General features: G+C 72.5%; 100 protein-coding genes and 1 pseudogene (2 of these 101 running past the window's edge). 46 read left to right on the forward strand and 55 right to left on the reverse strand.

From position 1 onward, the window contains the following. A protein-coding gene (locus tag ACFYVL_RS02010) for an AAA family ATPase (protein WP_389240757.1) crosses the window boundary here: on the reverse strand, positions 1 to 193 show its 5' portion. It extends 2579 nt beyond the left edge of the window; only the first 193 of its 2772 coding nucleotides appear in the window; it begins with the start codon at positions 191 to 193; its stop codon lies beyond the left edge, outside the window. A gap of 93 nt (positions 194 to 286) precedes the next feature. Between ACFYVL_RS02010 and ACFYVL_RS02015 the strand changes: the two genes are divergently transcribed. Beyond that, positions 287 to 1159: a catalase gene (locus ACFYVL_RS02015; protein ID WP_389240759.1), complete on the forward strand. Its 873-nt coding sequence runs from the start codon at positions 287 to 289 to the stop codon at positions 1157 to 1159. A 92-nt stretch (positions 1160 to 1251) separates the two neighbouring features. Here ACFYVL_RS02015 and ACFYVL_RS02020 read toward each other — a convergent pair whose 3' ends face one another. The 4 genes from ACFYVL_RS02020 to ACFYVL_RS02035 all read right to left on the reverse strand — a co-directional run bounded on the left by ACFYVL_RS02020 (position 1252) and on the right by ACFYVL_RS02035 (position 5498). Beyond that, positions 1252 to 2169, reverse strand: coding sequence for a phosphatase PAP2 family protein (locus tag ACFYVL_RS02020; RefSeq protein ID WP_389240761.1), 918 nt, complete (start codon positions 2167 to 2169; stop codon positions 1252 to 1254). A 448-nt stretch (positions 2170 to 2617) separates the two neighbouring features. Further along, positions 2618 to 3406 (reverse strand): alpha/beta fold hydrolase, encoded by a 789-nt coding sequence (locus tag ACFYVL_RS02025; RefSeq protein WP_389240763.1) that lies wholly within the window; start codon positions 3404 to 3406, stop codon positions 2618 to 2620. Between the two features lie 511 nt (positions 3407 to 3917). Continuing rightward, complete coding sequence (locus ACFYVL_RS02030) at positions 3918 to 4427, reverse strand: GNAT family N-acetyltransferase (protein WP_389240765.1); 510 nt, start codon at positions 4425 to 4427, stop codon at positions 3918 to 3920. Positions 4428 to 4493: 66 nt separating this feature from the next. After that, positions 4494 to 5498 carry a helix-turn-helix transcriptional regulator gene (locus ACFYVL_RS02035; protein WP_389240767.1) on the reverse strand — a complete coding sequence of 335 codons (1005 nt, stop codon included), beginning with the start codon at positions 5496 to 5498 and terminating at the stop codon, positions 4494 to 4496. 100 nt (positions 5499 to 5598) lie between these two features. Between ACFYVL_RS02035 and ACFYVL_RS02040 the strand changes: the two genes are divergently transcribed. Further along, positions 5599 to 6840, forward strand: coding sequence for an FAD-dependent oxidoreductase (locus ACFYVL_RS02040; RefSeq protein ID WP_389240769.1), 1242 nt, complete (start codon positions 5599 to 5601; stop codon positions 6838 to 6840). A 140-nt stretch (positions 6841 to 6980) separates the two neighbouring features. Here the strand turns inward: ACFYVL_RS02040 and ACFYVL_RS02045 are convergent, their stop codons facing one another. Both ACFYVL_RS02045 and ACFYVL_RS02050 read right to left on the reverse strand, forming a co-directional pair. Continuing rightward, complete coding sequence (locus ACFYVL_RS02045) at positions 6981 to 8726, reverse strand: PHP domain-containing protein (RefSeq protein ID WP_389240770.1); 1746 nt, start codon at positions 8724 to 8726, stop codon at positions 6981 to 6983. A 313-nt stretch (positions 8727 to 9039) separates the two neighbouring features. Then, a complete protein-coding gene (locus ACFYVL_RS02050) occupies positions 9040 to 9354 on the reverse strand; it encodes a WhiB family transcriptional regulator (protein WP_389240772.1) in 315 nt (104 codons plus the stop codon). 284 nt (positions 9355 to 9638) lie between these two features. On the opposite strand from ACFYVL_RS02050, the gene ACFYVL_RS02055 reads away from it, so the two are divergent. The 3 genes from ACFYVL_RS02055 (at position 9639) to ACFYVL_RS02065 (ending at position 11269) form a co-directional block, all read left to right on the forward strand. Further along, positions 9639 to 10004 (forward strand): VOC family protein, encoded by a 366-nt coding sequence (locus ACFYVL_RS02055; protein WP_389240774.1) that lies wholly within the window; start codon positions 9639 to 9641, stop codon positions 10002 to 10004. Positions 10005 to 10019: 15 nt separating this feature from the next. Continuing rightward, positions 10020 to 10289 carry a DUF1905 domain-containing protein gene (locus tag ACFYVL_RS02060; protein ID WP_389240776.1) on the forward strand — a complete coding sequence of 90 codons (270 nt, stop codon included), beginning with the start codon at positions 10020 to 10022 and terminating at the stop codon, positions 10287 to 10289. A gap of 119 nt (positions 10290 to 10408) precedes the next feature. Continuing rightward, positions 10409 to 11269, forward strand: a complete 861-nt coding sequence (locus ACFYVL_RS02065) for a class I SAM-dependent methyltransferase (RefSeq protein ID WP_389240778.1) — start codon at positions 10409 to 10411, stop codon at positions 11267 to 11269. A gap of 108 nt (positions 11270 to 11377) precedes the next feature. Here the strand turns inward: ACFYVL_RS02065 and ACFYVL_RS02070 are convergent, their stop codons facing one another. Together ACFYVL_RS02070 and ACFYVL_RS02075 are read right to left on the reverse strand one after the other, a co-directional pair. Then, on the reverse strand, positions 11378 to 12337 hold the full coding sequence (locus ACFYVL_RS02070; protein ID WP_389240780.1) for a phosphotransferase enzyme family protein: 960 nt from the start codon (positions 12335 to 12337) through the stop codon (positions 11378 to 11380). Between the two features lie 97 nt (positions 12338 to 12434). Then, the gene (locus tag ACFYVL_RS02075; protein ID WP_389240782.1) at positions 12435 to 12932 is read right to left on the reverse strand and encodes a hypothetical protein; all 498 of its coding nucleotides are present in this window, start codon (positions 12930 to 12932) and stop codon (positions 12435 to 12437) included. 147 nt (positions 12933 to 13079) lie between these two features. Between ACFYVL_RS02075 and ACFYVL_RS02080 the strand changes: the two genes are divergently transcribed. From ACFYVL_RS02080 to ACFYVL_RS02090, 3 genes are all read left to right on the forward strand, one after another. Beyond that, the gene (locus tag ACFYVL_RS02080; RefSeq protein ID WP_389240784.1) at positions 13080 to 13877 is read left to right on the forward strand and encodes an SMI1/KNR4 family protein; all 798 of its coding nucleotides are present in this window, start codon (positions 13080 to 13082) and stop codon (positions 13875 to 13877) included. Positions 13878 to 13997: 120 nt separating this feature from the next. Then, positions 13998 to 14426: a hypothetical protein gene (locus ACFYVL_RS02085; protein WP_389240785.1), complete on the forward strand. Its 429-nt coding sequence runs from the start codon at positions 13998 to 14000 to the stop codon at positions 14424 to 14426. A 13-nt stretch (positions 14427 to 14439) separates the two neighbouring features. Next, on the forward strand, positions 14440 to 16839 hold the full coding sequence (locus ACFYVL_RS02090; RefSeq protein ID WP_389240787.1) for an NACHT domain-containing protein: 2400 nt from the start codon (positions 14440 to 14442) through the stop codon (positions 16837 to 16839). Positions 16840 to 16923: 84 nt separating this feature from the next. Here the strand turns inward: ACFYVL_RS02090 and ACFYVL_RS02095 are convergent, their stop codons facing one another. The 3 genes from ACFYVL_RS02095 to ACFYVL_RS02105 form a co-directional block, all read right to left on the reverse strand. Beyond that, positions 16924 to 18408, reverse strand: a complete 1485-nt coding sequence (locus ACFYVL_RS02095) for a hypothetical protein (protein ID WP_389240789.1) — start codon at positions 18406 to 18408, stop codon at positions 16924 to 16926. Next, positions 18405 to 18629, reverse strand: coding sequence for a hypothetical protein (locus ACFYVL_RS02100; RefSeq protein WP_389240790.1), 225 nt, complete (start codon positions 18627 to 18629; stop codon positions 18405 to 18407). Before ACFYVL_RS02100 ends, ACFYVL_RS02095 begins: the two co-directional genes overlap by 4 nt. A gap of 125 nt (positions 18630 to 18754) precedes the next feature. After that, a complete protein-coding gene (locus ACFYVL_RS02105; RefSeq protein ID WP_389240792.1) occupies positions 18755 to 21838 on the reverse strand; it encodes a BTAD domain-containing putative transcriptional regulator in 3084 nt (1027 codons plus the stop codon). A gap of 465 nt (positions 21839 to 22303) precedes the next feature. On the opposite strand from ACFYVL_RS02105, the gene ACFYVL_RS02110 reads away from it, so the two are divergent. Further along, entirely contained in the window at positions 22304 to 24253 is a 1950-nt protein-coding gene (locus ACFYVL_RS02110; protein WP_389240794.1) for a PAS domain-containing protein, read from the forward strand. Between the two features lie 132 nt (positions 24254 to 24385). Continuing rightward, positions 24386 to 25003 (forward strand): hypothetical protein, encoded by a 618-nt coding sequence (locus ACFYVL_RS02115; RefSeq protein WP_389240796.1) that lies wholly within the window; start codon positions 24386 to 24388, stop codon positions 25001 to 25003. 90 nt (positions 25004 to 25093) lie between these two features. Here the strand turns inward: ACFYVL_RS02115 and ACFYVL_RS02120 are convergent, their stop codons facing one another. Next, positions 25094 to 26506: a hypothetical protein gene (locus ACFYVL_RS02120; protein ID WP_389240798.1), complete on the reverse strand. Its 1413-nt coding sequence runs from the start codon at positions 26504 to 26506 to the stop codon at positions 25094 to 25096. 157 nt (positions 26507 to 26663) lie between these two features. On the opposite strand from ACFYVL_RS02120, the gene ACFYVL_RS02125 reads away from it, so the two are divergent. Continuing rightward, on the forward strand, positions 26664 to 27140 hold the full coding sequence (locus tag ACFYVL_RS02125; RefSeq protein WP_389240800.1) for a diadenosine tetraphosphate hydrolase: 477 nt from the start codon (positions 26664 to 26666) through the stop codon (positions 27138 to 27140). Between the two features lie 108 nt (positions 27141 to 27248). Here the strand turns inward: ACFYVL_RS02125 and ACFYVL_RS02130 are convergent, their stop codons facing one another. From ACFYVL_RS02130 to ACFYVL_RS02140, 3 genes and pseudogenes are all read right to left on the reverse strand, one after another. After that, positions 27249 to 28439 carry an alpha/beta hydrolase family protein gene (locus ACFYVL_RS02130; protein WP_389240802.1) on the reverse strand — a complete coding sequence of 397 codons (1191 nt, stop codon included), beginning with the start codon at positions 28437 to 28439 and terminating at the stop codon, positions 27249 to 27251. Between the two features lie 273 nt (positions 28440 to 28712). Continuing rightward, positions 28713 to 29137, reverse strand: a pseudogene (locus ACFYVL_RS02135) (DUF4267 domain-containing protein). 330 nt (positions 29138 to 29467) lie between these two features. Further along, positions 29468 to 29914, reverse strand: a complete 447-nt coding sequence (locus tag ACFYVL_RS02140) for an anthrone oxygenase family protein (protein ID WP_389240804.1) — start codon at positions 29912 to 29914, stop codon at positions 29468 to 29470. A gap of 90 nt (positions 29915 to 30004) precedes the next feature. Between ACFYVL_RS02140 and ACFYVL_RS02145 the strand changes: the two genes are divergently transcribed. After that, entirely contained in the window at positions 30005 to 30583 is a 579-nt protein-coding gene (locus tag ACFYVL_RS02145) for a TetR/AcrR family transcriptional regulator (protein ID WP_389240806.1), read from the forward strand. 530 nt (positions 30584 to 31113) lie between these two features. Next, positions 31114 to 31260, forward strand: coding sequence for a hypothetical protein (locus ACFYVL_RS02150; protein WP_389240808.1), 147 nt, complete (start codon positions 31114 to 31116; stop codon positions 31258 to 31260). Between the two features lie 158 nt (positions 31261 to 31418). On the opposite strand, the gene ACFYVL_RS02155 is transcribed toward ACFYVL_RS02150, so the two are convergent. From ACFYVL_RS02155 to ACFYVL_RS02175, 5 genes are all read right to left on the reverse strand, one after another. Beyond that, positions 31419 to 32192: a DUF2637 domain-containing protein gene (locus tag ACFYVL_RS02155; protein ID WP_389240810.1), complete on the reverse strand. Its 774-nt coding sequence runs from the start codon at positions 32190 to 32192 to the stop codon at positions 31419 to 31421. A 370-nt stretch (positions 32193 to 32562) separates the two neighbouring features. Continuing rightward, a complete protein-coding gene (locus tag ACFYVL_RS02160; protein ID WP_389240812.1) occupies positions 32563 to 32919 on the reverse strand; it encodes a hypothetical protein in 357 nt (118 codons plus the stop codon). A gap of 143 nt (positions 32920 to 33062) precedes the next feature. Next, the gene (locus ACFYVL_RS02165; protein WP_389240814.1) at positions 33063 to 33443 is read right to left on the reverse strand and encodes a YrdB family protein; all 381 of its coding nucleotides are present in this window, start codon (positions 33441 to 33443) and stop codon (positions 33063 to 33065) included. 115 nt (positions 33444 to 33558) lie between these two features. Then, positions 33559 to 35007 (reverse strand): DUF4157 domain-containing protein, encoded by a 1449-nt coding sequence (locus ACFYVL_RS02170; RefSeq protein ID WP_389240816.1) that lies wholly within the window; start codon positions 35005 to 35007, stop codon positions 33559 to 33561. Positions 35008 to 35160: 153 nt separating this feature from the next. Further along, a complete protein-coding gene (locus tag ACFYVL_RS02175; protein WP_389240818.1) occupies positions 35161 to 35886 on the reverse strand; it encodes a response regulator in 726 nt (241 codons plus the stop codon). Between the two features lie 310 nt (positions 35887 to 36196). Here ACFYVL_RS02175 and ACFYVL_RS02180 point away from each other — a divergent pair, with 310 nt between their 5' ends. The 6 genes from ACFYVL_RS02180 (at position 36197) to argS (ending at position 43580) form a co-directional block, all read left to right on the forward strand. Beyond that, entirely contained in the window at positions 36197 to 37420 is a 1224-nt protein-coding gene (locus ACFYVL_RS02180; RefSeq protein ID WP_389240820.1) for an arginine deiminase, read from the forward strand. Positions 37421 to 37458: 38 nt separating this feature from the next. Continuing rightward, on the forward strand, positions 37459 to 38460 hold the full coding sequence (gene argF / locus ACFYVL_RS02185) for an ornithine carbamoyltransferase (protein ID WP_389240822.1): 1002 nt from the start codon (positions 37459 to 37461) through the stop codon (positions 38458 to 38460). Between the two features lie 229 nt (positions 38461 to 38689). Then, a complete protein-coding gene (gene arcC, locus ACFYVL_RS02190) occupies positions 38690 to 39646 on the forward strand; it encodes a carbamate kinase (RefSeq protein ID WP_389240824.1) in 957 nt (318 codons plus the stop codon). Continuing rightward, complete coding sequence (locus ACFYVL_RS02195; protein WP_389240826.1) at positions 39643 to 41301, forward strand: YfcC family protein; 1659 nt, start codon at positions 39643 to 39645, stop codon at positions 41299 to 41301. The genes arcC and ACFYVL_RS02195 overlap by 4 nt, the downstream gene beginning before the upstream one ends. 83 nt (positions 41302 to 41384) lie before the next feature. Next, entirely contained in the window at positions 41385 to 41660 is a 276-nt protein-coding gene (locus ACFYVL_RS02200) for a hypothetical protein (protein WP_389240827.1), read from the forward strand. 147 nt (positions 41661 to 41807) lie between these two features. After that, positions 41808 to 43580, forward strand: a complete 1773-nt coding sequence (gene argS, locus ACFYVL_RS02205) for an arginine--tRNA ligase (protein WP_389240829.1) — start codon at positions 41808 to 41810, stop codon at positions 43578 to 43580. Positions 43581 to 43634: 54 nt separating this feature from the next. Here argS and ACFYVL_RS02210 read toward each other — a convergent pair whose 3' ends face one another. Then, complete coding sequence (locus ACFYVL_RS02210) at positions 43635 to 44540, reverse strand: NADP-dependent oxidoreductase (RefSeq protein ID WP_389240830.1); 906 nt, start codon at positions 44538 to 44540, stop codon at positions 43635 to 43637. Positions 44541 to 44826: 286 nt separating this feature from the next. On the opposite strand from ACFYVL_RS02210, the gene ACFYVL_RS02215 reads away from it, so the two are divergent. Next, on the forward strand, positions 44827 to 45201 hold the full coding sequence (locus tag ACFYVL_RS02215; RefSeq protein WP_389240832.1) for a winged helix-turn-helix transcriptional regulator: 375 nt from the start codon (positions 44827 to 44829) through the stop codon (positions 45199 to 45201). A gap of 44 nt (positions 45202 to 45245) precedes the next feature. Here ACFYVL_RS02215 and ACFYVL_RS02220 read toward each other — a convergent pair whose 3' ends face one another. Then, positions 45246 to 46007, reverse strand: coding sequence for a DUF6193 family natural product biosynthesis protein (locus tag ACFYVL_RS02220; protein ID WP_389240834.1), 762 nt, complete (start codon positions 46005 to 46007; stop codon positions 45246 to 45248). A 117-nt stretch (positions 46008 to 46124) separates the two neighbouring features. Here ACFYVL_RS02220 and ACFYVL_RS02225 point away from each other — a divergent pair, with 117 nt between their 5' ends. Continuing rightward, positions 46125 to 46916, forward strand: coding sequence for an alpha/beta fold hydrolase (locus tag ACFYVL_RS02225; RefSeq protein ID WP_389240836.1), 792 nt, complete (start codon positions 46125 to 46127; stop codon positions 46914 to 46916). A 70-nt stretch (positions 46917 to 46986) separates the two neighbouring features. Here the strand turns inward: ACFYVL_RS02225 and ACFYVL_RS02230 are convergent, their stop codons facing one another. Further along, positions 46987 to 47646, reverse strand: a complete 660-nt coding sequence (locus tag ACFYVL_RS02230) for an MSMEG_1061 family FMN-dependent PPOX-type flavoprotein (RefSeq protein ID WP_389240838.1) — start codon at positions 47644 to 47646, stop codon at positions 46987 to 46989. Between the two features lie 111 nt (positions 47647 to 47757). Here ACFYVL_RS02230 and ACFYVL_RS02235 point away from each other — a divergent pair, with 111 nt between their 5' ends. The 4 genes from ACFYVL_RS02235 to fxlM all read left to right on the forward strand — a co-directional run bounded on the left by ACFYVL_RS02235 (position 47758) and on the right by fxlM (position 53044). Next, the gene (locus ACFYVL_RS02235) at positions 47758 to 48078 is read left to right on the forward strand and encodes a CPCC family cysteine-rich protein (RefSeq protein WP_389240840.1); all 321 of its coding nucleotides are present in this window, start codon (positions 47758 to 47760) and stop codon (positions 48076 to 48078) included. 380 nt (positions 48079 to 48458) lie between these two features. Next, on the forward strand, positions 48459 to 48683 hold the full coding sequence (locus ACFYVL_RS02240) for a hypothetical protein (protein WP_389240841.1): 225 nt from the start codon (positions 48459 to 48461) through the stop codon (positions 48681 to 48683). Between the two features lie 262 nt (positions 48684 to 48945). After that, positions 48946 to 50496, forward strand: coding sequence for an NUDIX domain-containing protein (locus ACFYVL_RS02245; protein ID WP_389240843.1), 1551 nt, complete (start codon positions 48946 to 48948; stop codon positions 50494 to 50496). Positions 50497 to 50647: 151 nt separating this feature from the next. Continuing rightward, positions 50648 to 53044, forward strand: a complete 2397-nt coding sequence (fxlM, locus tag ACFYVL_RS02250; RefSeq protein WP_389240845.1) for a methyltransferase, FxLD system — start codon at positions 50648 to 50650, stop codon at positions 53042 to 53044. 16 nt (positions 53045 to 53060) lie between these two features. On the opposite strand, the gene ACFYVL_RS02255 is transcribed toward fxlM, so the two are convergent. Next, a complete protein-coding gene (locus ACFYVL_RS02255) occupies positions 53061 to 54179 on the reverse strand; it encodes a serine hydrolase domain-containing protein (protein ID WP_389241299.1) in 1119 nt (372 codons plus the stop codon). A 133-nt stretch (positions 54180 to 54312) separates the two neighbouring features. Between ACFYVL_RS02255 and ACFYVL_RS02260 the strand changes: the two genes are divergently transcribed. Beyond that, positions 54313 to 54978, forward strand: coding sequence for a TetR/AcrR family transcriptional regulator (locus ACFYVL_RS02260; RefSeq protein ID WP_389240847.1), 666 nt, complete (start codon positions 54313 to 54315; stop codon positions 54976 to 54978). Between the two features lie 100 nt (positions 54979 to 55078). Here the strand turns inward: ACFYVL_RS02260 and ACFYVL_RS02265 are convergent, their stop codons facing one another. Beyond that, entirely contained in the window at positions 55079 to 56422 is a 1344-nt protein-coding gene (locus ACFYVL_RS02265; protein ID WP_389240849.1) for an ROK family protein, read from the reverse strand. A gap of 186 nt (positions 56423 to 56608) precedes the next feature. Here ACFYVL_RS02265 and ACFYVL_RS02270 point away from each other — a divergent pair, with 186 nt between their 5' ends. The 7 genes from ACFYVL_RS02270 to ACFYVL_RS02300 all read left to right on the forward strand — a co-directional run bounded on the left by ACFYVL_RS02270 (position 56609) and on the right by ACFYVL_RS02300 (position 67309). Next, positions 56609 to 57922 (forward strand): ABC transporter substrate-binding protein, encoded by a 1314-nt coding sequence (locus ACFYVL_RS02270; protein WP_389240851.1) that lies wholly within the window; start codon positions 56609 to 56611, stop codon positions 57920 to 57922. Positions 57923 to 57935: 13 nt separating this feature from the next. Next, on the forward strand, positions 57936 to 58931 hold the full coding sequence (locus ACFYVL_RS02275) for a carbohydrate ABC transporter permease (protein ID WP_389240853.1): 996 nt from the start codon (positions 57936 to 57938) through the stop codon (positions 58929 to 58931). 28 nt (positions 58932 to 58959) lie between these two features. Beyond that, on the forward strand, positions 58960 to 59799 hold the full coding sequence (locus tag ACFYVL_RS02280) for a carbohydrate ABC transporter permease (RefSeq protein WP_389241300.1): 840 nt from the start codon (positions 58960 to 58962) through the stop codon (positions 59797 to 59799). A 116-nt stretch (positions 59800 to 59915) separates the two neighbouring features. After that, entirely contained in the window at positions 59916 to 61364 is a 1449-nt protein-coding gene (locus ACFYVL_RS02285; protein WP_389240855.1) for a GH1 family beta-glucosidase, read from the forward strand. A 184-nt stretch (positions 61365 to 61548) separates the two neighbouring features. Next, a complete protein-coding gene (locus tag ACFYVL_RS02290; RefSeq protein WP_389240856.1) occupies positions 61549 to 63744 on the forward strand; it encodes a discoidin domain-containing protein in 2196 nt (731 codons plus the stop codon). 184 nt (positions 63745 to 63928) lie between these two features. After that, the gene (locus ACFYVL_RS02295) at positions 63929 to 66127 is read left to right on the forward strand and encodes a discoidin domain-containing protein (RefSeq protein ID WP_389240858.1); all 2199 of its coding nucleotides are present in this window, start codon (positions 63929 to 63931) and stop codon (positions 66125 to 66127) included. A gap of 84 nt (positions 66128 to 66211) precedes the next feature. Beyond that, the gene (locus ACFYVL_RS02300; RefSeq protein WP_389240861.1) at positions 66212 to 67309 is read left to right on the forward strand and encodes a DUF1996 domain-containing protein; all 1098 of its coding nucleotides are present in this window, start codon (positions 66212 to 66214) and stop codon (positions 67307 to 67309) included. 219 nt (positions 67310 to 67528) lie between these two features. On the opposite strand, the gene ACFYVL_RS02305 is transcribed toward ACFYVL_RS02300, so the two are convergent. Continuing rightward, positions 67529 to 68509: a helix-turn-helix transcriptional regulator gene (locus ACFYVL_RS02305; RefSeq protein ID WP_389240863.1), complete on the reverse strand. Its 981-nt coding sequence runs from the start codon at positions 68507 to 68509 to the stop codon at positions 67529 to 67531. A 39-nt stretch (positions 68510 to 68548) separates the two neighbouring features. Here ACFYVL_RS02305 and ACFYVL_RS02310 point away from each other — a divergent pair, with 39 nt between their 5' ends. Further along, complete coding sequence (locus tag ACFYVL_RS02310; protein WP_389240865.1) at positions 68549 to 69070, forward strand: hypothetical protein; 522 nt, start codon at positions 68549 to 68551, stop codon at positions 69068 to 69070. A gap of 87 nt (positions 69071 to 69157) precedes the next feature. Here the strand turns inward: ACFYVL_RS02310 and ACFYVL_RS02315 are convergent, their stop codons facing one another. After that, positions 69158 to 69649, reverse strand: coding sequence for a hypothetical protein (locus tag ACFYVL_RS02315; RefSeq protein WP_389240866.1), 492 nt, complete (start codon positions 69647 to 69649; stop codon positions 69158 to 69160). A gap of 83 nt (positions 69650 to 69732) precedes the next feature. On the opposite strand from ACFYVL_RS02315, the gene leuE reads away from it, so the two are divergent. Beyond that, positions 69733 to 70389, forward strand: coding sequence for a leucine efflux protein LeuE (gene leuE, locus ACFYVL_RS02320; protein WP_389240867.1), 657 nt, complete (start codon positions 69733 to 69735; stop codon positions 70387 to 70389). Between the two features lie 60 nt (positions 70390 to 70449). On the opposite strand, the gene ACFYVL_RS02325 is transcribed toward leuE, so the two are convergent. Then, positions 70450 to 71007 carry a dihydrofolate reductase family protein gene (locus ACFYVL_RS02325; protein WP_389240868.1) on the reverse strand — a complete coding sequence of 186 codons (558 nt, stop codon included), beginning with the start codon at positions 71005 to 71007 and terminating at the stop codon, positions 70450 to 70452. A gap of 168 nt (positions 71008 to 71175) precedes the next feature. Between ACFYVL_RS02325 and ACFYVL_RS02330 the strand changes: the two genes are divergently transcribed. The 3 genes from ACFYVL_RS02330 (at position 71176) to ACFYVL_RS02340 (ending at position 73682) form a co-directional block, all read left to right on the forward strand. Then, positions 71176 to 71616 carry a GNAT family N-acetyltransferase gene (locus tag ACFYVL_RS02330; protein ID WP_389240869.1) on the forward strand — a complete coding sequence of 147 codons (441 nt, stop codon included), beginning with the start codon at positions 71176 to 71178 and terminating at the stop codon, positions 71614 to 71616. 73 nt (positions 71617 to 71689) lie between these two features. After that, positions 71690 to 72928 carry a hypothetical protein gene (locus ACFYVL_RS02335; protein WP_389240870.1) on the forward strand — a complete coding sequence of 413 codons (1239 nt, stop codon included), beginning with the start codon at positions 71690 to 71692 and terminating at the stop codon, positions 72926 to 72928. Continuing rightward, the gene (locus ACFYVL_RS02340; RefSeq protein WP_389240871.1) at positions 72912 to 73682 is read left to right on the forward strand and encodes a hypothetical protein; all 771 of its coding nucleotides are present in this window, start codon (positions 72912 to 72914) and stop codon (positions 73680 to 73682) included. Before ACFYVL_RS02335 ends, ACFYVL_RS02340 begins: the two co-directional genes overlap by 17 nt. Positions 73683 to 73686: 4 nt before the next feature. Here the strand turns inward: ACFYVL_RS02340 and ACFYVL_RS02345 are convergent, their stop codons facing one another. The 4 genes from ACFYVL_RS02345 to ACFYVL_RS02360 form a co-directional block, all read right to left on the reverse strand. Beyond that, positions 73687 to 74781 carry a Clp protease N-terminal domain-containing protein gene (locus ACFYVL_RS02345; protein WP_389240872.1) on the reverse strand — a complete coding sequence of 365 codons (1095 nt, stop codon included), beginning with the start codon at positions 74779 to 74781 and terminating at the stop codon, positions 73687 to 73689. 125 nt (positions 74782 to 74906) lie between these two features. Then, positions 74907 to 75602: a response regulator gene (locus tag ACFYVL_RS02350; protein ID WP_389240873.1), complete on the reverse strand. Its 696-nt coding sequence runs from the start codon at positions 75600 to 75602 to the stop codon at positions 74907 to 74909. A gap of 11 nt (positions 75603 to 75613) precedes the next feature. Then, on the reverse strand, positions 75614 to 77689 hold the full coding sequence (locus ACFYVL_RS02355; RefSeq protein WP_389240874.1) for a histidine kinase: 2076 nt from the start codon (positions 77687 to 77689) through the stop codon (positions 75614 to 75616). A 12-nt stretch (positions 77690 to 77701) separates the two neighbouring features. Next, entirely contained in the window at positions 77702 to 78397 is a 696-nt protein-coding gene (locus ACFYVL_RS02360; RefSeq protein ID WP_389240875.1) for a TetR/AcrR family transcriptional regulator, read from the reverse strand. Between the two features lie 53 nt (positions 78398 to 78450). Between ACFYVL_RS02360 and ACFYVL_RS02365 the strand changes: the two genes are divergently transcribed. Then, positions 78451 to 79584 (forward strand): FAD-dependent oxidoreductase, encoded by a 1134-nt coding sequence (locus ACFYVL_RS02365; protein WP_389240876.1) that lies wholly within the window; start codon positions 78451 to 78453, stop codon positions 79582 to 79584. 109 nt (positions 79585 to 79693) lie between these two features. Continuing rightward, positions 79694 to 80248, forward strand: coding sequence for a hypothetical protein (locus tag ACFYVL_RS02370; protein WP_389240877.1), 555 nt, complete (start codon positions 79694 to 79696; stop codon positions 80246 to 80248). A gap of 245 nt (positions 80249 to 80493) precedes the next feature. On the opposite strand, the gene ACFYVL_RS02375 is transcribed toward ACFYVL_RS02370, so the two are convergent. Continuing rightward, positions 80494 to 80892 (reverse strand): winged helix-turn-helix transcriptional regulator, encoded by a 399-nt coding sequence (locus tag ACFYVL_RS02375; RefSeq protein WP_389240878.1) that lies wholly within the window; start codon positions 80890 to 80892, stop codon positions 80494 to 80496. Positions 80893 to 81070: 178 nt separating this feature from the next. Here ACFYVL_RS02375 and ACFYVL_RS02380 point away from each other — a divergent pair, with 178 nt between their 5' ends. Then, complete coding sequence (locus ACFYVL_RS02380; RefSeq protein WP_389240879.1) at positions 81071 to 81682, forward strand: FMN-dependent NADH-azoreductase; 612 nt, start codon at positions 81071 to 81073, stop codon at positions 81680 to 81682. 102 nt (positions 81683 to 81784) lie between these two features. On the opposite strand, the gene ACFYVL_RS02385 is transcribed toward ACFYVL_RS02380, so the two are convergent. Beyond that, positions 81785 to 82330: a TetR/AcrR family transcriptional regulator gene (locus ACFYVL_RS02385; RefSeq protein WP_389240880.1), complete on the reverse strand. Its 546-nt coding sequence runs from the start codon at positions 82328 to 82330 to the stop codon at positions 81785 to 81787. Between the two features lie 17 nt (positions 82331 to 82347). Beyond that, positions 82348 to 82956: a sugar O-acetyltransferase gene (locus ACFYVL_RS02390; RefSeq protein WP_389240881.1), complete on the reverse strand. Its 609-nt coding sequence runs from the start codon at positions 82954 to 82956 to the stop codon at positions 82348 to 82350. 196 nt (positions 82957 to 83152) lie between these two features. Here ACFYVL_RS02390 and ACFYVL_RS02395 point away from each other — a divergent pair, with 196 nt between their 5' ends. Beyond that, the gene (locus tag ACFYVL_RS02395; protein WP_389241301.1) at positions 83153 to 84328 is read left to right on the forward strand and encodes an MFS transporter; all 1176 of its coding nucleotides are present in this window, start codon (positions 83153 to 83155) and stop codon (positions 84326 to 84328) included. Between the two features lie 82 nt (positions 84329 to 84410). Here ACFYVL_RS02395 and ACFYVL_RS02400 read toward each other — a convergent pair whose 3' ends face one another. After that, positions 84411 to 87944, reverse strand: a complete 3534-nt coding sequence (locus ACFYVL_RS02400) for a molybdopterin-dependent oxidoreductase (RefSeq protein ID WP_389240882.1) — start codon at positions 87942 to 87944, stop codon at positions 84411 to 84413. A gap of 161 nt (positions 87945 to 88105) precedes the next feature. Further along, the gene (locus ACFYVL_RS02405) at positions 88106 to 88390 is read right to left on the reverse strand and encodes a hypothetical protein (protein ID WP_389240883.1); all 285 of its coding nucleotides are present in this window, start codon (positions 88388 to 88390) and stop codon (positions 88106 to 88108) included. Positions 88391 to 88556: 166 nt separating this feature from the next. On the opposite strand from ACFYVL_RS02405, the gene ACFYVL_RS02410 reads away from it, so the two are divergent. After that, on the forward strand, positions 88557 to 90506 hold the full coding sequence (locus ACFYVL_RS02410; RefSeq protein ID WP_389240884.1) for an amino acid permease: 1950 nt from the start codon (positions 88557 to 88559) through the stop codon (positions 90504 to 90506). A gap of 14 nt (positions 90507 to 90520) precedes the next feature. Here ACFYVL_RS02410 and ACFYVL_RS02415 read toward each other — a convergent pair whose 3' ends face one another. The 7 genes from ACFYVL_RS02415 to ACFYVL_RS02445 form a co-directional block, all read right to left on the reverse strand. Next, a complete protein-coding gene (locus tag ACFYVL_RS02415) occupies positions 90521 to 93091 on the reverse strand; it encodes a DUF4118 domain-containing protein (protein WP_389240885.1) in 2571 nt (856 codons plus the stop codon). A gap of 7 nt (positions 93092 to 93098) precedes the next feature. Beyond that, positions 93099 to 93785 (reverse strand): response regulator, encoded by a 687-nt coding sequence (locus tag ACFYVL_RS02420; protein WP_389240886.1) that lies wholly within the window; start codon positions 93783 to 93785, stop codon positions 93099 to 93101. A gap of 83 nt (positions 93786 to 93868) precedes the next feature. After that, entirely contained in the window at positions 93869 to 94612 is a 744-nt protein-coding gene (locus tag ACFYVL_RS02425) for a potassium-transporting ATPase subunit C (RefSeq protein ID WP_389240887.1), read from the reverse strand. A 7-nt stretch (positions 94613 to 94619) separates the two neighbouring features. After that, on the reverse strand, positions 94620 to 96764 hold the full coding sequence (kdpB, locus tag ACFYVL_RS02430; protein WP_389240888.1) for a potassium-transporting ATPase subunit KdpB: 2145 nt from the start codon (positions 96762 to 96764) through the stop codon (positions 94620 to 94622). Further along, positions 96761 to 98425, reverse strand: coding sequence for a potassium-transporting ATPase subunit KdpA (kdpA, locus tag ACFYVL_RS02435; protein WP_389240889.1), 1665 nt, complete (start codon positions 98423 to 98425; stop codon positions 96761 to 96763). Before kdpA ends, kdpB begins: the two co-directional genes overlap by 4 nt. A 7-nt stretch (positions 98426 to 98432) precedes the next feature. Then, positions 98433 to 98522 carry a K(+)-transporting ATPase subunit F gene (kdpF, locus tag ACFYVL_RS02440; RefSeq protein WP_037647273.1) on the reverse strand — a complete coding sequence of 30 codons (90 nt, stop codon included), beginning with the start codon at positions 98520 to 98522 and terminating at the stop codon, positions 98433 to 98435. A gap of 413 nt (positions 98523 to 98935) precedes the next feature. Next, positions 98936 to 99454 (reverse strand): cupin domain-containing protein, encoded by a 519-nt coding sequence (locus tag ACFYVL_RS02445; RefSeq protein WP_389240890.1) that lies wholly within the window; start codon positions 99452 to 99454, stop codon positions 98936 to 98938. An 81-nt stretch (positions 99455 to 99535) separates the two neighbouring features. Here ACFYVL_RS02445 and ACFYVL_RS02450 point away from each other — a divergent pair, with 81 nt between their 5' ends. Then, entirely contained in the window at positions 99536 to 100390 is an 855-nt protein-coding gene (locus ACFYVL_RS02450; RefSeq protein WP_389240891.1) for a LysR family transcriptional regulator, read from the forward strand. Positions 100391 to 100417: 27 nt separating this feature from the next. Here ACFYVL_RS02450 and ACFYVL_RS02455 read toward each other — a convergent pair whose 3' ends face one another. From ACFYVL_RS02455 to ACFYVL_RS02465, 3 genes are all read right to left on the reverse strand, one after another. Then, positions 100418 to 100867 (reverse strand): SRPBCC family protein, encoded by a 450-nt coding sequence (locus ACFYVL_RS02455; protein WP_389240892.1) that lies wholly within the window; start codon positions 100865 to 100867, stop codon positions 100418 to 100420. Positions 100868 to 100870: 3 nt separating this feature from the next. Then, positions 100871 to 101359, reverse strand: coding sequence for a DinB family protein (locus ACFYVL_RS02460; RefSeq protein WP_389240893.1), 489 nt, complete (start codon positions 101357 to 101359; stop codon positions 100871 to 100873). Positions 101360 to 101763: 404 nt separating this feature from the next. After that, positions 101764 to 102627, reverse strand: coding sequence for a ketose-bisphosphate aldolase (locus tag ACFYVL_RS02465; protein ID WP_389240894.1), 864 nt, complete (start codon positions 102625 to 102627; stop codon positions 101764 to 101766). A gap of 218 nt (positions 102628 to 102845) precedes the next feature. Here ACFYVL_RS02465 and ACFYVL_RS02470 point away from each other — a divergent pair, with 218 nt between their 5' ends. Further along, positions 102846 to 103703 (forward strand): DeoR/GlpR family DNA-binding transcription regulator, encoded by an 858-nt coding sequence (locus tag ACFYVL_RS02470; protein ID WP_389240895.1) that lies wholly within the window; start codon positions 102846 to 102848, stop codon positions 103701 to 103703. Here ACFYVL_RS02470 and ACFYVL_RS02475 read toward each other — a convergent pair. From ACFYVL_RS02475 to ACFYVL_RS02490, 4 genes are read right to left on the reverse strand one after another with little or no spacing between them, the layout of a single operon-like run. Beyond that, entirely contained in the window at positions 103683 to 104537 is an 855-nt protein-coding gene (locus tag ACFYVL_RS02475) for a class II fructose-bisphosphate aldolase (protein WP_389240896.1), read from the reverse strand. The two genes, ACFYVL_RS02470 and ACFYVL_RS02475, sit on opposite strands and share 21 nt — an antisense overlap. 56 nt (positions 104538 to 104593) lie before the next feature. Continuing rightward, the gene (locus ACFYVL_RS02480) at positions 104594 to 105844 is read right to left on the reverse strand and encodes a PTS fructose transporter subunit IIC (protein ID WP_389240897.1); all 1251 of its coding nucleotides are present in this window, start codon (positions 105842 to 105844) and stop codon (positions 104594 to 104596) included. Positions 105845 to 105847: 3 nt separating this feature from the next. Continuing rightward, positions 105848 to 106159: a PTS fructose transporter subunit IIB gene (locus ACFYVL_RS02485; protein ID WP_389240898.1), complete on the reverse strand. Its 312-nt coding sequence runs from the start codon at positions 106157 to 106159 to the stop codon at positions 105848 to 105850. Positions 106160 to 106216: 57 nt separating this feature from the next. Further along, complete coding sequence (locus ACFYVL_RS02490) at positions 106217 to 106750, reverse strand: PTS sugar transporter subunit IIA (protein WP_389240899.1); 534 nt, start codon at positions 106748 to 106750, stop codon at positions 106217 to 106219. A gap of 335 nt (positions 106751 to 107085) precedes the next feature. Here ACFYVL_RS02490 and glsA point away from each other — a divergent pair, with 335 nt between their 5' ends. After that, entirely contained in the window at positions 107086 to 108387 is a 1302-nt protein-coding gene (gene glsA, locus ACFYVL_RS02495) for a glutaminase A (RefSeq protein ID WP_389240900.1), read from the forward strand. Between the two features lie 183 nt (positions 108388 to 108570). Here glsA and ACFYVL_RS02500 read toward each other — a convergent pair whose 3' ends face one another. The 3 genes from ACFYVL_RS02500 to ACFYVL_RS02510 form a co-directional block, all read right to left on the reverse strand. Then, positions 108571 to 110541, reverse strand: a complete 1971-nt coding sequence (locus ACFYVL_RS02500) for an SMI1/KNR4 family protein (RefSeq protein ID WP_389240901.1) — start codon at positions 110539 to 110541, stop codon at positions 108571 to 108573. 39 nt (positions 110542 to 110580) lie between these two features. Continuing rightward, on the reverse strand, positions 110581 to 111138 hold the full coding sequence (locus tag ACFYVL_RS02505) for a barstar family protein (protein WP_389240902.1): 558 nt from the start codon (positions 111136 to 111138) through the stop codon (positions 110581 to 110583). Positions 111139 to 111247: 109 nt separating this feature from the next. Continuing rightward, positions 111248 to 112229, reverse strand: the 3' portion of a protein-coding gene (locus ACFYVL_RS02510; RefSeq protein WP_389240903.1) for an FAD-dependent monooxygenase. 179 nt of this gene lie beyond the right edge of the window; 982 of the gene's 1161 nt are visible here — the last part of the coding sequence; the start codon falls outside the window, past its right edge; the stop codon is at positions 111248 to 111250.

A 112229-nucleotide genomic window follows, 5' to 3' on the forward strand; every position in this document is an offset into this window, starting at 1 on the left:
GGGACTCCATCCGGGTGCCGCGGCAGCTCAGGACCGTGAAGTCGGCCGCGGCGGCGGTCGTGTACTCCAGCAGCGCGGTCTTCCCGATGCCGGGATCGCCCCAGAGCATCAGTGCCGCCCCCGTGCCCTTGCGCGCTCCGTGAAGGATGCCGTCGAGCTCCGTCTTTTCCCTGCCGCGACCCAGAAGATTCATCTCTCGCCATTCGTGCAACGTCGTCGTGTGCTTCGGCGCGACCGATACGGTGACCGATGCGCCGGTCAAAACCCCGTCCCTACGGTCTGTGCCATGAACAGCACGACGCAGAACACGGGTACTCACCTCGTGGAACAACTGGCCGCGACCTCCGACGCGGCCCCTTCGCAGCGGCTGCTGCACGCCCGCGGCACCTGGGCGCAGGGCGAGTTCGTCCCGTCGCCCGGGGCCGCCGGGATCAGCACCGCACCGGTGTTCGCCGCGCCCCGTACGCCAGTGACGGCCCGCTTCTCCACCACGCTGGGCGGCTCCGGCGGGCACGACGGCGACCCCGGCGACCAGGGGCTCGCGATCCGGGTCGGGGACCTGGACCTCGTGACCTTCACCCTGCCGGTGTTCTTCGTCCGTACCGGGGCGGACCTGGTCGCGTTCCTGCGCGCCACCCGGTCCGGCGACCCGGCGGCCCTCCCCGCGTTCCTGCGCGAACACCCGGAGGCGGAGACCGCGTTGGGCTTCGCGGCAAAGGCCCGGCCCGTCCCGAGCTTCACCGGGGTGACCTACCACGCGGTGCACGCCTTCGGCCTGGTGGACGCGGCGGGAACCACCCGGTGGGTACGGCTGAGCCTGCGGCCCCTGCACCCGCTGCCCGCCCTGGAACCCGCGGAGGCGCTGGCGCTGCCGGGCGACTACCTCACCCGGGACCTCGCCGACCGGCTGCCGGCCCGCTTCGAGCTGACGGCCCATCTCCCGGGCCCGGAAGACGAGTTGCACGACCCGACCCGGCTGTGGGCCGGTACGGGGACGGTCCCGCTCGGCACTCTCGCCCTCACCGGTGTCCAGGAGCCGTCCGCGGAGCCGCCGTTCGACCCGCTGCGGCTGCCCCCGGGTGTGCTGGCCCCGCGCGACCGGCTCTCGAAGGACCGCAGCGCCGCCTACGCGGCGGCCCGCGCACGCCGTCACGCCTAGGACCACCCCGTCGGGGCCGCCACGCCCCCGGAGGCCGGTGCGGATCTCCTGGATCCGCACCGGCCTTCGCCGTACCCGCCGCCGCGGCACGCTCACCCGCGGCTCGCCCGCGGTGTACGGGCACCGGCCGAGGGGGTGAGGACGGTGACGTGGATCAGTACCGCGCACACCAGGGCCGCCGCGGCGAACACCAGCGGGCGCGCCAGGGCGTCGTCGCGCGAACTGGCCAGTACGGCGCCGACGGCGGCGACGCCCAGCGGGAGCAGGACGCGTACCCGGGTGGCTTCCGGAACGGTGTCTTCCGGAACGGTGGCGACCTTCAGGAGCCGTCCGGCGAGGCCGTAGCAGGCGCAGGCCAGGAGGGTCGCGCCGAGTACGTCGCTGGGCCGGTGCCAGTACAGCGACTGGACACCGCCCGCGGTGACCGCGGTCCACAGCCCGCCGGCGCCGACGACGTAGGGGCGGGATCGCTCGGAGGCGACGAGGGCCAGCCCGAGGGTCAGCGCGGCGGCGATGGCGACGTGCCCGCTGGGGAAACTGGGCGCGAGCAGTGGCTGCGGCGCGTGGACCAGGTCGGGGCGGCCGAGGACGTACGTGCTGAGGAGTTCGGTGACGCCGAGCGCGGCCACCACCGTCACGAGGCCCGCGACGCCCTCCCGCCGGCGCCGGCGGATCGCGGCGACCACGACGATCAGGACCGCGCCCACGAGGAGCGTCGCCTCTTCGTCCGTGAACGGCGGCGGCCCCCAGGACTGGGTCAGTACGGAGATCCGCGCACCGTCGGCGTACCCGCGCACCAGCGCGTTCTCCGCGGACTGGCCGAGGGGCGTCAGCACGGCGAGGAGATACAGGGCGGCGAACGCGAGGAGGAGCGTGGCGGGAGAGCTGGCTCCGAACCGTGAACGACGTCGCTGCCGCCGCGCCGCGGCGCCGGTGGCCGGCGGTTCGTCGACCGGGGCCGATGTGTGCGGCAGTCGGTCCGGCGTGGTGGGGCAGGGGGGTTGGGGCATGGCGGTGCGGTTTCCGTTTCGTCCGGCGGGGCCGGGAGAGGAGGGGCGGGGGTGCGGTGGGGAGGTGCTGGGCGCGGGGGGCGTGGGCGGCGGGCGCGATCGTTCACGCACCGGCCGAGGTGCTGAGCGCACAGGGCGCGGGGGGCGGGCGGCGGGCGGCGGGCGGCGGGCGGCGGGCGCGATCGTTCTCGAACCGGCCGTCGGTTGCGCCGCTCGGCACGCCGGGCGAGGGCTGCGGCAGCGTTGACGTGCGTCCGCGCCCATGGCCTCTCCCCCGGCTGGTGCGAGCCGGCCGACCGACGCACCCGGCGGGTGCCGTCGGTCTGACCTGTGCCGTGCCGGAGGCGGCGGGCGCGGGGACCGGGGACCGGGGACCGGGGACCGGGGACCGTAACGGTGACATGCCGCCGCCCCCTGCCCCTGCCCGCCGCCCGACGGCAAAGGGCGCTCAGCGGGTGGCCAGGTCCGCCTGCTCGATGATGCGGCTCACCGCGTCGGGGTCGCTGACCATGACGGCGTGGGACCCCGCGACCTCGGTGATCCGGGAACCGGCCCGCTCCGCCATGAAGCGCTCCAGCCGCGCCCCGATGGCCTGGTCGTCCGTGGCGACCAGGGCCCACGAGGGCAGCTCCTGCCACGCGGCACGCCGGGTGGCCTGGCCGAACGCGTCGACGGAGATGGGCCGTTGGGCCGCGGCCATGAACGCCGCCTCGTGCGCCGGGACGTCGGCGGCGAAGGAGGCGTGGAAGCGGGCCGGGTCGAGGAAGACGTCGACCCCCGTGCTCCCGTCGGGCCGGGTGTAGGAGAACGTCTGCTGCGGCAGCGGCGGAATCGTGGAATCCGGGTGCTGCTCCATCAGTGCGCCGAGAGTCTCCTCGTCCTGCGGGATGAAGGCGGCGACGTACACGAGGGCCCTGACGCCGGGCACGCCCGCGGCGGCATTGGTGATGACGGCGCCACCGTAGGAGTGTCCGACGACGATCTTCGGGCCGTCGACGCTCAGGAGCAGCCCACGGAGGTACGCGGCGTCGTGGTCGAGGCCGCGCAGCGGGTTGGCGGGGGCCAGCACCGGGTAGCCGGCGCTGCGCAGCCGGGTGACGGTGGCCCGCCAGCTGGACGCGTCGGCGAAGGCGCCGTGCACGAGCACGACGGTCGGCAGGGCCCCGGCCGGTACGCCGGGGGCGGCGACGTCGGACGCGGCCTCTGCGGAGGGGCGGGGAGAAGGCGAGTCGGTCATGGATCTGCTCCGAGGGAGGTCAAGGGGCTCAAGGGGCAGGGACAACCGGAGATACGGACACACGCGCCCACCCCCGGCGCCACCGACGGGCCCCGCTTGCTGTGACCACCTTGGCCGCCTCATTCAACGGGCATGCAACGCGGAGTAAATGGGCGTACGGGGGGCTTGGGACGGCGCGATCGGCCCGGCCGCGACCGGTCGGGCACGGGCGCCCCGGCGCGATCAGCACGGCGCGATCCGCCCGGTACGGGCGCCCCGGCGCGATCAGCGCGGCACGATCGGCCCAGCGCGATCGGCCCGGCACGGGCGGCCCAGCACGGTCGACCCGGCGCTATCAGCCCGGCCCTGTCCGCCCGGCGCGATCGGCCCGGTACGGACGGCCAGCCACGTTTGGCCCGATGCGATCAGCCCAGCACGGTCGACCCGACGCGGGCGGCCCGACGTGATCAGCACGGCCCAATCTGCAAGGCACGGTCCGCCCGCGGTCCGTCGGCCGGCCCAGAGCCATCGGCTAGCGGCGCTCCGTCGGGCGGCCCAGGGCCTTCGCGTACCAGTGGTCCGCCTCGCCATGGCCCTCGTACGGCGTGGTCTCCTCGAAGCCGTACCGGAGGTACATGGCCCGCGCCTCGGTCAGCTCGGTGTTGGTCTCGCACACGATCCGGGAGGCGCCCAACCCCAGTGCGGCCTGTTCGACAGCGTTCAACAGGCCGCGGCCCAACCCCGCTCCCCGTCCGGTGGGACTCACGTACATCCGCTTGAGTTCGGCGGTCCCCGGACTGCCGGGCAGCAGCCGGAGCCCCGCACACCCGAGGAACTCACCCCCCTCGCCGCGTGCGACGAGGAACTCGCCGTGGGGCGGGCGGAGGCCCTCGTGCGGGTCCTTGGCGAGCACGGTGCGGAGTTCGGCCTCGGTCGCCGGGCGTCCCAGCACCCGCTGCCCCATTTCCGTGAAGTACTGCCTCATCACCGTGTCCACGGCCGTGCCGGCGACGGGTTCGGGGCTGATCGTCCAAGTAGGCATGCGGGTCATGGTCGTGGACTCGCTCCGGGACGTCCACCGTCCGGGGGCCGAGCTCTCAAGCGCCTGCTACGGCTCTTCCCCGGGGTCGCCGGCCGTGCCCAGGCGGTGGGCGAGCCGGTGGCAGGCGGCCGTGAGTTCGGGTGGGTGGAGGTCGGTGAGTTCGGTGTCGAAGGTCGCGAGGATGCCCGCGACGCCGGCCCAGGACCAGGCCCCGAGGGTGAGGCGGCAGTGTTCGGCGTCCAGGTGTTCGACGACCGAGCCGCTGGGTGCCCAGCGGGCGACGGTCCCGGCCGACAGGTTGAGCCGTGCGCTTCCGGTGCACTCCCAGGCGGCGGGGACGTCGCCGCGGTCGTGGCTGCTCATGACGAAGTGGGCGAGGTCGTCGTACGGGGGCTGCCTCGGCCGGAAAGTGCAGGTGGTCGGCCGGATGCGCAGCCTCTCCACCCGGTGCACCCGCCACTGGTGGTCGCCGAGGTCGTGGGCGACCAGGTACCACCGGCCGGCCCACACGACGAGATGGTGCGGCTCGATGCGGCGGGCGGGCCGGAAGTCGTCGTCGCCGGGGGCCGGGCGTGAGCCGTCGGCGCGCAGCGTCTCGGTGACGACGACATGGCGGTGGCGCACCGCCGTCCCCACCGCGGTGAGCGCGGCCGGGTCGATGGGCGGTGCCGGGAACTCCCAGTAGTTCCGCAGCCTGGTCAGGCGCAGGGACTTCATCGCCTCGCGCAGGGCGGCGGGCATGGCCTGTTCCAGGGTGACCAGCGCCCGCGCCGCGTCGTCCCGCAGGCCGAACACGGTGCTGGGCGCGGTCTGCAGGGCTACCGCGACCGCGAGGGCCTGGTCGTGGTCGAAAACCAGCGGAGGGAGGGTGCGCCCCGCGCCGAGCTGGTATCCGCCATCGGGTCCGTGGACGGTGGTGATCGGGTAGCCGAGCCCGCGCAGGGTCTCGATGTCGCGGCGGACGGTGCGCTCGCTGACCCCGAGGGTGGCCGCGAGTTCGCGCAGGGGCCACAGTCGGCGCGATCCGAACGAGGAGAGCAGCCGCAGTGCCCGCCGTGAGGTGTTCGCCATCGCCCCATCATCCCCAAGTAGTGGCCACTTGATGTCCACTACCGGTGTCACCGTGGCGGGGCCGGAGCAGACGGGCAGCGGCGGAAAGAGGCGGACGGGTATGCGAGTTGTCGTGGTCGGTGGCGGAATCGGTGGACTGGCACTGGGGGCGGGGCTGCGCCGCAGGGGGTACGAGGTGGCGGTGTACGACCGCGACACCGACGTGGCCTCGACCGGTGGCTACCACATCACCCTGGACGGGCGGGCCCAATCGGCGCTGCGGGAGCTGGTGGCACCCGCGACCGTACGGCGGCTGCTGGCGTCGGGCTCGGCGCTGCGGCTGCGCGACCGCGACGCGTTCTGGGACCGCCGCGGCAGGCTGCTCGGCCACGGGCCGGAGCTGGGCGGCGACAGCGGTATCGACGTCGACCGCATCACGCTGCGCGTGCTGCTGGCCGAGGAGGCCGGCGACGCCCTGCACCTGGGGCGGGCGGTGTCCGGCGTCGGCCAGGACGCCGACGGCACACCCCACGTGCTCCTCGACGACGGTGATCGCGTCCCGGCGGATCTGGTGGTGGGCGCGGACGGCACCCACTCCGTGGTCGCCCGGTACCTGGCGGGCGGGCGTACCAGCAGCCCGGCGGGCATCGTCGGTTTCTCCGGCCGCACTCTCCGCGCCGACCTGGGCCCCGGCGAGCGGCAACGGCTCGGCACACGCTCGGGGCTTGCGGTCGGCCCCCGCGGGGCAGCGCTGTACGTCGGCTTCCTCGACCCGGTCGGCAATGCCGCGCTCGACGCCCCCGAGCTGCGGATGTCCGTCACCACCGGCCCCACCTACATCTGGGGCGCCATGTTCCCCGAGTCCACCGCGACCGATTCCCTGCGCGGGCTGCGCGCGGGCGCGCTGCGGGACGCGCTGGTGAGCCGCTTCGACGGGCAGGGCTGGGCCCGGCACACGCTCGAAGTGGTCGCCCGCGCCGATCCGCGCAGCGTGGCCGCGTACCGGTTCCACGCCGCCCCGACCAGGGCCGCCGCTCTCGCCCCGTGGCCGGCGGGCCGCGTCACCGCGCTGGGCGACGCCGTCCACGCGACGCCGCCCACCGCCGGGATGGGGGCGGGCGCGGCGATCCGTGATGCCGCCGCGCTGCTCCGGCACCTGGGCGACGTCCGGGACGGCCGTACGACGACGGCCGGGGCCGTGGCCCTGTTCGAGGCGGGCATGCGCCGGCGCGGCAGCGAGGTCCTCACCCGGGGGATGCGAACGGTCCGCCTGATTCTGGCCACCGACAGCACGCTCGGCACCGCCGCGCTGGCCCTGGGCACCCCGGTACTGACCGCCGCAGCCCGGCTGAGAAACCGCTAGGTCGGCATCGCCGGGCGCGACATCACGAGGACGGCACCGCAGCGGCGACATCACGAGGACGGCACCGCGGCGGCGACATCACGGGGACGGCTTCGCCGGGACGCCGCCGGGGGCGCGGCCCCGGACTCCGGTGCGTCCGTTCAGCGGGTGGCGTCCACGAAGACCGGGTTGGTGTAGAACCAGGTGTCGAGCCACGGGTTGCCCTTGCCGGGCTCGTGCGGCAGGGGGCCGTGGGGGTCGGTCGCCCTGCCGAGGAAGCCCGCCCCGTGGCGCTTGCCGTCGCTGCCGCGCAGCCGTACGTAGAACGATTCGTCCACCCTGCCGAGCGGGATGCGCAGGGTGTACGTACCGCGGCGGCCCGACACGTCGGCGGTGTGGGCGACCCTGGTGTCCGGGGCGTGCCAGTCGTCCCGGTCGGCGGCCGGCCCGCGGACCGCGCCGCGGATGACGTCGACGTGTGCCAGGCGCGGCAGCACACCGGACGGGTTCCGGCGGGACGCCGCGGTGACCGTGACGGTGAGGGTGAGCCGCTCGCCGCGCCGGGCGCGCAGCCGGCCGCCGAGGGTGGCGCTGTTGCCGCGCTCGCCGCGCACCTTGACGTCGATGCCGTCGACGAGGTGGCCGTGGTCGACCCAGACCCGGCCGGCCCGCAGCCCGTCCATCACGTTCCGGTAGCCGTACCGGGTGACGCCCACGTGCGTACGGCTGAACTGGCCGGGCCAGAAGTCGCCGCCGGGCTGCGGCTCGGTGGTGTTGTACGGGTCGGGGAGGCGGCCGGTGCTGTCGAAGTCCTGTCCGGGCGGCCAGGCTCCGTTGACCCAGGTGTCCTGGGCGACCCGGTGGACGTCGGAGTTGGAGGTGATGGTGAAGAGCTTGCCCTCGGCCAGCATCGCGTCCCACAGGCCGCCGACGGTCGCGGTCGCCCAGTCGAAGCCGCCGTAGGTGACGTAGGCCTCGCGGGGGTAGCCGGGCCAGGAGTCGGCGGAGGGTGAGTTGGTGTACTCGCCGCGGACGTTGGTGGCCGGGTGCCAGCCGGGGATCGCCCCGGCCTGGGCGCCGGGGGCGCCCTCCATGCCGATCATGATCTCGGGTGCGGCGTCGCGCCAGCCGCGTATCTCGTGCGGCGAGTCGATGCCGAGCCGCATGGGGTGGTTGGCGAGGACGAGGACGTCGTCGACGTACCGGGTGCGGCGCTGTTCGGCCAGCCACTTGAGGGCCTTGACCGCGTGCGCCTCGTTGCGCGGGGTGTCGGGGTGCGTCGGGGCGCCGGCCGTGTAGCCGAGCAGCTTGCCGTCGAAGGCCTTCTCGAAGCGGGTGAGGAGATCGACCTCGTGCCGGCCGGGCGGCGAGAAGACGGTGCAGTGCTCGGCGCCGGGGATGTACCACTCAAGGCCTTGGAAGATCAGCATCCGCCGGTTCTCGGCACGGGCCCGCAGGATCTCGCGGTGCTCGCGCGCGGCGCCGAACTCGGCGTGGCCGACGTTGCTGTGCTCGGTGAAGACCATCCAGTCGAGGCCGAACTTCTGCCCTGCCCGCGCCAGTTGGGAGAACGTGTACTTGGCGTCGTGGCTGTAGACGCTGTGGTTGTGGTGGTCCCCGACCAGATAGACGAGGTCGGGAGCATGGCCGTGCCCTCCTCCGTGCCCTCCTCCGTGCCCTCCTCCGTGCCCTCCTCCGTGCCCTCCTCCGTGGCCTCCTCCGTTGCCGTGCCCCTGGGGCTGCTGCCCCCGTCCGTCGGCCAGCGCGGGCAACGGCAGCGAGGCGGCGGCGAAGGCCGCACCGAACAGACCGGCGCGGCGCATCAGCCCCCGACGGCTGAGCCCCTGCGCGTCGAGCGACTCCGCGGGGACCTGGGGGTCGGCCCATTCGGGCACGGGGTGGGACATGGAAACCGGCTCTCCTTCGTGCGGGCGGCAACGACCCGAGACCCGGGAGCGCGCCACGAGGAGGATTTCTGCACACCGGAACGGCGGGGTGAACCGCGAGCGAAGAAGGAGGGTCACCACCGTGACGCGCGGACGGTGACGGCGGGCCGGGGCCGCGCGCGGGCGGTGGCGGCCGAGCGGGGCCGCGCGTGGACAGCAGCGGCCGAGCGGAGCCGCGGGGGCCGCAGGGGCCGCTGGCTTGCCCGGACCCCGGGCCCCGGCCCGAATCCCGAACCCCGGACCCCGGGGCCTGGCGGGACCGTGCGTCCGGGTTTCAGCCCGCCGCGCGCCGCCGGGAGGTCTGCGCGTTCTGCTGCCGGTGCTCGCGGCGTGCGGTCTCCAGCAGCACCCGCCAGGACCGTACGGTCGGCCGGCGGCGCAGCAGCGCGCGCCGCTCCCGCTCGGTCGTCCCGCCCCAGATCCCGTACTCGATCCGCTGGTCCAGCGCGTGCGCCAGGCACTCGGTGCGCACCGGGCAGGGTGCGCACACCGCTGTCGCCGCGTTCTGGGCGGCCCCCTCGGCGAACAACCCGTCGGCGTCCCCGGCCCGGCACCTGGCCCGCGCCGCCCACTCCCCGCTGTTCCGCACCCGTCCACTCCCCATCCGGTCTCAGCAGCACCCTGCGTCCCAGCCGCTTCGGCGTGACGGTACGTTCCGCACCCGCACGGCCGGGACCCCCGCGACAGGAGGTGCACCCTTACGGGTGATCGCCTGCGATCGAACCCGAACAGGACCGGAAGAGCGGCCGGGACCCGGGCCGGCCGGGCCGGAGGGCGCCAGTTTCCACATCCCGCGACGAGCAGCGATGAGTTTTCCCCCCGGCCGCCGTCTTACCTGGTGTGCAATCGGACAACGGAGAGCGGAGGCAGGCAATGAACGGTACGAATCGCATCACCCAGGTGGCCACGGTCGCCATTCGCGTCACCGACCAGCAGAAGGCGCTCGATTTCTACGTCGAGCAGCTGGGCTTCGAAGTACGCAGGGACATGCCCTTCGGCCCCGGGCGCTGGATCGAGGTGGCACCGCCGGGAGCGGCGACGACCCTCGCGCTCGTCACGGAGGGTGTCCCGGCCGGCATCCGTCTGACGACCGGCGACGCCGACGCCGACCACGCCGATCTGCGCGCGGGTGGTGTCGACACGGATGCCGAGGTACTTCGGATGGGGCCCGGAGTTCCGCCGATGTTCGGACTTCGCGACCCCGACGGCAACCAGCTCATCCTCGTCCAGGACTCCTGAACAGGCGGTATCCCGATGAACGAACAGTTCACCGCGACTTTGCGGAAGAGCCCGGCCAAGGGCGGCTGGACCTACGTCGTGTGGCCCCGATCGGCCGAGTACTTCGGCACCCGTGGCCTGGTCAAGGTCCGCGGCACCGTCGACGGCCACCCGTTCCAGAGCTCCTTCATGGCCATGGGGGACGGCACGCACAAACTGCCCGTGAAGGCGGACGTGCGCAAGGCGATCGGGAAGGAGGAGGGCGACAGCGTGACCGTCGTGCTGGAGGAGCGGCTGAACGGCTGACGCCGTTCGGTGCGGGGGCGGGCGGCGGCCGTACCTGATGCCGCCCCCCGGGGCGCCGGCCCCGGGACGCCCCGCACGTACCCCTCCCAGATCGCCAACTGCCCTGTACGCTCGCGAAGATGATCACACCCCCCTCTCCCCACGGCTCACGCTCCGAGACCGCCGAGACGTTCCTGCGGGACTTCCACAACGCCGGTCCCGGGCGCCAGTCGGTCAACACCGAGCGGGCCCCGCTGGCCGACGGCCGAACCGGCTACCAGGTTCTGGCCGCCGAGGTCGCGGGGGCCCGGCGGGTGCTCGACCTGGGGTGCGCGGACGGCGGACTGCTGGAGGTGCTGGCCGCGGCCGGCGCCCGGGAGCTGGCGGGCATCGACCTGGCCGACCAGGAGCTGGCGCTGGCCCGGCTGCGTCCCGCACTCGCCGACGCGGACCTGCGGCAGGGCCGGGCCCAGGAACTGCCCTTCGCCGACGACTCGTTCGACGCCGTGGTGTCGCACATGGCGCTGATGCTGATGCACGACGTGGACCGAATAGCCGCAGAGGCGGCCCGGGTACTGGTGGCGGGAGGCCGGCTCGCCGTCGCCGTCGGTGGCGGGGCCGTCGAGGGCGAGGCCATGAGCCTGTTCCTGACCCTCGCCCGCCCCTACTTCGATGCGGCATCGCCTGAGCGGTCCGTTCCGCGGCTGGGCGACGGCCGGGCCCGCAGCCGGGAGGGCCTGGACGAGCTGTTCGGCCCGGCCGGATTCGCGCCGGTGAGCTGGGACACCGTCGTACTCGACATGGGCGGCACACCGGAGCAGGTCTGGGACGCCCTCACCGAGGCGTACTACGAAATGGCCGCGCTCGACAGGGACCAGACCGCGCGCCTGCGTGCCGAGTTCCTCGCCGCCGCCGAGTCCCTGCGCGGGGCCGACACCCGCGTCCCGGCCGGCATGCGCCTCAACATCGCCACCACCCGACTGCACCACGCAACGGACTGATCACCCGGAGCGGGCCGCACCTGCCACGTCGAGATCCTGCCCATGCCCCGACACGGGACGCCCTCAACTGCGCTACCGCACAGGGTGGTTCATCTCCGCCCGACGGCCCTACAGGGCGAACACCCCCAAGTCCGCCGTAGCCAGCGCGCGCAGGAACGCCCCCTGGTGCGGGTCCTCCCAGTCGTTCCAGTCCTCGGCCGCGATCAGCGACCACACCGCCCACTCGACCAGCATGTACCGCAGGGCGGTCGGCCAGGCGGCACGCTCCTCGGGGGTGAGTTCGACATGGGCCGTGTACGCGTCCCGGAAGGCCGCCCACTCCCTCGCGTCGAAGAGGCGCGGCGGCCCGCCGTCGGCCTCGTTGTGGAACAGGAGGACGGCCAGCGCGAGATCGAGCAGGCGGACGGCGACCTCGGCGTTGTCCGGGTCGATGAGGGTGGGGACGCCGTCCGCGTCGTACACGAGGTTGTTGGCGCGGAAGTCCATGCTGACGGCGGCGGTGGGAAGTCGCGCGTCCCGGATGGGCGGCAGCGTCTCGGAGCGGAAGTCGTTCAGCCAGGCGGTGAGGCGGGGCAGTGCGCTGCCGTTCAGGTCCGGCGCGTACTTGGTGAAAACCCGGGTGAGACCGGCGATGTCCTCGTCGGCCGAGGCCTGATCGGCATCGGGCCACCGGAAGCGGAACATGCCCGTACCGGTGACGGGCGCGGCATGGATGCGGCCCAGGAGGTCTCCCGCGCCCGCGACATGGCCGAGTGAGGCGTCGTACGGGAAGCCGTCGACCCACGGGTACGCGACCCAGACGTGCTCGCCCAGGGCGGCGGGATTGCCGGGGCGGGGCAGGGGCCGGACGGTGCGTATCCCGAGCGCGGACAGCTCGCCCAGCCAGCGGGCGATGCCTTCGGCGTACGGAAGCGGGCTCCTGGTCCGCTTGACCGCGGCAGGGACGCCGTCGACGGCCGTACGGAAGACCGGGGAGTACGGATAGCAGGAACTCTCCGGTACGTCGGCGGACTTCACGTCGAAGTGCGTGAAGACCTCGGAGTGAACACTGCTGGAGATCAAGATCATGAAGGCATGGGAACACGGCAGGCACGACCTCCGCCCGGATTTTCGCGTCCGCGGGTGCTCCCGCAGAACGGCCCGCAGGTCTCGCCGCACCGGTCCGTCAGCGGGGCGTCCCCGACGACGCGTCCTTGGCCTCGGGGTCCGTGGAAGTGCGGGTGTAGTGGCACGGGTACGGATAGGGGTCCCCACCGTCCGCGTGGACCGTCCCGTCCATGTGGAGCTTCCCCTTCTCCATGATGAACCGCAGGATCTGGATGTCGTTGTGATCCTTGAATCTGAGCACCAGGTAGGGCGGCAGGCCGGGGTCCTTGTTGACGCCGTGCCACTTTCCGTCGGACGAGCGGCGCGTCACCTCCGAATCAGGGCCGGGGCCGTCCCACTCGACCGGGAAGTCCTTGCTGGAAAAGGTGTAGTCGTCGTGCAGCCGGACCACCGGCGAACCGCATTTCCGCTCCCCGTCCCATCGGCCGACCAATTCGGCATGGGTGACCGCCTTCGGAGTGACGACGGGCTTGCTCGCCGTGCACGAGGACGGGGCGAGTGCCGTCACGGTGGCAGCGGCAAGACCAGCGCCGATGCGCCATATGTCAGATTTCACGCTCTCTGCTTCCGGCCGTGTCGGGAAGGGCAGTTGGGGGGGGGGGTGGCGCGCGGACAGTATGCCGCTCGCCGTCCTCGGGCGGTCCGGCGGCCGGAGCGGTGCCCCGCGAGGAGGGCCGGCCGGCGGGGCGGATATCTTCCCGCCATGACAGGCACGGCAGGCATGACAGGCACGGCAGGCGTGGCGGCGAAGGAGTTCGAGCTCGGCGCTGCTCTCGTGCGCGGTGTCGAGGACCGCGCCGGTGCGTGGACCTTCGTCCGGGGCTTCGCCGCGCACTGGGCAGGCACGGCTCTCGGCGGCCGCGACGGATGGGCGGAGGCCGACCTCGACGCTGCCGAGGAGAGGCTGGGCCTGCGGCTGCCGGCGGCGTTGCGCGAGGCGTATCTGCTGTTCGGCCGCCGACCGGATCTCACCAGCAACCACGACGTCCTGCTCGGCCCCGCGGAGCTGTACGTCGACGACGCGGAGGAAGCCCTGGTCTTCCGCCACGAGAACCAGGGAGCGGCCTCCTGGGGCATCCTCCTCGACAGCCTCGCGCAGGACGACCCCGCGGTGTTCGTGCGGCTCGACCTCGCCGACATGAGCGCCGAGCGGTGGCAGGAGTGGCTGGAGCGGCTGTCCCTCTGCTGCGTCGAAATCGTCCTTTCCGAGTCCTTGCAGGCCGACGAAGAGCTCTGCGACTACCTCGAACAGGACGGCCAGGACGGCCAGGACGACCAAGACGGCCAGCACGACGACGCGGTGGAAGTGCTGGAGACGCACTTCGTCCGGCTGCCGTTCCCCGTGTACCCCCCGGGCGAGGAGATCCGGTGGTTCCTGGGTCCGGACGTCCTCGTGCGCGACGACGACGGCGCGTCCCTGCTGGCCCGTGGCCGGACGGCGGCAGCCCTGGACCGCGTACGCGACCTGATCCCGGGCGACTGGCTCAACGACTGCCGCTGACCACGTCCCCGGCCCGCCCACCGGCCGGAATCAGCGGACCGAACCGTCCGGACCGTTGCCGTGCGCGGACCGAAGGCGCAACGCTGATGTCCCCATCGTGCGACGAACGAGGGAGGACCGATGGAACCGATCACGGTGGTGGCGGCCACGGCGTTGGTGGGAGCCATGGCCACCGACGGATGGCAGCGGGCACGGGACGGCGTGGTCGCACTGTGGAAACGGGTGCATCCGGAACGGGCCGGCACGGTCGAGGCGGAACTCGAAGAACTGCGCGAGGAGGTGCTCGCCCTCCGCGCACAGCAGGGCGGCGACAGCCGGGCGGAGGAGGAGGGGCTGGCCGCCGAGTGGGAGGGGCGTCTCGCGCGTCTGCTGCGCCGGAACGCGGCGCTGGAAGCGGAACTGAAGCGCGTGGTCGAGGAGGACCTGACCCCGTCGCTGCCGCAGCAGGAGCGGGACCGCATCACGAGCATCGACATGCGGGCGTACGCCAGGGACCACGGCAGGAACTACCAGGCCGCCGGGGACCTGCACATCGACGGCGGCACGTAGTCCCGCCCCGCCGATGAGCGGAGACGGGAAGTACCGCAGAAGACGGGGCGCGCACGGCGAGCCACGGGGCGATTTCGGTCAGCGGGCGGAGGCCGGCGGGCACGGCCGGGTCTACATGGCGGGCCGGGACATCCGGTTCCAGCTCTTCGGGCGCAAGGACCGGCCGCTGGCGGCCCGCGCCGACGACCTGGCGACAGCGGTGCACGGCCTGTGGGAGAAGGAGTCGCTGCGGCGGATGCTGGGCGATCCGGCACCCCTGTCCGTGCGCTGGGAGGCCGTGGACCCGGGCCTGGTGCAGGACTGGCACGGCCTGGTCGCCCTGGCGCGGACGGGGGCCGGCTGGCCGGTTCCGCCGGCCGAGGGCTCCTGGGCGGGCGGTCCCGGCGAACTCGCCGGTGAGGGGCGGCTGACCGACGTCCTCGCCCGGATCCCCACCGGGCGGCTGGTCGTGCTCGGCGAGCGCGGCGCGGGCAAGACCATCCTGCTCGTACGCCTCGTACTGGACCTGATCGCCCGCCGCACGCCCGGTGCGCCGGTGCCCGTCCTGTTCTCCCTCTCCTCCTGGGACCCCGTGCACCAGGACCTGCGCACCTGGCTGGAGCAGCGGCTCACCGTCGACTTCACCGGCCTGAACCGCAAGGTCCCCGGCCGGCTCCACGGGCGCCGCACGGTGGCCCGTGCGTTGCTGGACGAAGGCTTCGTGCTCACCCTGCTGGACGGGTTCGACGAACTGCCCGCCGGGGTGCGCGGCCTGGCGGTGCGCCGGATCAACGATGCCCTGCTCGCCGGGCAGGGCCTGGTCCTCGCCTCGCGCAGCGCCGAGTTCCGGGCCGCGGTACGGCCGCCCGACGGCGCGAACGGGTTCCAGGTGGCGGGCGCGGCAGGGGTCGAGCTGCGACCGCTGCACTTCGCGCAGGTGGCCGCGCACCTGCGGTCCACGGCGGGCGGGCCCGCGGGCGCCGCCCGTTGGGACGAGGTGCTCGCCGCGATCCGGGCCGACCCCGCCCGTCCCGTGGCCCGCACCCTGAACACGCCGCTCATGATCGGCATGGCCCGTGTCATCTACAACCCCCGGCCGGGCGAGGCGCTCTCCGCGCTTCCGCGCCGCCCCGCCGAACTGCTCCGGGGGAACCTCCGCACGCCCCGTGACGTCCGGGAGCTGCTCCTCGACGGCTTCGTCCCCGCCGCGTACCGCCTGGAACCCAGGAAGGGCGACCAGGCGCTGGGGTGGCTCACCTTCCTCGCCGACGACCTCGGGAAACGGCTCGACGGCATCACGGACCTCGGCTGGTGGCGGCTGGCGGGTGCGGCGCCGCGGCTGCTGTCCGGGCTGCTCGTCGGGACCGTCTCGGCGGCTCTGGGCGCGTACGGGCTGCGGATTCCCGCCTCGGCCGGGATCGGGCTGATGGCGGCGGTCGGCGGCGGGCTCCTCGGGCGGCGGCTGTTCGGCAGCGGGTCGGGCATGGCCGCCGCGCTCGGCGGGGGCCTGCTGGGCGGTGTTCTGGGCACCCTGCTCGCCATGGTGCTGTTCGGCGCGGAGCAGGGGGTCGGGCCCTCGCTGACCGGGGCGCTGGCCGCGTGCATCACGGTCGGCTCGATGGGCGGGTTCCGGGCGGGCCTCGTCGGCGGGTTCGCGGGAGGGTTCGCCGCCGTACTCACCGGCCGGCCCGAAGTCGTCACGGCCGCCCCGCTCATCAACGGGGTGGGGCTCGGCCTCGGCGCCGGATGCGCCGCCACGCTCGCCCGGCACGTCAGGCCCGCGAGCGGGTTCCACTGGTCGTGGACGGGACTGGTGACCGGCCTGGTCGCCGGGCTCACCATGGGGCTCGCGGCCGGTCTCCAGGCAGGACCGGCCCGTGGGCTGCTCCTCGGCGTGGTCACCACCGTGCTGGGCAGTCTCGCGGGCGGTCTGGAGGGCGCGCCGGCGGACACCACGGCGGTCGCGGACCCGGCGGTCTCCCTGGCGGGCGACCGCCGGACCTTCTGGGCGACGGGGATCGTGGGCGGCCTCGCGGTCGGGGTGAGTACGGGCCTGGGTCCCCGTTTCCCGCCGGGGTCCGGGGACGACCTCGCCTTCGGGCTGAGGGTCGGGCTCGCCAACGCCGTCGCGGTGGGGCTGGCGTTCGGCTTCCTCCGGGCGGCGTACGGGCGGTTCACCGTCGCGCGGTGGTGGCTGGCGCTGCGTGCGCGCCTTCCCTGGCACCTGATGCGCTTCCTCGACGACGCCCACACGCACGGCGTGCTCCGGCAGACCGGTGCGAGCTACGAGTTCGCCCACGGGGAACTGCAGCAACGGCTCGCCTCACCACCACCGCCCGCCCCGGGTGTGCCCTTCGGCACCGACGTCCCGGGACAGCAGGCCCGCCGCAGGGGCTCCCCGCCCGGCGGTCCCGTAAAACCACCTAGCGAATAGTGGCAGTTGAAGACCCAAAAAGGACCGGTTGCGGAGCCGAAAAGGATCAGTTGCGGAGCCGACGGCCGCCCGCCCGGTGTCGCTTCAGTACTCCGGGGCGGGACACCGGACCAGCATCCGGTCGAAGTCGTCGCCGCGGTCGGGGGCCACCCTCAGGTTCTCCGCCGTCCGCAGGAGATCGGCCCTCCCCGCCCTGAGCAGCTTGCCGGTCTCCTCGGCGACCATCACCTCGTGGGCCAGCCTGAGGTGGTTCTTCGAGACGTACGTCAGTCCGTGCACCGCCAGCGAAGCCCGCAGGTTGTCGCTCGCGGCCTGCTGGTACTGGGTCGCCAGCAGCCAGACCATGAGGGGCGCGTCCACCCGGTCCTCCTCCGCCGTGTCCGATCGCAGGGCGGCGAGGGCATTGCGCAGGGCGGTTCTCGACAGGGTCAGGGCGCGCCAACTGGCCGACCACAGGCGGCTGCTCGCCGTCCTTCCCCCGGTCGAGTTCACGGCGAACATCCTGCGGTAGAGACCGGTCCGGGACATCGAGTAGGTCACGGTCTGCGCATAGCGCCCGTCGCCGGGATCCGCTGCCAGCATGTGCGGGTACCAACTGAGCCGACGGTGCCGCGAGGTGATCTTCAGTTCCTGGGACTCCAGCTGGTCGACGGGCCAGGACGAGTGCTGGAGGAGCATCAGGGAGAGTCTGGCGGCGCGCACGCTGTTGATGAGGGCGGACTCGGACGGGGCGGCCGGACGGTCGAGCCGCAGCGCGAGCCAGTCGCAGATGTCGGCCATTCCGGCCAGCAGCCTCGGCACCTCGGGGTGGTCCAGCCTTTCGCCGAGCCCGCCCCAGGCGCCGAGCCGCGGAACCAGCAGGTCGGGGCCGACCGCGCTGCTCCTGTTCTCGGCGAGCAGGGCGGTCAGCAGGCCGACCACACCCGGGGGCGCGACATCGGGGAGCAGCCGCGCCGGGTCTCCGACCCCCGCCGCGAGCAGCGCGCACCGGACGATGGCCAGGTCGTCCGGGGACATCGCGCCGTGCGGAAGGTCCCCGGTGAGCCGGGGGAACCCGCGGTCCAGGCCGAGTACCGGGGCCAGCAGGGCGGTGCACTGGGCCTCCGTGAACACCGGCCATGCCGCCTCGGCCACCGAGCGGACCTCTCCCCCGGCGTTCGCCAGGAAGGCGGCGGTGTACCCCGGGCACTGCGGATCGATCAGCAGAAGGCTCGATCTGACGTACCCGGCGAGGAAGCCGCGCGCCCATGACGCGCCCATGGCCAGGTGGACCGTGGCGAAGTCCGGGAACATGCGGTCGGGGTCGATGCCTGCCCGGCCGGCCGCGCCGAAGTCGACGACGTCCGTCCTGCCCGTGGTGGGCTGGAAGAGCAGGTGCTTGGCGAACAGGTCGCCGTGCGTCGCTCCGGCGCCGTGCAGCAGGGCGATCCGGTGGCCCGCGCTGAACGCCCGGTAGTCCTCGGCGCGCAGGCTCAACTCGCTGAGGTGCAGGGCCTCGTCGGGCGCGAAGAGCGTCCGGTCGCGGCAGGGCGGCCACTCGGCAGGACCCGTGGGCGGATGCTCGGTCATGACTCCTCGCCCATGGCACCGGCCGACGGGCCCGGATCACGGAGGGGCACCTCGGCGGCGTCCGGGACGCGGCCGGGAGCCGCTCCGCCGTTCTCCTCCCCCGGCCGTCTGCTGCCGCCGCTCACCCGCCCCGCCCGTGTCGGGGACTCCGCGGTCCTTGCCCGCGCGTCTCCCGCGCGCACGGTGGTGACGACGGCGGGCAGGTGGGTGCGGAACTTCAAGGCGCCTCCCTCGGCAACGGGTCGCACGAGTGTCACGAAGGGCGCTGCATTTTCGCTGAACGGGCGATGACCCGCCGTTCCCGCAGGTCACCGAAGGCGGCAGGGAACCCGCGGGGGCGGCGAATTCAGCGGGCGGGCAGCACTGTGGCCGCCCTGGGCGCGCACTGGGCGAGCCCTTCGAGTGCCTGTGCCTGTTCCGCGGGGCAGCCCGCGGCGCCGGGCAGCGCGAGGGCGGTACGGAAGTGGCGCCCGGCCTCGTCCTGACGGCCGGCCGCGAGGTGGACGTGGCCCAGCCGGCAGTGGATGTCCATCTCCAGCCTCTCGCGCTGGGGTTCGTCCTCCGGGCGCATGTCCTGCTGTGCGGTGAGGGCCTGCCCGAAGCAGGTCACCGCGGCTTCGAGGTCGCCCTCCTGGTGCGCGGCGGTGCCCAGCCGGGCCAGGACGAGTGCCTGCAGCAGGAGGTCCTTGGCCTCGGTCACCAGGTCGGCCGCCTCACGGAGCAGCGGCGTCGCCTGCTGTGCCCGGCCGAGGGCGAGGTGGACGTCCGCCATGCAGGTCAGCGTGCGGCTGAGGACCCGGGGCCGACCGACCCTGCGGGCCCGCTCGTACCCGGCCCGAAAGGCGTCGAGTGCTTCCTCGACGCGTTCCTGGGCGAGGCGCACGAAGCCCTGGGAGCAGTGGGAGACCGTCGCGATCCAGTCGTCGTCGTGGTGGCGGGCGAGTTCCAGGGCGGAGGCGACGAGGGTGTCGGCGGTGTCGACGTCGCCGCTCTGCAGTGCGGCCGAGCTGAGCCCCGCCAGGGCTCGGGCCTCCTCGCGCCGGTCCCCCCGGGCGCGGCTGAGCACGGCCGCCGCCCCGAACCACGTCTGCTCCCGGTCGGGGCGGACGAGATAGAGCTCGGTGAGGCCCATGCAGTTGCGCAGCGCGGGTGCCATCCGGGGGTCTCCGGCGCGGTGCGTGCAGTCCAGGGCGATACGCAGTGCCGTCTGGGCGTCGTGGTACCGCCCCCGGCTGGTGAGGTAGTCGGTCAGCGCCTCGGCGATCCAGCAGGCCAGGTCGTACTCGTGCAGGGCGAGGGCGTGGCTGACGACGTCGACGAGGTCACCGCCGGCCGCGTCCAGCCAGTCCGCCGCGTCGCGCCAGCCGGCGAAGGCCCTGCTGCCGGGCGGCAGCGGGGAGGGGAAGCCGCGCGGCCCCCAGTCGCTGGCCGCCCGTGCCGCGTCCAGGTACAGGCGCAGTGCCGCCGTGCTCGCCTCGGCGGCTTCCGCGGGCACGGCGCGGGCCAGGCGGCGGGCGTGTGCCCGCACCAGGTCGTGCAGCCGGTAGCGGCCGGGTCCCGGCTGGTGTACGAGGCCGGAGTCGACCAGGTCTTCGAGGGTCCGGCCGACGGTGGCGGCAGGCCGGGCCAGCATGGCCGCCGGGGTGAGCAGGTCGAACTCGGCGGTGGGCGCCAGGCCCAGGACGCGGAAGGTCCGCTGCTGGTCGGGGGCGAGCTGGTCGTAGGAGAGCTGGAAGGCGGCCTCGACGCTGCGCCCGCCGCCGCTCAGCTCGCCCAGCCCGCCGTCTTCGCCGGCCATCCGGTCCACCAGGTGGGCCAGGGTCCAGCCGGGCCGGGTCTGCAGGCGTGCCCCGGCGATCCGCAGTGCCAGGGGCAGCCCGTCGCAGTACCGGGCGAGGTCGCGGGCGGCGCCCGGCTCCCGCTCGGTGCGCTCCTGCCCCACGATGCTGCTGAGCAGTTCGACGCTGTCGCGGTCGGCGAGGGGTTCCAGCGAGATGCGGCGGGTCGCGTCCAGGGCGGTCAGGCGCCGCCTGCTGGCCACGAGCACGGTGCTGCCCGGTCCGGACGGGAGCAGTGGCCGTACCTGCTGTGCGCCCAGGGCGTCGTCGAGGACCAGCAGCAGACGCAGTCCGCTGGTCGCCGTGCGCCAGGCGGCGACCAGTTCGTCCGGGTCCCCGCCGATCCGGCCGCTCCGAACGCCGCCGGCCCGGTCGCCACCACCCCGATCCCCCTTGACCCGCTCTCCGCCGATCCGCTCTCCGCCGATCCGGTCGCTGTCGATGCCGATCGCGCGCAGCAGCCGCGGTAGCACGCGGTGGGGTGCGAGCGGGCGGCGCATGCTGTGGGCGCGCAGGTCGACGAAGAGGCAGCCGTCGGGGTGCCGGGCGAGCAGCCGGCGGGCCGCGTGGACGACCAGGCCGGTCTTGCCGACCCCCGGGGTGCCGTCCACCGCGAGGACCGCGACTCCCGCCGGGTGGTCCGGCGGGCCGACGAGCAGTTCCAGTTCCCGCCCCCGCCCGACCAACTGCTCTGTTTCGGCGGGCAGTTCATTGATCATGGCCGGAGCGGCGGGCCGCGCCGCAGGGGTGACCGGCGGCGGCCCGCCCGGGGGCAGGAGCACGGCGTCGTCCTGCCGCAGTACGGCCTCGTACACCCGCCGCAGCTCCTCGCCCGGCTCCGTACCGTGCTCCTCTCGCAGTTGCCCGCGTACGAAGTGGTAGGCGTCCAGTGCCTCCGCCTGGCGCCCGTCGGCGTACAGCACCCGGATGCGCAGGGTCAGCAGCGCTTCGTCCAGCGGGTGGCAGGCGACCAGTTCGGCCAGCTCGTCCAGCGCCTCGGCGGACCGGCCGTGCAGGAAGAGGCACTCCAGACGGCCCCGCCGCAGCGCACGCCACTGCTCGGACAGCTGCCGGCGCACCGCTCGGGCGCGGCGGCCGGGAAGGCCCGCCAGTGGTTCGCCCCGGACCAGGGCGAGCGCCTCGTCGAAGCCGGTGAGCGCGGCGGCCGGTGCGGCGGCGCTCCGGGCGGCCTGGGCGCGGCCCGCCCGTTCGGCCAGTTCGTGCGCGTCGAGCCGGATCCGGTGGGTGTCGAGGCTGTACCAGCCCTTGCCGCTGCGGATGACGGAACCCGCCGCCCCGCCGCCCGCGTCCAGGGTCCGGCGCAGGGCGTAGACATGGCTCGGCAGGACGCGTACTCCGCTCGGTGGCGGGAGGTCGCCCCACACGTCGTCGAGCAGCTGCTCGTGGCTCACCCGCCCGCCCTCGCACAGCAGCAGCCCCGCGAGGACCGCCTGGCGCCGCACCGGTCCCAGGTCGAGCGGCCGTCGGCCGTAGCAGGCCGTCAGCGGCCCGAGCAGGCCGATCCGCAACTGCTCGTTGCTGCCGTCCGCCACCCGCGCCTCCGCTTCGTCGTCGCTTCTCCGTCGTTTCATCGCCGGTTCAGCGAAAGTGCAGCGCGCGTCGGCACGCTCCGGCAGGGGTACAGCCGCTCGGAAAGCCCGGGACAAACGGGTAAAGGACCGACGTACGCCCTGCAAGTGCACGCAAGTATTGCGGCCAACGCGACTATCTCGCACAAATTCCGCAAAGCGCTGGCGCACCGGCCCCGCATGTGGTTGGGGCCCGCATGTGATTGAGGCTCCGCATGCCACCACCCCGACGGACACCAGGCCCTTCGGCGCACGAGCGCCCGGTGCGCGCCCCGGGCGGCCTTGCCCGCTTCGAGCCGGGGACGGCCGCAAGGTGAGGGAAGAATCATCGGACGGTTAAGGCGGTCCTAAGGATGCCTTGAGCAGGCCCGTTCCAGCAGGGGCCGCGGGTTCACGGGGCTAGGTTTTGGTGCGCCGGGGAGTGGCTCGCGAACACCGCGAGGGATCTGCGTTTCAGGGAGAGTCATCGTGAACAGCCAGACATTTGCGGGTTCTGCCGCCTTTCTGGAGGCCGTGCCCGACGGCCTCGTGGTCGTCAACAACAACGGCACGGTGGTGAGCGCCAACGCCGTGGCCCTGGCGTTGTTCGAAACTCCCGAAGCGGTACTCGTCGGCCGTGGACTGCTGGACCTGTTCCCGCACTTCGACTGGCGCCACGTGCCCGCCCCGGGGCTCCTGCGGGAGGTGCCCGGAAGCCCGGAGAGCGCCTGGCCCCGGCGGATGGACGCCCGGCGCACGGACGGCAGCCCGTTCGACGCGGAGGTCTCCGCCGCCTACTTCACCGACGCCGCCGCGCCCCGGACCGGCGACGGAACGGGCCGCGAGTACCTGCTGATGCTCTCCGTGCGGGACCGGACCGGGGTACTGCGGGCGGAGGAGGAACTCGCCGGCCTGCGGCGGCAGACGCGGACGGTGCTGCGGGCGACGGCCGAGGGCGTGCTGGGCACGGACGCCGAGGGGCGCATCGTCCTCGCCAACCCCGCCGCCGCGCGGCTCCTCGGGTACCGGGCGAGCCAGTTGGGGGGCCAGGAGTTCCACACGCTGGTCCCGCACACCGGGGCCGATGGCGAACCCTGCCCGTTCGAGGCGTCGCCGCTGGCCGAGGCGCTCGGCTCCGGCCGGGAGCAGCGGCTTCGGCGGCAGAGCCTGCGGACGCAGGACGGCACCCGGCTCGTGGTGGACGTACGCATCGCCCCGGTGCGGGACGGGGAGCGGGTCACCGGCGCCGTCATCACGCTGCTGGACCGCCGTGCGCAGGAACAGCTCGCCGAGGAGTGCGCCACACTGACCGAGCAGCACGGCGCGGAGCTGCGCCGCTGGGAGAGCCGGTGCCAGGAACTCGCCGAGCACTACGGCCAGTTGACGGAGGCCGTGGACGGGCTCCGGCGCGGGCACGTGGCGGAGATGCGTTCCCGGCTCGTCGCGGCGGCAGCCGACGCGGCCGGGCATCTGTGGCCCGAGGCGGGCCAGTTGCTGGGACGGCTGGCCGCGGAGTACACGCAGATGTCCGCCACCTTGGACGACCTGCTCGACCATCAACGGCTCGCCGCCGGGAGCGAGGTGCTGCACACCCGGCCGGCGGACCTCGGCACCGTACTGAACGACGCGATGCACCGGTGCGTCGAACTGATGGGCCACGAACACGTGAGGTTCGCCCTGCGCGGCTCGCCGACCCCCGACGCGGAGGTGGACCCGGACCGCCTGGTCGCGGCCCTGGCGCACCTCCTGGCCGACGTGTCCGCCCCGGGCCGGCCGGAGTACTTCGGGGGAGACCCGGAGGGCCTGACGACGGTGGTGGAGACGACGCACAGCGACACGGGCGTCCGCATCGAGGTGCGCGGGCCGTACCCCGGCGGCGACCCGCTGCACCAGTCGATCGCCACGGGAGTCGTGAGCCTCCACGGCGGGGTGGTGCTCCAGTACCAGATGCCGGGGACACCGAGCGGAATGTACGTGGTGGAGATCCCACTGCAAACCGACTCCCCCTCCACTCCAACAACCACCCCCACCTCCGCACCCACCCCCACCTCGGCACCCACCCCCACCCCCACTCACCTGGTCCACTCCACCAACACCCCGCCGGAAATGGTCCTCGCCTCCCCCTCCCAGCGCCGCCGCCAGGCCCGGCACGCGCTGCTCCAGCCGGGCTCCGCAAGGCACGGCGCGGGAGCCGGGGCGGTGGCACGGGCGATCCTGCTGGAGAGCGGAACGCGCCCGACCGGCCGTCGCCGCGGCCGACCGGCCGAGCCGGACGAAGCCCTCCCCGGCGAAGGCTCGCCCGCGGTGGCCCGCGCACGAGGGACGTCGCAGACCCGCGCCCTCGTGCCGGGCACGACGGACGTCGCACGCACCCCTTCGTTCAAGGACCTGCGCCCCGCGTTCCCGGACCCGGTCCTGTGGCCGACCCCGGCTGCCTGAGACACCGGACGCCGGGCCGCACCTCACCCGGACCGCCTTGGGGGCAGCCCGTGCCCGAGGTGACGGGGCCGTGCATAATCGCCGAGTCCCGCGTCCGTGGGCCACAAGTCCGTCGGCGACAAGGAAGCCCCCGTGATACGCACCTCGCACCGGCCCCTGGCCATGGCCGCCCTCGCCCTGGGGCTGCTCACACTCACCGCCTGCGGCACCGAGAAGGCGGGCGCGGGACCGGGCCAGTCGTCCCCGACCACCCCAGCCTCCCCAACTGCCCTCTCGACCTCGGCCGCCGCCGCCAGGGCCGCCCATGACAAGGCGTTCCCTGACGTCGCGGCCCGCTGCAAGGCCACCAAGGCCACCGCCGGCACCACCGGACCAGAGAAGCCGGAGCCGCTGCCCACCGATCCGGAGGCCGCGAAGTTCGCCGAGAACCACGCGTTCAAGCAGCAGGCGCGCCTCACACCCGAGGCGCGCTGCCGCGGCGAGGCCCATGCCCAGCGCATCCAAAAGGCCCTCACCGGCCCCGGCACCACACCCCCGGCGAACGAGGCTGCCCTGACCGCCGCCCTCACCAAACTCGGCTACGGCCCCGACAACGGAACCGTCCAACGCGTCGGCAACGCCCTCGGCTTCTCCTACTCCGTCCCCGGAATCGGCCCCTGCGTCACCGGCTACCTGGGCACCCCGACAAGCATCGAGGCCCACGGACCGTACGTGGAAGGCGGCTGCACGGAACCCCGCGGCGGCCACTGACCCCGGACACCACGGCACCTCAACTCCGCACGTATTGCCAGGCCGGTCCGCGCACCGAGGGCACGGTCCGGCGCTCCACCCTTTCCGCTCCTAGGCAGTTGAGGGCGCCCAGTGGGCGGGAAGTACGACCCTCCGGGCCCACGGCGCACTGACGGCATCGAGCAGCCCGTCGGGCACCGCTCCGCTGACCTGTCCGAAGTCCACCCTGCCGACGGAGAATGTCGCGTCGTCGAAGGTCACTGTGCCCCCGGTGAACGCCGCGGTGCCGAAGTCCACTGTGCCGCCGCAGAACTTCGAATCGGCAAAGCTCACGAAGCTGCCGGAGAACTGGGCACCGTCGAAGTAGGCGCTGCCCGCGGTGATCCGGGCGTCGTTGAAGTGCACGTCGCCGCCGGAGAATCTCGTCGCGGCGAAGCTCACCACGCAGCCGGAAAACGTCGCCGCGTCGAAGCTCAGGCGGCTGCCCCGCAGCAGGGACACGGCGTCGAAGCACAGACTGCCGCCGAAGAGCTTCGAGCGGTGGAAGGTCACAGAGCCGCCGGAAAGCTTCGCGCCGGAGAAATACACGCTGCCGCTGGACAGCTCTGTGCTGTGGAAGCTCAACCGGCCGCCGGAGAACCTGGCAGCGGCAAAGCTCACCGCTCCGGTGGAGAGTTTCGCGGTGTCGAAGCTCACCCTGCCCCCGGAGAACGACGCGTCGTCGAAGTGGAGGCTGCCGCCTTCGAACGCCGCCGCGTCGAAGTGCACGTTGCCGCCGCTGAACGTGGCACCGGCCAGGCGGACCGCGCTGTCGCGGAAGGTTGCGCCGGTGAAGTTCACGGTGCCGTCGGCGAACGTGGCACCGGTGAAGTCCAGATCGGTGTCGACAACGACCCCGGTGAGGTCGAGCCCGCACCCCTGCCACGAGCCGTGTGCGCCGAGGGGAACGCGGTAGTGAGCGCAGATGAGGCGAAAGATGGTGTGCCGGGCTTCGCGCAGCGCGGCGTACCGGTCCTTCTTCTCCTGGTGGGCTTCGCGTTGTTCCTCGGTGGGCGGAGTGCCGTCGGGCCATGTGTCCGGCAGGTCGTTCGGCGCCGGGCGGGCGGACAGCCGGAGGTAGGCGCACAGCACGTCGATGCACGTCTGGCGCAGTTCCCGTGTGGGGGCGTCGTCGGCGAGGCCGGCCAGTGCGTGAATGCCGCCGAGGCGGACCGCCGGTGAGTCCGAGCCGAGTTTGTCGACGGCCTGGGAGAAGCGTTCGGTGTGCAGCCGGGTGGACTCCCGGTGCGCGCCCTCCTCGTCGACGCGTTGGCGCCGGTAGGCCACGACCAACGCGACGAGGGCACCGGCTCCGGCCACGACGCCGAAGGAGAACTTCACCAGGTCGAACAGTGTCTTGGAGTCGATACGCGGTTCGGCCTTCAGCCCCTGGGCGCCGAGCAGGCCCCACGCCGTGGCGAAGACCGCTGCCGCGGCCACGGCAGCCGCGAGGAACGCCAGGCCGAGCACGACTCCGACCGGCATGAGCTTCAGGCCACGGCGTGCGGGGCGGCGGCCACTTCGCGTGAACTCACGTCTCCTCATGCGCCATCAGAGGACGAGAGAGCCCGTATCGGTTCCAACGGTCCTGGTGCGGATACTGGTCCGACGGCACACGTCCGACCGAGGATGGCTTGCGTTCATGACAGTCGACTGGCGTTCGGACCGCATCGGGAGTGCCCTGCGAGGCGAGAACCCCACCGTGCTGCGCCGGTTGCGGGCCGGGTTCGCGGTGATCGGCGATGCCCAGTTCCTGCCCGGCTACTCCGTCCTGCTCGCCGACGATCCGCGGGTGCAACGGCTCTCCGATCTGCCGAAGGAGAAGAGGCTGTCGTTCTTGTCGGACATGGACGTGCTCGGCGAAGCGGTCGAGCGTGCCTGCCGTCGCTTGGATCCGGCCTTCCGGCGGGTGAACCTGGAGATCCTCGGCAACACCGACGCGTTCCTCCACGCGCATGTCTGGCCGCGGTTCGCATGGGAGCCGGCGGAACTCGTCCACCGGCCGGTCTGGCTCTACCCACGCGAGCACTGGCACGACGCCCGTCATGCCCTGTGCGCACACCATGACGCGCTGCGGCGGACGATCAGTGAGGAACTCGACCGGCTGGCCCCGGCCTGAACCCCGCCCTCACGGCGGACCGGCAAGCCGGCCGCCGTCCGAGTGGCCGCCTGTCACCATCGGCCCGGCAGCCCGGCATCGAGGCCCACCCCCGCTCCCCCGTCCCGTTCACCGCCCGCGCAGCTCGCCGAACCAGTGCACGATCGCCGATGTGGCCGCGACGTTGGACCCCAGGTGGCGGGATCCGTGGTGGTCGACGGCGCCGAGATCGACCACGGGGGCGTCCACGCCGTTCCTGAGCAGCGCCGTCCGGCACTGGTCCGTGTTGGCGGTGACGGCCTGTTCGTCGTCGGTCGCCCGGTAGAGCCTGACCGGGGCGCGAGGGGCCCAGTCCGTGCATACGGCATCGGTTGTGCGCAGTGCCGCTGCCAGCGGTCCCGTCGGATGGGCCAGCAGGTTGCGGCCGTGCGGGGTCAGCAGTTCGTCGAGAGTGCCCGGGGTGCCCTTCATCAGTTGTTCTCCCGTGTGCGCGCCGTCGAAGAGCGCCTCGACGGTGCTGTCGTACGGGGCTCGGAAGACTTCGCCGGGGTCGTCGTAGAGGTGGTGCAGCCGTTGGAACGCCACCAGCGTGTAGGCCGCGTACAGCACGCTGGACTTGGGCTCCAGGCTGCCCTTGAGCAGGGCGGGCAGCTCCGTGCCGCCGAAGTCGTACGCGCCGCTGACCGGTGCCAGCGCACCCAGTTCGAACCAGCGGTCCTCCCCCGCCTGAAGAGCCCTGCCGAGCCCCAGCGCCGCCGACGCGCCTTGCGAGAAGCCGGTGACCATGACCTTCCGCTCCAGCACACGGCCGGTGCGCGGCGCGAACGCGCGGGCCGCGCGCAGCATGTCCAGGGATGCCGTGGTCTCCGAGCCGATGTCCATCCAGGGGTGCGGACCGGGCCCCTTGCCCATCCCCAGGTAGTCGGGCGCGACACCCGCGGCGCCCGCCGACGCGTGCGCGATCACGGGCGCGGACACGAACGCCCCGCGCCGCATGGACGGGGAGTCGTCCTTGTGGCTGCCGGTGCCGTGCGCGAAGGAGACCGCCCGCAAGCGCCGCTCGCTGTTGAGCGGCAGCACCAGCAGCCCGCTGGCCGTGGTGGGCCGCCCGTGCGGATCGACGGTCCGGTAGACCAGCCGGTAGGCGACCACGCCGTGCCGGACGGCGTCCGCCGCGAACCCGGCACCGGTCAGCTCCGCCGCCACTGCCTTCGGGTTCGCCAGCGTGTACAGCTTCTCGGCGGAGACCAGCGTCCCCCGGCCGCGCACCTCATGCTGACCCTGGGCGTGGGCGGCGGGCACGGCGGCAGCGGTGGCCACGGCCGGCCCGCTCAGCAGCAAGCCGCAGCAGACGGCCACGCCTGCGGCCCGGAGGGCGCCGCGGTAGGGCGTTGCCCTCCGCGGGCTTCTCCTCCGAGGTGCTCTCCTCCGCGGGAACGGTGAGGCGGAGACGGCCACGATTTCCTCCAAACATGAGTGGTCAACGGCCGGTTCAGCCTGTCGTGTTCGGTCCTGCGCCGCACTGGTGCAGGCCCCCGGCCCCTCCTGGTGCCTCCCCCCGGGTGACGGCCCGGCCGGGCCGGGCGGCGGGGGTCACGCGGGCCGCACGGCCGCCGTCGCCGGAACAGCCGCCCCCTTGCGGGTCTCGCGCAGGAACAGCAGGCCGTTGAGCACCATCAGCGTCGCGGTCAGGCAGTGCACGCCGAGCGCCATGGCCACGGAGCCGTGGTGGGCGAGTACGGTCGCCATGTCTCCGTACGCGGCAAAGGCTTCGACCAGCAGTGCCCAGCCCAGCGCCCGCCGATGGCCCGTTATCAGCAGGACGGCCAGGACCAGGGCCATGACGACGTCGCGGATTCCCTTGATGACAGGAAGCCGCCGCCGTCGCCGGACGGCCAGCTCGGCAGTCCGAAGCCGGGTGCCGTCGTCTCCGGGCTCAGGATGAACTCCGACCCGAACCAGAGGATGAAGAGGATGAAGGCGGCGGCCAGGACGGTGTTGAACTTCTTCAGCGACATTGAGCTCTCCTTGCGGGTCTTCTCGGCGTAAGTCCGGGCGTAGGTCCGTTGATTTGCATGGAGCTTGGGGAGATGCGTGAAGCGCGGGGAGTTGCTGGGAGCGTGGGATTTGCCGGGAGCGCGGGATTTGCGGGGAGCGCGGGGAGCGTGGGATTTGCCGGGAGCGCGGGATTTGCGGGGAGCGCGGGGAGTTGCTGGGAGCGTGGGAGAACTCGGCCGCCAGGCCCCCTCAATTCGGGGCTGCCGAACGCCGTGGCGAGCGCCTCGGTCGATTCCCTGACCGTGACTTTCACCAGGAGCAGGCTGTCCCCCGTCGGGCTGGGCCCCGGCTCAGGCGAGGGCGGTGACCAGCAGGGTGAGGGCGGCGACGAGGAGGGCGACGCGGACGTAGTGGAAGCGGTCCCAGCGCTTCATCTGCTGCTTCCAGTCCGCGGGCCGGTTCTCGGGCGTCCACGTCTTGCCCCGGTTGTTGATCGGGACGAGCAGCAGGACCGACATGACCACGCTCAGGGCCAGCAGTGCGCCCGCCACGACGACGAGACCGGCGCCCGGCTGCTGCCAGTCGGCCACGGCCCAGACCGCGACGAGGACGAGGGAGCCGATGTACCAGAACGGCATCAGGGCGCCGAGCATCCGGCCGCCGTGGGCACGGCCCAGCTGGCCGCTGTCCTCGGGAAGGGCGTCGAGTATCCGGTTGACGACGAAGGCGACGCAGAACTCCACCCCCACCATCAGTCCGACGGCCACGGTGGTGAAGACCTGAAGTGCGGTGAGCATGAGGACTCCTGAAGGATCTAGCGCTGCTAGGTGATGAAGCAACGCTACTGCTACTGCCGCTGGATTGTCTAGCGGTGCTAGGATCGAGTTATGTCGGTACAGGAACGCAAGCAGCGCGAGCGGGCGAGCCGCGAGCGCCTCATCGTGGCGACGGCCCGGGAACTCGCCGAGGAGCACGGCTGGGAGGCGGTCACCACCCGTCGGCTCGCCGAGCGCATCGAGTACAGCCAGCCCGTCCTCTACAGCCACTTCCGCGGCAAACGCGAGATCATCGGCGCCGTCGCACTGCAGGGCGCCACCGAGATGGCCGCGGCGGTGCGGGCCGCCGCCGCCACCGCGGACGGCCCGCGCGCCCGGGTGGCCGCACTGGCCCGCACGTACCTGGCCTTCGCCGCCGCCCACCCGGCGGTCTACGACGCGATGTTCCAGCTCGACGGCGGCCTGGCCTTCGCCCAGGAGGACACCCCCGCACCGCTCAAGGACGCCTTCGCCGCCCTGCTGGAAAGCCTCAGCGACGCCGCGGGCAAGGGCGTCTCCCCGGGACTGTTCACCGAGACGTTCTGGGCCGCCCTGCACGGTCTGGCCACCCTGACCCGCGCCGGGCGGCTCCCGGCGGAATACGCCGAACAACGCGTCGCACTACTGGTGGACCGACTCGCCGTCGTCTGACCCACCACCCCGGCAGGCACGCAGCAGATACACACGCGCCCCTCCACTGCCGTGCCTGCCGCCGGCAACGCTTCGGCCCTACCGCGCGCCGGCCCCGCCACCCCCGCACGGCCGGGCCGTAAATCGCCGGGCCGACCCCGACGGCCACTCCCCACCGAACCACCGAACCCGACCGACCACTCGGCCGTCGCCCGCAGACCCAAGGCTCCAGCAGCCCCAGGCGACAGGGGCCGGGCCAAGGTCAAAGGCAGGGCGGCGCCACACACATCACCTGACATTCCACAGGCGCCGGAACTTCAGTATCCCGGTCACTTCGGTCCCTCCGTACGCGCAACGACCCACCGGAGATCCACGACCGGACCGCCGCGCCCACCCCCTGCCTCCGCCCACGAACTCCCACTCACATCGCAAGAGTTGGCACCCGCCCAGGTCGCCCCCGGCCCTCAGACCCGCACCCGCCGCGAGATCATGCACAGGGACGGTCCCGCACGCGGGTTCACCCCAACCGGTCGCGATACTCGGAGGACACGATGCCCAGAGCCGAGCTCCTCCAGATCGAGCAGTACACCCGTCGCGGTCTCGGCCTGGCCCGGGTCGGCGATCCGGAGCCCGCCGTCCGGCTCGGCCGTGAGGCGATGCGGCTCGGCCGTGAGGCGATGTGGCGCCCCCGCACGTGAGTTGACGGCGCGCCACCTCCCGGTTCCCGTACACACGCGTACGGGCCTCTGTCTCCAGGTCGACGGCAGAAACAGAGGCCCGCGGTAACGTCGATGACGCGCCTTCCCGAGCCGGGGCACCCATGACCCGCCCGGCGGTCACTCCCTGACGGGGTGCCCTACGCTCCGGGAATCCTCGGAGCGTGCGCTCCCTGCCGGGTCCAGCGCCTGGAGGGCACCTGGCCGATGAGTTCCCAGAAGCACACCAGAGCCGTCACGGGCGGGAATCCGAACATCACGAACGCCATGATCGAGCGCGACGAGTGCCCCACGCACAGGGCCACCGCCACCGCCGACGAGGCGAGGAGCACCGCCCAGGAGCGGTATGCCGTCCGGTGCTGCATGGTCGCCCGCGCGATGGAGAGTGCCGCCAGGAACCACGGCCCGTACACCGCCAGCGGCCACCACAGGGCCACCGCGTCGGGCAGCAGTCCCGTGGCGATCGTACGGAGCTGGCCGTAGGTGTAGGCCACCGACCAGATCAGCAGGACCCCCGCGCACACGCAGATCGCGGAGATCAGGATCTTGGCCTGTACGGTGCCCCGGGCCGCCAGGAAGCGACTTCTGCGCCGTGGCCGGCGCCGGTCGATCCTGAGGTGCGGTCCGGCCTGCGGATCGGGGACGGCGTGCCCGTTCGGTGCCGCGGGTTGCCCGTTCGGTGCCGCCGGTTGCCGGTGCGGCGCCGGTGGCTGCTGGTTCGGCGTCGGCGACGTCATGGCCGCCAGCTCTTCGTCCGGGTCCCAGCCGTCCATCACCACGGTGGTGCGCGGCGCGCCCTCCCAGGACTGCTGGGCCGGGAAGGGCACGCCGTCGTACTGCTTCAGCGGCTCCTCCCCCGCCCACGGCCCCTGGGGCTGTGTGTAGAAGTAGCCATCGTTGTTGAACCTGTCCATATGAAGTTTCTCCGTGCACGCGTTCAGCTCATTGCGTTGGGAGCAGGAGTGCCGGACGCGATCGGAATCGCGGGCGCGGCTCAGCCGTGCGGACCTGGGGTCCACCCGGGGGTGCGCGCTCCGCGGCGGCCGGTGGTGTGCAAAAACGCGTCCGTCGGGCCTGCGGCCGGTCCCTCGGAGGTTCCGGGCGCGCAGAGCCGCCCCGCGCGTGCTCGACGTACGGTCGTCGGTCACCCACGGAAGGATCGTTTCTTCACGTACTTGCTGCTCTGTCACACCCACCTAACGAGCACCACGGGAGAAGTGGCCTACTGCATCCGAGGGAGCGCACCACTCGAACGAGTCACACGCCGTCCCGGACACCGCCGGGTCAGGGTGTGTTCGTCGTACCGGGCAGGGCGTAGCCCCCGTCCTCGTCCCACGGGACGTCGAGGTCGTCCAGGTGCACGCGCCACACCGCTCCCGGCAGGGCACGGCGCAGCGCGGTCACGGAGTCCAGCACATGGGCGATCACCGGGAGCACCCGGTCGGGGTCGAACGGCATCTTGGTGGACCCGGCCACGATCTCGTCCGGCTCGCTGCCGCCGTTCTCGTACAGATAGAGACTCTCCTCGTCCGGGTACGGGAAGGAGGACTCGCGGGCGGCGACGACGCGTGCGACCGCGGACGCCTCGGCCGCCGCGAGCGGCACCGTCCGGCTCGCGCGGTAGTAGAGGGAAACGCTCATGGGCCGAGCATAGGGAGGGGGTACGACAACGCCGCCCGGCAGCACTCGGCGGGGGCACCGCCCGGCGCTGCGGCCGGCCGCCTACCTGGGGCGGTGGCCGTAGTCGGCGGTGTCAGGCGGTGTCCGACGGTGGCCTGCGTCGGTCAGTGGCCGAGCAGCCACACGATCCGGTCCCAGGACAGCAGGTGGTACACGGCCAGTACGGCGGCGAGCACCACGGCGAGGGTGTGGGCGCCCGTCGCGTACAGTGCCGCCGCGCCGCCGAAGAAGACGGCCAGCTCCAGTACGAGTCGCAGCGGGCCGGGTGTCGTGATCACCGTCCCGCCGGACCGGGACGCGTCGCCCGGAGTCGCGAACACACCCCACAGCACCGCCACGAGCAGGGGAACGGCGACGACCGCGACGAACCGCAGGGCACCTGGCGCCACGGCCCATGCCCAGACGCCGAAGCACACCAGAGCCGCCAGCTCCAGAACGAACCTCACACCGAGCGCCAACGGGTGGAACCCCAAGCCGAACGACATACCCGCAATTCCCCGTCCTGTCCGCCGCAGCCCCGCTGCGATCACGGACCGCAGACAAGCAGCAAGTGGCGGGGGCGGCAACGGATTTGACGGCCGCCGGAGAAGCGGGCCCCGTCTACATGCGCGTTTTCGGTGCGCCCGGCAGCAGTTCCGTCTGGTAGGTGTGCGTGACGTCCTGCACTCCCGCGAGGAACATCTGGAAGAGCAGGTGCCCCGGGCCGCCCTGCCAGCTGCCGTCCCGCTGCTGCGTGGCCTTGCCGGGATTGATGCTGAAGTAGCCGTGCCGCTCGGCCTTGATGCCCAGGTAGCCGCCCAGGTTGCCCTCACCGGCGTTGCCCGACGCATGGCGGGGGTCGGTCGCGTTCGGTGAGAGCGCCTTGTGCATGGCGGCAGGTGCGTCCCCCTGGTTCGCCAGTGCGGTGTACTCCGGGTCGAAGAGGAGCTTGTGGGCCCCGGGCTTGAGCGTGAACTCCAGCATCCGGCCCGCCTTGATGTACTCGTGGCTCTGCCGTACGTCCCCGAGATGGCTGCCGGCCGGAATGATCGAACCTCCTTCCGCGTGCCAGTCCTTGGCCTCGGCGTTCGGGTTCTGCCGGATCCAGGACTCGGTGCGGGTGCGGGGGCTGTCGACGCCGGCCGTCCCGGCCCAGGCCAGAACCGCGTCCGCCTCCTTGTCGTCCATCGCCCGGTAGAGTTTCAGCGACCCGGAGCCCTCGGGCATCCGGTCCAGGTCTTCGAGGAGCTTGTTGGCGACGCCGCCGACCAGGGCGCTGAGCCTGCGCTGTGTTCCCTTGGGCAGTGCCTTCTTCAGCCCCTTCTGGGCGTTGCTCACCTCCGCCTTCCCTCCGGCCTGGCCCTCCCAGTACCCCTGCTGCAGCATCTCGCCGGGGTCGGCGGGGTACTCGATGCGCTGCACCACGGGCGTACGCGACGGGGCGGGAGAGTCCGCCGGGCGGCGCTGTACGGCGGGTGCGGCCTCTGACCGGCCGGACATGGCCCGGTGCGCGTTGGCCTCGGCCTCCCGCTCGAAGCGGTCGGACGGGTCGCTCACCCGCAGCCCGGCACCGTTGTCGGTGCCCGCGACCGGGCCCCGGCGCTGCTGGATCACATGCGTCAGCTCGTGGGCGAGGGTGTGCATGTCGCCGCCGCCCTGCCCGATGACGACATGGCTGCCCGAGGTGTAGGCGCGGGCCCCGACCTCGGCCGCCGACGCGCGGGCGGCGCTGTCGTCGTGGATGCGTACGTCCGAGAAGTCCGCGTCGAGGCGGGTCTCCATCTCCGTCCGCCGCGCGTCGTCGAGCGGGCGCCCCGGGCGCGCGAGAACGTCGTGCACGGCCGAACGCTGCACCGCTGGCTGCTCGGACACGGCTTCCCCGTGCCCGCAGCCGGCGCCGTGCTCGTGCTGTTCCTGGAGGTGGCCGGCCCGCTGGAGCATACGGGCGACCGCAGCGTTGCCCGCCGTGCGCTGCAGAGCCGTGAAGGCGCTCTCGCGTACGGGGGCGGCAGCCCTGGCCGTGGCGTTCGCCTTGTCGGGGCCCTTCGCCGACGAGTGCTGGTGAACCACTGGTTGTCTCCCTGTTCGAGTGCGCACGGCTAGCGCAGCAGGAGCGCGGCGGGCCAGGAAGGGGAGTCCGCGCCGACATCGGGGCAGGTCAGTCTGCCTGTGAGGGCAACGGGGCAAGGTGCGTCGGCGCGGGGCCGTGCGTGCGGTGGTCCGTCAGGTGGGCGCCGCCCCGGCCGTCGTTCGCGGCGGTGCGCAGGAGGGTCCGCCCTCCTGGCCGTCCGCGACGTCGAGGCCGCTCAGCCAGGCCCATCGCGCGAGTTCCACCCGGTTCTTGGCCAGCACCTTCCGGCGGCACTGGGAGACGGTCTTCTTGACGGCGGAGGCGGACACCCCCCGCCGGTCGGCGATCTCCCGGTCGGTACGGCCCGCCGCGACCAGGGCGGCCACCTGGAGCTCGCTCGGGCTGAGCGGGTGGATCGGGTGGACGGGCAGGTGCCGGCAGCCCTCGTCCGGCAGGTGGCGGCAGCCGTGGAGCAGGCCGCGCAGACTGTCGGCGGCGGAGGGCGAGAGAGCGTAGGCGCCCGAAGCCGCTAACCGGATGCTCTGCCGCAGCACGGCCGGCTCCAGGCTCTTGGCGAGGAAGGCGTGGGCGCCGCAGCGCATCGCGGCGCAGAAGTCGTCGTCCGACGTCGACGCCGTCAGTACGACGATGCGGCAGGGGCTCCCGGCCAGCTCCCGGACCGCCTCCAGCCCGCTCATCCCCTCCAGGTGGGTTCCCATGACGCAGACGTCGGGCCGGTCCGTCCGGGCGCGCTCGACGGCCTCCGGGCCGTCGCCGGTGTCCGCGACGATCTCGAATTCCGTGCCGTGCGCGAGGATCGCGCGCAGACCGATCCGGACGACTTCCTCGGCGTCCGCGATCAGTACGCGAATGGGCATGACGGCCTCCCCAAAACCCGTCGTCGGAGGCGGACTTCCGCCTCCGCGGGCCCGCTCCCCCAACCTACGTAGGCCGGTCGCCCCGCGGACGGGTCGGAGGGGCAGCATTCGTGCGGCCCAAAGTCCCGTGGCGCCCGCGCCGGAGGTGGCGCAAAGGACAGGGCGGGTGGATCACCGACCGGTGACCGAACGGACAGCAACCCCTGGGAGATGCAGGTCTTTTGCGTCGAATTCCATCGATTCGCAGGGATTAGCTTCGTTCCACGAGGTCGACGCAACGGTGCGGAGGCCACGGACCGAGGAGGACCCCATGTCTTTCCATGTCGATTCCGAAGCGGGCAAGCTGAAGCAGGTCATCCTGCACCGTCCCGGACTGGAGCTGGAGCGCCTCACCCCCAGCAACAAGGACGGCCTGCTCTTCGACGACGTGCTGTGGGTCGAGAAGGCCCAGGAGGAGCACGACTTCTTCGCGCAGACCCTGCGCGACCGAGGCATCACGGTCCACCTCATGACCGATCTCCTCGCGGAGACCATGCGGAACGAGGAGGCGCGCGGACTCGTTCTGGACCGCCTCTTCGACCCGCGTCAGTACGGCCCCATCGCCACCGACCGGGCCCGCAACGTCTACGAGCAGTTCGACAACGCGGAGTTGGTCCGCCACCTCGTGGGCGGCATCACCAAGCGGGAGCTCGTCGCGAGGATGGGCAGGCCGCGATCCGTGCGGGTGCAGGTGATGGACGACGAGGACTTCGTACTCGCCCCGCTGCCCAACCACCTCTTCACCCGCGACACCTCCTGCTGGGTCTACGACGGTGTCGCCGTCAACGCCATGATGAAGACGGCCCGCCGCCCGGAGACCGTCCACTTCGAGGCCATCTACCGCTACCACCCGCTCTTCGCGGACCGCGACTTCAAGGTGTGGAACGAGGGACAGAGCTCCTTCCCGTCCACCATGGAGGGCGGCGACGTCCTGGTCATCGGCAACGGCGTGGTGCTGGTCGGCATGAGCGAGCGCACCACCGCGCAGGGCGTCGAGGGGCTGGCGGTCCAGCTCTTCAAGGAGGGCTCCGCGCAGAAGATCGTGGCCCTGGACATGCCCAAGGGCCGGGCCTTCATGCACCTCGACACGGTCATGACCATGGTCGACGGCGACACCTTCACCAAGTACACCGGCCTGGGCATGCTGCCCTCGTACACCATCGAGGCGGACAGCGCCCCGGACGACCTGCGGGTCACCAGGCACGCGCCCGAGGAGATGCACCGCGTCATCGCGGACGCGCTGGGCCTGGACGACATCAGGATCCTCACGCCGCAGCAGGGGGCCTTCGCCGCCGAGCGGGAGCAGTGGGACGACGGCTGCAACGTACTCACCGTCGAGCCGGGCGTGGTCGTGGCCTACGACCGCAACGTGGCCTCCAACAAGTACCTGGAGGACAACGGCGTCGAGGTCATCCGGGTCAGGGGCAGCGAGCTCGGCCGGGGCCGCGGCGGCCCGCGCTGCATGAGCTGCCCGATCGAGCGCGAAGCCGTCTGATCCCCCCACCTCCCCACTTCCAGGAAGGGCGCCCTCACATGGCCCTGAATCTGCGTCACCGCAGCTTCGTCAAGGAACTCGACTTCACCCCCTCCGAGCTCCTGCACCTCATCGACCTCTCGGCCGCGCTGAAGACCGCCAAGCGGACCGGGACCGAGCAGCCCCGGCTGACCGGCCGCAACATCGCCCTGATCTTCGAGAAGACCTCCACCCGCACCCGCTGCGCCTTCGAGGTCGCCGCCCACGACCAGGGGGCGCACGTCACCTACCTGGATCCCGGCGGCTCCCAGATCGGTCACAAGGAGTCGATGAAGGACACCGCCCGCGTGCTGGGGCGGATGTACGACGGCATCGAGTACCGGGGTTCCTCCCAGGTGCTGGTGGAGGAACTGGCCGAGCACTCGGGCGTGCCGGTCTGGAACGGGCTGACCGACGAGTGGCACCCCACCCAGATGCTCGCCGACTTCCTGACCATGCGCGAGCACTCGGGCAAGCCCCTGCACGAGGTCTCCTTCGCCTACCTCGGCGACGCCCGCAACAACGTCGGCAACTCGCTGCTGGTCATGGGCGCGCTGATGGGCGCGGACGTACGGATCGTGGCGCCCGAGAGCCTGTGGAACGACGCCGGGACCATCGCCGAGGCCGCCGGGATCGCGGAGCGCACCGGGGCCAGGATCACCCACACCGAGGAGGTCGGTGCCGGCGTCGAGGGCGTCGACTTCGTCTACACCGACGTGTGGGTCTCCATGGGCGAGCCCAAGGAGGTCTGGGACGAGCGGATCGCACTGCTCACCCCGTACCAGGTCACCGCGGAGGTGATGAGGGCGACCGGCAACCCGCGGGCCAAGTTCCTGCACTGCCTGCCCGCCTTCCACGACCGCGACACCGAGGTGGGCGCCGAGATCCACGCCCGGCACGGACTGGCGGCCCTGGAGGTCACCGACGAGGTCTTCGAGTCCGCGGCCTCGGTGGTCTTCGACCAGGCGGAGAACCGGATGCACACCATCAAGGCGGTGATGGTCGCCACCCTCGGCGGCTGACGCCCTTCGACCGGGCGACCGTCGGATCCCGCGGCCGGAACGTCCGGGGGGCCGGGCAGACCGCCTCCCGTCCCGCCCTCCCCGGACGTCCCTCCCCGACGTCGCCCTCCTCCGCCGGCCCGGTGGCGCGGATCGGTCGCGAAACCGATCCGCTCCCCGGGCCGGCGGCCCTTTCCCCGACCTCCTCGATCCGGCTCGCCCCGGATCGACCCTCCGAACGGAATCCCCTGTGCGTGTAGTGGTAGCCCTGGGCGGCAACGCCCTTCTCCGGCGCGGCGACAGGCCGGACGCCGACGTCCAACTCGCCAACGTCCGCCAGGCCGTCGAGGCACTGGCCCCGCTGGCCCGGGAGCACGAACTCGTGGTCACCCACGGCAACGGCCCGCAGGTCGGTGTCCTCGCCCTGCAGAGCGCCGCGGACCCGGCGCTGAGCTGCCCGTACCCCTTCGACGTCCTGGGTGCCGAGACCCAGGGCATGATCGGGTACTGGCTGTTGCAGTCCCTCCAGAACGCCCTGCCCAACCGTCAGGTGTGTTCCCTCATCAACCAGACGCTGGTGTCGGTGGCCGACCCCGCGTTCGAGAACCCGACGAAGTTCGTCGGTCAGGTCTACGACCGGGAGACCGCCGAACGCCTCGCCGGTGAGCGGGGCTGGACGGTCCGGCAGGACGGCCGGCACTGGCGCCGTGTGGTGCCCTCCCCCCAGCCCCAACGGGTGGTGGAGACCCGGCTGATCCGGCGGCTGCTCGACCAGGGCGTGATCGCGGTGTGCGCCGGCGGCGGTGGCGTCCCGGTCGTCCGCAACGAGCACGGCAGGCTCGCCGGGGTGGAGGCGGTGGTCGACAAGGACCTCACCGCGGCGCTGCTCGCCGAGGCCCTGGAGGCCGACGCGCTGATCCTCCTCACCGACGTACGCCGCGTGATGCGCGGTTACGGGACCCCCGAGGCCGTGGAGATCACCCACAGCACCCCGGCCGAGCTGCGCGCCGAGGAGTTCCCGGCCGGGTCCATGGGGCCCAAGGTCGAGGCGGTCTGCCGGTTCGTGGAGACCACCGGCGACATGGCCGCGATCGGTTCCCTGGACGAGGTCGTCGACATCGTGCGGGGCCGGGCGGGCACCGTCGTCACACCCGGCGGAGACCGTACGGGCGGGCAGGCCCGCGTTCCCGAGGGAGCCCTGGCATGAGCACCGCCACCCCGCAGCGGCCCAAGGACGACCCGGACGCGGAGCGGCCCGCGACGGACACCGGGGCCACCGCCGCAGAGACCGGCACCGCCTCCGGGGCCGGCACCGCCACCGGGGCCGGCGCCGCCACCGGGGCCGGCGCCGCCACCGGGGCCGGCGCCGCGACCGGGGCCGGGGAGCCGGAGGCCGACCGGGCCCCGGGGAAGAAGGAACGGAACTTCAAGTTCCCCACCGCCTTCACGGTCCTGGGCATCGTCACCGTCGCCGTCTGGATCCTGGCCTTCCTGATCCCGCCCGGCGCGTACGACCTGGACAAGAACGGCGCCCCGATACCCGGCTCGTACCACACGGTGGAGAGTTCGGCCTCGCTCCTGGACCGGCTGGGGGACCTCTTCCTCTCCCCCGCCAACGGCCTCTACGGCATCACCGCCGACGGCCGCACGGGACCCGGCGGCGAAGGCTCCCTGATGGGCTCGGCGGCGGTCTTCTTCTTCATCCTCGCGGTGGGCGCCTTCATCACCGTGGCGATGAAATCCGGCGCCCTGGACGCGGGCATCGGCCGCCTCGCTCAGCGGCTGGCCGACCGCAAGGCGCTGCTCGTCGTCGCCCTGATGGTGGTCTTCTCCCTGGGCGGCAGCACCTACGGCATGGCGGAGGAGACCCTCGGGTTCTACGCCCTCATCGTTCCGCTGGCCCTGCGTCTGGGCTACGACCGGATGGTGGGCGCGGCGATCATCATGATCGGTGCCGGTATCGGCACCCTGACCTCCACGGTCAATCCGTTCGCCACCGGCGTGGCGTCGGCCGCCGCCGGTGTGGGCACCGGTGACGGCATCGTGCTCCGGCTGGGGATGTGGGTGGTCCTCACCTCCGTCGCCGTGTTCTTCGTCCTCCGGTACGCCAAGAAGGTCGCGAAGGACCCGTCGGCGTCGCTGGTCGGGCACGCCGACGACACCTCGGCGGAGGCAGACGACATCCCGCCGCTGACCGCCCGTCAGAAGACCGTGCTGTACGTCTTCGCCGCCACCTTCGTCCTGATGATCTTCTCGGTCATCCCGTGGGCCGACTTCAACATCACCGCGGTCCCCACCCTCGGCTGGTCCTTCCCCGAGCTGTCGGGCCTGTTCCTGGTCTCCGCCATCGTCATCGGCCTCATCGCCGGTCTGGGCGAGAAGGGCACGGTGGACGCCCTCGTCGCGGGGGCGGGCGACTTCATCGGCGCGGCGCTGATCATCATCCTGGCGCGTGGTCTCACCGTCATCATGAACAACGCCCAGATCACCGACACCATTCTCGACGCCCTCAACAAGGCGGTGGACGGCACCAGTTCGGGTGTCTTCGCCACGCTGACCTTCCTGGTCAACATCCCGCTGGCGTTCTTCGTGCCGTCCTCGTCCGGTCACGCCACCCTGGCCATGCCCATCCTGGCGCCGCTCGCGGACTTCGCCGGAGTGCAGCGCGCCCTGGTGGTCACGGCGTACCAGACCGCCTCGGGCCTGGTGAACCTGGTCACCCCGACCTCCGCGGTCATCATGGGCGGCCTGGCCCTGTCCAAGATCCGCTACGACAAGTACCTCAAGTTCGTGTGGCCGCTGCTGGCGACCCTGCTCGCGGTCTCCGTCGGCTTCATGCTCCTCGGGGCGGTGATGAGCTGATGGCGGGCGCCGTCCTGTCACAAGCCGGTCGGTCACAAGCCGGTCGGTCACGAGCCGTTCGGTCACCAGCCGTTCGGTCACCAGTGGAGTCGTACGCGCAGGAGTCGTACGCGGTGGGGTCGTACGCGGCGGACTTCGGCCCACAGGCGATGGTCGTCCGCGCGGGGAGGGCCGGGGAAACGCTGGTCCTGCACACTCCGCCGGGCGGCGCCCGCTACGTGGCCACCCTCATCGACGCGGACCCCGGCCTCGACGTCATGGGCTGCGTGGCCGGCAACGACGTGGTCCTGGTGGTCTGCCGGGGCCGGGACGGGGTCCGAGGAGTGCTGCGCCACTTCCACGTGGAGGCGGAGTCCTGACCCGGTCGCCCGCCCGGTGACGGCACCGGGCGGGCGCCTCCCCCGTACCCCGCCCCGCCATGTCCCCCCGTACTCCCGCCTCGTACGCCCGCCCGCCCCCTCCCCCTCAGTTCCGGCCCCTCGGCCCCCGCACCCACAGGAGTCCCCGTGCCCGCCGTGCCCTCCCTCGCCCACACCGTCCACGAGCAGCTCTCCGAGGCGGTGACCCGGGCCCTGCCCGCCTTCGCCGGTACCGATCCGCTGCTGCGCCCCAGCGACCGGGCCGACTTCCAGGCCAACGGCGTCCTGGCCCTGGCGAAACGGCTGGGCGAGAACCCCCGGGAGGTCGCCGAAAGAGTGGTTCGGGCCATGGACGGGGCGACCGTCCTGGAGAACGTCGGGGTGTCGGGCCCCGGCTTCCTGAACCTGCGGGTCAGGGACGCGGCCATCGTGGAGAACCTGACGGCCAGGTGCGAGGACGACCGGCTCGGAGTACCCCGGAACCCGGACGCGGGCACCACCGTCATCGACTACGCGCAGCCCAACGTGGCCAAGGAGATGCACGTCGGGCACCTGCGGTCGGCGGTGATCGGTGACGCGATGGTCAGGATCCTGGAGTTCACCGGCGAGGAGGTGGTGCGCCGCCACCACATCGGCGACTGGGGCACCCAGTTCGGCATGCTCATCCAGTACCTGATCGAGCACCCCCACGAACTCGACCGCAGTGCGGACAGCGGATCGGTGGAGGCGTCCGGCGCCGAGGCCATGTCCAACCTCAACCGCCTGTACAAGGCGTCCCGGACCCTCTTCGACTCCGACCCCGGGTTCAAGACCCGGGCCCGCGCCCGCGTGGTGGACCTCCAGGCGGGCGACGAGCTGACCACGGGCCTGTGGCAGCGCATCGTCGACGAGTCCAAGCTCTACTTCTCCTCCGTCTTCGAGAAGCTGGACGTGGAGATCCGCGACCCGGACGTGGTCGGCGAGTCCGGCTACAACCACATGCTGGACGAGACCTGCCGGCTGCTGGAGGAGTCCGGCGTCGCCGAGGTCTCCGAGGGCGCCCTGTGCGTCTTCTTCGACGACGTGCGCGGGCCGGACGGCAACCGGGTGCCGCTGATCGTCCGCAAGTCCGACGGCGGTTACGGCTACGCGGCCAGCGACCTCTCCGCCATCCGCGACCGGGTCTTCCACCTGCACGCCACCACCCTCCTGTACGTGGTGGACGCCCGGCAGGCCCTGCACTTCAAGATGGTCTTCGAGACCGCCCGCCGGGCCGGCTGGCTGCACGGGAACCTGAAGGCCGTACAGCTCGCCTTCGGCACCGTCCTGGGCGCCGACGGCAAACCCTTCAAGACCCGGGAGGGCGAGACGATCAGGCTGATCGACCTCCTCGACGAGGCCATCGAGCGGGCCGCCGCCGTGGTCCGCGAGAAGGCCCGGGACCTGGGACCGGAGGAGATCCGCGAGCGGGCCGCACAGGTGGGGATCGGCGCGGTCAAGTACGCCGACCTGTCCACCTCGGCCATCCGCGACTACAAGTTCGACCTGGACCAGATGGTCTCGCTCAACGGGGACACCTCCGTCTACCTCCAGTACGCGTACGCCCGGACCCGGTCGATCCTGCGCAAGGCCGGTGAGGTGAGGCCGACCGGACGGCCCGACGTGGCCCTGGAACCGGCCGAACGGGCCCTCGGCCTGCACCTTGACGGCTTCGGCGCGGTCCTGGAGGACGCGGCACGCGAGTACGCCCCGCACAAACCGGCCGCGTACCTCTACCGGCTGGCGGCCCTGTTCACCTCGTTCTACGACCAGTGCCACGTGCTGAGCGAGGACAACACCCGCGCGGTCACCGAGAACCGCCTGCTGCTGTGCGACCTGACCGGACGGACCCTGCGCCGGGGGATGGAACTGCTCGGGCTGCACGCGCCCGAGCGGCTCTGATCCCCGGACGCCCGCCGGGCGCATCGCCGGCACGGTGCTGCCGGACCCGGAGTGTCAGATACGGACCACGATCTTCCCGCGCGTACGTCCCCGTTCGGCCTGCGCGTGCGCCTCGGCGATGCGCTCCAACGGGAAGGTCTGCTCGATACGGGGTGTGTAGCGGCCCTCGCGGCCCAGTTCCGCTGCCGCCGCCAGGAGGGAGGAGTCGTTCTCCGCGTTGACCACGTGCGTGCCCAGGCGCTGTCCGCGTGCGTGGTCGGCGACCGTGGCGACGCGCTTCGGGTCGCCGGTGAGCGCGACGAGGTCGTCCAGGGACCCGGAGGCCGCGGTGTCGAGCACGAGGTCGACGCCGTGCGGAGCGAGCGTGGTGAGGCGCTGGGCGAGGCCCGGACCGTAGGTGGTGGGCACGGCGCCGAGCGAGGTGAGGAACGCGTGGTTGCGTTCGCTGGCCGTCCCGATCACGGTGGCCCCCTGCGCCACGGCGATCTCGACCGCCGCACTGCCGACACCGCCGGCGGCCCCCTCGACGAGGAGCAGGCGGCCCGCGAGGGGACCGAGCGCGTTCAGACCGCGCATCGCGGTCACGGACGCGAGGCCCGCACCCGCGGCCCGGTCGTCGTCCCACTCGTCGGGGGCGTGGGCCCAGGCGGAGAGGACGACCAGCTCCGCGGTGGCGCCGGTGACGCCGCCCAGTCCGAAGACGCGGTCGCCGACGGCCACCCCCCGTACCCCGTCGCCGATCTCGTCGACCACGCCGACGGCGTCGCGCCCCGGGACGGCGGGGAGTTCCAGCGGGATCAGCTGCCGCAGAGCGCCCGCCCGCAGCTTCCAGTCGATGGGATTGACTCCGGCCGCCGCGGCGCGGACCCGGATCTCGCCGGGGCCGGGGTGGGGGTCGGGGGCCTGCTCGACCACCAGGCTCTCCACTCCGCCGTACTCGTGGAAGCGGGCTGCTCGCATGATGTCCTGCCTTGTCCTGTGCCCTGACGGGGCGCGGTGGTGGGGTGTGTTCGGCGTGGGCCGTGCGGCGTGGGGCGTCGGCCGTTCGGTGTTCTCGCTGTCTTGGCCGGTCCGTGTTCTCGTGGCTGTCGGCCCGACGGGTGGGGGTGCTGCCGGACGGCTCACCGCCCGTACGTCACGGCCGGCCGCCCGTCGCCGGAATACCTCCCGCCGGATCGACGCTTCGGAAGGTATCCGGAAGGTCGGTCACCAACTGGATACCAAGACCGGAGACGGGAGCCCTGCCATGACACGTCGGCCGCCGCTGCCGCCCGACCTGTTCGACGAGCTGTGCCCGTCCTCGCTGCTGCCCTTCCGCTTCGGTGACAAGTGGGCGTCCATGGTCCTCCGCTGCCTGGAGGGCGGCCCGCGCCGGTACTCCGAACTCCGCGTGCCACTGGCGCGCGTCACCCCGAAGGCCCTCACCCAGTCGCTCCGCGGCCTGGAGCGCAGCGGGTTCGTCTCACGTACGGTGCACGCCGACCCGAAACTCCGGGTGGAGTACGCGCTGACACCGCTGGGCCGCAGTCTGCTGGAGCCGCTGGACGCGGCGTGCCGGTGGGCGGCCGAGCACTGGGACGAGCTGGTGGACGCCCGCGAGCCCGGTCCGCCTGCGCGTTGACCTCGCGGTGGCCGGGGACGGGGTTCGGGTGCCTCGGTCGTGGGTCAGGCGGTGCCCTTGTCCCCCGGCCAGCCGCCCTCGACGGCCGGGCCGCTGCCCGCCGGGATGTTCGCCGCCACCAGCGCCGCTGCCTCGCCGGCGGTCAGATCGGCACCGAGCACGCGTGACGCCTGCCGCGCGGAACCCGTCGCGACCACGTTCCACAGCCCGTCGAACGTCGGAACCACCCGCGGCAGCTCCTCGTGGAACGGGTCAGCGGTGCTGCTGAGCAGGCTGAACTGGCCGTGCGACGGCCACGGGAAGAAGACCCGCAGGGCCGGCTGCGCGTGGAGCGCCTCGGCGAGTTCGGCGTCGCCGAGCCGGATGACCGGCGAGCGTTCCAGGGTCAGCCGCCAGGCGGTCGAGACCACCTTTCCGGGCGGCGCTCCCTTCAGGGGGTCCTCCGCGAGGAACTCCCACTCCTCGCGCAGCCGCCCGACCGGTGCGCCCTCCCACCATGCGTGCAGGACGGCGGCCACGACCGCGAGGTCGTCGGTGCTGCCGAAGGCACCCCAGGGCCGTCCGCCGGTGCGGGAGACCTCGATGCGGAACTCCCGTTCGTCGCCGTCGGACGCGTGGACAACGAACTGCGAATCCCCCCGGACGCACCGTGCGGCTGCCTCCGGAGCGATGCCCGCCACGGGATCGAGGGGGCCGACCGCGCACCCGCGGCGGGCCGCCTCGCGCCCCAGCGCCTCTCCCAGACCACCCGGCACGGCCGACTCAGGACCGGGGCCCGCCGCCACATCGTTCGAACGTTCCTTCATGTACACACCATAAGTTGCGGCGTGATGGCGTGATGGCGCGGTCCGGGCCGTCGCGGCGGCCCACGAAGCCCGCGCGGGATACTCTGCCCGCCGGAACGGGTGTGAGGGGTTGAGCGGATGACGTACGCGACGGCGGCGGACGGTACCCGTATCGCGTACCAGTACCGGGGCGAGGGGCCGGTACTGGTTCTGCTGGCGGGCCAGTCCAACAGTCACCGCTGGTGGGACGCGGTGCGCGCCGACTTCCACCCGGCGCGCGGCACCCTCACCCTCGACTACCGCGGCACCGGAGACAGCGACAAGCCCGACACCCCGCACAGCACCGCCCTGTTCGCGCGGGACGTCGTCGCCGTCCTCGACGAACTCGGCATCGACCGGGCCGATGTCTACGGCACGTCCATGGGCGGCCGGGTGGCCCAGCAGCTCGCCGCCCGCTTCCCGGAACGGGTCGGTGCGCTGGTCCTCGGCTGCACCTCACCGGGCGGCCCGCACGGCGTCGAGAGCAGCAACGACGTCCGCCGGTCCCTGGTGCAGTCCCGGCCGGGAGCCGCACGGCAGGCCCTGCTGGAACTGATGTACACCCCGGGCTGGCTCGCCGGCCACCCCGGCCCGCACCACACCCTCGGCGACCCAGGCATGCCCGCCCACTCCAGGCGCCACCACCTGGCGGCCAGCAGGCACCACGACGCCTGGGACCTGCTGCCCGCCATCAGCGCCCCCACCCTGGTCGTCCACGGCACGGACGACCTGCTCAACCCCACCGCCAACGCACCCCTGCTCGCCGACCGCATCCCCGACGCCCGCCTCCACCTGATCCCCGGAGCCCGCCACGCCTACTTCGAGGAGTTCCGCTCCCAGGCCGGCCGGGTCGTCCTGGATTTCCTGAACCGCTCGGCGGCGGAGCAGTAGGAGGCGCGAGGGACGGCTGGGGTGCGTTGGCCGCTGAGCGGCTGGGTGGCCGGTCGCCTGGGGCGGCGGTCTACTCGTAGCGGTACTTCAGCGAGTCCGCTTCCGCCTGCTCGATCTCGGCGATCGTCAGCTCCGGCATCCGCAGCTGGGCCAGTGTCACCTCGGCCGAGGCGGGCTGGGCGTCCTTCGGGAGCCACTCCTCCGGCTTCCAGGCTCCGCTGCGCAGCAGCGACTTGGGGCAGTGCGGGTAGACCTCCTCGATCCCCAGTACCAGCGCGCTGGCCGGCGGCTTGCCCACGGCGGTCAGCTGCGACAGCAGTTCCGGGCGGGTGGAGACGCAGGCGCGGCCGTTCACCCGGAGCGTGGTGGTGCGTCCCGGGATGATGAACAGCAGTCCGGCCCGGCCGGTGGCGATGACGTTCTGCAGGGTGTCCAGGCGCTTGTTGCCGGTCGCGTCGGGTATCGCCACCGTCCGCTTGTCCAGTACGGCGACGAACCCGGCGGGGCCGCCGCGCGGGGAGACGTCGCAGTTGCCGTCCGCGTCCACGCTGGCGACCAGGACCAGTGACGCGCAGCCGATCAACTCCTTTGTCTTGTCCGTGAGTTCGGTCATCTGCTTGCGGACGGCGGCGGCACTGGGAAGTTCGTAGGTCCGGCGCAGCGTCTCCGTGTCGGACACGGCGTCGAGGCGGAGGGAGTCGAAAGCGCTGCTGGTGAGGGAGGTCGTCATGGGTCCGACCCTAAGGGGACGGCCTGCGGCGGGGTTGGGGCGGGCACCCGGGGGCTCTCCGCGCCGGAAACCTCCTTGTGGATCACCCGTGGGGCGGGAACGATGTCCGTCATGACTTCTGCCGACCCGGCCCCGAGTGCGTCCGACGACCCCGCGAGAGCCCTGGTCGCCTGCCCGTGCTGCTACCAGCGGACCTTGGAAGAGCGGGGCCACTTCGAGATCTGTGCGGAGTGCGGCTGGGAGGACGACGGGCAGGACGACGCGGACGCAGACGTCGTCCGGGGTGGGCCGAACGGAGCGCTGAGCCTGACGCAGGCCAGGCTGGAGTACCGGGCCGACGCGACCGAGGCGGGCGACGAGTCCGTGACGCGTGGCGGCGAGGGCCTGTGGTGGTCGGCGGCGCAACGGCAGATCTCGGAGCTGCCCGAGTAGGAGTGCAGGCAACGGCCGCCCCCTTGCTGCGTCCAGGCGCGCGTTGATGATGCTCAGCGACGCCCCCGGCGGTCCCGCCGTGCGGTGAGGGCTGACGGGCCGTCATGGGCCCGTCGTGCAATCACCCCAAAGGGTTTCGAACGCCGCACAGCCCGGCCTTTGCGCCAGAACCCTGGGAACACGCGGGGAAGCAGCTGATTTCGCACAGGTGTCCGGCAAATACGCCCCCGAAGAGCGTGACGCCACCCCTGCGGGTGTCGTTCAACAGGCACACGTTCGATCCCACGGGAGGGCGGGCGCGGTCGAACACCGCGTCAGCCGCCCTACCCCAGAGGGCCGTAAGCCCTCTGCGCCGGGACCCTGACGAAGGCGAGGTCACCATGCGGCTTCCCCGCACCCTCAGCTGCCGACCCGGACGACTTCCGGTCCGCGCCCAGACGGCACGGGCCCCGGGCGGAGGAGCCGTCGCACCCGTCGGCACCGGGCGCGCGGCAGCTGCCCCGCACGCCGGTCGCCGACAGGTGGCCACCGTCCCGTACGGCCGGCCGGCCACCGCCACGTACACCGGGCACCTCCCCGTCCTCGGCCAGGACGGCCGGCAGTGAGCGGCGGCTCCGCCGCTCCCGGCCTGTCGCACCGGGGCATGGCTCGGCTTCGGGGTGCGCCCGCTCTCCGCGCTCCCGGCGGGTGCGTCGGGCACCCTCGCCGGGCCGCGCGCCGCTTGGCGCGATCACGGTCCTGCTGTGTGCGCCTTGCCTTCTCCTGTGGTGCTCTCCCGTGCGTGACCCGCGCACCGCACCACAACGCCCCTCCCCCGCAACACCGTTCGCTCCTGCCGACTTCCGTCACCCCGTGAAAGGTGTCACCTTGATCCGCCCCTCGCTCCGTCCCCCGGTCGACGCGTACCTGGCACGTCACCCCGCCGAGCGGCACTCCCTCGCGCCGCTCCTCGCCACCCTGGAGGCGGACGCCGGGTCCACGTCCACGGCCCGTACCGCGCTCCTCGGGCACCTCACCTGCGGTGCCGTCATCGTCGACCGGCACCGGCGGGTCCTGCACATGAGCCGCCAGGACGACAAGGCCGACGGGAAGGCCCGTACGCCGCGCGGCCGTGTCGGCACGGGCGACAGGACACTGGTGGCCGCAGCCGTGCGCGCGGCGTGCGAGGAGACCGGGCTCCGTCCCCAGGACCTGTGTCTGACAGGGCAGTTCCTCGACACGCCGGTCGACATCGGGATCCACGCCGTCGATGCCGACCAGAGCGAGGGGGAGCCCGCCCGGCAGCGCTACGACGTCCGCTTCGTGTTCTGCCTCCGGGCCGAGGAACCACCGCTGCCCGCGTCGCGGGACGCGGAGGTGGCCGAGGCGACATGGCTGCCGCTCCACGACGTGGCCTCGCCCACCCTGCGTGCCAAGCTGCTGGGCGAGGAGGCTCGCGGCCTGGACGGAAGGCCGGAGCCGGTGAACGCCTCCGTACTGATCCACGACGGCTACGGGCGCTATCTGCTGCACCTCAGGGACAACATCGAAGGCATCGCGGATCCCGGGGTTTTCGGCCTTCCTGGTGGTGGGCGGGAGCAGGGCGACCGCTGTCTGGAGGCGACCCTGCGGCGCGAACTCGCCGAGGAGGCACCCGGACTGGGGGTGGCGGACCTGACACCGTTCGCGGTGGTGGACGCGACCGGTGGGGAGGGCCTGGCGACCTCCGTCCAGGTCTTCACGGGCCGCTGGTCCGGTGATCCCGACTCCGTCGACCTCCAGGAGGGCGTCCTGATCCGGTGGTTCACCCCGGACATGCTGGACCGGCTGCGGCTGAGCCCCGGCGTCCACGGCCTCGTCCACCGGCACGCCGCGACCCACCCGCCGACCGTCACCCCGGCAGCGGACCCCGCCCCTGCCACGGCCCGTCGGGCGCCCGAAGGAACCGAGCCCCACATCGTCGGTGTGCACCTCTACCTCCAGGACGAGCGGGGCCGGGTCCTGCTGGGGCTGCGCCACCCCGACTCCGCGTACGCGGGTGAGACCTGGCACCTGCCGGCGGGCCACTGCGAGCGGGAGTCCGCCGTCGCGTGCCTGGTCCGCGAGGCGCAGGAGGAGACCGGGCTGGTCATCGAGCCCGCCGACGTGGAACTCGCGCACGTGGTGCACCTGATCGACGACCGGGGTGCGATGCCCCGGGTCCAGCTGGTGTTCCGCGCCCACCGGTGGGGCGGCTCCCCCGAACTGCGCGAGCCGGACAAGTGCGTGGCCTGGAAGTTCTGGGCGCCGGACGCTCTGCCCGAGCCGATCGTCCCCTACGCGCGTGCCGCGATCGAGGGCATCCGCGCCGGGAGGCACTACACGGAAATGGGCTGGGACGACGACCAGAGTTCAGCCTGTGCACCCGGTGCACCGGACGCCGTGGAGGTACCGCGGTGAGCGCACCGCGGGGCCGGTGACGGCATCGCCGCCCCGGTCCCGGGTCGGGCCGAGTTGAGCCGGTCCGCCCCGCACCCGGCCGTCGCGCACACCGTACGAACGCGGCGCCGGGGCCCACACCCTTCCGAACCTCACGCACCAGGAGCGATCCGTGGCATACACCCGGAACCAGTGGTCCGAGCACTACGACGACGGTCTCGGCTTCCGGCCGTTGGGCGAGGCGGAGAAGGACCTCCTCGCGGCGCACGCGCCGGCACCGCAGGGCGGGCGCGCTCTCGACGCCTGTTGCGGAACGGGGGAGCTGGCCGTGCACCTCGCGTCACTCGGGTACGCCGTCGACGCGGTCGACTTCGCCGAGGGAGCCCTGGAGCGGGCCCGCGCCGAGCACCCCGACGCGGAGGGCGTGCGCTGGCTGAACCTCGACATCGAGGGCGGCGACCTGACGGACCTGGGAGAGCCGGGAGACCTTGGCGAGGACGGAAATCAGGGCGAGGAGGGTGGTCCGGGCGGCCGGGGAGACCCGGGCGAGCGCGGCTACGACCTGATCGTCCTCCGGCTGGCCGTCGCCTTCTTCCACTCGCGCGCCTTCGTGCTGCGCCGCCTGGCCGCACGGCTGCGCGCGGGCGGGAAGCTCGTCGTCATCACACCGATCGCCCGGCACACCCCCGACGCACGGCGTCACGTCGCGCTCGACGAGGACGAACTGGGCTCCCTGACCGAAGGGTTCGCCGAGCACGAGCGGTTCGAGGCGGAGGGCCTGGCGGTCCTGGTCCTGCACGGGCCCGCCACGGCGTTCCGCGCGCAGGAGAAGGAACGACCCGACCCGCACGCCGTGTTCGGTGTCGCGGTGGTCGTCACCGACGGGTCCGGCCGGGTGCTGCTGGGCCGCTCGACCGGACACATGTGGGAGCTGCCCGGCGGCGGGGTCGAGGCGGGCGAGTCCGTGGAGGCCGCCGCCGTGAGGGAGCTGGCGGAGGAATGCGGGCTGACGGCGCGCACTGCGGACGCGCATCCGATCACGGTGCTGCACGACGACCGGCGGGACGTGCGCCGCGTCAGCGCGGTGGTCCGCGTCTCCCGCTGGAGCGGTGACCTCGGCCTGCCCGAACCGCACCGGTTCTCCCGGTGGGAGTGGCACGACCTGCACGCCCTGGCCTCCCTCGGGCGGATCTTCGCGCCCAGTGCGCCGGCGTTGGCCGCCGTGTGGCCCGGGGTGCTGCCGGGGCTGCCGCCGGTCCGTTCCCTGGCGTGTGCGCACGCCGCCCCGCCGGTGCCCGGGGAGCCCGCCGAGGCCGTCCGGCTCCGCCGCCGGATGACGGAGCAGGTCGTCGCGGGCGGCCGGGCCTCCGCCGGGCCGGTGCGTGAGGCGCTGGGATCCGTGCCGCGCCACCGCTTCGTGCCCGAGGCGGCCCTCGCCGACGCGTACGACGGCGGCGACCGGGCCGTCATCACCCAGCGCGACGCCACCGGAACCCCGACCAGTTCGGTGTCCGCGGCCTGGCTGCAGGCCGACATGATCGAGCAGTTGAGGCCGCATCCCGGAGCGACCGTGCTCGAAGTGGGGTCCGGCGGCTACAACGCCGAACTGCTGGCCCACGTCCTGGGGCCGGGCGGCCGGGTGGTGACCGTGGACATCGATCCGTACGTGGTGCACCGCACCCGGCGGCTGTGCGCGGAAGCGGGCAACGGGCGGGTCACCGCTCTGCTGGGCGACGGCGGCCGGGGCGCGCCCGCCCACGTACCGGCCGGCGGGTTCGACGGCGTGATCGTCACGCACAACGCGTACGACATCGCCCCGGCCTGGCGCGAACAGCTCCGCGAGGGGGCCCGGCTGGTGGTGCCGCTGGAGCTCGGCGGGTACACCCGCTCCCTCACCCTGGTCCGGGAGGGCGACGTACTGCGCTGCGTGCACTGGACGCACTGCGGGTTCGTACGCGACCGCGGCGCCGCCGCCCGCACCGCGCCCGCGCTCGCGCTGGCCGACGGGCAGGTGACCCTGCGGTGGGCGGACGGAACTCCCGGTGCGGCGGACGGACTTGAGGAGGCGCTGGGCGGGCCGCGGCACGAGACCCGTACGGGACTGGTGACCCGCGGGGTGTTCAACTTCGAGACTCTGCAGATCTACGCCGCGACCACCCTGCCCGGATTCTGCCGTCTGACCGCCCCGGCGGCGTCCCCGCTCGTGGCGAGGACCGACGGGACGGCCATGGCGGCGGACGGATCCCTCGCCTACCTCACCTATCGCACCGTCCGGGACGCCCGGGACCGAGAGGACCGCGTCTGCGAGTTCTTCGTCCACTCCTACGGCCCGGCCGCCGACACCCTCGCCGAGCGGTTCGCCGCGTGCGTGCGCACCTGGGACCAGCAGGTGCGCGAGGGCGGCTACCCGCCGTTGGTGATCTGTCCGGCGGGCACCCCCGACGACCGGCTGCCGCCCGGGGACGTCCTCGACAAGCCCCGCACGAGGATCGTCGTCCAGTGGCCGAACCGGGTGTCCGCAGGCCCCCGGGACGCCCCGGAGGGACGTGCCCGCGAGTCCCGCGGGTAGGGTCCCGGCGGGCCGGTCAGCCGTACATCGCCACCCGGTGGAAGGTGGCCAGCGCGTCGTCGATGGGGTGGGGCTGCGGCGTGCCGGAGGAGTCGAGGGTGTTCCACCTCTGGAGGTTCACCGCGACCGCCAGCTGCCGCCCGCCGTCCGCACGGGTCATCGCCAGCGTCCCGCCTCCCCAGACCGTGCCGCCGTGACCCCAGAAGACGCCCTCGCCGGGGCCCTCCATCGGGTACAGGCCCAGGCCGTACTCGATCGTCCTGCCCTCCTGGGAGACGACCGGGCCGGTGCGCTGCATCTGCTCCAGCGACGAGGGGCTGACGATCCGTCCGGCGAGGAGCGCGCCGTAGAAGTGGTTGAGGTCGGCGACGGTCGATATCAGCGAGGCCGAAGGGCCGACGAACGACATGTCGTAGACGCTGTAGTCGCGCGGCGGGTCGATCATGCCGAGCCACGCCTCGTACAGCCGCGAGTGCGGCCCGTCGATCTTCGGGCCGGTGGGGAAGCCGGTGTCGGTGAGCCCGGCGCGCTCGATGACGTTTCGGGTGATGCACTGCTCGGCCGGGATGCCGGTCGTCTGTTCCAGGAGTTCGACGAGGAGCAGGTAGTTGGTGTTGGAGTACACGCCCAGTGGGCCGCCCGGGGTTCCGGCGGCGGGTGCGCGGACCCCCATGCCGATCAGTTCGACGGGGTCGAACCGCGTGTACCGGTGGTCGTCCAGGCTCTCTGGCCGGGTGTCCGCGAGGACGGGGAAGCCCTTCAGGGAGGGGTAGGCGTACGGGAGGTACTCGGGGAGGCCGCTGGTGTGGTTGATCAGCATCCGTACGGTGATCGCGTCACCGCGTTCGCCGGGGACCAGCTTCGGGAGGTAGTGGCCGATCGGTGTGTCGAGACCGATCCGGCCGCTCTCGGCCTGCTGGAGGACCGCGGCGGCGGTGAAGGTCTTGGTGATGCTGCCGACCCGGTGCCGCATGTCGGCGGTGACGGGACGGCCGGTGGCGACATCGGCGACCCCGGCCGCGCCGCGCCAGACGCGGTCCCCGTCCCGGACTTCGGCGAACAGACCGGGTAATCCGGCGCGGTGGACGTCCGCGATGGCCGCGTCCAGTGCCGCGCGGTCCAGTGGCTTCCGCACTTCGTGCGTCACGTCATGCGTCCTTTCGTCCTCCGGCGCACCGGTCCGTCCGGCACGCCCATGTCCTCATTATGCACGCGGTGCGTGCAACACCAAGTGCAAAGGTAGTCTGGGGACCGGTGAGAGGAGTGGGATGGCAGGCAGAAGGCGTTGGTCGACCGACGAGATCCTGGACGCGGCGGCGGAGTTGCTGCGTACGAGCGACGCGGACTCGTTCAGCGTGCGCAAACTGGCGGCGGCCCTCGGGACCGATTCCTCCAGCCTCTACCGGCACTTCCGCAGCAAGACCGAACTGCTGCGCGCGGTCGCCGACCGGATCCTGCTCGCGGCGATGGACGACCACCGCCCCGAGGGCGACTGGAAGGAACGCGTCACCGCCCTGGCCCTGCGCGTGCGGGAGGCGTTCGGCCGGCAGCCCCAGCTCGCCGCGGTCTGGGGACGCTACGCGTCCAGCGGCACCGGGTCCCGGCTGGTCATGGAAGAGGTGCTGCGGGCTCTGCGCGAGTCAGGGCTGCCCGACGAGGAGATCCCGGCGCGCTACCACCGGCTGGTGGTCCTCATCTCCGCGCTGATCGCCTCCGAGGCGGGGGTCAGCACCGTCACTCCCGCGGAGTTCGAGCAGGGCATGGAGCTGTTCCGCGTCGCGGTACTCGGTGCCGACCCCGAACGCTTCCCGGCCCTGGCCCACTTCGCCCGTGACGTACGCCCGCTGGGAGCGGACCGCCGCGCCGCGTTCGAGGAGATCCTCGCCACCCATCTGACGGGCATCGAGGTCGCGGTCCGCGCGCGCCCGGCCTGATCCGTACGAGAGGCGCCGGGGACGGCTCACCGAGCCCGGCCCCCGGGGTGGTTGGACGCCCACCGCCCGGCCGCACCGGCCCCGGGCAGTACCCCGGCCCTCAGGTGGCCGTCCGTTCCCGCAGCGTGCGCTGCCAAGCCGGGGGCTGGTCTTCCGGTTCGGCCGGGGAGGGGTGGCCGCCCCGGGTGAAGAAGTCGGCGAGGGGGAGGATCGCCGCGCCGACGGTCACCGCGTCGGGGCCCAGCGCGCCGAGGCTGACGGTGACCAGGCTCGCCGGGTGGTTCAGGGCGTACGAGGTGGCGTGGGCCCGGACCAGGTCGAGGAAGCGGGCGCCGAGCTGGAGGCCGGCCCAGCCGCCGACGAGGATGCGTTCGGGCTGGAAGAGGTTGATGAGGTCGGAGAAGCCGGCGCCGAGGTACTCGGCGGTCTCCTCCAGGACGGCGAGGGCGGTGGCGTCGGGTTCGGCCGGGGTGCCGTCCTCGTACGGGGGCGGGTAGGCGGCGGCGAGCATCGCGGTGAGCGCGGTTTCCTCGGAGGCTCCCGCCGGGGGGTTGCCGCCCGCCTCGGCCCAGCGGTCGAGCAGCGCCTCGGCCCCCGCGTACGCCTCCAGGCAGCCCCGGGCGCCGCAGCGGCAGCGGCGGCCCCTGACCCGTACCGTCAGATGGCCCCACTCCAGGCCACGGCCGGGGCTGACCTCGTCGGTGACGACACAGGCGCCGACGCCGGAGCCGAAGAGCACCACCACCGCGTCCCGGGCGCCGCGTCCCGCGCCGAACCACATTTCGGCCTGGCCGAGGGTCTTGGCACCGTTGTCGATGTAGTAGGGCACCGACTCGGGGAGTTCGACCGTCTCGCGCAGGAGGCGTTCCAGGGGTACGGCGTCCCAGCCGATGGTCTGGCCGTGGACGACCGCGCCGTCCTCGGGGGTCCTGGCGACGATGCCGGGGACGCCGATGCCGACGCCGAGGAGGAGTTCGGGGGCGATGCCGGCTCGGGCGAGGACCTCGGTGATGCCGTCGCGGAGGTGGGAGACGACCACGTTCACGTCGTAGCGGTCGGTGCGCCGGGGCGCTGCGGCGGCGGGCAGATCCGGCGCGATGACCTCCAACGGGCGCTCCACGCGGGCGAGTTCGGACAGGGCGAGGTCGAAGAGTTCGATGCGGACACGGGTCTCGCCGACGTCGACGCCGATCAGGTAGCCGCTGCGGGGCGCGATGCGCAGCAGGATGCGGGGGCGTCCGCCGGCGGAGTCCACGCTGCCCGCCTCCTCGACCAGGCCGTCGGCGACGAGTTCGGCCACCACGTTGCTGACCGACCCCGAGCTGAGGCCGGTGGCGGGGCCGAGCGAGTACCGGCTCATCGGCCCGTCGAAGTACAGCCGTTGCAGGACCGCGGTCCGGTTCTCCCGCCGCAGGTCACGCACCGTGCGTCCGCCGCTGGCCATCTTCTTCCCCCCATGTTCGCGAAACCTCACCGCAACATACCTCTGCCGGATCCCTTGACGCGACATTCGCTTGAGGTTTAACTCACACCATAAATTAAGCCATGCGGGCCTTCAGAAGGTGAACGCGCAGCGTTCAACTCCCTTCTCCCGCAGGCGACTTCAGCCTCTTCGAAAGGCCCTGGAGCCATGCCCAGATTCCGAGCCGCAGCCGTCGGTGCCGTCACGCTCTCCCTCGTCCTGTCCGCCGCTGCCTGCGGCGGCGGTTCGGCCGGCGGCGGGTCGAACGCGCAGCCCAAGACCCTCACGTACTGGGCCTCCAACCAGGGCGCGAGCATCGAGGTGGACAAGAAGGTGCTCCAGCCCGAGCTCGACAAGTTCGAGAAGCAGACCGGGATCAAGGTGAAGCTGGAGGTCGTCCCCTGGTCCGACCTGCTCAACCGCATCCTGACCGCGACGACTTCGGGCCAGGGACCGGACGTCCTCAACATCGGCAACACCTGGAGCGCCTCCCTCCAGGCCAGCGGCGCGCTGCTCGACTGGGACGACGCAGCCTTCGCCAAGATCGGCGGCAAGGACCGGTACGTCGAGTCCGCGCTCGGCTCCACGGGCGTCGCGGGCAAGCCGCCCGCCGCGGTGCCGCTCTACTCGATGGCGTACGCGCTCTACTACCACAAGAAGCTGTTCCAGGAGGCGGGCATCGCCAAGCCCCCGACCACCTGGGCAGAACTGGTCGAGGCGGGCAAGAAGCTGAAGGCGAAGGGCAAGAACGGCGTGGGCGTGGAGGGCTCCAACCTCTCCAACAACATCCACCAGGTCTTCGTCCTCGGAAAGCAGCACGGCGCGGACTTCTTCACCCCCGACGGCAAGGCCGACTTCACCTCCGAGGGCGCGGTCGCCGCCGTCAAGAGCTACGTCGACCTGATGGCCGCCGACAGGATCGTGGCCCCGGGCAACGCCGAATACGCGCAGAACCAGTCGCTGAGCGACTTCACCAAGGGGAAGACCGGCATGGTGCTGTGGCAGACCGCCGCCGCCACCTTCAAGGCCCAGGGCATGGCCGACGACGCGTACGGCGTGGTCCCCGCCCCCGTGCTGTCCGGCACCCCGGGCGCTGGCAAGAACATCAACTCCATGGTCGCGGGCATCAACATGGCCGTCTTCAAGAACACCAAGAACACCGACGGCGCGATGAAGTTCGTCAAGTTCATGGGCAGCGACGAGGAGCAGAAGATCCTCAACAAGGCGTACGGATCCATCCCGCCGGTCAGGACCGCGCAGGAGGACCCCGCGTTCAACGGGCCCGCCACCGCACCGCTGCGCCAGACCCTGGCCACCAGTGCGGCGGCGCTGCCGCAGGTGCCCGAGGAGTCCCAGTTCGAGACGGTCGTCGGCACCGCGGTCAAGGAGCTGTTCGCGGACGCGGCGGCCGGCCGGGCGGTCACCGTCGAGTCGGTGCGGGCCAAGCTCGAAAAGGCCCAGCAGCAGATGCCGAAGAAGTGAGCACCCTCCTCCCATGACCCTCACCGCTGCCCCCGAGGCAGGTGCGCGGACGGCTCCCGGGAGCGGTCCCGGAGCGCGGGCGCCGCGTGCGCCGCGCTTCGGACGGCTCCGCCGCGTCGGACTGCCGTACCTGCTGCTGCTCCCCGCCCTGCTGCTGGAACTCCTGGTTCACCTGGTGCCGATGGTGATCGGCATCGTGGTGAGCTTCAAGGAGCTCACCCAGTTCTACATCCGGGACTGGAGCACCGCGCCCTGGTCCGGCCTCGACAACTACGGCGTCTCCGTCGACTTCAACGCACCCGTCGGCGAGGCCCTCCTCAAGTCCTTCTTCACCACCTGCCTGTTCACCGTCGTCTCGGTCGGTCTGTGCTGGCTGCTCGGCGTGATGGCGGCGGTCTTCCTCCAGGAGAACTTCCGGGGGCGGGGCCTGCTCCGGACCGTCTTCCTGGTGCCGTACGCGCTGCCCGTGTACGCGGCCGTGATCACCTGGGCGTTCATGTTCCAGCGGGACAACGGCCTGATCAACGGGGTGCTGGACCAGCTCGGCCTGACCGACAGCGCCCCGTTCTGGCTGATCGGCGACAACGCCTTCGTCACCCTGCTCGTGGTCTCCGTGTGGAAGGGCTGGCCGTTCGCCTTCCTGATCCTCATGGCGGGGCTCCAGAACATCCCCCGCGACCTGTACGAGGCCGCCGCGCTGGACGGCGCCGGGATCTGGCAGCAGATCCGGCGGATCACCCTGCCGTCGCTGCGGCCGGTCAACCAGGTCCTCGTGCTGGTCCTCTTCCTGTGGACCTTCAACGACTTCAACACGCCGTTCGTGCTGTTCGGGAAGGCGGCCCCGGAGTCCGCTGACCTGATCTCGCTGCACATCTACCAGTCCTCGTTCCAGACCTGGAACTTCGGCACGGGCTCGGCCATGTCGGTCCTGCTGCTGCTGTTCCTGCTGGTCGTGACCGGGATCTATCTGGCGATCACCTCCCGAGGAAGGCAGGCAGGCGATGCCTGAGCCCCGCGGGCGCAAGCCCCGCTCCCCCATGGCGGCCCCGCCCTCGTTCCTGTGGAGCCGCAGGATCTTCCTGACCCTGCTCACCGTCTTCGTGGCGCTGCCGGTGTTCGTGATGGTCTCCAGCTCGCTGAAGCCGCTGGCCGACGTGACGGGGAAGTTCCAGTGGATCCCCTCCGCGCTCACCCTCCGCCCGTACCTCGACATCTGGGAGACCGTCCCGCTCGCCGACTACTTCGTGAACTCGCTGATCGTGGCGGGGGCGGCGACGGTGTGCTCGGTGGTCATCGCGGTGTTCGCGGCGTACGCGGTCAGCCGGTACAACTTCCGCGGCAAGCGCGCCTTCACCGTCACGGTGCTCTCCACCCAGATGTTCCCCGGCATCCTCTTCCTGCTGCCGCTCTTCCTCATCTACGTCAACATCGGCAACGCCACCGGTCTCGCGCTCTTCGGCTCGCGGATCGGCCTGATCATCACGTATCTGACGTTCTCGCTGCCGTTCTCGATCTGGATGCTGATCGGGTACTTCGACTCGGTGCCCCGGGACCTCGACGAGGCGGCGAAGGTCGACGGGTGCGGGCCGCTCGGCGCACTGTTCCGGGTGATTGTGCCGGCCGCGATCCCGGGCATCGTCGCGGTCGCCGTGTACGCCTTCATGACCGCCTGGGGCGAGGTGCTCTTCGCCTCGGTGATGACCAACGACACCACCCGCACCCTCGCGGTCGGCCTCCAGGGGTACGCCACCCAGAACGACGTCTACTGGAACCAGGTCATGGCCGCCTCCCTCGTGGTGAGCGTGCCCGTGGTGGCCGGCTTCCTGCTCCTCCAGCGCTACCTCGTCGCTGGGCTCACCGCGGGCGCGGTCAAGTAACGCCCGCTGCGCACATGCTCTGTGACTGTGCGTCAGTTTTCTGCGCACACGCCCTTCCCCGCCCGTGCACACGTCCGCGGGCGCATCCGTGCCGTCGAACCACCGAGAGGTTCTCCGTGTCCGAATCGCTTGACCTGGCCGCCTTCCCGAAGGACTTCTCCTGGGGGGCCGCGACCGCCGCCTACCAGATCGAGGGCGCCGTCGCCGAGGACGGCCGCTCCCCCTCCATCTGGGACACCTTCTCCCGCGCGCCCGGCAAGGTCGACAACGGCGACACCGGAGACGTGGCCTGCGACCACTACCACCGGTGGCCCGAGGACATCGCCCTGATGAAGCAACTGGGCCTGGACACCTACCGGTTGTCCGTCGCCTGGCCCCGGGTGGTGCCCGGCGGCGACGGCCCCGTCAACGCCAAGGGCCTCGACTTCTACGACCGGCTGATCGACGGCCTGCTGGCCGCCGGGATCACCCCCTCGGTCACCCTGTACCACTGGGACCTGCCCCAGGTGCTCCAGGAGCGCGGCGGCTGGACGGTCCGCGACACCGCCGAACACCTCGCCGCGTACGCGAGCGTGGTGGCCGGGCGGCTCGGGGACCGGGTCACCCAGTGGGCCACCCTCAACGAACCGCTGTGCTCCGCCTGGATCGGGCACCTGGAAGGCCGGATGGCCCCCGGGCTCACCGATCTCACCGCCGCCGTCCGGGCCTCGTACCACCTGCTGCTCGGGCACGGTCTGGCCGCGCAGGCGGTCCGGGCCGCCGCGCCCGGCGCCCGGATCGGCCTGGTCACCAACCACTCCCCCGTGGAGCCCGCCGGCACCCGCCCCGAGGACATCGGGGCGGCCCGCCGCATGGACGGCCACATCAACCGCTGGTGGCTCGACCCGGTGTACGGGCGCGGCTTCCCGGCCGACATGCGCGCCTACTACGGCGTCGAACTCCCGGAGCGGGAGGGCGACCTGGCGGTCATCGCCACCCCGCTCGACTGGCACGGGATCAACTACTACTTCCCCGTCACCGTCACCGACGACCCCACCGGGCCGATCCCGCAGTCCCGGGAGGTCCCGCTGCCCGGCCTGCCGCGCACCGGCATGGACTGGCCGGTGGACGCCGGCGGTCTGGAGGCGCTGCTGATGCGGTTCACCGACGACTACGGCGTGCGCGAGCTGTACGTCACCGAGAACGGTTCGGCCTTCCCCGACACCGTGACCCCCGAGGGCACCGTCGAGGACCCGGAGCGCACCCGCTACCTGGAGCAGCACGTGGCCGCCTGCGCCCGCGCCCTGCGCAAGGGGGCCCCGCTCGCCGGGTACTACGCGTGGTCGCTGCTGGACAACTTCGAGTGGGCGTACGGCTACGACAAGCGCTTCGGCCTGATCCACGTCGACTACGCGACCCAGCGGCGCACGGTCAAGGCCAGCGGGCACCGGTACGCCGAACTCCTCCGCGCCCACCGGGCCGCCACCTCCGGCACGGCCACCCCGGACGCACCAACCGCACCGGGCACACCGGACGCACCAGCCGCACCGACCAGCCCCGTCGCACCGGCCGCCGAGCCCTCCTGACCGGCGCCGTCCGGTCCGGCCCCTCCTCCCTCGGGGCCGGACCGGACGGGCCGCCCCCGGGGTGCAGCAGACGAGCCCCGGGCCCCGGCCGCACAGGCCACCTCCACCGGCACCGCCCCACCCACGAGGAACAGCGCCCTTCGCCCCACTCCACCACCTGCACGGGAATCCGAGGAGACCCTTCATGTCCGCAGTCGGCACACCCCCCACCAGACCCCCGCACCGGCCACCGGCACGCGCCCCCCGACGCACACTCGCCGGAATCCTCGCCGGCACCCTGACCGCCGTCCTGCTCACCCTGCTGCCGGCCGCCCCGGCCACCGCAGCCCCCGTACTGCTCTCCCAGAACAAGCCCGTCACCGCCTCCAGCCAGGAGAACTCCGGCACCCCGGCCACCGCCGCGGTCGACGGGAACACCGGCACCCGGTGGTCCAGCGCCGCCGCCGACCCCCAGTGGATACGGGTGGACCTGGGCGCCCCCGCCGAGATCGGCCAGGTCGTGCTGCGCTGGGAGACCGCGCACGCCAAGTCGTACCGCATCGAACTGTCCGCCAACGGCACCGACTGGACGACGGCGCACACGAGCGCGAACAGCTCCGGCGGCACCGAGACCCTCGGCGTCACCGGCACCGCCCGCTACGTCCGGATGCTCGGCCTCACCCGCGCCACCGGGTACGGCTACTCGCTCTGGGAGTTCCAGGTGTACGGCACCACCGGCGGCACCGGTCCGACCCTGCCGGGCGGCGGCGACCTCGGTCCCAACGTGCACGTCTTCGACCCGTCCACACCGGGCATCCAGGCCAAGCTGGACCAGGTCTTCAAGGAGCAGGAGTCCGCGCAGTTCGGCACCGGCCGCCACGCCTTCCTCTTCAAGCCCGGCACGTACCAGGGCCTCAACGCGCAGATCGGGTTCTACACCCAGATCGCCGGGCTCGGGCTGAAGCCCGACGACACGCTGATCAACGGCGACGTCACCGTCGACGCGGGCTGGTTCAACGGCAACGCCACGCAGAACTTCTGGCGCTCCGCCGAGAACCTCGCGCTCAACCCGGTGAACGGCACCAACCGCTGGGCGGTCTCGCAGGCCGCCTCCTTCCGCCGGATGCACGTCAGGGGCGGCCTCAACCTGGCGCCCGACGGCTACGGCTGGGCCAGCGGCGGCTACATCGCGGACAGCAAGGTCGACGGACAGGTCGGCAACTACTCGCAGCAGCAGTGGTACACCCGTGACAGCGCGATCGGCGGCTGGTCCAACTCCGTGTGGAACCAGGTGTTCTCCGGTACGGAGGGGGCTCCCGCCACCGGCTTCCCCGAGCCCCGCTACACCACCCTGGACACCACCCCGATCTCCCGCGAGAAGCCCTTCCTGTACCTCGACGGCAACGAGTACAAGGTCTTCGCCCCCGCCAAGCGCACCAACGCACGCGGTGTGACCTGGGCGAACGGTGCGCCGGCCGGCGAGTCGATCCCGCTGGACAAGTTCTACGTCGTCAAGCCGGGCGCGACGGCGGCCACCCTCAACGCGGCCGTGGCACAGGGCCTGCACCTGCTGTTCACCCCGGGCGTCTACCACGTCGACCGGCCCATCGAGATCAACCGGGCCAACACCGTCGTGCTGGGCCTCGGCCTGGCCACGATCATCCCGGACAACGGCGTCACCGCGATGAAGGTCGCCGACGTCGACGGCGTACGGCTGGCCGGATTCCTCATCGACGCCGGACCCGTCAACTCGCCGACGCTGCTGGAGGTCGGCCCCCAGGGCGCGTCCGCCGACCACGCGGCCAACCCCACCACCGTCCAGGACGTGTACATCCGGATCGGCGGCGCGGGCCCCGGCCGGGCCACCACCAGCATGGTGATCAACAACGACGACACGATCATCGACCACACCTGGATCTGGCGCGCCGACCACGGCGCCGGCGTCGGCTGGGAGACCAACCGGGCCGACTACGGACTGCGGGTGAACGGCGACGACGTGCTGGCCACCGGTCTGTTCGTCGAGCACTTCAACAAGTACGACGTGGACTGGTACGGCGAGCGCGGGCGGACGGTCTTCTTCCAGAACGAGAAGGCGTACGACGCGCCCAACCAGGCCGCCGTCCAGAACGGCAGCACCAAGGGCTACGCCGCCTACCGGGTGGACGACTCGGTCAACGTCCACGAGGGCTGGGGCCTGGGCAGCTACTGCTACTACAACGTGGACCCGTCGATCCGCCAAGACCACGGGTTCAAGGTGCCGGTGAAGCCGGGCGTGAAGTTCCACAGCCTGCTGGTGGTGTCGCTGGGCGGCAACGGCCAGTACAACCACGTCGTCAACGACACCGGGGCGCCCACGGAGGGAACCTCGACCGTCCCCTCGACGGTGACGTCCTTCCCGTAACCGGCACGGCGTTCCGGCAGTCACCTCTCCGGGCCGGTGGTCCCCCTCCACCTCCCAGGACCCCGGCCCGGAGAGGTCCTCCCGCACGGTCCGACATCCGGTGCCCCCCGTCCCGCACTTGGCAGGTGCATGTCATGTGCATGTTCCGCCCCGGGCCGGGAGCGCCGTCCTCACAGGAGCCGTCATGTCCCACACACCACCCGTCCGTCCCCACCCGCACCCCGTCCTCTCCCCGCCCCGCGCCCGTGGCCCGGTCGCGCTGATCGCCCTCGGCACGCTCGTCGCGTCCTGTCTGACGCTCGCCGCCGCGCCGGACGCGGGCGCGGCCGACACGCTGCTCTCCCAGGGCCGTCCCGCCACCGCCTCCTCCCAGGAGGGCGACGGCTTCGCCGCGCCGGCCGCCGTCGACGGCGATCTCACCGGCACCCGCTGGTCCAGCGCGCGGTCCGACACCGAATGGCTCCAGGTCGACCTGGGCTCCACCCGCGGCCTCAGCCGGGTCGTGCTGAGCTGGGAGGCCGCGTTCGGAAAGTCGTACGACATCCAGGCCTCCGACGACGGGACCAACTGGCGCACCCTGAAGGCCGTCACCGGTGGCGACGGCGGCACCGACGACCTCGCGGTCACCGGCTCGGGGCGGTACGTACGGATGCAGGGCGTCGCCCGCGCCGGCGGCTACGGCTACTCGCTCTGGGAGTTCCAGGTCTACGGCGGCGACGGCGGCACGACCAACCCGCCGCAGGGCGGCGCCGTGAAGGTCACCGGTTCGCAGGGCGCCTGGCAGCTGACGGTCGGCGGCCAGCCGTACACCGTCAAGGGTCTGACCTGGGGTCCGTCCGTCGCGGACGCCCCGAAGTACCTGCCCGACGTGAAGTCGATGGGCGTCAACACGATCCGTACCTGGGGCACCGACGGCTCCACGAAACCGCTCCTCGACAGCGCGGCGGCCCAGGGGCTGCGCGTCGTCAACGGCTTCTGGCTCCAGCCCGGCGGCGGCCCCGGCAGCGGCGGCTGCGTCAACTACGTCACGGACACCGCGTACAAGGCGAACATGCTCACCGAGTTCGCCAAGTGGGTCGACGCGTACAAGAGCCACCCGGCGACCTTGATGTGGAACGTCGGCAACGAGTCGGTGCTCGGCCTCCAGAACTGTTACAGCGGTACCGAGCTGGAGGCGCAGCGCGACGCGTACACCACCTTCGTCAACGACGTCGCCAAGAAGATCCACTCCATCGACCCGGACCACCCGGTGACCTCCACCGACGCCTGGACCGGCGCCTGGCCGTACTACAAGCGCAACGCCCCCGACCTCGACCTGTACTCGATGAACTCCTACGGGAACCTCTGCAAGGTGCGCCAGGACTGGATCGACGGCGGCTACACCAAGCCGTACCTGATCACCGAGGCGGGCCCGGCCGGCGAGTGGGAGGTGCCCGACGACGCCAACGGCGTCCCGGACGAGCCCACCGACGTACGGAAGGCGGAGGGCTACACCCAGGCCTGGAACTGCGTCACCGGGCACACGGGCGTGGCGCTCGGCGCGACGCTGTTCCACTACGGCACCGAGCACGACTTCGGCGGCGTGTGGTTCAACCTGCTCCCGGACGGGCTGAAGCGGCTGTCGTACTACGCGGTGAAGAAGGCGTACGCGGGCGGCACGGCCGGGGACAACACACCGCCCGTCATCAGCGACATGGCCGTCACACCGGCGGGTTCGGCCCCCGCCGGAGGGGAGTTCACCGTACGGGCCGGCGTCCGCGACCCCGACGGCGATCCGGTCACGTACAAGATCTACCTGAGCGGCAACTACGCCAGTGGTGACAAGCGACTGGTCGAGGCCCGGTGGCGGGCCACCGGCAACGGCACCTTCGCCGTCACCGCGCCCGAGAAGCTCGGGGTGTGGAAGGTGTACGTGCAGGCGGAGGACGGGCACGGCAACGCGGGCATCGAGACGAAGTCCGTGAAGGTCGTCGCCCCGCCGGTGACCGGCACCAACGTGGCGCTGAACAAGCCGACCACCGCCTCCTCCTTCCAGGGTTCCTACGGGGACTGCCCGTGCGCTCCGGCACTCGCCGTCGACGGCAAGCAGGAGACGCGGTGGGCGAGCGACTGGTCCGACCCGCAGTGGATCCGCACCGACCTCGGCGCGCCGACGGCGATCCGCACGATCCAGCTCGTCTGGGACCCGGCGTACGCCAAGGCGTACGAGGTGCAGGTGTCCAACGACGGGAACACCTGGCGCACGGTCCACGCCACCACCACCGGCAACGGTGACATCGACACCGTCGCCCTCGACGAGACCGCCCGCCACGTCCGGCTCAACCTGACGCAGCGCGGTACCGGTTGGGGCTACTCGCTGCACGAGTTCGGGATCTACAGCTGACCACCGGGCCCCGCCGCCGTGCGGGACCCGGGGTGCGGCGCTGCCGCACGCACGTCCATCCACCCCTTCGACATGGGAGACCCCATGCGAGTGAGCAAGAGAGTCAGGTCGCGCGGCCTGCCGGCACTGCTCGTCAGTACGGCGTTACTGGTCGGCGCGCTGAGCGTCGGTACGGTCGCCACGGCCGCGCCGGAGTCCGGGAAGGCACCGGCCGCGTCCGGATCCGTCCACGCGGGGCACGTCATGGCGGCGTCCACCCGGGCGTCCGGCGACGATCCGGACGGGGACGGCTACATCCCGGCCGTCCCGCAGGTCACCGGCGTGACGCCGTCCGACAGAACGCCGCCGCCCGCGTACTTCCACGAGTTCCAGGCCAACTGCTCCGCCACGCACACCGCCCCCGACGACCCGATCGTCTACCCGGGCCAGCCCGGCAAGTCGCATGACCACACGTTCATGGGCAACCGCTCGACGAACGCGCACAGCACCACGGGCTCCCTCTACGGCGGGGCCACGGCCTGCAAGGCACCGGCCGACGCCTCCGCGTACTGGATGCCCTCGCTGTTCAAGGGCGACCAGAAGGTCCTCCCGGTAGGGCCGCAGGTCATCTACTACAAGTCCGGGGTGACCGACTACACCAGCGTGCGGCCCTTCCCGAAGGGGCTGCGGTTCGTCGTCGGCGACCCGATGCAGACCGCCGGGGAGTTCCGCGCCCACAAGGGGTTCGTCGAGGGCTGGGAGTGCGGTGACAGCTTCTTCAACACCGACATCCCGGCGAGCTGTCCGAGCCGGCCCGACGTGCAGCTCAACCTGCGGATGCAGGCGCCGAGCTGCTGGGACGGCAAGTACCTCGACACGCCCGACCACAGGAGCCACATGGCCTACCCGGTCGTCAAGCCGGGCACCAACGACAACATGTGCCCGGCGTCCCACCCGGTGGCGCTGCCGATGATCGAGTTCAAGATGGCCTGGCCGGTCAACGGCGACATGAGCCAGGTCCGCCTGGCCAGCGGACGCGGGTACTCCTTCCACTACGACTTCTTCAACGCGTGGGAGGAGCGGACGCTGAAGGCGCTGGTCGACCACTGCGTCGTGGGCGGCCTCCAGTGCGACGCCCGCGGCTACGACGAGACGCACCCGCAGAAGGGAGCGGTGCTGAACGCGGACTACCGGCTCCCCTGACCCCGTCCCCGGGGGGGGCTGCCCTGCTCCCACCCCGGGCCCGGCCGACCCTCCCCCGCACCCGGGAGGGGCGGCCGGGCCGTCGCCGGGGCGGTGCCCGGGGAACGCGGGCGCGGCCGTCGCGCCGGGGTGGCCTTCGCGCGGGCGTGGCCGTCGCGCCGGGGTGGTCTTCGCGCGGGCGCGGCGGTCGCGCCGCAGTGGTCTTCGCGCCGAGGGCCGTCAGCCGTCGGCCGCTCCGTATCTGCCCGCCAGTTCCCGTACCGTCGCCGCCAGCCGGGCGCGCAGCTCCGCCGGGGCCAGGACCTCCACGTCCGTCCCCAGGGCAAGGAAGAAGCCGTGCGCGTGGTCGAGGGACTCGACGGGCAGGACCGCGCGCGTCCAGCCGTCGGGCTCGGGCACCCCGGTGGCCGCCAGCGCGCGGGCCTGCGCACCGGTCAGCCGGGCCGCGGCGCCGGGGGCCAGCCGGACGACGGCCTCCCCCCGGTGCAGTCTGGCGTGGAAGCCGGCCTGGGACTCCTGCCAGTGCGCGGCCAGGTCGAAGCCGTCCGGTACGGCGAACTCCGCGCCCCCGTCCGCGATCCGGAGGATCTGGTCGACCCGGTACGTACGCGGCTCGGGCGTCCCGCTCCCGGCCGCCCGCGCGACCACGTACCAGCGCCCCGCCTTCAGTACCAGCCCGTACGGTTCGAGGCTGCGCTCCACCTCGGTCGGCTCCTTCCACCTGCGGTAGAGCACGTCGACCGTACGGCTCTGCCACACCGCGTCCGCGACCTCGGGGAGGTGGGGGACCTCGTCGGCCGGCGCGTACCAGCCGGGGGCGTCCAGGTGGAAGCGGGAACTCATCCGGTCCGCCTGGTCGCGCAGCTCCGGCGGGAGCGCGGCACGGAGCTTGCGCCGGGCGGCGGCCAGCTCGGGGCCGAGGCCGAGCGCGGTTGCCGGGCCGGGCACCCCGGAGAGGAACAGGGCTTCCGCTTCGGGGCTGTTGAGGCCGGTGAGCCGGGTGCGGTAGCCGTCCAGGAGCCGGTAGCCGCCGCCGTGCCCGGGGTCCGCGTACAGCGGCACGCCCGCCGCGTGCAGCGACTCGATGTCCCGGTAGACGGTGCGCACCGACACCTCCAGCTCGTCGGCGAGCCGGGCGGCCGTCATCCGGCCCCCGGTCTGGAGCAGGAGCAGGATCGACAGGAGGCGGCTGGACTTCACTGACACACGGTGTCAGTGAAGCGGCCCTACCGTCCACCCATGCCATTCCAGGAGAAGCACCTGTGGGTCCTGCCGCCCGTCGAGTCCGGCGGACGCCGCATCAAGCGCTACCACGTGAGCCCCGACCCGGCGGGGATCCCGGCCGACGTCGAGAAGGCGGCGTACGCGATCCTGCCAGACCTGCTGCCGCCCCCGGACGGGACGCCGCCCGCCACCTTCGTCGTGCTCCACAAGGGCGGCGACACCGGCGCGTACATCAACGCGTACAGCTGGGCGTGGGACAACGCCCTGCACTTCGACGGCGCGGCGGCGGGCCAGCCGGTGCTGGGCTGCCCGGACACCGACCCGACCCACTTCGTCCGCCTGAAACAGCCCTCGGACAACGGCCTGAACCTCTTCGGCTGCGTCTGGGAACTCCCGCCCCTCCTCCACGAACGCAACGCCTGGGTCCGCCACATGCTCGCCCCGCCGGCCCCCGACCTCGACGCCTACCTCACGGACTCCCTCACCACACCCGACACGGGCCTCGGCACCTCGGGCTTCACCACCCCCGCCGGCTGACCCGGGCGGGGGCCGGACCGGACCCGAGGCGTCCGCGGCGCCGGGAGCGATCCCGTGCGCGCGAACCCCTCGGGTCCCGTTCCCGCCCTAGAAGGCCGCCGTCCGGTCCTCACTGCGCGGGTCGGTCACCCGGTGCTCGGTGTAGATGCCCGAACGCGCCTCACGACGCCAGGGACGCCCGTGGGCCACGGCGTCGGCGGCGGCCTCGGAACCGTCGTCGAGGTTCACGACGGCCACCGAGGTCGAACCGTCCGCGGGGCACTGCGCGGCCCAGTGGCCGTCCGGGGCGGCGATCCCGGAAGGTGTGCTGTGCCGCGGGGGCACGGAGAGGCTGACCCAGTAGCCGTTGACCGCGGCGTGCCCCTGGGCCTGGGAGACGCCCGGCGCGTACATGTACGAGACCTTCGTCCTCGACAGGAGCCGCTCGTCGTAGCGCGTGACGACGGCGCCCCGGTCGGAGACGACGTAGAGGCTGTTGTGCGGACGGTTCGGGCCGCTCAGGCGGTGCACCGACGCGATCACCGTCCACAGCCGCAGCTCGCGGGCCAGCTCGGCGATCGGGACCGGTCCCCGCCCCATCCCGTACGGCCCTCTGCGTGCGCCCCGTTCCGGCATGCGGAAAGGTGGCGCGGGGAAGGGCGCACGCGTGTGACACTCCACCCATGCTGGGTGTAACAGATCTTCCGACCTACCTCATAGGTCTCGTCCTGATAGTGCTGCTGCCAGGACCGAATTCGCTGTACGTGCTCTCCGTCGCGGCCCGTCGCGGCGTCCGTGCCGGGTATACGGCCGCGGCGGGTGTCTGGTGCGGCGACACCGTGCTGATGGTGCTCTCCGCCGCCGGTGTCGCCTCGCTGCTCCAGGCGAACGCGCTGCTCTTCGGCATCGTGAAGTACGCGGGTGCCGGGTATCTCACCTGGCTCGCGATCGGCATGATGCGGGCCGCCTGGTCGATGTGGCGCAGCCGGCACGAGAAGGCCGACGCGGCGGCCCCGCAGGCGGACGCCCCGGCCACGATGGAGAACCCGTACCGGCGCGCCCTCGTGATCAGCCTGCTCAACCCGAAGGCGATCCTCTTCTTCATCTCCTTCTTCGTGCAGTTCGTGGACCCGGCCTACGCCTACCCCGCGCTGTCCTTCGTCCTGCTCGGGGCGCTCGCCCAGTTCGCGAGCTGCCTCTACCTCACGGCGCTGATATTCAGCGGAACCCGGCTCGCCGCCGCCTTCCGCCGCCGCAAGCGGCTCTCGGCGGGCGCGACGACGGGCGCCGGGGTGCTGTTCCTGGGCTTCGCGGTGAAGCTGACGCTCGCCAGCGCGTAGGACCGGGCCGGCCCCGTGCGGGCCCGCCGCCGAGCCCCGTACGGTCGAGCCGTGCGGGGCTCAGCGGTTCCGGTAGCGCGCGTGGATCAGCCCGCTGCCGAAGACCCGTTCCTCGACCAGTTCGAGATCGAGGCGTACGCCGTCGGGGAAGAACCGCGTGCCGCCGCCGACCACGCTCGTGGTGATGAACAGGTGGTACTCGTCCACCAGGCCGGCCCTGATCGCCTGGGCCGCGAGGTGCGGGCCGTCGACGGTGAGGTCGTGCTCCGCCTCGGCCTTGAGCTTGCGCACCGCGTCCGGGTCGAAGCTCCGCTCGATCCTGGTCCGCGCGCTGGAGACGGAGTCGAGCGTCGTGGAGTACACGACCTTCTCCGCGGCCTGCCAGTCCCGCGCGTACTGCACGATGTGCGGCGGCTGCCCGGGTTCGGTGTGCGCGGTCTCCCAGTAGACCATCGTCTCGTACATGCGCCGGCCGTAGAGGTACGTGCCGACCGGGCGGAACAGGTCGTTGACGAAGGTGTGCACCTCCTGGTCCTCGGCCCCGGTGCCGAGGTCGCCCTCCGCCGCCTTCGCGTAGCCGTCGAGCGAGGTGAACATCGCGTAGATCAGCTGTGCCACTGCGTCTCCTTCGCACACTTGCGTGTCGCCCCGTCCATGGGCCTCCTCGTGATGACTCGCGGACGGCCCGAAACTCATCGGTGCTCATCGGCACTTGTCGGCACTCGCCTGCACTGACCGGTACGCAATCGAGTTGACGTGCGCACGCTCCTCCGGTCTCCTGCTGCCATGTCGGACCTTCGTATGCAGCAGCCGGACGGCGATACCGCGCTCGCGGAATGGCAGTACGTCCACAACACGATCATCCCCACCCACCCCCTCTCCCTGGACGAGGTACGGGAACGGGCCGGACGCAACCACCTGGAGGTGGCCCGTCTCGGCGACCGGCTCGTGGGCTGCAGTACGGTGCGCCCGCCGACGGACGAATCCCGTACGGCCACCGTGATCGCCCGGATCCTCGACACGCACCGCGGCCGGGGGTTCGGCGAGCAGCTCTACACGCGGGGGCTCCATCACGCGCGGGAGCTGGGGGCCGAGGTGATCGAGACCGTCGTGCTGTCCTCGAACGAGGACGGGCTGCGCTTCGCGCTGAAGCACGGCTTCGAGGAGATCGAGCGGTACCTGCTGCCGGGGGACACGATTCCCTGGATCGACCTGCGGCTCTCCTGAGCCGCGGGGTCCGTGCGCAGCCGTCCGCGCTGCGGAGTTGTCCACCACGTTCGGCGAATGGCGGGAGCGGTTGATGAAGTTGACGAGGACGACAGAGCGGGAGGAAGCCCGCCTCCAGGAGACGGGCAACGTCCTGGTCGCGCCCGCGGAGTTGTGGGACGACGACTCGGTCAGGGACTTCTTCGGATCGCGGATCACGCCGGAGGACCTCGCGTCCGGTGCGACCGACCTCACGGGGAGGACCGTCTACCTGTGCGGCGACGTGTCGGGGCTCGACGGCGGCCATCTGCGCACGGCGGAACGGGTGTTCGTCGTCCGGGAGCTGTCGCACGGACACCGCGAGGACACGGGCGTACCGGGAGCGGTCGTGGGCCTCGGCCGGGTTCCGCTGCGCGTGCACGGCGCGGGCGTGTACTACCGCCGCTTCTTCGACCCCGGCACCGACCACTTCGGGCGCATCCGTGCGGAGCACGCGTTCCAGTCCCTGACGGAGTCGACCAAGCCGGGAACGGCGCACCGCAGCGGGATCTACCTGACACCCGTCACGCGGGACGGCGACGCGCTGCGATTCCACCTGCTGCGGTGCTCCACGAACCTCTCGGGCCCCACGGAGAACTTCCGCCCGACCGACACGCACATCGTCGAGGCCCTGAACCGCGAGGCGGCCACCGTCTTCCGGAACCACGCGCCGCTGAATCACGTGCTCGCCCAGACCTACCACAACGCCCCTGCCACGGCGGAGCGCAAGCAGTCCAAGGCCAGGATCTCCGCCCACGCCGACAAGACGAAGGACATGCCGGTCAACGGCATCATGGCCTTCTGCACCTTCTACGACGGGCTCGACAAGCTGCGGCCGATGGCCGACGACCCCTTCGACCGCGGCGTGAAGCGGGCCAGTGGACTGACCGCCCTGCGCTTCCGGCTCAAGGACCCGGGCGCGGAACCCGACGGGGCGGCGCTCCCGCAGCAGTTCACCGTGACCCTCCACCCGGGCTCCGTGCTCTTCGTCCCGCTGTCCACCAACCGCCTCTACACGCACGAGATCCGGCCCTCGGGGCTGGAGGCCGGACTGCTCCCGACCCGGCTGGGATACGTGGTGCGGTGCTCGCGCACCGAGGCCGTGCACCAGGACGGCCGCACCTTCCTCGAAACGGATGGCGGACCGGTGGAGCTGGAGCCGCCCACCGAGGCGGGCATGGGCGAGCTGCGCAGGCTGTACGCCGAGGAGAACCGGACCTCGTCCTTCATCGACTACGGCGACCGGTTCCGCTTCAGCATGAACACGGGAGACTACGTTGCCCCCCGGATCTAGGATCTCGGCCGAGATCGTCTCGTGCGCCCTGCCCACCGGGGCGAACCTGTTCGCGGAGCTGGCCGTTTCGGTGCGCTGGGAGGACGTGGGCAAGGGCAGGCTCGGCGCCACGCTGACCCGGGTCGACGGGGCGGGCGGTGTGCCCCTCGTCCGTACGACCACGCGGTACGCCGACCCGGCGCAGCGCTTCCGGGCGGTGCACGAGCGGCTGGCACGGCAGGTCCAGGAACGGGCCGCGCTTCCGGTCGGCTTCAACAACGCGCTCTTCGAGCGCTACACGAACGCGTACCGGACCATGGGCAGCCACTCCGACCAGGCCCTGGACCTGGCCGACGAGTCGTTCGTCGCCGTCTTCTCCTGCTACGAGAACCCGGCGGCGGCCCCCCAGCGAAAGCTGGTCTTCGCATCGAAGGAGGGCGACGGCGAGACGTTCGAGGTTCCGTTGGTCCACCACGGTGTCGTCGCGTTCTCCGTCGCCTCGAACCGGCGGCTCAAGCACAGGATCGTGCTGGACGCACCCGCCCGTGCGGCGGACAACCCGTGGCTGGGCGTGACGTTCCGTACGGCGAAGACCTTCGTCCGGTTTCGCGACGGGCACCCGTACCTCCCCGAGGGGGCGCGCCTGGGGGCCGCCGACGAGGAGCAGCAGCGCGAGTTCTACCGGCTCCGGCGCCGCGAGAACCACGAGACGGACTTCGTCTACCCGCACCTGACGTACACCGTCAGCGAGAGCGACCTGCTGCCGCCCGCCTGACCGGTCAGTTGCCGACGGTGCGGGTCAGGGCGTCGACCAGTTGGCGGGCGCGGGTCCCGTCGGCCAGCAGGGACTCGACCATCGGGCCGGTGCCCGGGTCGGCCGCGCTTGCCAGGTTCTGGCTCGCGGTCTCGCCGACGTACTTCTCGACGGGGTGGGGGTCGGCCGTCAGGCGGACGCGTTCGGTGGCGGTCAGCGCGCGGTGGACCGAGGCGTGGTCGAGGCCGAGGCGAGCCAGCCGCTCGCCGCCCGCGTACCGGGATTCCTGGCCGGGGGCGCTCTCCCCCGAGAGGTGCGGGTAGCGGAGCGCGACCTCGTGGGTGGCCAGGACCGCGAGCAGGACGTGTTCGGTGCCGACCGTGCGGTCACCGAGGCGGCGGGCCTGCTCGTACGTCTCCTGGCCGATCCAACTAGTGGGCAGTGAGGCCCAGTTGATGCCGCTGAGCTTGGTGGCCCAGCGCATCCAGAACGGCATCCGGCGGTAGTGGCCGCGGCCGAGGAGGACGTCCCGGGTGGGCCGCAGCAGCGGGCCGATGCCGTCGTCCGGCGTGCTCCCGGGGCCACCGTCGAGGCGGGCGCGGACGGACTGCGGGGAGATGCCGCAGGCGCCGAGCAGTTCCACGGCGCGGTTGTCCTCCTCCAGCAGTGCGCGCAGGAGTTGTTCGGCGCCGAGCTTCGCCGCTCCTTCGCGCCGTGCGTGCTCCGACGCGGCGCGCAGCGCGGTGGCTGCGGCGCCGGTGAAGCGGGTGCGTGCGTCGCCGTCCTCGCCCAGTACGTCCTTCGAGAGGACGCTTCCCGCACGGTCGTCGTCGCCACTCCACGCGCCTCGCGCGTCCGCCCCGTCCGCCCCGTCCGCCCCGTCGGCCCCGTCGGCCCCGTCCTGCCGGCGGTCCTGCCTGTCCCGCAGCACCGTCAGCAGGACGGTCTTGGTCGCCCCTTCCTCCATGAGCGCCTCGCGGGCCGGTCCCCTGGCGGTGGTGATGCCGGCGAGGAGGTGCTCGGTGCCGATGGCTGCCCCGGCGTCGGCCTTCGCACCGCGGGCGGCCCCCAGGATGCCCACGACGTTCCAGTCCGGCGGCTTGATCGCTTCCGCTTCCATGCGGCGCCTCCTCTTCCTGCTGTGCTGGTCCTGGGCACCAGCCTCGCCGACAGAGGTGGCGGAACGCGTCGCTCCGAGGGGGGATCCGCTTCTGCACCCTGCGATAGAGGCGGGCCGCGCGTCCGTCAGCCGAGCGGCGGTTTCGGCCGGACCAGCCCGGTGTCGTACGCGAGGATCGTCGCCTGCACCCGGTCACGGAGGCCCAGCTTGTTCAGGAGCGCGTTGATGTGGGTCTTCACGGTGCCCGTGGCGACACCGAGCCGGCCTGCGATCTCGGCGTTGGTCAGGCCGGTCGCGACCAGGGAGAGGACCTCGCGCTCGCGGGGCGTGAGGGCGTCGAGGGCCGTGTGGCCGGCCGGTGGCTCGGGGGCGGCGGCGGTGAACCTGTCGATGAGCCGGCGGGTGATCGCGGGGGCCAGCATGGCCTCGCCGGTGACCACCACCCGGAGCGCCGTGAGGAGTTCGGCGGGCTGGGCGTCCTTGAGGAGGAAGCCGGAGGCCCCGGCGCGCAGGGCCTCGTAGACGTACGCGTCGAGGTCGAAGGTGGTCAGCACGAGCACCTTGGGGACGTGCCCCGAGGCCGGGCCGGTCAGCAGACCGGTGGCCGTCAGGCCGTCCATGTCGGGCATGCGGATGTCCATCAGGACGATGTCCGGTTCCAGCCGCCCGGCCAGCGCGACGGCCTCGGCACCGTCGCCCGCCTCCCCGACCACCACGAAGTCCGGCTCCGCGTCGACGATGGCCGCGAACCCCGCACGAACCACGGCCTGATCGTCGACGACGAGGACCCGGGCGGGGGCGGCGGCGGTGGGCGTGGACATGGATCGCTACTTTATCGAGCCCCCACCGAGACGTCCGAGCGGGGCGACGCCGGCGGGGTGCCTGGTGCGGGCTCGGGCGGGTTGGCCGGCGCCGGACCGCTCGCGCCGCCCGTGGCCGGGGTCAGCGGGGCGTCCGACGGGGTGCCGTCGCGCAGGCTGCCCAGGAGTTCGCGCATCGCCGCCAGTGCCTCGCGTGCCGCTGTCGTCACCTCGTCCAGGCGTCCTTCCTCGGCGGTACGGATCACCTCGCCCGTCCGGTCCAGCACCGCGGCACGCAGTCCGGCGGCGATCCGCAGGCGTTCCCGGTGCGCCGTGTCAAGGGCTTCCTGGACGGCCGCGCCCAGTTCGCCCTCCTCCCTGCGGACGACCCGGCCGCGCCGGGACCGTACGAGGAAACCCACCAGCCACGCGCCGCCGAGCAGCGGCGTCAGCATCACCGCCAGCGCGAACACCGTGACCCCCACGGCGAGCGCTCCGACCGGGTCCCCGTCGATCCTGCCGTCCCGCGCCGCAGTGACCGTGACCATGCCCGCCAGCACGAGTACGGACAGCGGCACCGACGCCCAGGTCGCCCACGGATCACGGCCGTACGCGGCGACCGCGTACACCCCGCCCATCAGCGCGCACGCTCCCGCGGTCAGGGCCGGCCAGGGGTCCGCGGCGGCGCCGGGCGCCCACGGCCACAGCCAGGTGACCGCGAGCAGCGCGGCCAGCACGGGCCAGGGCGCCGTCCGCCGCCACAGCAGCGGCAGCAGCTGTACGACCAGCAGCGCGCCCAGCAGCAACTGGGTGGCCGTGCCGCGTTCCTCGGTGAACAGGAACACCGCGGGGAGGATGCCGACGGCCGGCAGCAGGGCGTGCGAGGCGAGGCGCCAGTCCAGTACCCGGCCCCGCGCGGCCGGGGGACGTGCGGGCCGGCCGGGGTGGGCGGGCAGTTCCGCGCGTACCGACCAGCCGGGGGACGTGCCCGCGGCCGGGCCGGTGGTGAGGGTTCCGCCGACGGCCTCGGCGCGCTCGCGCATGCCGGTCGTGCCCCGTCCCGAGCCGAGTCCCCGGCCGGCGGCGGCCGGGCTGCCTGCCTCCGGTTCCGTACGGTGGCCCCCGTCGTCGTCGACGGTGAGCGCCAGCCAGCCGTCGCCGAGGTCCCGCAGGGCGACGCGGACGACGGCGCCGGGGGCGTACCGCAGCGTGTTGGTAAGGGCTTCGCGGGCGATGCCGAACAGCGCCTCCGTCACCCGGGGTCCGGCCGCGTCGGTGCCCTCGTCGCAGGTGACCTCCACGCGCTGCCCCAGGCGGACGAAGCCGACGGCGAGTTCCTCGATCCGGGTGTGCGGCGGGACGTCCTCGCCGTCCTCGGCGGTTCCCAGGGAGGTGACCAGGCGCTGCACGGTGACCAGGGTCTCGCGGCCGGTGCGGGCGGCGAAGTCGAGTGCTTCGGCGGCGAGTTCGGGGCGGCTGGCGGACAGGTGCCGGGCGGCCTCGGCGGTGACGACCACGGAGGTGAGGTGGTGTGCGCTGACGTCGTGCAACTCCCGTGCCAGCCTGCGCCGTTCGCTCTCCCCCGCGCCCCGGCCCTCGGCGCGGGCGCGGGCCAGCCGGGCGGCGGCCCCGGCCCGTGCGGCCAGCCGGTGGGCGCGGCCCCGGCCGAGCCCGACGGCGCCGAGGTGCACCGCGGCCTCGGCGGCCAGGCCGACGCCGGCCTCGGGGCTCACGCCCTCGACGGCCACGACGACCGCGCCCTGGCAGCAGAGGAGGAGGCCGGCCGCGCGGAGCGTCAGCGGCAGGGTGGTGCGGGCGGCGACCGAGTACACGGCCATCGGGCCGGCCACGCCGACGAACAGCTGGACCGCGTCCGGGGCTTGGGCCAGGGCCGCGAGTCCCTGGCCGGCGGCCACTCCGGCCAGCGCCGCGAGCGGCAGCCGCCGCCGGAACGCCAGGGCGACGGTGGTCCCGACCGCGACGGCGAGGGTCAGTGCGAGGCCGGCGCGGGAAGCGCTCTGGGCTCCCTGGACCAGCGCCGGTACCGGCCACACCAGGAGGAGGACCGCGACGGCCGTCGGGGGCGCCCAGTTGCGTATCGTTTCCATGAGGGCAGGAGCCTACGGTGTGCGCGGCGGGGCGAGCCGGGCGGCGACGGCGTCCAGCACCCATTCCAGGCCGGTCTCGAAGGACGCTTCGGGGTCCACGTCCGCACCGTCGTGCACGAGTTTGCCCAGTGCCGGGAAGTCGCCCGTGGCCAGCATCTTCGTCAGGTACGGGCCGGAGGCGCGCTGCCATTCGTGCTCGGTCAGGCCGGTGGTGCGCTCGGCCCGCAGGCGGGCGATCTCCCGCCTGATCGCGCCGGTGAAGTAGGCGCCGACGGTTTCCATGGCGCGCATGGCGGTGTCGATGTCGGTGGCGCCGTCGAGGGCGGCCAGCGTGGCCTCGGCGACGGCGAGGCCGTTCGGGCCCAGGGCCGGCCGGCCGCCGAGCAGGTCGGCCAGCCATTCGTGGCGGAGCGCGGTTCGCCGGGTTCCCCGGGCGAGGGCGCCCAGCGCCTCCCGCCAGTCGCCGGGCGCTCCGGCGGGCAGGATCTCGGCCTGGACCTCGTCCACCATGAGGTCGAACAGCTCTTCCTTGGTGGCGATGTATCCGTACAGCCGCATCGGTCCCGCGCCCAGCCGGGCGGCGACCTTGCGCAGCGAGACCGCCTCCAGTCCGCCCTCGTCGGCCAGCGCGACGGCGGCGGCGACGATGCGTTCCCGGTCGAGGGGCACGGGGCGGTTCGGCGGCTCGGGGCGGTCCCACACAGTCATGGTCACACCCTACTGTTGCCATACACCGCATCGGGAAAATACAGTGTATCGACATGAGACATCGCATCGCTGTAGTCGGGAGCGGTCCCGGCGGCCTGGCCTTCGCCCGCGTCCTGCACCGTCACGGACACCACGTCACCGTCCTCGAACGCGACTCCTCCGCCGCGGCCCGCCCACCGGGCGGCACCCTGGACCTCCAGGAAGGACTGGGCCAGCTCGCCCTGGCGAAGGCGGGGCTGCTGGCCGCGTTCCACGAACTGTCCCGCCCCGAGGGGCAGGCCCTGCGCATCCTGGACACGGACGGGACCGTGCTGCGCGACTGGCAGCCCCGTCCCGGCGAGCGGGCCAATCCCGAGATCGACCGCGGGCAGCTCCGCGATCTGCTGCTCGGCCCGCTCGACGTCCAGTGGGGGCGGTGCGTGACCCAGGTGGTGCCGGGGACCGGGGACGGCACGCTGGTCCGCTTCGCGGACGGGCGGCAGGAGACCTTCGACCTCGTGGTCGGCGCGGACGGGGCCCGGTCCCGGGTGCGCCCCGCCGTATCGCCGGTGACACCGCACTACACGGGCGTCACCTACGTCGAGACCTCCCTGGACGACGTCGACACCCGCCACCCCGGTATCGCCCGGCTGGTCGGCGACGGTTCGGTGGCGGTGTTCGGCGTGAACCGGGCCCTGGTCGGCCAGCGCAACAGCGGCGGGCACGTCAAGGCGTACGCCCAGTTCCGCGCCCCCCTCGACCGGTACCCGGCATCCGGCCCGGCCGCCGACCCGGCGGACGCCGAGGCGGTGCGGTCGGGGCTGCTCACCCTGTTCGACGGCTGGGCCGCGCCCGTACTCGACCTCCTCCGCCACGGCACCGCTTTCACCAGCCGCCCCCTCCACGCCCTGCCCGTGTCCCACACCTGGGCGCACGTCCCCGGCGTGACACTGCTGGGCGACGCCGCGCATCTGATGCCCCCGCTGGGGGCGGGCGCGAACCTCGCGATGCTGGAGGGGGCCGAACTCGCCGAGGCCGTCGCCGCACTCGGCGACGGCGACCTGGACGAGACCGTCCGCGCCTTCGAGGAACGGATGTGGGCACGGGCAGGCCGGTGGGCGAGGATCACGACGGCCGGCCTGGAACGCCTCGTGGGCCCGGACCCCGAGGACGCGATAGCCCTCTTCGACGAACTCCAGCCGTCCTGACCACCCGGCAGGAAGGCACTGGCAGGGAGCTATTTCGTTTGTGCCGGCGCGCGGGCGGGGGGAGGATGCCCGCGCCGGGGAGTCCGGGCGCGGCGGGAGGGACGAAGCATTGACCTTGCACGACGACCTGGCGGCGTTGCTGGCCGAGGCCGCCGTCCTCGACGTGGACATCGACGAGGCCGTCGCGGACGAGCACGTCCGGGTGGCCGCGTACCTGCGTGTCATCGCGGTGACCGCCGCCGCACGGAGCCGCGACCGGGACCGGGCGACGGTGGCCGCGATTGTGCGCGACCCCTACGAGTCGGGGGCCAGGACGGCGGTGGTCGCCCTCGTGGACAGCATCGCGCTGAAGTCGTCCGGTCCCGAGGAGTTCCGGCGCTGGACGGCCGAACTGCTGCCGGAGACGGACCGGCTCACGGTGGAGGGTCACCGCGCGTTCGTCCGCCGCCGCATCGAGGACTGGCTGCTCCATCTGTCCGTCGAGGAGGGCCGTGTGCCGACGCGGGACGAGTTGGCGGAGGCCACGCACTGGATGCAGCGCCGCCTCGCCGACAAGGCGACGTCACCGGCGGTACTCGCCCTGCTCGCCGAGTCGGGCACCACGAGGAAGATCCGCAACACCGCGAAGAACCGGGCCGGGAGCCGCGAACCGAGAAACCGGTGAGGGGGCGGCGGCCTTCTCGGCAATGAGCGGGAGGGCCGCCTTTCTCTGATGCGAGACGGCGTTCGCGGCGGGATTCCCAGCGGGATACGAGGGGGATTCGCGGCGGGATACGAGGCGGACTCCCAGCGGGACACAAGGCGGATCCGCGGCGGCACGGCGCGGGCGCCCCACCCGCACGCGATCCCGCGCGCACCCGCCACCCCTCCGCCCCACCACAGCGGCAACTCGGCTGCCGCAGAAGGGAGTTACCCGCTCCGGGACTCCATCGCCCGCGGCTCCCGCATGCCGGGGCAGCCGCCCTCCTCGCCCGCGCCGAGGAACTGCTCGGCCCAGTTGCCCAGTTCGTCCAGGGCCGGGCGCAGCGCCTCGCCCGCGGGGGTGAGCTGGTAGGAGACGCGGGTCGGCGGGCCGGCGTCCACTTCCCGGGAGACCAGACCCGCCGCGGCGAGTTCGGCGAGGCGGTCGGAGAGCACGCGTTCGCTGATTCCGCTGACGGCGCGGCGCAGTTCGACGAAGCGTCCGGGGCCGCTCATCAGGCTGGCGAGGATCACGCCGTTCCAGCGCTTGCCCAGTAGGGCGAAGACGCGCTCGACCGCGCCGCCCGCCGCCGCGCACTGCCCCGCGTCCCGATGCTCCTGTGTCATGCGCCCATGGTAACGGCCACCCCTTAGACACTGCGGAAAAGTGCGCTACTGTGTTTTCGTAAGCAGCTGACAGAGCTGCTGTACGGCGCCGTCCGTGCGCCGGAACACCGCGCCCGTGCACCCGCACGCCCGCTTGCCGCGCATCTGCCGCACCCCCGTGTCCCGAGGAGCATTCGCCATGGCCGTTCTGCTGCACATCGACTCGTCCCTCTTCCCCCTGGAGAACTCCGGCTCCCGCCGGCTCACCGACGCCTTCCGCCGGACCTGGGAGGAGACGCACCCGCAGGGCAACGTCATCTACCGCGACCTGGCCGCCCACCCCGTACCGCACCTGGACGCCGCGACCGCGACCGCCGAGTCGGTCCCGCCGCTGCGCGCGGAGCTGATCGCCGAGTACGAGAAGGCCGACGTCATCGTGATCGGCGCGCCCATGTACAACTTCGCCATCCCCTCCACCCTCAAGGCGTGGCTCGACCACGTGATCCTGGCGGGGCGGACCTTCGGCGAGGGCGTGGCGCCGTCCGGCAAGCGCGTCGTGATCGCGTCCTCGCGCGGCGGCTCCTACCAGCCCGGCACGCCGCGGGCGGGCTTCGAGTTCGACACCAACTACCTGCGGAAGGTGCTGGGCGACGCGCTCGGCCTGGAGGTCGAGGTCATCACGCGCGAACTCACCCTGGCCGCCGTCAACCCCGCCATGGCCGAACTGATCCCGCTGGCCGAGGAGTCGGACCGGCAGTCCCTGGCCCGAGCCACCGAGTCCGCCCGCGAGCACACCGCACGGCTGGGCTGACCGCGCACACACCGCCCGGCCGGCCGGGCCCGGCGCACCTCGCGCCGTCCCGGGCTCCGCACGCACCGGCCCGTGGAGTCCGTCGGTGCGCCGGGCGGCCGGTCAGCCGGCCCTGGTGATCCGTGCGACCGCCTCCGCCGTGAGAGCCCGGTCGTGGGGCTCGGTGTCGAGGGCCCGGTGGAGGGAGAGGCCCTCGATCAGGGCGTCGAGCTGGCGGGCGGTGTCCGGCGGGAAGTGCTGTTCCAGGATGTCGCGGCTGCGGCGCATCCACGCCCGGGTCAGTTCCCGGTAGGCGGGCTGCCGGGCGGCGAGGGTGTACAGCTCGTGGGTGAGGACGAGTTGGCGCTGGTCGCCGCTGGAGAGGTCGTGCACGAGGTCGACGACGGCGGCGCGGGCCTCGTCCGGGTCGCCAGCAGCGCCGAGCCGCTCCTCGAAGAGCGCGACGATGGTGGCGGCGAACCGGCCGAACGCCTCGCGCAGCAGTTCCTCCATGCTCTGGAAGTGGTACGTCATCGATCCGAGCGGCACCCCGGCCCTGGCCGCCACCTTGCGGTGCGAGATGCCCGCGACGCCCTCGTCCGCGATGAGGTCGAGTGCCGCGTCGATGATGCGGTCACGCCGCTGCGGATCGGTGCGTCCGGTGGCCATCGGTTCTCCGTAGGTTGTCAGGTGGCCTGGGCGGGACCGGCCGGGTCCTGGATCGAGCGGATCACCCGGGCGGGATTGCCGACGGCGACCACGTCCGCGGGGATGTCCTTGGTGACGACGGACCCCGCTCCGACCACGGAATTGTCGCCGATGCTGACCCCGGGCAGCACGATCACGCCGCCGCCCAGCCACACGTTGTCGCCGATGGCGATCGGCTCGGCCCCCTCGATCCCGTCCCGGCGCGGCTTCGGGTCGATCGGATGGGTGGGGGTCAGCAGCTGTACGTTCGGGCCGATCTGGCAGTCCTCGCCGATGGTGATGGGGGCCACGTCCAGCGCGGTGAGGTTGAAGTTGACGAACGTGCCCGCGCCGACGTGCAGGTGGCTGCCGTAGTCGACGAACAGCGGCGGCCTGATCTCCGCGCCCTCGCCCAGGCTGCCGACGAGTTCCGCCAGCAGCGGCCGGGCCGCCTCCGCGTCCTCGGCGAAGGCCGTCGCGTACGCGGTGGCCAGGCGTGCGGCCCGCTGGTGCTCGCGGGCGTTCACCGGGTCGTCGTCGATGTACGGGTCTCCGGCGAGCATGCGTTCGCGCTGGCTGCGGGGGTCCCCGGCGAAGTAGTCGTTCATGGGTACGATCGTACACTCGCGAATGTACGATCGTACTCTTCAGGGATTCCCGCGCCGTCCGTCCGGGGATTCCGCGCCGCCCGCCGGGCCGGTGGCCGGTCGGTCCGGCCGCCGCCGGTCCCGCCCCGCTCCACCTGTGAGGACGATCAACTTGGACGCGACCACTCGCCGTTGGCGTGCCGCCCTGTTCACCTTCATGCTCGTCGCCGGGGCGGGCATGGCCTCGTGGGTGTCGCGCACGCCCGCGATCCGCGACGAACTCGGCGTGTCCACCGGGGCCATGGGACTCGTCCTGTTCGGACTGTCCACCGGGTCCATGGTCGGCGTGCTCGCCTCCGGCGGCATGGTCGCGCGGCACGGCGGGCGGCCCGTCATCCGCGTCGGGGCGATACTCGTCGTGGCGGGCCTCGCGGTGGTGGCCGCCGGAGCCGCCACCTCACTGCCCGCCAGTGTCTTCTGCGGGCTCGCCCTGTTCGGGGCGGGCCTGGGACTCGCCGAGGTCGCCTTCAACATCGAGGGTGCCGCGCTCGAACACCGGATGGGGCGGCCGGTCCTGCCGGTCCTGCACGGCTGCTTCAGCCTCGGCACGGTCGTCGGCGCACTGCTGGGCATGGCCCTGGCCGCCGTACGCTTCCCCGTCGGCCGGCACCTGCTCGGCGTGGCCGTCCTGCTGGCCGCGGTCTCCGTGTGGGCCGTGACCTCGATCCCGTACGGCACCGGCAAGGCGGACCCCGCGGACCGGCGCTCCGGCGGCTGGAAGCAGCAGCTCACGGTGTGGCGGGACCGGCGGCTCGCCCTGATCGGCGTCATCGTCCTGGCCATGGCGCTCGCCGAAGGTTCCGCCAACGACTGGCTCCCGCTGGTCATGGTGGACGGGCACGGCACCTCGGCCACCGTCGGCTCGCTCACCTACACCGCGTTCGCCGCCTCGATGACGCTCGGGCGGTTCCTGGGCGGCCCCTTCCTCGTCCGCTTCGGCCGTGCCGCGGTCCTGCGCGCCAGTGCCCTGAGCGCCGCCGCGGGCCTCTCGCTGGTCGTCTTCCTCTCCGATCCCGCTCTCGCCACCGCGGGCGTCGTTCTGTGGGGCCTGGGCACCTCGCTCGGCTTTCCCGTCACCGTCTCCGCGGCCGGTGACGATCCCCGGCACGCGGCAGCACGGGTCGCGGCCATGTCCACGGCCGGCTATCTCGCCTTCCTCGTCGGCCCGCCGGCGCTCGGCCTCCTCGGGGAGCACCTCGGGCTGCGCCACGCCCTGATCAGCGTTCTCGTCCTGCTGCTCGCCGCGGCGGCCCTCGCCCCCGCGCTGCGCTCCCCGGCCCGGCGCGTCCCGGAGGGCCGCGACGCCACGCCGCCGGTGTCCGACCGGACATGAGCACCGGCCGGGGCGGCACGTGCCGGACATGAGCACCGGCCGGGGGGCGGCGTGACGCCGGGGGCCTGCCGCCGCCCCTGTCTCACGCGTCGAGCACCACGTCCGACATCGGCACGGACTGGCAGGTGAGCACCTCAGTCTCCGGCAGGTCGTCGGACGGCGTCACACGGTGTGCCACCTCGCCCCGGAGCAGGGTGCACACGCAGCTCTCGCACTGGCCGACCCGGCAGCCGCTGGCCATCGGCACGCCCGCCCGCTCGCCGAGTTCGAGGAGCGTGCCGGCCGGTTCGGTCCACTCGACCTCGCGTCCGGAGCGTGCGAACCGCACGGTGAAGCGGGCGTCCCGCGGTACGTGCACCTCGTGCCGTGCGGCCCGGAACCGCTCGCTGAAGATCTCGAAGCGGGGCACCCCGCGCTGCCGGAGCGCGCCGCCGAGCGCCTCCAGCATCGGTTCGGGGCCGCACAGGTAGAACCGCGCGCGCCGGTCGAAGAGGGCGGGATCGATGTCGTCGACGCCGATGAAGCCGGGCCGGTCGAAGTCCCGGCCGGGCAGGTCTCCCGGGGCGGGCTCGGAGTGGTGCTCGACGACCCGCAGTTGGCCGATGCGGTCGGCGAGTGCGCGCAGCCGGTCGCGGAAGCAGTGGTCGGTCCCGTTCGTGACGCCGTGGTGCAGCACCACCTCCGGCACCGTGCCGCCGGTCGCCGCGAGGGTCTCCAGGTAGCCGAGGAAGGGCGTGACGCCGATGCCGCCCGCGAGCAGCACCACCGGGGTGTCGGTGTCCGTGGGCAGCCCGAAGACTCCTCGCGGCGCGGACAGCAGCACCCGGTCGCCGGGCTTCAGCCGCTCGTGGACGTACGTGGAGAAGACGCCCGCGGGGACGTGCCGTACGGCGATGTCGTACGAGGTCCGGTGCGGGTCGGTCGCGGCGCCGATCAGCGAGTAGCTGCGCTCGACGGCCGCCGACGCGTCGGCTCCGGTGCCGGTGTCGCCGTCGGTACGGACGGGTGGGTGCCGCCGGACCGTCACGTGCTGGCCGGGGCGGAAGTCGGGCAGCGGGCCGCCATCCTCGGGTGCCATGCGTACCGTGCGCACACCGGTGCCCTCGGCCGTCACCGCGGTCACCGTGAAGGGGCGGGTGCCGGTCCAGGTGCCGTCGGAGGGAAGGGCCCGGACGTCGCACACACCGCCCCGCAGCGGTACGGATCCGCTCAGCGGGTCCGTCCGGGTGTGGTCGACGAGCCGGTTGAAGTTGCTGCCGAGCGGGTGGGTCGGGTCGGCGCCGGGCAGCGCGAGGTCGGTGGCCTCCTGCCACCAGCCGTACTCGCCGACGACCACCGAGGGGTGCAGGGACGCGTCGAAGCGGGCGCGCAGCCGGATGCGGGCGCGTGCGGTGACGAGTTCCACCCACTGGCCCTCGCCGATGCCGCGTGCGGCGGCCGTGCGCGGGTTGAGGTCGAGGGACGGGTCCGGCGAGCGGCGGCGCAGGGAGGTCAGCGCGCGCTGCTGGCTGTGCACGAAGTAGCCGTGCTTGGCGTTGGTGAGGACGAGCGGGAAGCGGTCGTCGGGTGCGGCCGGTTCGCTGTGCCGGGGCACCGGCGGGTAGCCGTGGTCCAGCAGCCGCTGGGAGTACAGCTCGACGCGCCGGGTGGGGGTGTTGAACCCGGTCACGGCGCCGTCGGGCACGTCCGGTCCCGGCGGGGCGGGGCGCGCGTACTTGCGGTGGGCCTTCTCGCGCGGCACCCGGACGCCGCCCGGGGTGTCGCGCAGTTCCTCGACCGTCAGGCCCAGCGGGCCCAGCTGCCAGTTCCAGGCGGCCTCGATGTCGCCGTCGAAGAACAGCTCGCCCATGCCCGTCCGGCAGGCGAGGTCGAAGACGAACTCGGTGTCGGAGCGTGACTCGCCCTGCGGTTCGACGATGCGCGGGCGCAGTTGGACCTGTTCCTGGGCCCGGTGGTCGATCTCGAACCCGAAGCGCAGGGCCTCGCGTTCGTAGGCGCTGTTGACCGGGAGCACGATGTCGGCGCTGCTGCTGGTGGGGTTGTGGAAGAGGTCCAGGTGCACCTGGAATTCGAGGCCCCGCAGGGCGCGCGCGGTGTCGTCGGAGCCGGGCTGCGCGACCACCAGGTTGGAGCCGAAGCCGACCAGCGCGCGGACCGGGTAGGGCTGTTGCTCCTCGATGGCGCGGCGCAGGTCACCGGCGTTGATGTAGCCGGAGGCGGGCGGTCCGAGCGGGTGCTTGTCGCGGCCGAGCGCCTTGGCCAGTTGCTCGGGTGCGAACTGTCCGAGGTGGCTGGCCGGGCGGTGGGGCGGCGGCGGGACGACGTGGTTGCCGCCCTCGGTGTCGAAGGAGCCGGTGAGGGCGTACAGGGTGGCCAGGGCGCGTTCGGTCTGCGCGGCGTTGTCGCTCTGTCCGACGCCGGTCCAGCCGTAATAGGTGACCGAGCGGGCCCGGCCGATCTCGTCGGCGAGCGCCCGGATCTCCCGCTCGGGGATCCAGGTCGTACGCGCCACCCGCTCGGCGGGCCACTCGGCGCAGGCGTCCGCGTACTCCTGGAAGGCGGGTGCGCAGGTCACCGGGCCGGTGGTGGTGCCGATGCGGTACGTGCCGGTGAGCGCGAACCGTTCGGGGCGGTCGGCGGCGAGCCGGGTGTCGTACGCCTCGGGCAGCCCGGTCCACGCGTCGAGTACGACGAAGGGTGCGGCGCCCGCGGGGGCATTGGGGCCGGTGTGGGTGCGGGGATCGGTGTGGGTGCCGGAGCCGGTGTGGGTGCCGGGGTCCGTGGTGGTCGCGGTGTCCGTGTCCGGGCCCGCCAGCTCGTCCGCCCGCAGGAACCGGCCGGTGTCCTGGCGCACCAGCAGCGGCCCGTTGGTCCACGAGCGCACGAACGCCTCGTCGTAACCGCCCGCGCCGATCAGCAGGTTGGCGATGCCGAGGGCGAGCGCCGCGTCCGTGCCGGGGCGCACCCGCAGCCAGTGGTCGGCCCGCAGGGCGCTGGTGGAGCGGCGCGGGTCGACGACGGCGAGCCTGGTGCCGGTGGCCTGCGCGGCGGAGAGGGCGGCGGACTGGGCGAGCCAGGTCTTGGCCGGGTTGAAGCCCCACAGCAGGGCGAGGTCGGCGTGTGCGTAGTCCGGCGGGGGGATCGGGCAGCCGAAGGTGAAGGCGTGCGCGAAGTCCTTGTGCCAGTTGCAGATCTCGGCGCTGTAGACCGTGTTGGGGCTGCCGAAGTGACGGACGAAGCGCTCGATCCACTCGGTCGCGTCGGAGACGGCGGTTCCGCTGGGTGTGGCGACCGCGAAGGCCACCGACTCGGGGCCGGTCTCGGCGGCGATGCGGGTGAGGTTCGCGGCGATCTCGGTCATCGCCTCGTCCCACGAGACGGGTTCCCAGCCGGGGTCCGGGTCGCCCTTGGGGCGGGTGCGGCGCAGGGGGGTCGTGAGGCGTCTCGTACTGTGCGCGATCTCCGGTGCGGAACGGCCCTTGGGGCACATGGCGGCGCCACTGGGGTGGTCGGGGTCGGGCCGTACGCCGGTGAGCCGTCCGTCCTCGACCGTGAACACCGCGCCGCAGCGGGACTTGCACAACGTGCAGAATCCGCGCTTCTCCACTGTCGCCATGGTGAACTCCAGCATCACTGACGTGGATGAGTCTCCCCCATTGCACACCCTTTGATCGATCATTTGCCGGGGTCCAAAGCCCCTCGCCCCCGTACGAATTCCCCGGCCGAAGGTCCCTGCTCCGGTTCGGGACACAGCTCACACCGCGGTCGTCGTCACGGTCACGGGGCGAAGGTGAATTCGAGCAGGAAGGCGGCGATCAGCGCCCACACGCCGACGCCCACGAGCCAGAACCAGCCGGTGACGACGCCCGTGGTGATCAGCGCGGCGGCGAGGGCGAGCAGGACGACGATGACGCGCTTCAGGTGGGGGGCCGAGCGGTGGAGTGCCCAGCGGTTCGGGGCTCCCGCACCGTGGGCCGCTCCCCGCGCTCCGCGCTCCCCGGCAGGGGCGGGGAGGGCCGGTGCACGGCGACCGGGCGCGAGTGGCCGGTGGTCTGCAGGCATGGGCCCACCCTAGTCAGGCGGACGGCCGGAGGGAGGGGGCTCGACGGTTCCGGGCGTCAAGGTTGCGTGAAAGCGGAGCGGCGGACCGGCAAGAAGGCGCTAGGAGGCGCGGTCGCCGCGGTGTTCGCGCCGATGCTGGGCGGACCTGCACCGAAGGAGCCCGTACATGCCCGCCACCCCCCTCTCCGCCCCCTCCGTCGAGGGCCCGTCCCCGGCCGGACGTGCGCAGACCCCCGGCCCGTCGGCGGCCGGCCGGACACGGACCCCCGACCCGTCGGGCGGCCGTGCGGAACCTCCTGATCCGGACGCGGCACGGCGGCCCGGTGCCGATCCGGCGGACCGGCACAAGCTGACCGCGGTGACCGGCCTGGCCGCGCTCTCGCTCGACGCGATGGCCTCCGTGGCGTACGGGCCCGAGGCGATCGTCCTCGTCCTGGCGGCGGCCGGCGGGTACGGGCTCGGGTTCACGCTGCCCGTCACCCTCGGGATCGCCGCGCTGCTCGCCGTACTGGTGGCCTCCTACCGGCAGGTCATCGCGGCCTTCCCGGACGGCGGCGGCAGTTACGCGGTCGCGAAGCGGTACCTGGGTGCGCGGACGAGCCTGGTGGCCGCGGCCTCCCTGGTCCTGGACTACGTACTGAACGTGGCCGTCGCCGTGACCGCCGGGGTCGCCGCACTCACCTCCGCGTTCCCGGCCCTGTACGCGGACCGGGTGTGGCTGTGCCTGGCGGTCCTGGTCCTGGTCACCGCCGTGAACCTGCGCGGGATCGTCGACTCGGCGCGCGCGTTCATCGTCCCGACCGCCGTCTTCGTCGGCGCGATCCTGACGATGATCGTGGTCGGACTGTTCCGGGACGCCCCGGCCTCGGTCGAGGCGTCGGCGGGCCACGCCTCGGTGCTCGCCGGCAACGCCACCACCGTCGGTGCCCTGCTGCTCCTGAAGGCGTTCGCGTCCGGCTGTTCCGCGCTCACCGGTGTGGAGGCCATCGCCAACGCGGTCCCCTCCTTCCGTGCCCCGGCCGCCCGCCGCGCCCAGCACGCCGAGGTCGCGCTCGGTGTGCTCCTCGGCGTCATGCTGATCGGGCTGTCCGTCCTCATCTCGCGCTTCGGCCTCCAGCCGGTCGAGGGCGTCACCGTCCTCGCCCAGCTCGCGGACGCCTCGCTCGGCCACAACTGGGCCTTCTATCTTGTGCAGTTCGCCACCATGACGCTGCTCGCGCTGTCCGCGAACACCTCCTTCGGCGGGCTTCCCGTCCTGCTGAAGCTGCTGGCCCGCGACAACTGTCTCCCCCACGTCTTCGGCCTGAAGGCGGACCGCCAGGTGCACCGGCACGGCGTGCTCGCGCTCGCGGCGGTCTCCGCGGCCCTGCTCCTGTTCTCCGGCGGCGACACCAACACCCTGGTGCCGCTGTTCGCGATCGGCGTGTTCATCGGCTTCACCGTCGCGCAGGTCGGCATGGTCCTGCACTGGCGCACGGTGGGCGGGCCGCGCTGGGCGGGCAAGGCGGTGCTCAACGGCCTCGGCGCGCTCCTCACCGGGGTCAGCGCGGTCGTCGTCACCGCCACCAAGTTCCACGACGGGGCGTGGCTGATCGTGGTCGCCCTGCCGCTGCTGGTCGCCGTCTTCGAGCTGGTACGGCGGGCGTACGGGCGGATCGGCGACCGCCTGGAACTCGGGCGCATCCCGCAACTCCCGCACCGGCAGCGCTCGTTGGTACTGGTTCCGGTGTCCTCGCTGACCCGGCTGACCGGGGAGGCGCTGAGCGCGGCCGTCTCGCTGGGCGACGAGGTGCACGCGGTGACCGTCTGCCACGCGGACCCGGAGGACCGGGCGGCGGCCGACGCGCTGGAGCGGGACTGGGCGCTCTGGAAGCCGGGGGTTCCCCTGATCAGGCTCGCCTCCGACCGGCGTACGCTCGGGCGTCCCATCGCCTCGTACGCGAACAAGCTCGCCGAGACGGAACCGGGCACCCGCGTCACCGTGCTCATCCCCGAGGCCGAGCCCGCCCACCTCTGGCAGCGGCTGCTGCAGAACCAGCGCGGTGCGGTCGTCGCCCACGCGGTCCGCCGGGACACCGACGCGGTGATCTGCCGGCTCCGGTTCCGGGTGAACTGAACGGGCGGGCCCCGCTACGAGGTTCCCCGCGGTGTCCTGGCCGCGGGGATGTCCGGTTGCGGCGGTGGAGCGCAGGTGCCGGTGCGCAGGGTGAGGACCATGGTGAGGCCGCCGCCGGGGGTGTCCTCGGCGGCCAGTGTGCCGCCCATGGAGTCGACGAAGCCCCGGGCGACCGCGAGACCGAGGCCCACTCCGGCGCCGCGCGGGGAGTCGCCGTGCCGCTGGAAGGGTTCGAAGATGCGCTCCTTGGCCTCGTCCGGCACACCGGGACCGCGGTCGCTCACGCGCAGTTCGACGCGGTCGGCGAGGGCGCTGGCCGCCACCAGTACCGCGCTGTCGTCCGGGCTGTACTTGACGGCGTTCTCCACGACGTTGGCGACGACGCGCTCCAGCAGCCCCTTGTCGGCCTCGACCATGGGGAGGGTCTCCGGGATGTCGAGCAGGACGCTGCCGTCGGGCACGCCGACGAGCGCCATCGGGACGACCTCGTCGAGGTCGATGCCGCGCACGAGCGGGGTGACGGTGCCGGTCTGGAGCCGGGACATGTCGAGGAGGTTGCCGACGAGGTGGTCGAGCCGGTCGGCGCCGGCCTCGATGCCTTCGAGGAGTTCCGCCTCGTCGGCCGCGGACCAGGCGATGTCGTCGGCCCGCAGCGAGGTGACGGCGGCCTTGATCGCGGCGAGCGGGGTGCGCAGGTCGTGGCTGACGGCGGCGAGCAGGGAGGTGCGGAACCTGTTGTCCTGGGCGAGCCGCTGGGCGTCCTCGGCCTGTCCGACGAGGCGTTGGCGGTCCAGTACGACGGCGGCCTGGGCGGCGAACGCGGCGAGCACCCGGCGGTCCTCCGCGGGCAGCACCCGCCCGGAGAGGGCGAGCGCCATGTGGTCGCCGACGGGCATCTCGACGTCGGCGTCCTCGGGGCGGGCCGCCCGTACGGAACCGACGCTTCCGACGCAGTTCCAGGGGTCGACGTCGCTCTCCCGCTCCAGGAGGGCCACGGACTCCATGGCGAAGGTCTCGCGGACCCGCTCCAGCAGGGCGTCGAGGCTGGTCTCGCCGCGCAGCACACTGCCCGCGAGGAAGGACAGGATCTCCGACTCGGCGCGCAGCCGGGCCGCCTGGTGGGTGCGGCGGGCCGCCAGGTCCACGACGGAGGCGACCGCGACGGCGACGGCGACGAAGACCACGAGGGCGACGATGTTCTCGGGGTCGCTGATGGTCAGGCGGCCGATGGGCGGGGTGAAGAACCAGTTCAGCAGCAGCGAGCCGACGACCGCGGACACGAGGGCGGGCCACAGTCCGCCGATCAGTGCGGCGGCGACCGTCAGGGCCAGGTACAGCAGCATGTCGTTGGCGAGCCCGACGGCCGGTGCGGCGCTACTGAGGAGGAGGGTGAGGAGGAACGGCCCCGCCAGGCCGGTGAGCCAGCCCCCGAGGGTGCGGTGTCTGCCGAGGCGGGCGCCGCGGGCGGCGGGCAGACCGCGCCGGCGGCCCGCCCCGGCCTCGTCGTGGGTGACGATGTGCACGTCGAGGTCGGGTCCGGACTCCCGGGCGACGGTGGAGCTGACTCCGGGCCCGAACAGGTACTGCCAGGATCTGCGGCGGCTCACGCCGAGCACGATCTGGGTGGCGTTGACCCCGCGCGCGAACTCCAGCAGGGAGTGGGGTACGTCGTCGCCGATGACGTGGTGGAAGGTGCCGCCCAGTTCCTCCACCAGGGTGCGCTGGACGGCGAGTTCCCTGGGCGAGGCCGTGGTGAGGCCGTCGCTGCGGCCGATGTAGACGGCGAGGACCTCGCCGCCGGCGCCCTTCTCGGCCAGCCGGACGGCCCGGCGCACCAGGGTGCGGCCCTCGGGGCCGCCGGTGAGGCCGACGACGATGCGCTCGCGGGAGCCCCAGATGGTGGAGACCCGGTGGTCCTTGCGGTACTCCTGGAGGTATTCGTCGACCCGGTCGGCGGTCCACAGGAGTGCCAACTCCCGCAGGGCGGTGAGGTTTCCGGGGCGGAAGTAGTTCGAGAGCGAGGCGTCGATCCGGTCGGGCCGGTAGATGTTGCCGTGCGCCATGCGGCGGCGCAGCGCCTGCGGCGACATGTCGACCAGTTCGATCTGGTCGGCGCGGCGCACGACCTCGTCGGGCACCGTCTCGCGCTGGCGCACTCCCGTTATCGATTCGACGACGTCGCCGAGGGACTCCAGGTGCTGGATGTTGACGGTGGAGACGACGTCGATGCCGGCGGCGAGGAGTTCCTCGACGTCCTGCCAGCGCTTGGCGTTGCGCGAGCCGGGGACGTTGGTGTGGGCGAGTTCGTCGACGAGGGCGACGGCCGGGCGGCGGTGCAGTACCGCGTCGATGTCCATCTCGGTGAACCGGGCGCCCCGGTGGTCGAGCCGGTGCCGCTCGACCTGTTCCAGGCCGTGCAGCATCGTCTCGGTGCGGGCCCGGTTGTGGTGCTCGACGAAGGCGACCACGCAGTCGGTGCCGCGCTCCACCCTGCGGTGGGCCTCGGAGAGCATGGCGTACGTCTTGCCGACGCCGGGTGCCGCGCCGAGGTAGATCCTGAGCTTGCCGCGTGTGCCGCGTCCCATGTGTCTCTCATGCCTCGAAGCGGTAGCCCATGCCCGGCTCGGTGATCAGGTACCGGGGGTGGGAGGGGTCTGGTTCCAGCTTGCGCCTCAGCTGGGCCATGTACACCCGGAGGTAGTTGGAGTTGTTGCTGTGGGCGGGGCCCCAGACGTCCTGGAGGAGGCGGCGCTGGGTGATGAGCCGGCCCGGGTTGCAGATCAGTATTTCCAGGAGCTGCCACTCGGTGGGGGTGAGCCGTACGTCCCGGCCCGCCCTGCTGACCTTCTTCGCGACGAGGTTGACCGAGAACTCGCCCGCGTCGACGACCGCGGGGGCTTCCGGCGCCTGGGGGAAGGGGCCCGTGCGGCGCAGTGCGGCCCGGAGTCTGGCGAGGAGTTCGTCCATGCTGAACGGTTTCGTCAGGTAGTCGTCCGCGCCTGCCTCGAAGGCCTCTATCTTCTCCGGTGAGCTCCGTCTGGCGGAGAGCACCAGGACGGGTGCCGCGGTCCAGACGCGCAGTGCCCGCAGGACCTCCACGCCGTCCATGTCGGGCAGTCCGAGGTCGAGGAGGACCGCGTCCGGGTGGCGGGCGGCGGCCGTCCGCAGCGCGCTGGCACCGTCCGGGGCAGCGTCGACCCCGTACTCCCTGGCCTGAAGGTTGATCACGAGGGCGCGGACGAGCTGCGGGTCGTCCTCCACCACCAGCACCCGGCTCATCGGTGTGCGGCCTTCCTGTCGATGCGGTGGCGGCCGGCGTGCCCCGCTGGACGCGGGGTGGCGCCGGCCGCCGGTTAAGCCGGTCACCCCTTGGCCACGAGGGACTTGAGGGCGAGGTTGAGTTCGAGGACGTTCACCCGGGGCTCCCCCACGAAGCCGAGGGTGCGGCCCTGGGTGTGCCCGGCGACGAGCTTCTCGACGGCGGCGACGTCGAGGTGGTTGCGCGCGGCGACCCGGTGGACCTGGAGCCGGGCGTACGCGGGGGAGATGTGCGGGTCGAGGCCGGAGGCGGAGGAGGTGACCGCCTCGGCGGGGACCTCGGAGGGCTTGACCCGGTGGTCGGGGGTGGAGTTGTCGTCGATGACGGCCTGGCGGGCGGAGAGCACCCGGTAGCAGAGGGTGGACCGCTCGTCCTCGGTGCGGTAGTCGGTGAGCCTGGCCGGGCACCTGCCGTCGACGGCGCCGCTGTCCCCGGAGAGGTTGGTGGCGCCGGAGAGGATCAGCTTGTACTGGGTGTTGACGCTGTTGGTGCCCAGTCCGCCCGAGGGGCGCGGCTGGAACCACCGGAGGTCGGCGCGCGGGGTCTCGTCCGGGTCGTCGGGGTTCTTCGCCGGGAGGTTGTAGGACTGGCCGATGAGTGCGGAGCCGACGACCTTACCGGTGGCGGGGTCCTTGATCTCGGAGCCGTTGGCCTTGTCGTGGAAGGCGACCTGGGCGACGCCGGTGACGGCGAGCGGGTAGAGCACCCCGCACACGACGGTGAGGACGAGGAGCGCGCGCAGGCCCGCCCACAGCAACCGGCCGGTGTTTCCTACGGAGTTGTTCATGACGTGATCAGCCGATTCCGGGGATGAGGGAGAGGAGCATGTCGATGATCTTGATGCCGATGAACGGGGCGATCAGGCCGCCGAGTCCGTACAGCCCGAGGTTGCGGCGGAGCATCCGGTCGGCGCTGGTGGGCCGGTAGCGGACGCCCTTCAGGGCGAGCGGTACGAGGGCGATGATGATCAGCGCGTTGAAGATCACGGCCGACAGGATCGCGGACTGCGGGGAGGTCAGCCCCATGATGTTGAGCTTGTCCAGCGACGGGTAGGCCACCGCGAACATGGCGGGGATGATCGCGAAGTACTTCGCGACGTCGTTGGCGATGGAGAAGGTCGTCAGGGCGCCGCGGGTGATCAGGAGCTGCTTGCCGATCTCGACGATCTCGATCAGCTTGGTGGGGTTGGAGTCCAGGTCCACCATGTTCCCGGCCTCCTTGGCGGCCGAGGTGCCGGTGTTCATCGCGACGCCGACGTCCGCCTGGGCCAGTGCCGGGGCGTCGTTGGTGCCGTCACCGGTCATCGCGACCAGCTTGCCCCCGGCCTGCTCCCGCTTGATGAGGGCCATCTTGTCCTCGGGCGTCGCCTCGGCCAGGAAGTCGTCGACCCCGGCCTCCTCGGCGATGGCCTTCGCGGTCAGCGGGTTGTCACCCGTGATCATGACCGTCTTGATGCCCATCCGGCGCAGCTCGTCGAACCGCTCCCGCATGCCCTCCTTGACGACGTCCTTCAGGTGGACGACCCCGAGGACCCGCGCACCGTCGGCGTCCTCCAGAGCCACCAGCAGCGGCGTGCCGCCGGCCTGGGAAATCCGGTCGGTGAGTTCCTGGGCGTCCGCCGCGACACTGCCGCCCTGCTCCTCGACCCACTTCACGACCGATCCGGTCGCGCCCTTGCGCACCTTGCGTCCGTCCACGTCCACGCCCGACATGCGGGTCTGGGCGGTGAACGCCACCCACTCGGCCCCGGCCAGTTCGCCCTGGTGCCGCTCGCGCAGCCCGTACTTCTCCTTCGCCAGTACGACGACGGAGCGGCCTTCGGGGGTCTCGTCGGCGAGCGATGACAGCTGGGCCGCGTCGGCGAGCTGCGCCTCGGTGACACCGCGTACCGGCAGGAACTCGGCGGCCTGACGGTTGCCGAGGGTGATGGTGCCGGTCTTGTCGAGGAGGAGGGTGGAGACGTCTCCGGCGGCCTCCACCGCGCGCCCCGACATGGCCAGCACGTTGCGCTGGACGAGCCGGTCCATGCCCGCGATGCCGATCGCGGACAGCAGTGCGCCGATGGTGGTCGGGATGAGGCAGACCAGGAGCGCGACGAGCACGATCATGGACTGCTCGGCGCCGGCGTAGGTGGCGAAGGGCTGGAGGGTGACGACGGCCAGCAGGAAGACGATGGTGAGGGACGCGAGCAGGATGTTGAGCGCGATCTCGTTGGGCGTCTTCTGCCGGGCCGCGCCCTCGACCAGGTTGATCATCCGGTCGATGAAGGTCTCGCCGGGCTTCGTGGTGATCTTGACGACGATCCGGTCGGAGAGGACCTTGGTGCCGCCGGTGACGGCGCACCGGTCGCCGCCGGACTCGCGGATCACCGGGGCGGACTCGCCGGTGATGGCCGATTCGTCGACCGAGGCGACGCCTTCGACGACGTCGCCGTCACCGGGGATGACGTCCCCCGCCTCGCAGACGACCAGGTCGCCGATGCGCAGGTCCGTGCCCGGCACGTGCTCCTCGTCGGCCCGGTTCCCGCCGGTGCCGCTGCGGTCGACGATCCGGCGGGCCACGGTGTCGGTCTTGGCCTTGCGCAGGGTGTCGGCCTGCGCCTTGCCGCGGCCCTCTGCGACGGCTTCGGCCAGGTTGGCGAAGATCGTCGTCAGCCACAGCCAGGCGGTGATCGCCCAGCCGAACCAGTCGCCCGGGTTCAGCACCGCGAAGACGGTCGTCAGCACGGAGCCGATCTCGACCACGAACATCACCGGGGACTTGATCATCACCCGGGGGTCGAGCTTCCGTATCGCGTCGGGGAAGGACCTGAGGAGCTGTGCCGGGTCGAAGAGACCGCCGCCGACGCGGCCGTCGCCCTCGGGCTTGTGGCCGGTGGGTACGTCCTGGTGCGGGACCCGGGTCCCGGAGTCACCGGTGGTCACGGTAGGTGTGCTCATGATGCGAGCCCTTCGGCAAGCGGTCCCAGCGCGAGGGCGGGGAAGTAGGTGAGACCGGTGATGATCATGATGGTGCCGACCAGCAGGCCGGTGAACAGCGGCTTCTGCGTGCGCAGGGTGCCCACCGTCTCCGGTACGGGCGTCTGCTCGGCGAGCGAGCCGGCCAGCGCCAGGACGAACACCATGGGCAGGAAGCGGCCGAGCAGCATGGCGATGCCGATGGTGCTGTTGAACCACTGGGTGTCGGCGTTGAGGCCCGCGAAGGCGGAGCCGTTGTTGTTGGCGCCGGAGCTGTAGGCGTACAGGATCTCGGAGAAGCCGTGCGCGCCGGAGTTGGTCATCGAGTCGGCGGGGGTGGGCAGGGCCATCGCGGCGGCGGTGAAGCAGAGCACCAGCGCCGGGGTGACGAGGATGTAGCAGGCGGCGAACTTGATCTGCCGGGTGCCGATCTTCTTGCCCAGGTACTCGGGGGTGCGGCCGACCATCAGGCCGGCGATGAACACCGCGATGATCGCCATGATCAGCATGCCGTAGAGGCCGGATCCGACGCCGCCGGGCGCGATCTCGCCGAGCTGCATGCCCAGCATGGTGATACCGCCGCCGAAGCCGGTGTACGAGGAGTGGAAGGAGTTCACCGCGCCGGTCGAGGTGAGCGTGGTGGCCACCGCGAAGATCGACGAACCGCCGATGCCGAACCGGGTCTCCTTGCCCTCCATCGCCCCGCCGGCCAGGTCGAACGCCGGGCCGTTGTGCGAGAACTCGGTCCACATCATCAGTGCGGTGAAGCCGAGCCAGATCGTCGCCATCGTGGCGAGGATCGCGTAGCCCTGCTTGAGCGAGCCGACCATCCGGCCGAAGGTGCGGGTCAGCGCGAACGGGATGACCAGGATCAGGAAGATCTCGAAGAGGTTGGAGAACGCGTTGGGGTTCTCGAAGGGGTGCGAGGAGTTGGCGTTGAAGTAGCCGCCGCCGTTCGTCCCCAGCTCCTTGATCACTTCCTGGGAGGCGACCGCGCCGCCGTTCCACTGCTGGGTGGACCCGTTGAACTGGCCGACCTCGTGGATGCCGGAGAAGTTCTGGATGGCGCCGCACGCCACCAGGACGAGCGCGCCGACGACCGCGATCGGCAGCAGGATGCGGACGGTGCCGCGCACCAGGTCAGCCCAGAAGTTGCCCAGTTCACCGGTGCGGGAGCGGGCGAAGCCCCGTACGAGAGCGACCGCGACGGTCATGCCGACGGCGGCGGACACGAAGTTCTGCACCGCGAGGCCGCCGGTCTGCACGACGTGGCCCATGGCCTGCTCGCCGTAGTACGACTGCCAGTTGGTGTTCGCGACGAACGACGCGGCGGTGTTGAACGCCTGGTCGGGGTCGATCGAGGAGAAGCCGAGCGACCCGGGCAGGCTGCCCTGCAGCCGCTGCATCAGGTACAGGAAGAGCACGCTCACCAGCGAGAAGCCGAGGACTCCGCGCAGATAGGCGGGCCAGCGCATCTCCGTGGCGGGGTTCGCGCCTATCGCCTTGTAGATCCACTTCTCGACCCGCAGGTGCTTGGGCGAGGAGTAGACACCGGCCATGTGGTCGCCGAGGGGGCGGTACGCGAGCGCGAGGGCCGCGACGAGTGCGAGGAGCTGCAGCACTCCGGCGAGGACGGGAGACATATCGGGCTCAGAACCTCTCCGGGTACACGAGGGCGAGGATCAGATAGCCCAGCAGGGAGACGGCCACGATCAGGCCGACGATGTTCTCGGCAGTCACAGCTTCGTCACCCCCTTGGCGACGAGGGCCACCAGCGCGAAGACCGCGAGCGTGGTGACGACGAAGGCCAGATCGGCCATCGTGAGCTCCTGGATGCAGTGGGTGAGTGGGAGGGTCTGGCGACCCGGGACGGTGCGGTGTCCGCCGTACGCCCCGAGATCAGAAAAGCCCCTCCAGGAAGGCCCACCGCTTCCGTTAACGGGCTCCTGACGTGCGAACCCTCGCTCTTGACGCGCCCCGTACGGGCCTTGACGCGCTCCATACGCGGCCGTTCGCCCGTCCGGGTCGCTGCCCTCCCCGCGGGCCGGTCCGGCCTGCGGCACGACGAACCCGCCGGCCGCGGCTGCGGGTCGCCTTCGGCGTGCCCGCGCAGAAGTAGAAGAAGACCACCCAGTGGGCAAGGCTCATGACCGTCATTCCCCGGCTCCGGCCGGCCCGCGTCCCGCGGGACCGGCGGGCCGGGTCGCGTAGCGGCTCATGGCGTCGATGTGCTCCGCCGGTGTCATCGGGCGGCCGTCGGCGAGCGCGTCCCGCAGGTCGCGGAAGTACCCGAGGTACAGGTCGGGGGTGAAGACGCTGAGCAGGACGGCGGGCCGGCCGGCCGGGTTGGCGAAGGTGTGCGGGACACCGGGCGGGACGGTCACGAACGTACCCGCGGGGGCGTCGTGGTCCTCGTTGCCGACGGTGAACCGCACGGTGCCGGACAGGACGTAGAAGCCCTCGTCGTGCTCGGCGTGACGGTGCTGCGGGGGCCCTTGGGTGTGCGGGGCGAGTACGGACTCGGTGACGGCGAGGCGGTGCCCGGTGCGCTCGCCGTCCTCCAGGACGCGCATCCGGGTGGTGCCCAGGACGATCGTCTCGCCCTCGCCTGGACGCACCACGGACACGGTGGGAGGGGTCTGCGGGCTGTCGGAGCTGCTCTGTTCGGTCATGCCCACGAGTCAACGGCCGGGGCCCGGCAGGCGTCCAAGACCTGTTCCGGCACGCCGATACCCGCTGGGTATCGTTGCGGCGTGGAGCTACGGACCCTGGGTTATTTCGTGGCGGTCGCCGAGGAACTCCACTTCGGCCGCGCCGCCGCCCGACTGCACATGAGCCAACCGCCGCTGAGCCGGGCGGTCAAGCAGCTGGAGGCCGAGGCGGGGGCCCTGCTGTTCCACCGCACTCCCGCCGGCGTCACGCTCACACCGGTCGGTACGGTGCTGCTCGACGAGGCGCGCTCCCTGCTCGCCCACGCGGACCGGGCCCGGGTACGGGTCAGCGCGGCGGCCGGTGTCGCGACCCTCACCGTCGGCATCCTGGGCGGCGGCTCCGACCCGGGAGCGGCCAGACTGGCCTACGCCTACCGCCGCCGCCACCCCCGCATCGACGTCCGCGTCCGCGACACCGACCTCACCGACCCCACCTGCGGCCTGCGCGCCGGGCTGGTCGACGTCGCCCTGACCCGGGCGCCGTTCGACGGGACCGCCCTCGCGGTGCGTGTCCTGCGGGCCGATCCGGTCGGTGCGGTGCTGCGCGCCGACGACCCGCTGGCCGGTCGCGACCGGTTGCGGGCGGCCGACCTGGCCGACCGCTCCTGGTTCCAGTTCCCGCCCGGAACCGACCCGGCCTGGCAGTCGTACTGGAACGGCGGCACCCCCCGCGAGGGCCCGGTGGTGCGCGCCGTCCAGGAGTGCCTGCAGTCCGTCCTCTGGAACGGCACGATCGGCCTGGCCCCGCTGGACCACACCCTGCTCCCGCCGGAACTGACGGTGGTCCCCCTCACCGACATGCCCCCGAGCCGTGTCGTGGTGGCGTGGAACGAGGGCGACACCAACCCCCTGGTCCGGTCCTTCCTGGAGACCGCGACGGCGGCGTACCGGAACTGATCACCGGGCCGGCACGGCGTCCCCCACTCACTGCGGCGTCCCGAGCTCCTCCGCGTGGCGGGCCAGGCCCTCCGCCATGCCCTGCATGAACTTCTGGAGGTAGCGCGGCATGAACCAGCCCATGAGGCGGCCCATCTCGTAGCTGCCGTGCCAGTGGACGACCGTTCCCCCGCCCGTCGCCGGCCGCAGTTCGATGCGTGCGCGGTAGTCGCGCATCGAGGAGTTGAAGGCGTCCTCGTAGGCCAGCAGACGTGGGGCGACCTTCTCGGTGAGGCGCTCCCCCGTCACGGTGCGTCCCGTACGGAAGGCCCGTACGGCGCCGACTTCGTCGTCCCCGCCGGGGTCGAGGCCGATCGAGCGTGCCGTGTCCAGGCTGTCCACCTTGGACCACCGCGGCCAGCTCGCCGCATCGACCAGCAGCTTCCAGACGGCCTCGGGCGGGGCGCTCGTGGTGACGGTGACGTCGTAGGTGTGCACGGGTCAGCGCCCCGTCGTGCCGTCGAGGAGTTCGCGGAGGATGTCCGCGTGGCCCGCGTGCCGGCCCGTCTCCTCGATCATGTGGGTGAGTGCCCAGCGGATGCTGGGCGCGGACCTTCCGGGCCGGGTGACGGGAAGCGGGCCCGCCAGGTCGGTGCATCCGTCGAGGACCGTGTTCGCGCGCGCGACCGCGTCCCGGTAGCGGGCGACCACATCGGCCACGCTGTCCGCCGGTGCGGCCCGCGACGTCGCCGGCCAGTCGGTGACCTCCTCCCCCAGGAACGTCGAACGCTCCACGTACGTCAGGTGGTTGAGCAGCCCGAGCAGCGTCGTACCTGACCGCACCTCGGCGGTGCGCACCTGCGGCTCGGGCGCGCCGTCCACCTTCGCGGCGATCGAGGAGCGGAGGTAGTCGAGAAAGCCGCGCAGAACCTCGGACTCGCTGCTTCCGGTCCGGGGCGGCGGGGTGTCGCGGCGCGTGGTGGTCGGCATCGTCATCTCCCTTGCTGGGGCGGTCGGGTGGTGGTGCCGGGCTCGGCCGGGGGTGTGCCGGCAGAGCCGGTTGCCGCGTGGCTCCCGGGGCGCCGGGTCCGCCGCCCCGGGAGCACGGCCACGGCACGTACGCATTCTTCCGGGGCACCTGACCCGCAGGCACCTGTTCTTGCCACTCCGGCAAGAGGCCACCGGATCCGGGCCCCGCCGGGCCGTAGCGCACGGCCGCACGACGGCACGGCCGCACGACCGCACCTGCCTGCGTTCTCGACGTCCCAACGCGCGGAAGCCGTCGGGTTCCGGTGCGTGCCGGGGCCCGACGGCCTTCGCGGGGGCGGATCCGCTCCGCCCAGGTAGGAGCGGCGCGGAACAGGTCGGTGCAGACCGGTTCGGCGCGCTTCGGGTCAGTAAAGGTCGGCCTTCCCGTCCGCCTGGAAGAGGCGGATCTTCTCCTCGGCCACCTTCTTCATCGCCGGCAGGCTGAGCGGCTGGATGAGGTTGGGCTCGCGCAACGAGGGGTCGGCGACCAGGACTTCGCGCATGGCCCGGTGGTAGGCGACCTTGATGTCGCTGGATATGTTGATCTTGTTGATGCCGCGCTCGACGGCACCGGCGATCTCCTTGTCCGGGTTGCCGGAGCCGCCGTGGAGCACGAGCGGGATGTCCACCGTCTCCTTGATCTTCTCCAGCAGGTCGAGGCGCAGTTCGGGCGTCATCGTGGCCGGGTACAGGCCGTGGCTGGTGCCGATCGCGATGGCGAGGGAGTCGACGCCGGTCTCGGCGACGAAGCGGCGGGCGTCCTCGGGGTCGGTGTAGATGATCTCGGAGGCGCCCTCCTCGGCCTGCTCGTCGAGCTTGCCGATGGTGCCGAGTTCACCCTCGACGGACACGCCGACCGCGTGCGCGATCCGGGTGACCTCCTTGGTGAGGGCGATGTTCTCGTCGAACGGGAGCAGCGAGCCGTCGATCATGACGGAGGTGAAGCCCGCCTGGATGGCGGTGAGGACCTGGTCCACGTCGGCGCCGTGGTCGAGGTGGATGGTGACCGGGACGGTGGCCCGGTGCGCCCAGGCGATGGCCGCGGGGATGAAGTCGACTCCCACATGGGCGAGTTCGTCGGGGTGGATGGCGACGATCAGTGGGGAGCGCAGTTCCTCGCAGACCTCGACCAGGCCCTTGAGCATCGCGTAGTCGCTGACGTTGAAGGCGGGGACGGAGAAGGCGTGGTCGTGGGCCGGGGCGAGGATGGCCTGTCCGCTGAGCAGCATGTCCGGCAACTCCTTGAATGAGGGGTGAGGGGTAGGGAGGAAGGGACGGAAGGATGAGCGGCGGGGTGCGATCTTTTGCCGCTGAAGCAGAGGACTTTCTGCGTCTTTCTGCTGTTATCTGCGAGATTATTGTGGAGCGAAGCGCGGATCTAGGGACTAATGTACTTTTTGTGCGCCTTTGATCTTTGGAAATTTCGGCCAATCTGGGGAGAACTGCGATGACCGCACGCAAGCCGCGGGGCAAGGAGCCGAGGAGCGGTCGGCTGCCGGCCGGCCGCAAGGCCGATGTCCTCGCGTACGTGAACGAACACCACCAGGTCTCGGTGGCCGTGCTCGCCGGGCACTTCGGGGTCTCCGCGGACACCGTCCGGCGGGATCTCGACGAACTCGACTCCCAGGGCGCCCTGATCAGGACCCACGGGGGTGCCGTCAGTACGTCCCTGGTGCCCGACCCGGACACCGGCACCGAGGTGCGGGCCAGGCTGCACGCCGAGGACAAGCAGTCGATCGCGGACGCCGCCGCGGCCTGCATCCGCGACGGGGCCTCGCTGTTCGTCAACGGGGGCACGACGACCCTCGCGGTGATGCGCAAGCTCCGCCAGCGCCGCCAACTGCGCGTCGTCACCAACAACCTGCTCCTGCCGGAGGCCGTCGTCGGCGGCGCCGTGGAGGAACTCTTCCTGGTGGGCGGCCCCGTACGGGCCAGTGCGATGACCACGACCGGTCCGCTGGCCTCCGCCTTCGGCCTGGACTGCACGCAGGAGAGCGGGGTGGAGTTCCGGTGCGACGTCGCACTCATCGGGGTCGGCGCGGTCGACGCCAAGGGCGGCTTCTCCACCAGTCACCTGGCGGAGGCGGTACTGATCGACGCCATGGCGCGGCACGCCACCACGGTGATCGTGGTCGCCGACTCCTCGAAGTTCGGCCGGACCCTGTTCGCCCGCATCGGTGCCCTGCGGATGGCCGACGTACTCGTCACGGACTCGGCTCCGAGCGCCGAACTCGCCGAGGCGCTGGCCGCGGAGGGCGTCACCGTGAACGTGGCCGACGCCCTGTCACCGGGCGCGGCCGACTGACCCGCAGGGCTCCAGGTAGCGCAGTGCGACTGCCGCCGCCTCGGCGTGTGCCGCGGCCAGCAGGTCCACCAGCTCCGCGTCCGGCGCGGCCCGGTACGCCTCGACGAATCCGCGTACGTTCGCCCGCATGAAGTCGGCGCCCATGTTGACCTTGCTGATGCCCAACTCGACGGAGCGGGCGAGGTCTTCGGGGCTCGTACCGCTGCCGCCGTGCAGCACCAGCGGCAGCGCGCAGCGGGCGGATATCTCCGCCAGCCGGTCGAAGCGCAGGGCCGGGGTGTACCCCGGGGGCAGTTCGCCGTGGCTCGACCCGTACGACACCGCGAGGGCGTCCACGCCGGTGAGCGCCGCGAACCGGGCGGCCTGCCCGGGGTCGGTCATCATGTCCTCGGTGGTGAACCGGCCGCCGGCGGTCGCCCCCATCCCGCCCACCTCGGCCTCGACCGAGGCGCCGTAGGCGGTGGCGAACTCCACGGTGCGCCGCACGACCGCAGCGTTCTCCTCGAAGGGGCGCTCGGAGGCGTCCATCATCACGCTGCTGAATCCGGCGTGGATCATCCTGCGGACGTGGGCCTCGTCCTTGCCGTGGTCGATGCCGACGGCCACCGGCACCGAGGCGGCCTCGGCCATTCTCCTTGTCCCGTCGATGAGTTGCAGTCCGGGGAGATGGGCGCGCAGATGGCCCTCGTACAGGTTGATGACGATCGGGGAACGGGCCCGTTCGGCGGCGGCGACGACCGTCGCCGCCGTCTCCAGGTTGAGGGCGTTGACCGCAAGTACCGCGTATCCGCCCTTGCGTGCGGCGCGCAGCATCGGTCCCATCGGTTCGTACACGAGCGTGCTCCTTGTGGTGCGGGAGGCGGGCGGGGCGCCCGGGGTCGGACAAGGGGTCAGACGAAGGTGATCTGCGAGGGGTCCACGTCCTTCTCCTTGCTCACATCGGTGCTGCCGGCCGAGGGCGGGGCACCGGGGGAAGAGGAGCGGGTGGCGGCTGTGGGTGTCGTACGGGCGCCGGGCGCGGCGTCCGCGCCCGCCGCACCGTCCGCACCGTCCGTGCCCGCCGCGTCCGCGCCCTCCTTGGACTCCGCGGTCTCTGCGGACTCTGCTGACTCCGTCACCCGCGGTTTCCAGAGGAAGAGGATCAGCGCGGTCACGCACGAGCCGATCACCAGCGCGAGCAGGAACAGCAGCGGGTGGTTCATCGCCGGGACGATGAAGAGGCCGCCGGACGGTACGGGGCTGCCGATGTTCCACAGCATCGAGAAGCCGCCGCCGACCGCAGCGCCCGAGGAGCAGGCCACCACCATGCGCATCAGGTCGGTGGCGGCGACCGGGATGACGCCCTCGGTGATCATGCAGGCGCCCATGGGGAGGGCGACCTTGATGTTGTCCTTCTCGCGCCGGCCCCAGATCGGGCGGCGCAGGACGACGCTGAGCGCCCAGGACAGGCCGACGCCGAACGGCGGCACCATCGACGCGAGGATCTTGACGGCCTCCGGTTGCAGGACACCCTCCAGCAGCAGGCCGTCGGCGAAGAGCGAGGCCGTCTTGTTGACCGGGCCGCCGAAGTCGAACGCGGCCATCGCACCGAGCACGGCCCCGAAGACGAACCGCATGGAGCCCTGCATCGCGGTCAGGAAGTCCGTCATCCGCTCGGTGGCCCACACGATCGGGACGCCGATGACGAAGAACATCAGCAGGCCGGTCACCAGACTGGCCAGCAGCGGCAGGATCATCATCGGCATCAGGCCCTCGGCCCAGGTGGGCACCTTGATGACCCTGCGCAGCCACAGCAGGAACCACCCGACGCAGAAACCGCCGAGCATCCCGCCGAGGAAACCGGCGCCGATGGTGCCCGCGATGGCGCCGACCAGCAGACCGGGTGCGATGCCGGGGCGGTCCGCGATCGAGAAGGCGATGGCGGCGGAGATCACGGCGGGCAGCATTCCCATGCCGAGCACGCCGAGCGAGACCAGTGCGGACTGCCAGTCGTAGGGCCGGGAGTAGTCGGTGATCACCTTGCCGCCGGCCAGGTTGCCGATGGCGATGAGCAGACCGGACGCGACGACGACCGGCAGCAGGTACGAGATCGCGGTCAGGGCGTGCTTCTTCAGGCCGAGCCGGGGCGGGCGCAACGACATGGCTCACTCACCGAGCTTCTGCTCGATGGCCCGGAGCAGCTTGGTCGGCGACTGGATCACGGTGCTGGTGCCGATCTCCACGACCCGCTTGTCGCCGAACCGCTCCCGGCCGCCGATCTGGATGTCGACGGCGAGCAGGACGAAGTCGGCGGCGGCGATGTCGGCGCCGCTCAGCCGGGACTCCGTACCGATGGTGCCCTGGGTCTCGACATGGGCCTCCCAGCCCAGGGACGCGGCGGCGGAGAGGAGCTTCTCCTTGGCGATGTAGGTGTGGGCGATTCCGGAGGTGCACGCGGCCACTGCGACAAACTTCATGTCCCTGTCTCCTTCACGTCTTGTCTTGCTTGGTGCGCGTCCTGCTGGGCGCGCGTCCTACTTGGCGGGGCGGGTCGGCTCGTGCGTCGGTTCGTTCGGTGCCGCGCTCCTCCCGGTGTTCTCCGGGTCGTCCGCGAAGAGCGCGACGAGTTCGTGGGGAGTGCGCACCCGGTGCAGTTGGCCGAGGAACTCCTCGTGCGCCAGCAGCCGGGCCACCTGCTGCAGCAGGCGCAGGTGCGTGGAGTCGGCGTCGTCCTCCCGGACGGCGAAGAGGATGATCACGTCGACGTCGCCGCCGTCGAGGGAGGGCCAGGCGAGCGGGGTGCGGCAGCGCCCGACGGCGAGTGAAGTGGTGGCGACGGCACGGGACTTGCCGTGCGGGATCGCCACGCCCTGGCCCAGCCCGGTGGGCCCTTGTGCCTCGCGGGCCTGGACGTCGGCGACGAAGAGGGCGGCGTCGGTCACGCGGCCGTCGGCGACGAGGAGGTCGGTCAGCTCCCCGATGGCCTCGACGCGGCTGGTCGCGGTCAGATCGAGGCTGACCAGGTGGGCTCCGAGGACTTGTCCGAGGTCGGGTTCGTCGGTGGTCATCGTGCCGGGACTCCTCTGTGCGGGCGCTCGTGTTCTCGCGCGTTTCGGCATCAACCGTGCTTTCAGCTGAGAGAAACTGCGCTTTTACGCGTCTATCTCTTGCTGTTGTGCCACATTCTGCGACTTATTGAGACTTCTCAGAAGGGTCGAAAGCACCGACCGACCGGCCTTGTTCGCGGTGCCGTTCGGCACCGCCGCACCGGGGCCAAGGGCCCGCGGCTCCGTACCGGGGCCGCGCTCAACCCGGCACCCGATTCCGCCGATACCGCCAGGGGCGCCCGACCTCGGTCGCCTCCGCCCTCCCGGCGGACCCGAGACGAAGGCCTGATGACGACATGGACCCGGTGACGGATTCCCTGCACGAGATGCACCAGCGGCTGAGCGCCCTGCGCGAGGGCAAGGTGGCCGACTACATCCCCCAGCTCGCCCTCGCCGACCCGGACGACTTCGGCGTCGCGCTGGTCAGCATGGCCGGGCACGTCTACCGGGCGGGCAAGGCGGACACCCCGTTCTCCATCCAGTCGGTGTCCAAGCCGTTCGTCTACGCCCTCGCGCTGAGCGACCTCGGCCCGCAGGAACTGCTGCGGCACGTCGGGGTGGAGCCCAGCGGCAACCCGTTCAACGCCATCAGCCTGGAGCCGGACACCGGCCGCCCGGCGAACCCGATGATCAACGCCGGTGCGATCGCCACCACCGCGCTGGTACGGGAGTCCGACCCGGCCGCACGGTTCGCCCGCATCCGCGCCTTCCTGTCGGCGTTCGCCGGCCGGGAACTGGACGTGGACGAGGACGTCTACGCCTCGGAGGCGGCCACCGGCGACCGCAACCGCGCACTCGCCTATCTGATGCACTCCGCCGGGTCGCTGCACGCCGACCCCGAGGAGACGGTCGACACGTACTTCCGGCAGTGCTCCGTGCGGGTCACGGCCACCGATCTGGCGGTCATGGCCGCGACCCTCGCCAACGGTGGCCGCAACCCGGTCACCGGGAACCAGGTCGTCAGCGAGCCGATCGTGGTCCGGACCCTGGCGGTGATGGCGTCCTGCGGCATGTACGACGGTGCCGGGCAATGGCTCCTGGACATCGGCCTGCCCGCCAAGAGCGGTGTCTCCGGCGGTCTGATCGCGGCCAGCCCGGCCCGCTTCGGCGTCGCCATCTACAGCCCGCCGCTGGACCCGTCCGGCAATCCGGTCCGTGCCGTGGCGGCCCTCGGGGAGGTGTCGGAGCGCTTCGGCCTGCACATCATGCACATGCCGGGGCTGCGCGCGGCGACGGTGACCGGCGCGGAGCGGCTGGAACGCGACGGCCGGAGCATCGGTGTGGTGACCGCCCAGGGATCGCTGGAGTTCACCGAGACCGAGGCGCTGATGCACGCGCTGCGGCAGGTCACCCCGTCCGCGCCCGGCTGGGTGGTGCTCGACCTGACGGCGGTCTCCGCCGTGCTGCGGGGCCCCGCCGTCGGCCTGGCCGCCGTCCTCGCCGACCTCGCCGAACGCGGCCACCACGTCGCGGTGGCGGCCCAGCAGACGTTCGTCGAAGCGGCGGAGGGCCGCCCCCGGACCTGGGAGGTCTTCAGCACCCGCGCCGACGCGCTGGCCTGGTGCCTGGAGGGGCCGGCCCCCGCACCGCAGGAGTGACCTCGCGGGCACCGTCGGCGACGCGCGCGGGGGTACTGCACCCGGGGCGGCACGCGGATGCGCTGCACCCGGGGCGACGCGCAGGGGCAGTACGCAGTACACCGCGCCCCGGGGCGGGGAGTACGCAGTACACCGCGCCCCGGGGCGGCGGCCGTACCGCCCGCCACGCCTGCCCCGTGTCCCTCAGCCGCCCGTCCGCCCGTGCCCCTCCCCCCGCCATGTGTCCGCCTGGAGCGCCGACCCCATCCGCACCCGGACCACCGTGTACGTTTCGCCGTCCCTCGGCGGACGCGTCCACGAGCTGCTGGTGCAGGTGTGCAGCCGCCCCCGCACCAGGGCGTGCCGTGGCAGGCACACGCCGAACTCCTCGCTCAGCGCCGCCAGCAGCGCACGCTCCGCCTCGCCCACAGCCCGCGTACCGCCGAAGAACAGGCTCGGCTCCAGCGCCCCCGGTATCTCCCCGCTGCTGCTGATCTCACCGTCCGCGTACGTGAACGCGTACTGCTCGGCGCCGTCCCGGGCCACCGAGAGGTGGAAGAACGGCTCGGCGCGCCTTCCCCGCAGGCCGCTCCACACCGTCACCGCCCGGGTGCCCGCACTCGCGGCGGGGGCCGGTGAGACGAAGCGCTGCCGGTCGAGTGGGCCGGGCTCGCCGTCGAAGGCGAAGCTCCAGCCGGGGCCGGCCCGGCCGACGGCCATGAGCGCCCGGTCCTCGAACGACGAGACCTCGCTCTGCTGGGACCACACCCGCCGGCGTACCTCCCGGAGCGTCAGGGGTTCGTCCAGCACACCGCCGCTCGCGTCGGCACCGTCGCCGTCGGTCTCCGCGAGGCGTCCGGGGAGTTCCGCCGGTTCAACGCCCTCGACCAGTACGAAGCGGTAGGACGTGCGGTCGTCGCCCGGGTCCGGCTCCGCGAGCCACGCGAGGCCGCCCGGATCGAGCGCGGCCGACGGTTCCGGCGCCGTCCCCTCCTGCCCGGCCCGCGGGGTCGACAGCAGTTCCTCGCCCCGCTCCGGGGTCAGCAACGGCCCGAGCAGCGGGTCGGCCACCCATCCCAGCGGCGCCAGATGCCCCGGCCCCAGCGGTTCCCACCGCGGAAGCGCGTCGGTCAGCGTCCGCCACGCCGCGTCGGTGTCGCCCCACCGCGCCAACTCCCGTGCCCGCGCGACCGCTTCGCCGAACGGCCCCGGGACGCTGTAGCGGTACGTACCGTCCCGCACTTGCTCCAGGAGTGTGCGGGCCCGCGCCAACAGGTCGTCGTCGCCGCCGCGCAGGGAGTACTTCAGCGTGGAGTCGTCCCAGTGCGAGTGTGCCGCGTGCTCGGCGACCAGCGGCGGCAGCAGGTCGGGCGCGTAGCGCGGGTCCGTCACCAGTCCTTCGAAGGCGGGCTCGGAGGTCCGCCCGAGCAGGAAGCGCAGCTGGTCGCCCAGTCCGGCGGCGCGCGGTCTGCCGTACGCCTTGGCCTCGTCCAGCATTCCGAGGGCCCGTTCCCAGCCACCGCGCAGCGCCTCCAGGCAGGCTTCGTCCACCAGGGCGTCCAGCTGCCGCGTCGTGTCGTTGACGAACTCCGCCCCGCCGCCGCCCGCATGGGCCCGCAGGCTGTGGAACTCCTGGTGCATCTCCCGCATGAACACCTGGAAACTGGCATACCGCTCGGGCGGCGCGGCCCGCCAGCCCGCCCAGGTGTAGACGGCCCACTCGCCGTCCTCGTCCACGTCCTCGGGGTCCATGAGCACATAGGTGGCGTCGGACTCCATGTCGAGCTGGAGCCCGCGCCGCCAGAGCTCGGCCTCCTCCCACTCCTCGGGCGCCGAGTCCTCGTCCAGGTACTCCTCGGTGATCTCCGCGAGCCCCGACGCGTTCTCGTGCCAGTGGGCTTCCGTGGTCCCGGCCAGCAGCCACACGAACCCGCCCGCGTGCTGCCACCCGTCGGTGACCTTGAGGAACTCCCGGTAGGACGGGGGCATCCGCACCCCCAGGCGCTTCTCCATCGCGGTGATCCGCTCCTCGGACGCGGCCGGGAAGCCCAGCCACCGCGACTGCCGCGCGTCCTCGTCCTCGGCCCGCGCGTCCTCGGCGGACAGGGAGTCCGCCCACTCCCCGCTCCACTTCCGCAGAAAGGACCGCCAGTCGAATGCCGTGGTGTTCGTCATACGTCCGATGCTGCCACCCGCCACTGACAGTGACGGCGCTCAGCCGGGTCCGGGCCAGTCCTCGCCCGCCAGGGTCGCGGTCAACCGCCCCTCGTCGAACGCCGTGTGCACGTCCGCGCCGGTCGCCACCGCCGCGGCGAGGGCGGCGGGCGGCAGGTCGTGGAGGAGGAACACGAAGTGCAGGGGGAACGGTGTCCGGCCGTTCGGCAGCCCGTCGGCGTCGAGTTGGAGGTTGGCCTGCCAGGCGGCCTGGCAGAGTACGGAGACGAGCAGCCCGAGGAAGTCGGCACCGTGCAGGTCGTCGGCACGGTCGATCAGGACCACGGTGTCGTCCTTGGCGCCCCCGTACCCGTGTCCGTGCCAGTCGTGGAGGCAGTCCGCGAGGGCGTCCCAGTTGTGGCCGAAATAGCCGGGAAAGGAGAACTCCCGGGCGAACGCGCGGAAAACGGCCCGCGGGTCGCTCATCTCCCGGCCGTCCAGCCGGACCAGCCGCCCGCCCCGCTCGCGGAGCGCGGCGCACTCCGTGTGCGGCCAGGGGTCGTCGTACCGCGCGAGGACGACCCAGGGCGCGCGGCGCAGGGCGAGGAAGGGTTCCATACGGTGGATCCTGACAGGCCGTCGGGTACGCGGATGCCCCGGGTCCGCTCCCCTCGACGGGCCACAGGCACCGGGCCTGCTGGGCCAACCCGGCCTCCGCGGAATCTCTCTAACCGTTCAGCCTCGGCGGGACCCACCTGTGGTGGCGGAGGATCATCCGGGTCGCGGCGCGGGACGGGGTGAGGCGCATCGCCGTGTTGCGCAGGGCGACGGCCACGGGGTGGGAGAGCTGCTGGCCCATCCGGCCCGCCTGCCGGGCGGCGCGCGCGACTCGCTGGCTGCGGGGCCGGCGCTCGGTGTCGTAGCGGGCGAGCGCGGTGTCGACGGTGGGCCCGGTGGCGAGTGCGGCGGCCAGCGCCACCGCGTCCTCCAGTGCCTGGCAGGCGCCTTGGCCGAGGTACGGGGTCATGGCGTGTGCCGCGTCGCCGAGCAGCGCGATCCGGCCGACGGTGTACGAGGGCAGCGGCGTGCGGAGTTCGCCGATGTCGTGGTGGAGTACGGCGGCGGGCCGGGTCGCGGCGAGCAGGGCGGGGACCGGTTCGTGCCAGTCGCCGAACCGTCGGCGCAACTCGCCCAGCGGGTCGGCGAACCGCGTTCCCTGGGGCAGCCCGAGGACGGCGTGCCACTCGGCCCGTCCGTCCTGGAGGGCGATGTGGCCGAACTCGGCCCCCCGGCCCCAGGTCAGTTCGAAGTCGGTGGGCAGCTCGACCGGGTCCTCGGTGAGGGCGCGCAGCACGGTCGAGCCGCTGTGCACCGGGCCGGGGTGGTCGGGGAAGAGGAGGCCGCGCACCCTGCTGCCGATGCCGTCGGCCGCCACGACGAGATCGGCGTCCAGGGCCCGTTCGCCGCAGTCGACGCGTACCGTCCCGGGGCCGGTCCGGCGGACCCGGCCGGCCTCGGAGCCGGTCAACAGGGTTTCGGCGGGGAGCGCTTCGCGGAGCAGCCGGTGCAGGGTGGCGCGCCGGATGCCGACGATCGGGGTGCCGACCGCGCGTTCCAGTGCGGCGCCGTCCATCCGGGTCAGCCAGCTGCCGTCCGGTGTGCGGGTGCCGCCCCGGTACTGGCCCCTGGCGGCCCGGCGTACCGCGTCG

The organism is Streptomyces sp. NPDC004111, from assembly GCF_042874215.1.
Lineage (GTDB): Bacteria > Actinomycetota > Actinomycetes > Streptomycetales > Streptomycetaceae > Streptomyces.

Coding starts and splice junctions, on each gene's coding strand:
- ACFYVL_RS02015 (WP_389240759.1), top strand. CDS start 287: ATGAACAGCACGACGCAGAACACGGGTACTCACCTCGTGGAACAACTG.
- ACFYVL_RS02020 (WP_389240761.1), bottom strand. CDS start 2,169: ATGCCCCAACCCCCCTGCCCCACCACGCCGGACCGACTGCCGCACACA.
- ACFYVL_RS02025 (WP_389240763.1), bottom strand. CDS start 3,406: ATGACCGACTCGCCTTCTCCCCGCCCCTCCGCAGAGGCCGCGTCCGAC.
- ACFYVL_RS02030 (WP_389240765.1), bottom strand. CDS start 4,427: ATGCCTACTTGGACGATCAGCCCCGAACCCGTCGCCGGCACGGCCGTG.
- ACFYVL_RS02035 (WP_389240767.1), bottom strand. CDS start 5,498: ATGGCGAACACCTCACGGCGGGCACTGCGGCTGCTCTCCTCGTTCGGA.
- ACFYVL_RS02040 (WP_389240769.1), top strand. CDS start 5,599: ATGCGAGTTGTCGTGGTCGGTGGCGGAATCGGTGGACTGGCACTGGGG.
- ACFYVL_RS02045 (WP_389240770.1), bottom strand. CDS start 8,726: ATGTCCCACCCCGTGCCCGAATGGGCCGACCCCCAGGTCCCCGCGGAG.
- ACFYVL_RS02055 (WP_389240774.1), top strand. CDS start 9,639: ATGAACGGTACGAATCGCATCACCCAGGTGGCCACGGTCGCCATTCGC.
- ACFYVL_RS02060 (WP_389240776.1), top strand. CDS start 10,020: ATGAACGAACAGTTCACCGCGACTTTGCGGAAGAGCCCGGCCAAGGGC.
- ACFYVL_RS02065 (WP_389240778.1), top strand. CDS start 10,409: ATGATCACACCCCCCTCTCCCCACGGCTCACGCTCCGAGACCGCCGAG.
- ACFYVL_RS02070 (WP_389240780.1), bottom strand. CDS start 12,337: ATGATCTTGATCTCCAGCAGTGTTCACTCCGAGGTCTTCACGCACTTC.
- ACFYVL_RS02080 (WP_389240784.1), top strand. CDS start 13,080: ATGACAGGCACGGCAGGCATGACAGGCACGGCAGGCGTGGCGGCGAAG.
- ACFYVL_RS02085 (WP_389240785.1), top strand. CDS start 13,998: ATGGAACCGATCACGGTGGTGGCGGCCACGGCGTTGGTGGGAGCCATG.
- ACFYVL_RS02090 (WP_389240787.1), top strand. CDS start 14,440: ATGAGCGGAGACGGGAAGTACCGCAGAAGACGGGGCGCGCACGGCGAG.
- ACFYVL_RS02095 (WP_389240789.1), bottom strand. CDS start 18,408: ATGACCGAGCATCCGCCCACGGGTCCTGCCGAGTGGCCGCCCTGCCGC.
- ACFYVL_RS02105 (WP_389240792.1), bottom strand. CDS start 21,838: ATGAAACGACGGAGAAGCGACGACGAAGCGGAGGCGCGGGTGGCGGAC.
- ACFYVL_RS02120 (WP_389240798.1), bottom strand. CDS start 26,506: ATGCCGGTCGGAGTCGTGCTCGGCCTGGCGTTCCTCGCGGCTGCCGTG.
- ACFYVL_RS02125 (WP_389240800.1), top strand. CDS start 26,664: ATGACAGTCGACTGGCGTTCGGACCGCATCGGGAGTGCCCTGCGAGGC.
- ACFYVL_RS02140 (WP_389240804.1), bottom strand. CDS start 29,914: ATGCTCACCGCACTTCAGGTCTTCACCACCGTGGCCGTCGGACTGATG.
- ACFYVL_RS02145 (WP_389240806.1), top strand. CDS start 30,005: ATGTCGGTACAGGAACGCAAGCAGCGCGAGCGGGCGAGCCGCGAGCGC.
- ACFYVL_RS02150 (WP_389240808.1), top strand. CDS start 31,114: ATGCCCAGAGCCGAGCTCCTCCAGATCGAGCAGTACACCCGTCGCGGT.
- ACFYVL_RS02155 (WP_389240810.1), bottom strand. CDS start 32,192: ATGGACAGGTTCAACAACGATGGCTACTTCTACACACAGCCCCAGGGG.
- ACFYVL_RS02160 (WP_389240812.1), bottom strand. CDS start 32,919: ATGAGCGTTTCCCTCTACTACCGCGCGAGCCGGACGGTGCCGCTCGCG.
- ACFYVL_RS02165 (WP_389240814.1), bottom strand. CDS start 33,443: ATGTCGTTCGGCTTGGGGTTCCACCCGTTGGCGCTCGGTGTGAGGTTC.
- ACFYVL_RS02175 (WP_389240818.1), bottom strand. CDS start 35,886: ATGCCCATTCGCGTACTGATCGCGGACGCCGAGGAAGTCGTCCGGATC.
- ACFYVL_RS02180 (WP_389240820.1), top strand. CDS start 36,197: ATGTCTTTCCATGTCGATTCCGAAGCGGGCAAGCTGAAGCAGGTCATC.
- argF (WP_389240822.1), top strand. CDS start 37,459: ATGGCCCTGAATCTGCGTCACCGCAGCTTCGTCAAGGAACTCGACTTC.
- ACFYVL_RS02195 (WP_389240826.1), top strand. CDS start 39,643: ATGAGCACCGCCACCCCGCAGCGGCCCAAGGACGACCCGGACGCGGAG.
- ACFYVL_RS02210 (WP_389240830.1), bottom strand. CDS start 44,540: ATGCGAGCAGCCCGCTTCCACGAGTACGGCGGAGTGGAGAGCCTGGTG.
- ACFYVL_RS02215 (WP_389240832.1), top strand. CDS start 44,827: ATGACACGTCGGCCGCCGCTGCCGCCCGACCTGTTCGACGAGCTGTGC.
- ACFYVL_RS02220 (WP_389240834.1), bottom strand. CDS start 46,007: ATGAAGGAACGTTCGAACGATGTGGCGGCGGGCCCCGGTCCTGAGTCG.
- ACFYVL_RS02225 (WP_389240836.1), top strand. CDS start 46,125: ATGACGTACGCGACGGCGGCGGACGGTACCCGTATCGCGTACCAGTAC.
- ACFYVL_RS02230 (WP_389240838.1), bottom strand. CDS start 47,646: ATGACGACCTCCCTCACCAGCAGCGCTTTCGACTCCCTCCGCCTCGAC.
- ACFYVL_RS02235 (WP_389240840.1), top strand. CDS start 47,758: ATGACTTCTGCCGACCCGGCCCCGAGTGCGTCCGACGACCCCGCGAGA.
- ACFYVL_RS02240 (WP_389240841.1), top strand. CDS start 48,459: ATGCGGCTTCCCCGCACCCTCAGCTGCCGACCCGGACGACTTCCGGTC.
- ACFYVL_RS02260 (WP_389240847.1), top strand. CDS start 54,313: ATGGCAGGCAGAAGGCGTTGGTCGACCGACGAGATCCTGGACGCGGCG.
- ACFYVL_RS02265 (WP_389240849.1), bottom strand. CDS start 56,422: ATGGCCAGCGGCGGACGCACGGTGCGTGACCTGCGGCGGGAGAACCGG.
- ACFYVL_RS02270 (WP_389240851.1), top strand. CDS start 56,609: ATGCCCAGATTCCGAGCCGCAGCCGTCGGTGCCGTCACGCTCTCCCTC.
- ACFYVL_RS02275 (WP_389240853.1), top strand. CDS start 57,936: ATGACCCTCACCGCTGCCCCCGAGGCAGGTGCGCGGACGGCTCCCGGG.
- ACFYVL_RS02280 (WP_389241300.1), top strand. CDS start 58,960: ATGGCGGCCCCGCCCTCGTTCCTGTGGAGCCGCAGGATCTTCCTGACC.
- ACFYVL_RS02290 (WP_389240856.1), top strand. CDS start 61,549: ATGTCCGCAGTCGGCACACCCCCCACCAGACCCCCGCACCGGCCACCG.
- ACFYVL_RS02295 (WP_389240858.1), top strand. CDS start 63,929: ATGTCCCACACACCACCCGTCCGTCCCCACCCGCACCCCGTCCTCTCC.
- ACFYVL_RS02300 (WP_389240861.1), top strand. CDS start 66,212: ATGCGAGTGAGCAAGAGAGTCAGGTCGCGCGGCCTGCCGGCACTGCTC.
- ACFYVL_RS02310 (WP_389240865.1), top strand. CDS start 68,549: ATGCCATTCCAGGAGAAGCACCTGTGGGTCCTGCCGCCCGTCGAGTCC.
- ACFYVL_RS02315 (WP_389240866.1), bottom strand. CDS start 69,649: ATGGGGCGGGGACCGGTCCCGATCGCCGAGCTGGCCCGCGAGCTGCGG.
- leuE (WP_389240867.1), top strand. CDS start 69,733: ATGCTGGGTGTAACAGATCTTCCGACCTACCTCATAGGTCTCGTCCTG.
- ACFYVL_RS02330 (WP_389240869.1), top strand. CDS start 71,176: ATGTCGGACCTTCGTATGCAGCAGCCGGACGGCGATACCGCGCTCGCG.
- ACFYVL_RS02335 (WP_389240870.1), top strand. CDS start 71,690: ATGAAGTTGACGAGGACGACAGAGCGGGAGGAAGCCCGCCTCCAGGAG.
- ACFYVL_RS02345 (WP_389240872.1), bottom strand. CDS start 74,781: ATGGAAGCGGAAGCGATCAAGCCGCCGGACTGGAACGTCGTGGGCATC.
- ACFYVL_RS02350 (WP_389240873.1), bottom strand. CDS start 75,602: ATGTCCACGCCCACCGCCGCCGCCCCCGCCCGGGTCCTCGTCGTCGAC.
- ACFYVL_RS02355 (WP_389240874.1), bottom strand. CDS start 77,689: ATGGAAACGATACGCAACTGGGCGCCCCCGACGGCCGTCGCGGTCCTC.
- ACFYVL_RS02360 (WP_389240875.1), bottom strand. CDS start 78,397: ATGACTGTGTGGGACCGCCCCGAGCCGCCGAACCGCCCCGTGCCCCTC.
- ACFYVL_RS02365 (WP_389240876.1), top strand. CDS start 78,451: ATGAGACATCGCATCGCTGTAGTCGGGAGCGGTCCCGGCGGCCTGGCC.
- ACFYVL_RS02375 (WP_389240878.1), bottom strand. CDS start 80,892: ATGACACAGGAGCATCGGGACGCGGGGCAGTGCGCGGCGGCGGGCGGC.
- ACFYVL_RS02380 (WP_389240879.1), top strand. CDS start 81,071: ATGGCCGTTCTGCTGCACATCGACTCGTCCCTCTTCCCCCTGGAGAAC.
- ACFYVL_RS02385 (WP_389240880.1), bottom strand. CDS start 82,330: ATGGCCACCGGACGCACCGATCCGCAGCGGCGTGACCGCATCATCGAC.
- ACFYVL_RS02390 (WP_389240881.1), bottom strand. CDS start 82,956: ATGAACGACTACTTCGCCGGGGACCCCCGCAGCCAGCGCGAACGCATG.
- ACFYVL_RS02395 (WP_389241301.1), top strand. CDS start 83,153: ATGCTCGTCGCCGGGGCGGGCATGGCCTCGTGGGTGTCGCGCACGCCC.
- ACFYVL_RS02400 (WP_389240882.1), bottom strand. CDS start 87,944: ATGGCGACAGTGGAGAAGCGCGGATTCTGCACGTTGTGCAAGTCCCGC.
- ACFYVL_RS02405 (WP_389240883.1), bottom strand. CDS start 88,390: ATGCCTGCAGACCACCGGCCACTCGCGCCCGGTCGCCGTGCACCGGCC.
- ACFYVL_RS02410 (WP_389240884.1), top strand. CDS start 88,557: ATGCCCGCCACCCCCCTCTCCGCCCCCTCCGTCGAGGGCCCGTCCCCG.
- ACFYVL_RS02415 (WP_389240885.1), bottom strand. CDS start 93,091: ATGGGACGCGGCACACGCGGCAAGCTCAGGATCTACCTCGGCGCGGCA.
- ACFYVL_RS02420 (WP_389240886.1), bottom strand. CDS start 93,785: ATGAGCCGGGTGCTGGTGGTGGAGGACGACCCGCAGCTCGTCCGCGCC.
- ACFYVL_RS02425 (WP_389240887.1), bottom strand. CDS start 94,612: ATGAACAACTCCGTAGGAAACACCGGCCGGTTGCTGTGGGCGGGCCTG.
- kdpB (WP_389240888.1), bottom strand. CDS start 96,764: ATGAGCACACCTACCGTGACCACCGGTGACTCCGGGACCCGGGTCCCG.
- kdpA (WP_389240889.1), bottom strand. CDS start 98,425: ATGTCTCCCGTCCTCGCCGGAGTGCTGCAGCTCCTCGCACTCGTCGCG.
- ACFYVL_RS02445 (WP_389240890.1), bottom strand. CDS start 99,454: ATGACCGAACAGAGCAGCTCCGACAGCCCGCAGACCCCTCCCACCGTG.
- ACFYVL_RS02460 (WP_389240893.1), bottom strand. CDS start 101,359: ATGCCGACCACCACGCGCCGCGACACCCCGCCGCCCCGGACCGGAAGC.
- ACFYVL_RS02465 (WP_389240894.1), bottom strand. CDS start 102,627: ATGCTGCTCAGCGGACAGGCCATCCTCGCCCCGGCCCACGACCACGCC.
- ACFYVL_RS02470 (WP_389240895.1), top strand. CDS start 102,846: ATGACCGCACGCAAGCCGCGGGGCAAGGAGCCGAGGAGCGGTCGGCTG.
- ACFYVL_RS02480 (WP_389240897.1), bottom strand. CDS start 105,844: ATGTCGTTGCGCCCGCCCCGGCTCGGCCTGAAGAAGCACGCCCTGACC.
- ACFYVL_RS02485 (WP_389240898.1), bottom strand. CDS start 106,159: ATGAAGTTTGTCGCAGTGGCCGCGTGCACCTCCGGAATCGCCCACACC.
- ACFYVL_RS02490 (WP_389240899.1), bottom strand. CDS start 106,750: ATGACCACCGACGAACCCGACCTCGGACAAGTCCTCGGAGCCCACCTG.
- glsA (WP_389240900.1), top strand. CDS start 107,086: ATGGACCCGGTGACGGATTCCCTGCACGAGATGCACCAGCGGCTGAGC.
- ACFYVL_RS02500 (WP_389240901.1), bottom strand. CDS start 110,541: ATGACGAACACCACGGCATTCGACTGGCGGTCCTTTCTGCGGAAGTGG.
- ACFYVL_RS02505 (WP_389240902.1), bottom strand. CDS start 111,138: ATGGAACCCTTCCTCGCCCTGCGCCGCGCGCCCTGGGTCGTCCTCGCG.